This window comes from Leisingera sp. M527 (assembly GCF_025141525.1).
Classification (GTDB): Bacteria; Pseudomonadota; Alphaproteobacteria; order Rhodobacterales; family Rhodobacteraceae; genus Leisingera.
In genome coordinates, this window is record NZ_CP081037.1 from 520,662 (window position 1) to 631,466 (window position 110,805).

Annotated in this window: 104 protein-coding genes, 1 other RNA gene, 8 pseudogenes and 1 riboswitch (1 of these 114 cut by a window edge); of the genes and pseudogenes, 59 read left to right on the plus strand and 54 right to left on the minus strand. The window is 62.8% G+C overall.

Features of this window, described 5'->3' with window-relative positions; genetic code table 11:
* Positions 1–35: 35 nt before the first annotated feature.
* Positions 36–485, plus strand: coding sequence for an enoyl-CoA hydratase-related protein (locus K3555_RS02640; protein WP_260007290.1), 450 nt, complete (start codon positions 36–38; stop codon positions 483–485).
* 178 nt (positions 486–663) lie between these two features.
* On the opposite strand, the pseudogene K3555_RS02645 reads toward K3555_RS02640, so the two are convergent.
* The 5 genes and pseudogenes from K3555_RS02645 to K3555_RS02670 all read right to left on the minus strand — a co-directional run.
* Positions 664–777: pseudogene (locus K3555_RS02645) on the minus strand (transposase); the annotation flags it as partial.
* 106 nt (positions 778–883) lie between these two features.
* The gene (locus K3555_RS02650; protein ID WP_311200039.1) at positions 884–1,408 is read right to left on the minus strand and encodes a transposase; all 525 of its coding nucleotides are present in this window, start codon (positions 1,406–1,408) and stop codon (positions 884–886) included.
* The gene (locus tag K3555_RS02655; protein ID WP_260008479.1) at positions 1,290–1,562 is read right to left on the minus strand and encodes a transposase zinc-binding domain-containing protein; all 273 of its coding nucleotides are present in this window, start codon (positions 1,560–1,562) and stop codon (positions 1,290–1,292) included. The genes K3555_RS02650 and K3555_RS02655 overlap by 119 nt, the downstream gene beginning before the upstream one ends.
* Positions 1,563–1,585: 23 nt before the next feature.
* Positions 1,586–2,201, minus strand: a pseudogene (locus tag K3555_RS24935) (tyrosine-type recombinase/integrase); the annotation flags it as partial.
* 150 nt (positions 2,202–2,351) lie between these two features.
* A complete protein-coding gene (locus K3555_RS02670) occupies positions 2,352–2,954 on the minus strand; it encodes a pyridoxamine 5'-phosphate oxidase family protein (RefSeq protein ID WP_260007292.1) in 603 nt (200 codons plus the stop codon).
* Between the two features lie 118 nt (positions 2,955–3,072).
* Between K3555_RS02670 and K3555_RS02675 the strand changes: the two genes are divergently transcribed.
* Positions 3,073–3,789 carry a helix-turn-helix domain-containing protein gene (locus tag K3555_RS02675; protein WP_260007294.1) on the plus strand — a complete coding sequence of 239 codons (717 nt, stop codon included), beginning with the start codon at positions 3,073–3,075 and terminating at the stop codon, positions 3,787–3,789.
* Between the two features lie 91 nt (positions 3,790–3,880).
* Complete coding sequence (locus tag K3555_RS02680) at positions 3,881–5,047, plus strand: sterol desaturase family protein (RefSeq protein WP_259989828.1); 1,167 nt, start codon at positions 3,881–3,883, stop codon at positions 5,045–5,047.
* A 3-nt stretch (positions 5,048–5,050) separates the two neighbouring features.
* On the opposite strand, the gene K3555_RS02685 is transcribed toward K3555_RS02680, so the two are convergent.
* Positions 5,051–5,404 (minus strand): GFA family protein, encoded by a 354-nt coding sequence (locus K3555_RS02685; protein ID WP_260007295.1) that lies wholly within the window; start codon positions 5,402–5,404, stop codon positions 5,051–5,053.
* 93 nt (positions 5,405–5,497) lie between these two features.
* Positions 5,498–6,133: a DUF1326 domain-containing protein gene (locus tag K3555_RS02690; RefSeq protein ID WP_259989832.1), complete on the minus strand. Its 636-nt coding sequence runs from the start codon at positions 6,131–6,133 to the stop codon at positions 5,498–5,500.
* Positions 6,134–6,467: 334 nt separating this feature from the next.
* On the opposite strand from K3555_RS02690, the gene K3555_RS02695 reads away from it, so the two are divergent.
* The 5 genes from K3555_RS02695 to pheT all read left to right on the plus strand — a co-directional run bounded on the left by K3555_RS02695 (position 6,468) and on the right by pheT (position 12,249).
* A complete protein-coding gene (locus K3555_RS02695; RefSeq protein ID WP_260007296.1) occupies positions 6,468–6,638 on the plus strand; it encodes a hypothetical protein in 171 nt (56 codons plus the stop codon).
* 230 nt (positions 6,639–6,868) lie between these two features.
* Complete coding sequence (pheS, locus tag K3555_RS02700) at positions 6,869–7,942, plus strand: phenylalanine--tRNA ligase subunit alpha (RefSeq protein WP_260007297.1); 1,074 nt, start codon at positions 6,869–6,871, stop codon at positions 7,940–7,942.
* A gap of 206 nt (positions 7,943–8,148) precedes the next feature.
* On the plus strand, positions 8,149–8,652 hold the full coding sequence (locus tag K3555_RS02705; RefSeq protein WP_260007298.1) for a hypothetical protein: 504 nt from the start codon (positions 8,149–8,151) through the stop codon (positions 8,650–8,652).
* 296 nt (positions 8,653–8,948) lie between these two features.
* Positions 8,949–9,764, plus strand: a complete 816-nt coding sequence (locus K3555_RS02710) for a PHB depolymerase family esterase (protein ID WP_260007299.1) — start codon at positions 8,949–8,951, stop codon at positions 9,762–9,764.
* An 88-nt stretch (positions 9,765–9,852) separates the two neighbouring features.
* The gene (gene pheT / locus K3555_RS02715) at positions 9,853–12,249 is read left to right on the plus strand and encodes a phenylalanine--tRNA ligase subunit beta (protein WP_260007300.1); all 2,397 of its coding nucleotides are present in this window, start codon (positions 9,853–9,855) and stop codon (positions 12,247–12,249) included.
* Positions 12,250–12,343: 94 nt separating this feature from the next.
* Here the strand turns inward: pheT and K3555_RS02720 are convergent, their stop codons facing one another.
* Positions 12,344–13,222 carry a LysR family transcriptional regulator gene (locus K3555_RS02720; protein WP_260007301.1) on the minus strand — a complete coding sequence of 293 codons (879 nt, stop codon included), beginning with the start codon at positions 13,220–13,222 and terminating at the stop codon, positions 12,344–12,346.
* An 87-nt stretch (positions 13,223–13,309) separates the two neighbouring features.
* On the opposite strand from K3555_RS02720, the gene K3555_RS02725 reads away from it, so the two are divergent.
* From K3555_RS02725 to K3555_RS02745, 5 genes are all read left to right on the plus strand, one after another.
* Entirely contained in the window at positions 13,310–13,945 is a 636-nt protein-coding gene (locus tag K3555_RS02725; RefSeq protein WP_260007302.1) for a class I SAM-dependent methyltransferase, read from the plus strand.
* A gap of 48 nt (positions 13,946–13,993) precedes the next feature.
* The gene (locus K3555_RS02730; protein ID WP_260007304.1) at positions 13,994–14,656 is read left to right on the plus strand and encodes a phosphoribosyltransferase; all 663 of its coding nucleotides are present in this window, start codon (positions 13,994–13,996) and stop codon (positions 14,654–14,656) included.
* Positions 14,647–15,096, plus strand: a complete 450-nt coding sequence (locus K3555_RS02735; RefSeq protein ID WP_260007305.1) for a YtoQ family protein — start codon at positions 14,647–14,649, stop codon at positions 15,094–15,096. The genes K3555_RS02730 and K3555_RS02735 overlap by 10 nt, the downstream gene beginning before the upstream one ends.
* Entirely contained in the window at positions 15,093–15,635 is a 543-nt protein-coding gene (locus tag K3555_RS02740; protein ID WP_260007306.1) for a GNAT family N-acetyltransferase, read from the plus strand. The genes K3555_RS02735 and K3555_RS02740 overlap by 4 nt, the downstream gene beginning before the upstream one ends.
* A gap of 269 nt (positions 15,636–15,904) precedes the next feature.
* Positions 15,905–16,441 carry a hypothetical protein gene (locus tag K3555_RS02745; RefSeq protein WP_259989850.1) on the plus strand — a complete coding sequence of 179 codons (537 nt, stop codon included), beginning with the start codon at positions 15,905–15,907 and terminating at the stop codon, positions 16,439–16,441.
* Between the two features lie 103 nt (positions 16,442–16,544).
* On the opposite strand, the gene K3555_RS02750 is transcribed toward K3555_RS02745, so the two are convergent.
* The 3 genes from K3555_RS02750 to ald form a co-directional block, all read right to left on the minus strand.
* Positions 16,545–17,351: a mechanosensitive ion channel family protein gene (locus K3555_RS02750; RefSeq protein ID WP_259994807.1), complete on the minus strand. Its 807-nt coding sequence runs from the start codon at positions 17,349–17,351 to the stop codon at positions 16,545–16,547.
* Positions 17,352–17,566: 215 nt separating this feature from the next.
* Positions 17,567–18,526: a calcium-binding protein gene (locus K3555_RS02755; RefSeq protein WP_260007307.1), complete on the minus strand. Its 960-nt coding sequence runs from the start codon at positions 18,524–18,526 to the stop codon at positions 17,567–17,569.
* 226 nt (positions 18,527–18,752) lie between these two features.
* Positions 18,753–19,871, minus strand: a complete 1,119-nt coding sequence (gene ald / locus K3555_RS02760; protein WP_260007308.1) for an alanine dehydrogenase — start codon at positions 19,869–19,871, stop codon at positions 18,753–18,755.
* 139 nt (positions 19,872–20,010) lie between these two features.
* Here ald and K3555_RS02765 point away from each other — a divergent pair, with 139 nt between their 5' ends.
* Entirely contained in the window at positions 20,011–20,469 is a 459-nt protein-coding gene (locus K3555_RS02765) for an Lrp/AsnC family transcriptional regulator (protein ID WP_259989858.1), read from the plus strand.
* A gap of 219 nt (positions 20,470–20,688) precedes the next feature.
* Complete coding sequence (ppk2, locus tag K3555_RS02770) at positions 20,689–21,606, plus strand: polyphosphate kinase 2 (protein ID WP_259989860.1); 918 nt, start codon at positions 20,689–20,691, stop codon at positions 21,604–21,606.
* A gap of 84 nt (positions 21,607–21,690) precedes the next feature.
* On the opposite strand, the gene K3555_RS02775 is transcribed toward ppk2, so the two are convergent.
* Complete coding sequence (locus K3555_RS02775; RefSeq protein ID WP_259989862.1) at positions 21,691–22,743, minus strand: CAP domain-containing protein; 1,053 nt, start codon at positions 22,741–22,743, stop codon at positions 21,691–21,693.
* A gap of 720 nt (positions 22,744–23,463) precedes the next feature.
* Positions 23,464–23,670: a 30S ribosomal protein S21 gene (gene rpsU / locus K3555_RS02780; protein WP_024088814.1), complete on the minus strand. Its 207-nt coding sequence runs from the start codon at positions 23,668–23,670 to the stop codon at positions 23,464–23,466.
* Positions 23,671–23,788: 118 nt separating this feature from the next.
* Here rpsU and K3555_RS02785 point away from each other — a divergent pair, with 118 nt between their 5' ends.
* The 3 genes from K3555_RS02785 to K3555_RS02800 all read left to right on the plus strand — a co-directional run bounded on the left by K3555_RS02785 (position 23,789) and on the right by K3555_RS02800 (position 26,919).
* Positions 23,789–24,490 carry a COQ9 family protein gene (locus K3555_RS02785; RefSeq protein WP_260007309.1) on the plus strand — a complete coding sequence of 234 codons (702 nt, stop codon included), beginning with the start codon at positions 23,789–23,791 and terminating at the stop codon, positions 24,488–24,490.
* A gap of 328 nt (positions 24,491–24,818) precedes the next feature.
* On the plus strand, positions 24,819–25,244 hold the full coding sequence (locus tag K3555_RS02790) for a hypothetical protein (protein WP_259989870.1): 426 nt from the start codon (positions 24,819–24,821) through the stop codon (positions 25,242–25,244).
* Between the two features lie 691 nt (positions 25,245–25,935).
* Positions 25,936–26,919 carry an NAD(P)H-quinone oxidoreductase gene (locus tag K3555_RS02800; protein WP_260007310.1) on the plus strand — a complete coding sequence of 328 codons (984 nt, stop codon included), beginning with the start codon at positions 25,936–25,938 and terminating at the stop codon, positions 26,917–26,919.
* 66 nt (positions 26,920–26,985) lie between these two features.
* On the opposite strand, the gene K3555_RS02805 is transcribed toward K3555_RS02800, so the two are convergent.
* The gene (locus tag K3555_RS02805) at positions 26,986–27,843 is read right to left on the minus strand and encodes a DUF2189 domain-containing protein (protein WP_259989875.1); all 858 of its coding nucleotides are present in this window, start codon (positions 27,841–27,843) and stop codon (positions 26,986–26,988) included.
* A gap of 287 nt (positions 27,844–28,130) precedes the next feature.
* Entirely contained in the window at positions 28,131–28,775 is a 645-nt protein-coding gene (locus K3555_RS02810; protein WP_260007311.1) for a ribonuclease T2, read from the minus strand.
* A 130-nt stretch (positions 28,776–28,905) separates the two neighbouring features.
* On the opposite strand from K3555_RS02810, the gene K3555_RS02815 reads away from it, so the two are divergent.
* Together K3555_RS02815 and K3555_RS02820 are read left to right on the plus strand one after the other, a co-directional pair.
* Positions 28,906–29,673 (plus strand): DUF1013 domain-containing protein, encoded by a 768-nt coding sequence (locus K3555_RS02815; RefSeq protein WP_129369732.1) that lies wholly within the window; start codon positions 28,906–28,908, stop codon positions 29,671–29,673.
* Positions 29,674–29,982: 309 nt separating this feature from the next.
* Positions 29,983–32,130 (plus strand): ATP-binding protein, encoded by a 2,148-nt coding sequence (locus K3555_RS02820; protein WP_260007312.1) that lies wholly within the window; start codon positions 29,983–29,985, stop codon positions 32,128–32,130.
* 158 nt (positions 32,131–32,288) lie between these two features.
* Here K3555_RS02820 and K3555_RS02825 read toward each other — a convergent pair whose 3' ends face one another.
* Positions 32,289–33,185 (minus strand): LysR substrate-binding domain-containing protein, encoded by an 897-nt coding sequence (locus tag K3555_RS02825; protein ID WP_260007313.1) that lies wholly within the window; start codon positions 33,183–33,185, stop codon positions 32,289–32,291.
* Positions 33,186–33,324: 139 nt separating this feature from the next.
* Here K3555_RS02825 and K3555_RS02830 point away from each other — a divergent pair, with 139 nt between their 5' ends.
* Both K3555_RS02830 and ltaE read left to right on the plus strand, forming a co-directional pair.
* Positions 33,325–34,002 (plus strand): hypothetical protein, encoded by a 678-nt coding sequence (locus K3555_RS02830; protein WP_260007314.1) that lies wholly within the window; start codon positions 33,325–33,327, stop codon positions 34,000–34,002.
* Positions 33,999–35,048, plus strand: coding sequence for a low-specificity L-threonine aldolase (gene ltaE, locus K3555_RS02835; protein WP_260007315.1), 1,050 nt, complete (start codon positions 33,999–34,001; stop codon positions 35,046–35,048). The genes K3555_RS02830 and ltaE overlap by 4 nt, the downstream gene beginning before the upstream one ends.
* An 81-nt stretch (positions 35,049–35,129) precedes the next feature.
* Here the strand turns inward: ltaE and recR are convergent, their stop codons facing one another.
* A complete protein-coding gene (recR, locus tag K3555_RS02840) occupies positions 35,130–35,729 on the minus strand; it encodes a recombination mediator RecR (protein ID WP_129369737.1) in 600 nt (199 codons plus the stop codon).
* Between the two features lie 183 nt (positions 35,730–35,912).
* Between recR and K3555_RS02845 the strand changes: the two genes are divergently transcribed.
* Positions 35,913–36,404 (plus strand): GNAT family N-acetyltransferase, encoded by a 492-nt coding sequence (locus K3555_RS02845; RefSeq protein WP_260007316.1) that lies wholly within the window; start codon positions 35,913–35,915, stop codon positions 36,402–36,404.
* A gap of 62 nt (positions 36,405–36,466) precedes the next feature.
* Here the strand turns inward: K3555_RS02845 and K3555_RS02850 are convergent, their stop codons facing one another.
* Both K3555_RS02850 and K3555_RS02855 read right to left on the minus strand, forming a co-directional pair.
* Positions 36,467–36,811 carry a YbaB/EbfC family nucleoid-associated protein gene (locus tag K3555_RS02850; protein ID WP_024088825.1) on the minus strand — a complete coding sequence of 115 codons (345 nt, stop codon included), beginning with the start codon at positions 36,809–36,811 and terminating at the stop codon, positions 36,467–36,469.
* Positions 36,812–37,003: 192 nt separating this feature from the next.
* Positions 37,004–38,815: a DNA polymerase III subunit gamma/tau gene (locus tag K3555_RS02855; RefSeq protein ID WP_260007317.1), complete on the minus strand. Its 1,812-nt coding sequence runs from the start codon at positions 38,813–38,815 to the stop codon at positions 37,004–37,006.
* A gap of 194 nt (positions 38,816–39,009) precedes the next feature.
* Here K3555_RS02855 and K3555_RS02860 point away from each other — a divergent pair, with 194 nt between their 5' ends.
* A complete protein-coding gene (locus K3555_RS02860) occupies positions 39,010–39,555 on the plus strand; it encodes a protein-tyrosine phosphatase family protein (protein ID WP_260007318.1) in 546 nt (181 codons plus the stop codon).
* An 18-nt stretch (positions 39,556–39,573) separates the two neighbouring features.
* Here K3555_RS02860 and K3555_RS02865 read toward each other — a convergent pair whose 3' ends face one another.
* The 3 genes from K3555_RS02865 to K3555_RS02875 all read right to left on the minus strand — a co-directional run bounded on the left by K3555_RS02865 (position 39,574) and on the right by K3555_RS02875 (position 41,454).
* Complete coding sequence (locus K3555_RS02865) at positions 39,574–39,963, minus strand: hypothetical protein (protein ID WP_260007319.1); 390 nt, start codon at positions 39,961–39,963, stop codon at positions 39,574–39,576.
* Between the two features lie 145 nt (positions 39,964–40,108).
* Positions 40,109–40,513, minus strand: a complete 405-nt coding sequence (locus tag K3555_RS02870) for a hypothetical protein (RefSeq protein WP_259994789.1) — start codon at positions 40,511–40,513, stop codon at positions 40,109–40,111.
* Between the two features lie 109 nt (positions 40,514–40,622).
* Positions 40,623–40,845: riboswitch (cobalamin riboswitch) on the minus strand.
* An 18-nt stretch (positions 40,846–40,863) separates the two neighbouring features.
* Positions 40,864–41,454 carry a TetR/AcrR family transcriptional regulator gene (locus K3555_RS02875; protein WP_260007320.1) on the minus strand — a complete coding sequence of 197 codons (591 nt, stop codon included), beginning with the start codon at positions 41,452–41,454 and terminating at the stop codon, positions 40,864–40,866.
* 84 nt (positions 41,455–41,538) lie between these two features.
* Between K3555_RS02875 and K3555_RS02880 the strand changes: the two genes are divergently transcribed.
* Positions 41,539–42,417, plus strand: coding sequence for a serine aminopeptidase domain-containing protein (locus tag K3555_RS02880; protein ID WP_260007322.1), 879 nt, complete (start codon positions 41,539–41,541; stop codon positions 42,415–42,417).
* Positions 42,418–42,442: 25 nt separating this feature from the next.
* Here the strand turns inward: K3555_RS02880 and K3555_RS02885 are convergent, their stop codons facing one another.
* Positions 42,443–42,910 (minus strand): SRPBCC family protein, encoded by a 468-nt coding sequence (locus K3555_RS02885; RefSeq protein ID WP_260007323.1) that lies wholly within the window; start codon positions 42,908–42,910, stop codon positions 42,443–42,445.
* 57 nt (positions 42,911–42,967) lie between these two features.
* Positions 42,968–43,954: an NAD(+) diphosphatase gene (gene nudC, locus K3555_RS02890; RefSeq protein ID WP_260007324.1), complete on the minus strand. Its 987-nt coding sequence runs from the start codon at positions 43,952–43,954 to the stop codon at positions 42,968–42,970.
* Between the two features lie 336 nt (positions 43,955–44,290).
* On the opposite strand from nudC, the gene K3555_RS02895 reads away from it, so the two are divergent.
* Positions 44,291–46,150, plus strand: a complete 1,860-nt coding sequence (locus K3555_RS02895) for a 5'-nucleotidase C-terminal domain-containing protein (RefSeq protein ID WP_260007325.1) — start codon at positions 44,291–44,293, stop codon at positions 46,148–46,150.
* 63 nt (positions 46,151–46,213) lie between these two features.
* Positions 46,214–46,312: signal recognition particle sRNA small type (gene ffs, locus K3555_RS02900), an RNA gene on the plus strand.
* 193 nt (positions 46,313–46,505) lie between these two features.
* On the opposite strand, the gene K3555_RS02905 is transcribed toward ffs, so the two are convergent.
* A complete protein-coding gene (locus tag K3555_RS02905) occupies positions 46,506–47,339 on the minus strand; it encodes a prephenate dehydratase (RefSeq protein ID WP_129369747.1) in 834 nt (277 codons plus the stop codon).
* Between the two features lie 119 nt (positions 47,340–47,458).
* On the opposite strand from K3555_RS02905, the gene K3555_RS02910 reads away from it, so the two are divergent.
* The gene (locus tag K3555_RS02910) at positions 47,459–47,965 is read left to right on the plus strand and encodes a cytochrome c family protein (protein ID WP_259994783.1); all 507 of its coding nucleotides are present in this window, start codon (positions 47,459–47,461) and stop codon (positions 47,963–47,965) included.
* 86 nt (positions 47,966–48,051) lie between these two features.
* Here the strand turns inward: K3555_RS02910 and K3555_RS02915 are convergent, their stop codons facing one another.
* A complete protein-coding gene (locus K3555_RS02915) occupies positions 48,052–48,288 on the minus strand; it encodes a DUF333 domain-containing protein (protein ID WP_260007326.1) in 237 nt (78 codons plus the stop codon).
* A 217-nt stretch (positions 48,289–48,505) separates the two neighbouring features.
* On the opposite strand from K3555_RS02915, the gene K3555_RS02920 reads away from it, so the two are divergent.
* The 4 genes from K3555_RS02920 (at position 48,506) to K3555_RS02935 (ending at position 54,357) form a co-directional block, all read left to right on the plus strand.
* On the plus strand, positions 48,506–50,431 hold the full coding sequence (locus tag K3555_RS02920) for an extracellular solute-binding protein (RefSeq protein ID WP_260007327.1): 1,926 nt from the start codon (positions 48,506–48,508) through the stop codon (positions 50,429–50,431).
* A 9-nt stretch (positions 50,432–50,440) separates the two neighbouring features.
* A complete protein-coding gene (locus K3555_RS02925; protein ID WP_129369751.1) occupies positions 50,441–51,526 on the plus strand; it encodes a microcin C ABC transporter permease YejB in 1,086 nt (361 codons plus the stop codon).
* Between the two features lie 3 nt (positions 51,527–51,529).
* Positions 51,530–52,636, plus strand: coding sequence for an ABC transporter permease (locus tag K3555_RS02930; RefSeq protein WP_260007328.1), 1,107 nt, complete (start codon positions 51,530–51,532; stop codon positions 52,634–52,636).
* Between the two features lie 125 nt (positions 52,637–52,761).
* Positions 52,762–54,357 (plus strand): ABC transporter ATP-binding protein, encoded by a 1,596-nt coding sequence (locus tag K3555_RS02935; RefSeq protein WP_260007329.1) that lies wholly within the window; start codon positions 52,762–52,764, stop codon positions 54,355–54,357.
* 325 nt (positions 54,358–54,682) lie between these two features.
* On the opposite strand, the gene hemN is transcribed toward K3555_RS02935, so the two are convergent.
* On the minus strand, positions 54,683–56,038 hold the full coding sequence (hemN, locus tag K3555_RS02940; protein ID WP_260007330.1) for an oxygen-independent coproporphyrinogen III oxidase: 1,356 nt from the start codon (positions 56,036–56,038) through the stop codon (positions 54,683–54,685).
* 61 nt (positions 56,039–56,099) lie between these two features.
* Between hemN and fnrL the strand changes: the two genes are divergently transcribed.
* Positions 56,100–56,840 carry a transcriptional regulator FnrL gene (gene fnrL / locus K3555_RS02945; RefSeq protein WP_259989929.1) on the plus strand — a complete coding sequence of 247 codons (741 nt, stop codon included), beginning with the start codon at positions 56,100–56,102 and terminating at the stop codon, positions 56,838–56,840.
* A 128-nt stretch (positions 56,841–56,968) separates the two neighbouring features.
* Here fnrL and K3555_RS02950 read toward each other — a convergent pair whose 3' ends face one another.
* Entirely contained in the window at positions 56,969–57,373 is a 405-nt protein-coding gene (locus tag K3555_RS02950; RefSeq protein WP_260007331.1) for a hypothetical protein, read from the minus strand.
* Positions 57,374–57,743: 370 nt separating this feature from the next.
* Between K3555_RS02950 and K3555_RS02955 the strand changes: the two genes are divergently transcribed.
* A complete protein-coding gene (locus K3555_RS02955; protein ID WP_259989933.1) occupies positions 57,744–58,001 on the plus strand; it encodes a GlsB/YeaQ/YmgE family stress response membrane protein in 258 nt (85 codons plus the stop codon).
* Between the two features lie 81 nt (positions 58,002–58,082).
* Here the strand turns inward: K3555_RS02955 and K3555_RS02960 are convergent, their stop codons facing one another.
* Positions 58,083–58,922 (minus strand): universal stress protein, encoded by an 840-nt coding sequence (locus K3555_RS02960; protein ID WP_260007333.1) that lies wholly within the window; start codon positions 58,920–58,922, stop codon positions 58,083–58,085.
* Positions 58,923–59,126: 204 nt separating this feature from the next.
* Here K3555_RS02960 and ccoN point away from each other — a divergent pair, with 204 nt between their 5' ends.
* From ccoN to K3555_RS03000, 8 genes and pseudogenes are all read left to right on the plus strand, one after another.
* A complete protein-coding gene (gene ccoN / locus K3555_RS02965) occupies positions 59,127–60,737 on the plus strand; it encodes a cytochrome-c oxidase, cbb3-type subunit I (protein WP_259989937.1) in 1,611 nt (536 codons plus the stop codon).
* A 14-nt stretch (positions 60,738–60,751) separates the two neighbouring features.
* Complete coding sequence (ccoO, locus tag K3555_RS02970; protein ID WP_129369760.1) at positions 60,752–61,480, plus strand: cytochrome-c oxidase, cbb3-type subunit II; 729 nt, start codon at positions 60,752–60,754, stop codon at positions 61,478–61,480.
* Positions 61,481–61,490: 10 nt separating this feature from the next.
* The gene (locus K3555_RS02975) at positions 61,491–61,703 is read left to right on the plus strand and encodes a cbb3-type cytochrome c oxidase subunit 3 (RefSeq protein WP_259989940.1); all 213 of its coding nucleotides are present in this window, start codon (positions 61,491–61,493) and stop codon (positions 61,701–61,703) included.
* Positions 61,700–62,569 carry a cytochrome-c oxidase, cbb3-type subunit III gene (ccoP, locus tag K3555_RS02980; RefSeq protein ID WP_260007335.1) on the plus strand — a complete coding sequence of 290 codons (870 nt, stop codon included), beginning with the start codon at positions 61,700–61,702 and terminating at the stop codon, positions 62,567–62,569. Before K3555_RS02975 ends, ccoP begins: the two co-directional genes overlap by 4 nt.
* Before the next feature lie 214 nt (positions 62,570–62,783).
* Positions 62,784–64,212 (plus strand): annotated as a pseudogene (locus K3555_RS02985) (IS1182 family transposase).
* A gap of 121 nt (positions 64,213–64,333) precedes the next feature.
* Positions 64,334–64,516 (plus strand): hypothetical protein, encoded by a 183-nt coding sequence (locus K3555_RS02990; protein WP_260007336.1) that lies wholly within the window; start codon positions 64,334–64,336, stop codon positions 64,514–64,516.
* A 45-nt stretch (positions 64,517–64,561) separates the two neighbouring features.
* Positions 64,562–65,449, plus strand: coding sequence for a site-specific integrase (locus K3555_RS02995; protein ID WP_260007337.1), 888 nt, complete (start codon positions 64,562–64,564; stop codon positions 65,447–65,449).
* Between the two features lie 12 nt (positions 65,450–65,461).
* Positions 65,462–66,706, plus strand: a pseudogene (locus tag K3555_RS03000) (IS91 family transposase).
* A gap of 391 nt (positions 66,707–67,097) precedes the next feature.
* Here K3555_RS03000 and K3555_RS03005 read toward each other — a convergent pair.
* Together K3555_RS03005 and K3555_RS03010 are read right to left on the minus strand one after the other, a co-directional pair.
* On the minus strand, positions 67,098–68,729 hold the full coding sequence (locus K3555_RS03005; RefSeq protein ID WP_260007338.1) for an arylsulfatase: 1,632 nt from the start codon (positions 68,727–68,729) through the stop codon (positions 67,098–67,100).
* Positions 68,730–68,749: 20 nt separating this feature from the next.
* Positions 68,750–69,586: a TauD/TfdA family dioxygenase gene (locus K3555_RS03010; RefSeq protein WP_102870935.1), complete on the minus strand. Its 837-nt coding sequence runs from the start codon at positions 69,584–69,586 to the stop codon at positions 68,750–68,752.
* A gap of 90 nt (positions 69,587–69,676) precedes the next feature.
* On the opposite strand from K3555_RS03010, the gene K3555_RS03015 reads away from it, so the two are divergent.
* Positions 69,677–70,615, plus strand: coding sequence for a LysR family transcriptional regulator (locus K3555_RS03015; protein ID WP_260007339.1), 939 nt, complete (start codon positions 69,677–69,679; stop codon positions 70,613–70,615).
* A 171-nt stretch (positions 70,616–70,786) separates the two neighbouring features.
* On the opposite strand, the gene K3555_RS24940 is transcribed toward K3555_RS03015, so the two are convergent.
* The 7 genes and pseudogenes from K3555_RS24940 to K3555_RS03040 form a co-directional block, all read right to left on the minus strand.
* Positions 70,787–71,143, minus strand: a complete 357-nt coding sequence (locus K3555_RS24940; RefSeq protein WP_409201671.1) for a transposase domain-containing protein — start codon at positions 71,141–71,143, stop codon at positions 70,787–70,789.
* A pseudogene (gene tnpC / locus K3555_RS03020) lies at positions 71,043–72,269 on the minus strand (IS66 family transposase); the annotation flags it as partial. The pseudogene tnpC and the gene K3555_RS24940, both read right to left, overlap by 101 nt.
* Before the next feature lie 15 nt (positions 72,270–72,284).
* Positions 72,285–72,335, minus strand: a pseudogene (locus K3555_RS24945) (hypothetical protein); the annotation flags it as partial.
* Between the two features lie 305 nt (positions 72,336–72,640).
* Positions 72,641–72,820, minus strand: coding sequence for a transposase (locus tag K3555_RS03025; protein WP_260007340.1), 180 nt, complete (start codon positions 72,818–72,820; stop codon positions 72,641–72,643).
* A 367-nt stretch (positions 72,821–73,187) separates the two neighbouring features.
* A pseudogene (locus K3555_RS03030) lies at positions 73,188–74,369 on the minus strand (transposase); the annotation flags it as partial.
* Between the two features lie 383 nt (positions 74,370–74,752).
* Positions 74,753–75,445: a DUF2270 domain-containing protein gene (locus tag K3555_RS03035; RefSeq protein ID WP_259989953.1), complete on the minus strand. Its 693-nt coding sequence runs from the start codon at positions 75,443–75,445 to the stop codon at positions 74,753–74,755.
* Between the two features lie 262 nt (positions 75,446–75,707).
* Positions 75,708–75,887, minus strand: a complete 180-nt coding sequence (locus K3555_RS03040; protein WP_260007341.1) for a hypothetical protein — start codon at positions 75,885–75,887, stop codon at positions 75,708–75,710.
* 98 nt (positions 75,888–75,985) lie between these two features.
* Here K3555_RS03040 and K3555_RS03045 point away from each other — a divergent pair, with 98 nt between their 5' ends.
* From K3555_RS03045 to K3555_RS03070, 6 genes and pseudogenes are all read left to right on the plus strand, one after another.
* Positions 75,986–76,861, plus strand: coding sequence for a LysR family transcriptional regulator (locus K3555_RS03045; protein WP_260007342.1), 876 nt, complete (start codon positions 75,986–75,988; stop codon positions 76,859–76,861).
* 232 nt (positions 76,862–77,093) lie between these two features.
* Positions 77,094–78,527, plus strand: a complete 1,434-nt coding sequence (gene ccoG / locus K3555_RS03050; protein ID WP_259994769.1) for a cytochrome c oxidase accessory protein CcoG — start codon at positions 77,094–77,096, stop codon at positions 78,525–78,527.
* A 3-nt stretch (positions 78,528–78,530) separates the two neighbouring features.
* Positions 78,531–78,995 carry a FixH family protein gene (locus K3555_RS03055; protein ID WP_260007343.1) on the plus strand — a complete coding sequence of 155 codons (465 nt, stop codon included), beginning with the start codon at positions 78,531–78,533 and terminating at the stop codon, positions 78,993–78,995.
* Positions 78,996–79,000: 5 nt separating this feature from the next.
* Complete coding sequence (locus K3555_RS03060; protein ID WP_260007344.1) at positions 79,001–81,178, plus strand: heavy metal translocating P-type ATPase; 2,178 nt, start codon at positions 79,001–79,003, stop codon at positions 81,176–81,178.
* 30 nt (positions 81,179–81,208) lie between these two features.
* Positions 81,209–81,367, plus strand: a complete 159-nt coding sequence (ccoS, locus tag K3555_RS03065) for a cbb3-type cytochrome oxidase assembly protein CcoS (RefSeq protein WP_027257996.1) — start codon at positions 81,209–81,211, stop codon at positions 81,365–81,367.
* 97 nt (positions 81,368–81,464) lie between these two features.
* Positions 81,465–82,634: pseudogene (locus K3555_RS03070) on the plus strand (IS3 family transposase).
* Between the two features lie 265 nt (positions 82,635–82,899).
* Here K3555_RS03070 and K3555_RS03075 read toward each other — a convergent pair.
* The 3 genes from K3555_RS03075 to K3555_RS03085 form a co-directional block, all read right to left on the minus strand.
* Positions 82,900–84,516 carry a D-alanyl-D-alanine carboxypeptidase family protein gene (locus K3555_RS03075; RefSeq protein ID WP_260007345.1) on the minus strand — a complete coding sequence of 539 codons (1,617 nt, stop codon included), beginning with the start codon at positions 84,514–84,516 and terminating at the stop codon, positions 82,900–82,902.
* Between the two features lie 262 nt (positions 84,517–84,778).
* The gene (locus K3555_RS03080; RefSeq protein WP_259989969.1) at positions 84,779–85,105 is read right to left on the minus strand and encodes a hypothetical protein; all 327 of its coding nucleotides are present in this window, start codon (positions 85,103–85,105) and stop codon (positions 84,779–84,781) included.
* 80 nt (positions 85,106–85,185) lie between these two features.
* Positions 85,186–85,899 carry an HAD family hydrolase gene (locus K3555_RS03085; protein ID WP_259989971.1) on the minus strand — a complete coding sequence of 238 codons (714 nt, stop codon included), beginning with the start codon at positions 85,897–85,899 and terminating at the stop codon, positions 85,186–85,188.
* 106 nt (positions 85,900–86,005) lie between these two features.
* Between K3555_RS03085 and clpS the strand changes: the two genes are divergently transcribed.
* From clpS to K3555_RS03120, 7 genes are all read left to right on the plus strand, one after another.
* Positions 86,006–86,329, plus strand: coding sequence for an ATP-dependent Clp protease adapter ClpS (gene clpS, locus K3555_RS03090; protein ID WP_129372831.1), 324 nt, complete (start codon positions 86,006–86,008; stop codon positions 86,327–86,329).
* A gap of 12 nt (positions 86,330–86,341) precedes the next feature.
* Positions 86,342–87,331: a class I SAM-dependent methyltransferase gene (locus K3555_RS03095; RefSeq protein WP_260007346.1), complete on the plus strand. Its 990-nt coding sequence runs from the start codon at positions 86,342–86,344 to the stop codon at positions 87,329–87,331.
* A gap of 115 nt (positions 87,332–87,446) precedes the next feature.
* A complete protein-coding gene (locus tag K3555_RS03100) occupies positions 87,447–88,253 on the plus strand; it encodes an SDR family NAD(P)-dependent oxidoreductase (RefSeq protein WP_259989975.1) in 807 nt (268 codons plus the stop codon).
* A 15-nt stretch (positions 88,254–88,268) separates the two neighbouring features.
* Positions 88,269–89,162: an oxygen-dependent coproporphyrinogen oxidase gene (gene hemF / locus K3555_RS03105; protein ID WP_260007347.1), complete on the plus strand. Its 894-nt coding sequence runs from the start codon at positions 88,269–88,271 to the stop codon at positions 89,160–89,162.
* A 180-nt stretch (positions 89,163–89,342) separates the two neighbouring features.
* A complete protein-coding gene (locus K3555_RS03110; RefSeq protein ID WP_260007348.1) occupies positions 89,343–90,158 on the plus strand; it encodes a glycoside hydrolase family 25 protein in 816 nt (271 codons plus the stop codon).
* A 238-nt stretch (positions 90,159–90,396) separates the two neighbouring features.
* Positions 90,397–90,729 carry a hypothetical protein gene (locus tag K3555_RS03115; RefSeq protein ID WP_260007349.1) on the plus strand — a complete coding sequence of 111 codons (333 nt, stop codon included), beginning with the start codon at positions 90,397–90,399 and terminating at the stop codon, positions 90,727–90,729.
* A gap of 57 nt (positions 90,730–90,786) precedes the next feature.
* Positions 90,787–91,089 carry a hypothetical protein gene (locus K3555_RS03120; RefSeq protein ID WP_260007350.1) on the plus strand — a complete coding sequence of 101 codons (303 nt, stop codon included), beginning with the start codon at positions 90,787–90,789 and terminating at the stop codon, positions 91,087–91,089.
* 305 nt (positions 91,090–91,394) lie between these two features.
* Here the strand turns inward: K3555_RS03120 and cobA are convergent, their stop codons facing one another.
* The 11 genes from cobA to hemC form a co-directional block, all read right to left on the minus strand.
* Positions 91,395–92,141: a uroporphyrinogen-III C-methyltransferase gene (gene cobA, locus K3555_RS03125; protein ID WP_260007351.1), complete on the minus strand. Its 747-nt coding sequence runs from the start codon at positions 92,139–92,141 to the stop codon at positions 91,395–91,397.
* The gene (locus K3555_RS03130) at positions 92,138–94,783 is read right to left on the minus strand and encodes a nitrate reductase (RefSeq protein ID WP_260007352.1); all 2,646 of its coding nucleotides are present in this window, start codon (positions 94,781–94,783) and stop codon (positions 92,138–92,140) included. The genes cobA and K3555_RS03130 overlap by 4 nt, the downstream gene beginning before the upstream one ends.
* Complete coding sequence (nirD, locus tag K3555_RS03135) at positions 94,783–95,115, minus strand: nitrite reductase small subunit NirD (RefSeq protein ID WP_260007353.1); 333 nt, start codon at positions 95,113–95,115, stop codon at positions 94,783–94,785. The genes K3555_RS03130 and nirD overlap by 1 nt, the downstream gene beginning before the upstream one ends.
* On the minus strand, positions 95,112–97,553 hold the full coding sequence (gene nirB, locus K3555_RS03140; RefSeq protein WP_260007354.1) for a nitrite reductase large subunit NirB: 2,442 nt from the start codon (positions 97,551–97,553) through the stop codon (positions 95,112–95,114). Before nirB ends, nirD begins: the two co-directional genes overlap by 4 nt.
* Before the next feature lie 4 nt (positions 97,554–97,557).
* A complete protein-coding gene (locus tag K3555_RS03145; RefSeq protein ID WP_260007355.1) occupies positions 97,558–99,240 on the minus strand; it encodes an ABC transporter ATP-binding protein in 1,683 nt (560 codons plus the stop codon).
* 6 nt (positions 99,241–99,246) lie between these two features.
* The gene (locus tag K3555_RS03150) at positions 99,247–100,320 is read right to left on the minus strand and encodes an ABC transporter permease (RefSeq protein WP_260007356.1); all 1,074 of its coding nucleotides are present in this window, start codon (positions 100,318–100,320) and stop codon (positions 99,247–99,249) included.
* 76 nt (positions 100,321–100,396) lie between these two features.
* Positions 100,397–101,764: a CmpA/NrtA family ABC transporter substrate-binding protein gene (locus K3555_RS03155; protein WP_260007357.1), complete on the minus strand. Its 1,368-nt coding sequence runs from the start codon at positions 101,762–101,764 to the stop codon at positions 100,397–100,399.
* A 263-nt stretch (positions 101,765–102,027) separates the two neighbouring features.
* On the minus strand, positions 102,028–102,525 hold the full coding sequence (locus tag K3555_RS03160) for an ABC transporter substrate-binding protein (RefSeq protein WP_409201689.1): 498 nt from the start codon (positions 102,523–102,525) through the stop codon (positions 102,028–102,030).
* A gap of 13 nt (positions 102,526–102,538) precedes the next feature.
* A complete protein-coding gene (locus K3555_RS03165; protein WP_260007359.1) occupies positions 102,539–103,123 on the minus strand; it encodes an ANTAR domain-containing response regulator in 585 nt (194 codons plus the stop codon).
* A 434-nt stretch (positions 103,124–103,557) separates the two neighbouring features.
* A complete protein-coding gene (locus K3555_RS03170; protein WP_260007360.1) occupies positions 103,558–104,484 on the minus strand; it encodes a tyrosine-type recombinase/integrase in 927 nt (308 codons plus the stop codon).
* A gap of 691 nt (positions 104,485–105,175) precedes the next feature.
* Positions 105,176–106,135, minus strand: a complete 960-nt coding sequence (hemC, locus tag K3555_RS03175; RefSeq protein WP_260007361.1) for a hydroxymethylbilane synthase — start codon at positions 106,133–106,135, stop codon at positions 105,176–105,178.
* A gap of 197 nt (positions 106,136–106,332) precedes the next feature.
* On the opposite strand from hemC, the gene hemE reads away from it, so the two are divergent.
* Together hemE and K3555_RS03185 are read left to right on the plus strand one after the other, a co-directional pair.
* On the plus strand, positions 106,333–107,367 hold the full coding sequence (gene hemE / locus K3555_RS03180; RefSeq protein WP_260007362.1) for a uroporphyrinogen decarboxylase: 1,035 nt from the start codon (positions 106,333–106,335) through the stop codon (positions 107,365–107,367).
* A gap of 115 nt (positions 107,368–107,482) precedes the next feature.
* Positions 107,483–107,620, plus strand: coding sequence for a hypothetical protein (locus tag K3555_RS03185; RefSeq protein WP_164982652.1), 138 nt, complete (start codon positions 107,483–107,485; stop codon positions 107,618–107,620).
* A gap of 2 nt (positions 107,621–107,622) precedes the next feature.
* On the opposite strand, the gene K3555_RS03190 is transcribed toward K3555_RS03185, so the two are convergent.
* Both K3555_RS03190 and K3555_RS03195 read right to left on the minus strand, forming a co-directional pair.
* Positions 107,623–108,708, minus strand: a complete 1,086-nt coding sequence (locus K3555_RS03190) for a CaiB/BaiF CoA-transferase family protein (protein WP_260007363.1) — start codon at positions 108,706–108,708, stop codon at positions 107,623–107,625.
* A 44-nt stretch (positions 108,709–108,752) separates the two neighbouring features.
* Positions 108,753–109,613: a helix-turn-helix domain-containing protein gene (locus tag K3555_RS03195; RefSeq protein ID WP_260007364.1), complete on the minus strand. Its 861-nt coding sequence runs from the start codon at positions 109,611–109,613 to the stop codon at positions 108,753–108,755.
* Positions 109,614–109,716: 103 nt separating this feature from the next.
* On the opposite strand from K3555_RS03195, the gene pobA reads away from it, so the two are divergent.
* On the plus strand, positions 109,717–110,805 hold the 5' portion of the coding sequence (gene pobA / locus K3555_RS03200) for a 4-hydroxybenzoate 3-monooxygenase (protein ID WP_260007365.1). 93 nt of this gene lie beyond the right edge of the window; only the first 1,089 of its 1,182 coding nucleotides appear in the window; its start codon is at positions 109,717–109,719; its stop codon lies off the right edge, out of view.

Below are 110,805 nucleotides of genomic sequence, written 5' to 3' on the forward strand. Positions count from 1 at the left end.
CTCTTGTCACGTTTCCCAAACCGATTGTCGCGCAGGTGGAGGGTCTGGCGATCGGCATCGGAACAACCATGCTCCTGCACTGCGATCTGATTTGCGCGTCCAATGACACGCAGTTCCAATTTCCGTTTGTAAATCTCGGCCTGGTACCTGAAGTCGGCGCATCCTATCTGCTTCCACGGTTAACCGGGCAGGCAACGGCGGCCGAGTTGATATTGCTGGGCGGTATGTTCGGTGCCGAAGAGGCGGTCACTCTCGGCCTGGTCAACAACGCTCTGCCTGCAGATGAGGTCGCACAGGCAGCGAAACCAGCTGTCATGGCTCTCGTCAAACAGCCACCCAACGCTGTCATCAATTCAAAAGCCCTTCTGAAGGCACCTCTGACCGGAAATCTGAGAGATCGAGTTCGCGACCAGATCGTGCAATTCGGTGCGGGCATCAAATCCGAAGAATTTACAGAGGCACTCACCGCATTCATGGAAAGATGAGAGCCCACATATTGAGTTGTGCTGAAATAAGAAGCTGATGTCATTGCTGCCGGCAAAGTCAAGGAACGAACGTTGATGATTAAAAGCAAGAAGCAGAAGCCAATTTAGTTCGAAAGCATTGAAAGAACACGAAAGTCACTCTTGCGATGGGCGTTGTTGGGCAACTCGAGCCTGAGAGGACGCGCAGGTTCAGCGGCCCGTCGGCACGGCGATACGGGATCTGAATGGCAAGGGTCTTATACCGGCGGCACAGCGTTGAATAATCGGGAACGGGCCAGTCCAGCCTCGCCAGAGGTCTGCAACAACACCGTGCAGGCCGTGGTGTTAGGGCGGGGCCCGGCGCGACCTCGGCCTGCGTTGGAAAACCCTCCCAAGGTGGACGCCGCACGGGCCTGGGATCAGCCTATGGGGAAAGCGCGCCTATGGCTGGAGGCGGGGCTTGCACAGGCGCAATGGTCTGGTGGATGCGGGCTGCTCCCTCGGTGGTGCGCGCGGCATCGGTCTTTGACCGCGCCGGAAGATATCGATGATGCGCATCGGGCCGCCGCAGCACGGACAGGGCGCGCGAAGGGCGGTTTGGCGTGAGCGGCCCATTTGGTCTTTCGGAGCCGCGCGAGCCAAGCGGTGAACACCTTTGCGTCTGCCCGCCCGCTGAGGCCGCCGAAGAAGGCCAGTTGGCCAGTGCGGTGCAACTCCATCAACCCTTCGAGGAAAAGGCGTCTGAAGAGTCTGGGCAGGACACGCAGATGCAGAAGGAAACCCGGTTCGCAGGCCAGCCGCCGGGTGCTGTCCGGTGACAGGCCTCTATCGAGGGTGATCATGCGGATGCTGGGATGATGCGCCAGCGCTGATCCCCAAGTGTGGAGCACGCTGGTCATTCCGGCGCGGGCGCCGGGGCGCTTGGGGCCTGCGGCGAGGGTCATGACCGTTCCGGCCGAGACGCGGAACTGCAGGCCGCAGACCATATGGAAGTACCGCCAAGGGCAGCAGGTCTTCGGCCCGCGCTGCCAACCAGCCGCGCGCCGCCGGCCCCTGGCACTTCGGGTAGTACCGGTTCTTGTAAGAGCTATAGGCGATGTGATGGTGGCCGCACTTGGCGCATCGGTGTTCACCTCCAGCAGTCGGGTGGCGGAACTGTGCCGCAAACTATGCAGCGTGGCGGGTTTGGAAATACCTGCCGAGTGTTTGGCCGAGGTAAAGGCGCGGTTCAGTTGCCGCGATGAGATCGGGTTGACCTTCGGCTTACCGGGAAACAGCCAACCCTCCGGTCGCGCCTCCCGCCAATAGTCGCGCAGCAGATCCAGCATTCCCGGTGACTGCATGACCTTGCGATCTTTGCCATCCTTGCCTTGGCCGGCATGGTTCAGCAACCGGTCGGTTTCGGGCTCGTTCGATGAATCCGCTGCGCTGCGAATGAACGGCGGCTCTGATGAAATCGCCTGGGCAAAAAGCGTTTCGATGGATGAGGTCTACACGCTTTTTGCCCAGGCTTGCATGGTGTGATGTGTTGACTGAAACAACACGGTAGGTATCTGTCATGTGCAACTGGTAGGCACGCAAATCCTCGGGCGTGGCAGTGCCCGGTGATCGCTGCAGAAACTTCGCAAAATCCTTGGTCGCCCGGATATGTGAATTCTGCGCCTTGTCGCCCATCCCCCGGATGTGCATGTCTTCGATCATCCACGCACGCAGCGGGGTCATCTTCTCCTCTGCCATGGAAACCTCCTGTCAATTGACTGAGAAAGTCCCAATCGTCAGACCGGTTAGGAAGATCGCAAAATGCGTAGCATCCCGGGATGGTTCATTACACCAGCCACAAACGCCATTGCTGCAAAGCGGCTTTGTCCTTGATTTCGGAGCGGCCCCTTACCACAGTCGGCCTTTCGCATATTCCGCATAGCCTTCGTCATAGGCTTCGGCTTCGAACCCGGCTTCCTGCTCCTTTAGAAACTGGCCCGCGGTAGGAAGTTCCGGGCGTTCACGGTCCTGATCCCACAGGCGCGAACGCATAATCGCCTTGGCGCATTGAAAATACAGCTCGTTTATGGTGATCACGGCCACCGTGGCCGGGCGCCGTCCCTTGCGTTCAAAGGTGGTGCAGGCGGTTTCGTCGGCGGTCAGGTATGCGGTTCCGTTCACCCGCACCACATTGTTTTCGCCCGGAACCATGAACATCAGGCTGACACGGCTGTCGCGCACGATGTTGCGCAGCGAGTCGAGCCGGTTATTGCCGCGCCAGTCCGGCAGCCACAGGGTGCAGGCGTCCGCGATATGCACCACCGGGCCATCATCGCCGCGCGGGCTTGCGTCGGTGCCCTCAGGGCCGATGGTAGACAGCACCAGGAACCAGGAGGCCTCGATCCAGCGCTGGTACAGCGGTGTCAGACGGGTGGCGACTTTGCTCAGCGACCGCGGCACCGGGGTGCCGTAGATGTGCTCAAGTGTTTCGATGCCGGTGATTTTCTGCATGCTCTGGCCTCCTTTTGGCTGCAGGATATCTTGCCCTTTTGCGCTAATGGGGTCAGTTTCGGATCAAATGGGCCAAAATGCGGATATCCGCCGGCGAGGGTGGTCTTCGTCTGATGCTGTGCAGTTGCTGCCGCATGGAGTGGCGTCTTATGCGCGCGGCTACAAAGACGGCTATGTCTCCACCTGGCATGATCATCCGCGCCACCAGCTGGTTTATGCAGTGGCCGGGCTGATGATGGCTGAGGCCGATGGCACCAGCTGGGCGGTGCCTGCGGGCTCTGGTTTGATCGTGCCTGCGGCCATGCTGCATGAGATCCGGATGGTGGGAGAGGTGCAGTTGCAATCCTTGTATATTGATCCGGCGGAAACCGGCGCCGGGGCGATGGCCGCCTGCCGTGCGGTGACTATCCCGCCGCTGCTGGCGGGCCTGATCGAGGCGCTTTGCGCGATGGGCAATCCTTGGCCGTTGCCGCCCCGGGCGCATCATCTGAGCCAGCTGATCCTGATCGAATTGGAAGCTGCGCCAGACACGCCGCTGGCCTTGCCGTACCCGCCTGACGGGCGGTTGCGCCGGGTTTGCGATGCGCTGATGGCGGATCCGGGCAGTGGCCGGACAATTGACCATTGGGCGGTGCTGGCAGGGATGAGCCGCCGCTCGTTCACCCGGGCATTTCAACGGCAGACCGGCCGCAGCTTCGGGCAGTGGCGGGAGCGGCTGCGTTGCCAGATCGCATTGCGGGCGCAGGCGCGGGGTGAGGAGATGGAACGGGTCGCCCGCGATCTTGGCTATGCCAGCCGCTACGCGCTGCAGGCGATGATGCGCCGGCTGGTGTAAACAGGCAGCGGTTTTCCCTATTGAATTCCCTAATCGCACTGCGGGCGGCATTGTGGCAGGTTGCGCCGGAATTGAGGTGAGTGAGGCAGCCATGAAGTTCATCCGCGATGTGATTGCGCAGTTGGAAACCCCGCGCGAGGCGCGGCCTTTGGGCAGCGGCTGGCTGTCGGGAACAATGGCGCTGCTGGCGGCGCTCACCGGGCTGCTGCTGGTGCTGCTGCGCTGGTATCCCGAGACGTTCTCGTATCCGCAGCTCGGCTTTATCCATTCCAGCGGCTATGTCACCGCCTTTCTGCGCTTTGTGCTGCTGGCGGGCTATGCGCTGTCGCTGCTGAGCCTGATCCTGAGCCGCCAGAAGGCGCTGGGCTGGGCTGCCCTGGGCTTGTCTGTTGTGGCTTCTTTGATGGCGACGGCGCAGCCGCAGCACGCAGGCGGCACTCCGCAGAGCCTGTATTTCGGGCTGGACTACTTCATTGTCAACGTTCTGCTGGTCGGCTTTTTGTTTGTGCCGCTGGAACGGTTCTTTGCAGCGCGGCGCGAGCAGACGGTTTTCCGCACCGAATGGCGCGAGGACATGTTCTATTATCTGGTCAGCTCAATGCTGGTGCAGGTGCTGACTTTCCTGACGCTGGCGCCGGCGAACTATGTCAATGCAAACGCCGATCTGGAGGGCATCCGCGCCCATATCACCAATCTGCCGTTTGCGGTGCAGGTGCTGATCGTGATGGCGGCAACGGATTTCGTGCAGTACTGGGTGCACCGCGCCTTTCATACGTTTCCGGCGCTGTGGCATTTCCACGCCATCCACCATTCGGCCAAGAAAATGGATTGGCTGGCGGGCGCGCGGATGCATTTCATCGAAATCGCGGTGCTGCGCGGGCTGACGGCGGTGCCGATGTTCACGCTGGGTTTCAAACCGGAAGCGATCCAAGCCTATCTGCTGATCATCTATTTCTATTCCAGCTTCATTCACGCCAATATCGGCTGGAAGCTGGGGTTTCTGGAGCGGTTCCTGGTTACGCCGCGCTATCACCACTGGCATCATGGCAGTGAGCGGGCGGCGATCGACATCAACTATGCCTCGCATTTTCCACTCTATGACTGGCTGTTCGGCACCCATTACTTACCCGAGGAAGCCTGGCCATCAAAATACGGCGTGGCGGGGGACACGGTGCCGAACGGTTACTGGCGGCAGTTCCTGTACCCGTTCAACCGGAAGCGCTGGAAGAAACGGCAGGACGGCGACGGGCAGGGCTGAGTTTCAGAGGCTCTTGCCATCGAAAATCTCCGACGGCAGGTGCAGCGTGTTCAATCCGTCGATACATCCTAAGTTGACGCGGAAGGTGCCGGGCGACAGTCGCGGCTCGACAAAGGTGTGGATGCCGCAGGTGCCGCAGAAATGGTGCTGTGCGGCCATTGTGCCGAACCTATAGGTCTTTAACGCATCGCCAGCCGCGGTGATTTCCATGTCACCTTGCGCCACCTTGACGGGGGTCAGATAGGCGGTCTTGCGGATGCAGATGGAGCAGTCGCATTGCATGGCGCAGGTGATTTCCGGCGCCCGGAAGGAGAAACGGACAGCGCCGCAATGGCAGCTGCCGGAGTAGATTTTCATGGCTTGCCTGTGCTTGTTGAGAGAACAGAGTAAGCTTGGCAGGGCAGCCGCGTCCTGTGCAAGCGGTTTTGTGCGCTTTTGACGTGATCTGCCTCAGGCTGCAACCCCGTGCGGGCCGTGGCGGATGATGGCCCATTGGCCGTATGTATCCTCCAGATCCAGCGGGATGGCGGCAGTGGATTTGCTGGAGCCGCTGCCCACTTCGGCCAGGGTGAACTCAATCCCGCCGGGGATGTCGATGCGGACCCGGTGCTCACCACCGCCGTGCGGGGCCTGGATCGGGCGGCCGGTGGCGTGCAGCAGGCCCTTGACGTCCACTTTTGCGGTGCGGTTTTCGATGTCGGCCTCGTAGTCGATCCGCTGAACCAGCGTGTCATGCACGGTGTCGCACATGGCGCGGAACACCCACCAATGGGTGGCTTCCTCATCCGTTTCGCCGCCAAGCATCACGGTGGAAAGCGCCTCGCGCTGGGCGTCGCTGGCACGGTCGTCGACAATCAGCTGCAATGCGCCCTTGCCCTCGAAGATCGGGCCTGGCCAAGCGTAAAGAACGGCGGCGCGGGTGCCGGCGAGGTCTATTTCGCCGAAGTGGCCTTGGTCGATATGGATCACCTCAAACCCGGTGCAATTGCCATGGGTGGGAAGATCCTCGAACTGGCAGGGACAGCCATAGTTGCAGTTGCAGTTCCCGAAGCTGCGGCCCTCGATGTACCAATCCACATGCGCCATGATTGTCTCCTCCGGTTCTGCTGCTGAAAAGATGCAGGGAAACTATACCATAAAGCAGCCGCAAATTCAGGAGGGCGCAGCCCGGGGCCGCCGCGGGGCCCGGGCCGGCAGCTTCAGCCTGCAGTAATGGCGCTGGTGCTGAGCACCGTGGCATAGGCAAAACCAAGCGCAGACATATAGGCCTTGTGAACATCTTCGGCCACGGTGACTGCATAACCATAGTCCGCAGCGGCGCGGGCGGCGGCGTTCCCGTGCGGTCTACCGAGACGATGGCTGAGAAGATCGTTGCCAGCCGCGCGGGCTTCCTGATCCAGAACGCCACGGGGGCGGCGTGATGGACAAGCTGACCACTTATTCCGTCCTGTCCCGCATTCGCCGCTCTGGCGACGTCTATGAGCCGCACGGTGAGCGTACTGAAGTTGAGTTGTCTGAGAAGGAAGCGGCACCGCTGAAGCTGCTGGGCAAAATCGGTGAACCGCGCGGCCAGTTCCCGGGCCTTTGCTGATGCGGTCACGGACCTCATCACACCGTCTGGTTTTATGGATTTGGGTTGGCTTGAACTGGATGATCTGGCGTAAAACGCCGCACAATCCGTTAGAAACTCAAATTTCGTGTCTCAAAGGTGCCGCCGTGCCACAGCAGCGCGGCGACACACCCGCCGGGCTTACGCCCTGGCCCTCTTGCTTTCGCCGGCCCTTGTGGTAGCAGGGCACAAGCAGAATTCGAGAGGCCGTGATGGACGATCTTAAAGCCAAATATCTGGGTCAGATTGCCGATGCCGCGGATGAATCCGCGCTGGAAGCGATCCGCCTTGCCGCCGTGGGCAAAAAGGGCGAAGTGGCGCTGAAGATGCGCGAGCTGGGCAAGATGACCCCGGAAGAGCGCCAGGTCGCAGGCCCGGCGCTGAACGCGCTGAAGGATGAGATCAACTCGGCCCTGGCGGCCAAGAAGGCGGGCCTGGAAGATGCCGCCCTGGATGAGCGTCTGCGCACCGAATGGCTGGACGTGACCCTGCCGACCCGCGCCCGCCGCGTGGGCAGCCTGCATCCGATCAGCCAAGTGCAGGAAGAGATCACCGCGATCTTTGCCGAACTCGGATTTTCCGTTGCCGAAGGGCCGCGGATCGACACCGACTGGTACAACTTCGATGCGCTGAACATCCCCGGCCACCATCCGGCGCGAGCAGAGATGGACACGTTCTATATGCACCGTGCGGAAGGCGACGACCGCCCGCCGCATGTGCTGCGCACCCACACGTCGCCGGTGCAGATCCGCTCGATGGAGAAGATGGGCGCGCCGCTGCGCATCATCTGCCCGGGCGGTGTTTACCGCGCCGATTACGACCAGACCCACACGCCGATGTTCCACCAGGTCGAAGGCCTGGCGCTGGACAAGGACATCTCGATGGCGAACTTGAAGTGGGTGCTGGAGGAGTTTGTCAAATCCTTCTTTGAGGTGGACGACGTCGAGCTGCGCTTCCGCGCCTCGCACTTCCCCTTCACCGAACCGTCCGCCGAAGTCGATATCCGCTGCTCTTGGGATAACGGCCAGCTGAAGATCGGCGAGGGTGAAGACTGGATGGAGATCCTCGGCTCCGGCATGGTGCACCCCAAGGTGATCGCGGCCGGCGGTATCGATCCGGAGATCTACCAGGGCTTCGCCTTTGGCATTGGCATCGACCGTCTGGCGATGCTGAAATACGGCATCCCCGACCTGCGCGCCTTCTTCGACAGCGACCTGCGCTGGCTGCGCCACTATGGCTTCCAGAGCCTGGATATGCCGGCGCTGCATGGCGGTTTGTCGCGGTAACCCATCAAAGTTTCAGACCTACCGCCCGGCCGACAGGCCGGGCAGCGCCCGTCCCGCCCCCCACGGGGCGGGCGCTTCGCTTCCCACCCCGCCGGGCCGGGCGCTGCCCTAGGTGATACACGATAAGGGTGCAATTGCGCTTGGCGCAGCGAGCGCTATGCTCCATTCGATACTGCAAAACAGTTTGATTTGAGGGTGTTGAGCGAATGGCTTCTGTTGAAGTGATGACTGTTAGTGAAAACGTATGTCAGGATTTGACAATTTTTCTCGAAATCCTTCGAAACTTTGCAAGTAATCCGGTTTGGGCATTGATATTAGGCGGTGGCATATCCCTTTGGATTTGGCGCAGACAGACAAAATTGTCCTTTGAGTTGGAGCTTAAGCGCGAAAAAAGAGAGCTATACCGCCGCTTTATTTCTCAGATTGGTAAAGCTGCAGCTGTGAAGCATGATATCGGTTCTGGTGCGTGGGAGTTGCACCCGGAGGTGAGAAGGCTTTGGGCTCTGCAGAAGGAAGTTGAGTTGGTTGGTTCTGCCAGTTCTTGTGAAACCAGTTCTGGGGTTCTTGATGCTATAGAAAAACTTCTTTCAATGAAGGTTAATCAAATAGAATCTTCCGATGGAGTTATGCGAAGCTTGGATGAAAACGTTTTCTTTGCTAGCGACCAAATGGTTGTTGCTATGAAAAGGGAACTGGGAAAGAATTCATAAGGAAGTTCTGCCAGCGCGGAATCAAGGCCGAGAGGCCGCCGCGCCATCGCTTGCCTCTCGGCGATTGCGTGCAATCGCCTGTCGGCAGCGCATTGCGGTGCAATGCACGAGAGGCCGCCCGCACGGGCAGGCGATTTGGGGAGCCAAGCGCACCAGCTGGAGGTTCTACGGACGTTGCCGGCATAAACTGCCAAAGATCCCCGTTGGATCGCCTCCCCGCGGTCAGACGATGACGCGGCTTGCGGCCCACAAACATGTGACGTGACACTTTCACTGCCTTGGCTAGTCTCGGGCAGATGATCCGAGCAGCGCTTTCCCTTTCCGCCGTCCTCCTATGGGCCTCCGCCGCTGCCGCCATGGGGCCGTCAAAACCCTCTGACTGCCATGGCGAGACGGCTTGCCAGCTCGGGGACCGTTCCTATCATGTGATGGAACCGGAGGGCTGGGACGGGGTCACGCCGCTGCCGGTGCTGCTGCATTTCCACGGCTGGGCGCGGACCGGGGTCAATGCGCAGCGCAGCGGCCGGATCGGCGCCTCAACCAAACGGCGCGGTGTGCTGCTGGTGACGCCGAACGGGCGGCGCAAGACCTGGGACTTCTGGTCGCCGGAGACCGGGGATGTCGGTTTCACCAACGAAGTGCTGCGGGACGTGGCCAAGCGCTATCCTGTTGATGCGGGTCGTATCTATGTCTCGGGTTATTCCTATGGTTCGGCAATGGCCTGGCGGTATGTATGCGAGAGCGGCAATCATGTGGCCGCTTTGCTGGGGATTGCCGGGGCGTTTCCGCCGGGGGAGACCTGCCCCGAGGCCCCGCGCGAGGTGCGCCATGTGCACGGGGTGAGCGATACTGTGATGCCCTTTCCCGACGACGGTCCCGGCGGGCAGGCGGTGCCCATGGGGCTGTGGCGCGCCAGGCTGGATTGCGGCGCCGGGCAGCCGGCGGGCGACTGGCAGGTGGTGGATTTCCTGAAACTCAGCCGCACCGAATGGCGGAACTGTGCGAGCGGGCAGGTGGTGCTGGATACCCATCCGGGCGGCCATTTCATCCCGCATGGCTGGATCGGGCGGCAATTGGACGAGCTTTTGGGGCGCACTCCCAGCTATCCGTGACTGCAAGGACGCTCGCGCCCTTGAACCTTGGCGCATTCTTTGTCATTGCCTCTGGCAAACTGCATGTCTGCCAAGGGGTCCCCGACCGATGAAATTCACGCTTTCCTGGCTGAAAGACCACCTCGACACCGATGCCTCGGTGGACGAGATCACCGAGACTCTGACCGATCTGGGTCTTGAGGTTGAAGGGGTCGTTAATCCAGCCGACGCGCTGAAGGACTTTAAACTTGGCTATGTGACACATGCCGAAAAGCACCCCGACGCCGACAAGCTGCGGGTCTGCAAGGTCGACACCGACGAGGGCGAGCTGCAGATCATCTGCGGCGCGCCGAATGCCCGGACCGGCATCACCGTGGTGGTCTGCAAGCCGGGCATGTATATTCCGGGGCTGGATATCACCATCGGCGTCGGCAAGATCCGCGGTGTGGAAAGCTATGGCATGATGGCGTCCGAGCGCGAACTGGAGCTGTCGGAAGAGCATGACGGCATCATCGAACTGCCCTCGGGCAAAGTCGGCGACAAGTTCGTGGACTGGCTGGCAGAGAACGATCCGGCCAAGGTCGATCCGGTGATCGAGATTGCGATTACCCCGAACCGCCCCGATGCGCTGGGTGTCTACGGCATTGCCCGCGACCTGGCGGCACGCGGCCTTGGCACCCTTAAAACCCGCGCGTTTGAGGCGGTGCCGGGCGATTTTGCAAGCCCGATCAAAGTCACCATCGACGAAGACGCGCTGGACGGCTGCCCGTTGTTTGCCGGCCGCCTGATCAAGGGTGTGAAAAACGGCCCCTCCCCGCAATGGCTGCAAGACCGTCTGACGGCGATTGGCCTGCGCCCGATTTCGGCGCTGGTGGATGTGACCAACTTCTTTACCTTCGACCAGAACCGCCCGCTGCATGTGTTTGATGCAGCCAAAGTGTCTGGTGACTTGCGCGTCCACCACGCGGCAGGCGGTGAGACGCTGAAGGCGCTGGATGAAAAGGAATACACCTTCGGCGCGGGCCAGATGGTGATCTCGGACGCCAATGGCCCCGAAAGCATCGGCGGCATCATGGGCGGCGAAGAAACCGGCTGCACTGAGGACACCGTGGATGTGTTCCTGGAAAGCGCGTTCTGGGACCATGTGCAGATCGCGATGGCGGGCCGGGCGCTCAAGATCAATTCCGACGCGCGCTACCGCTTTGAGCGCGGCGTGGACCCGGAGTACACGATCGAGGGCCTGCACCGCGCGACGCAGATGATCCTGGATATCTGCGGCGGTGAGCCGTCCGAGGTGGTGATCGCTGGCGACGTGCCGGATCACGCGCGCGCCTATAAACTGGATTCCGGCCGGGTGCAGTCGCTGGTAGGGATGGAAATCCCGGAAAGCGATCAGCGCCAGACCCTGACCCGCCTGGGCTTCCGCCTGGAGGGCAACATGGCGCATGTGCCCAGCTGGCGCCCGGATGTGCAGGGCGAAGCCGATCTGGTGGAAGAGGTGGCGCGGATTGCCTCGCTGACCAAGCTGCAGGGCAAACCGCTGCCGCGGCTGACCGACGGTATCCCAAAGCCGGTAATGACACCGCAGCAGCGCCGCCAGCAAATGGCGCGCCGCACCTGCGCCAGCCTCGGCTATAACGAGGTGGTCAGCTACACCTTCATCGACAAACCCTCGGCGGCACTGTTCGGCGGCGGCGGCGATGCCACCATGCTGGCGAACCCGATCTCAACCGAGATGTCGCATATGCGCCCGGCGCTGCTGCCGGGCCTGCTGCAGGCGGCGGCACGTAATCAGGCGCGCGGCTATATGGATTTGGCCTTGTTTGAGGCGGGTCCCGCCTTCCACGGCGGTGAGCCGGGCGAGCAGCACAACCTGATTTCCGGCCTGCTGGTCGGCCGCACCGGTCCGAAGGACGTGCATGGCGCCTCGCGCGCTGTCGATCTTTACGATGCCAAGGCGGACATCGAGGCGGTTCTGGCCGCCATCGGCGCGCCGGCCAAGGTGCAGATCCTGCGCGGGGCGCAGTCCTGGTGGCATCCGGGCCGTCACGGCCGTATCTGCCTGGGTCCGAAGAAGACGCTTGGCGTGTTTGGCGAACTGCATCCCAAGGTGCTGAAAGAGATGGGGATCAAAGGCGCGGCTGTTGCCTTTACCATCTGGCCAGATGAGATTCCGATGCCGCGTAAATCCGGTGCCAGCCGCCCGGCGCTGGATATCAGCGACCTGCAAGCGGTGGAGCGGGACTTTGCCTTTGTTGTTGATGCAGAGGTCGAGGCGCTGACCCTGGTCAATGCGGCAGCCGGGGCTGACAAGGCGCTGATCGCAGATGTGCGCGTTTTTGACGAATTCATCGGCGGTTCCTTGGGGGAGGGCAAGAAGTCGCTGGCGATCACCGTGCGGCTGCAGCCCAGCGACAAGACGCTGCAGGAAAAGGACATTGAAGCGGTGAGCGGCAAAATCATCGCCAAAGTGACTAAGGCCACCGGCGGCACCCTGCGGGGCTAAGGCGGGACCAAGACTTTTGAAGAAAAGTCTTGGTAAAAGTTTTCTGTAATACTTTTGGGCAGCGCACCCGTTGGGGCGCTGCCCTTTGCTATCGTCACCTCGCGGAGAAGAACTCCGCCAGCAGGTCGAACACCAGCCGGATCCGGCGGCTGGTGTGCAGCTCGCGGTGGGTGGTGAGCCAGACCGGGAAAACAATCGGTTCCATGCCAGGCAGCAGGCGCTCCACCTCCGGCGCGGCGGCTGCGACGCTGTCCATCATCGGACAGATGCCAAACCCTTGTTTCACCAGTTCCCACGTGGCCAGCCCGCTGGTGGACTTTATACGGAAATTGTCAGGTGTCAGGGGAATACCCAGCGGCGCCATGAACGCAATCGAGCGCTCCACATCGGCAAAGCCCACGAAATCATGATCCGCCAGCGCTGCCGCTGATGCAGGGCGGCCGCGCCGTTCCAGATAGCTGGCGGCGGCATAGAAGTGGGCGGTGGCTTCTTGCACCAGACGGGCGATCAGCTCGGGCTGTTCGGGGCGGACGTGGCGGATGGCGATATCAGCCTCGCGCCGCATCAGGTCGCGGATATCATTGGCGGCCACCACATCGATGGTGAGCCGGGGCGCGCGCTGGCGCAGCTGGTGCAGCACCGGCGGCAGCACATGGGCGGACATCACATCCGAGGCGGTGATCCGCACCGTGCCGTCGATGGATTGCGCCTGGCCGGTGGCCGCAAGACACAAGCCATCGGCTGCCGCTCCCATCTTGCGGCTGTGGGAGTGCAGCTCGTGCCCCGCCTCGGTCAGGGCCAGGGTGCGGCCCAGGCGTTCGAACAGCAGCACGCCCAGCTCGCCTTCAAGGGCTGCAACCTGGCGCGACAACGTAGGCTGGGTGAGGCCGAGCCGACGTGCTGCCGCCGACAGCGAGCCGGTTTCAGCGGTGGCGAGAAAGGCGCGAATGTGGTTCCAGTCAGGGCTGTACATGCAAATATGTATAACGAACTTGCGAATTTCGGCAATTTATCTGTGGTTCCTGCATGGGTAGGGTTCCGGCAACCAAGGAGATCCGCGATGACAGCCGACGCCCGATTTTGGAACAAGGTCGCCCCGAAATACGCCAAATCAGCGATCCGCGACGAAGATGCTTACCGCTATGCGCTGGAACGGACCCGGTCTTATTTGAAACCGGAGGACAGCGTGCTTGAACTGGGCTGCGGCACCGGTTCCACCGCGATTGAGCTGGCACGCAACGTCTCCAAAATCACTGCAACCGATCTGTCGGAAGCAATGCTGGAGGTGGGCCGCGAGCGGGCGTGGGACGCTGGCGCCAGCAATGTGGAGTTTCAATGCAGCAGCGCTGGCGAGGCGCCGGAGGGGCCGTTTGATGCGGTGCTGGCGCATAACCTGCTGCATTTGCTGCCGGATCTGGAGGCGGTTCTGGACGGTGTGGCAGCGCGGTTGGCACCCGGCGGGCTGTTCATTTCCAAAACCCCCTGCCTGGGAGAGATGCGCGGCAGCTGGAAGTACCGGATGTTCCAGGTTGCCATCCCACTGATGCGGCTGGCGCGCTATGCGCCCAGTTATGTGGATTTCATCGACATCCGCACCCTGGAGGCGGCGGTGCAGCGGGCCGGGTTCGACATCATTGAGACCGGCAACTACCCGGCGGACACGCCAGGCCGCTATTTGGTGGCGCGGCGGCGTTGATCCTTTGCCTTTCGCCTGCCAGCCCTAGGTTACAAGGCGGAGGCCTATATGTTCGAGGACCGGATATCCGCCGGGCTTCAGCTGGCCGGCCATTTGGCTGAACTGCCGGTGAAGGACCCTGTGGTGCTGGCGCTGCCGCGGGGCGGGGCGCCTGTTGCACTGCCCATTGCGCAGGCCTTGCAGGCGCCGATGGACCTGCTTTTGGTGCGCAAAATCGGCATGCCGTCCAATCCGGAGCTGGCGGCCGGCGCGATGGCGGAGGGCAGCAATCCCATTTTTAATAACGCATTGCTGCAGATTGCGGGCCTGAGGCCCGAGGATTTTGCAGCCCAGGTTGCGCAGGCGCGGGAGGAGAATGCCGCCCGCCGCGCCCGGTATTTGCGCGGGCGGGCGCCGGTGGAGCTGGCCGGGCGCACGGCGATCGTGGTGGATGACGGCATTGCCACCGGCGCAACTTTCATGGCGGCGCATATCTGGCTTATGGAACGCGGACCGGCCAGCGTTATCCTTGCCGTCCCTGTGGCGCCGCCGGAAGCGGTGGACGAATTGCGTCCGCTGGTGGATACTGTGATCTGCTTGCTGAGTCCGGAGGAATTCCGGGCTGTCGGCGTGCACTACAGGGATTTTACGCAAACCAGCGACGCGGAGGTCATGGCTGCATTGGCCGCGGCCCCGCAGGCTGGCGCAGGAAAGGACAGAACGTGGCATTGAAGGTTTATCTCTCAGGCGAGATTCACACCGATTGGCGGGAGCAGATCATCGCAGGCGCAAAAGGGCTGGAGGTCAGTTTCAGCGCGCCGGTGACCGATCACGGTGCCAGCGATGATTGCGGTGTGGCGGTGCTGGGTGCCGAGGACAATAAATACTGGCATGACCACAAGGGTGCGATGGTCAACGCGATCCGCACCCGCAAGGGGATTGCCGATGCCGATGTGGTGATTGTGCGCTTTGGCGAAAAATACAAACAGTGGAACGCGGCCTTTGATGCGGGCTATGCCGCTGCGCTTGGCAAGTCGGTCATTGTCCTTAGCCCGCCGGAGCATCAGCACGCATTGAAAGAGGTCCACGCAGCAGCGCTGGCGGTGGCTGAAGAACCGCGCCAGGTCGTTGAAATCCTCGCTTATGTGCTGACGGGCAAACTGCCTGCATGACGCCTCCGGTTCTGGAGACGGACCGGCTGATCCTGCGCCCGCACCGGGTGCAGGATTTTGCCGATGTGGCCGCCCTGTGGGCAAACCCTGAGACTGTGCGCTTTATTCAGCCAACCGTTGAGACGCCGGAAGGCGCCTGGGCCAAACTGATGTTCCATCACGGCCACTGGCAGGCGATGGGGTTTGGGGTCTGGGTGATCACAGAGCGCGGCAGCGGCCAGTATCTGGGCGAGACGGGGTTTTTCGTCACACCGCGCCAGTGCGACCCGCTGTTGGGGGATGCGGTTGAGGCAAGCTGGGTGCTGGCGCCGGAAGCTCAGGGGCAGGGGATCGCGGCAGAGGCGGTGCTGCGGACCCATGCCTGGGCGGACACCGCAGGTCTTTGGCCGGAAACGGTTTGCCTGCTGGACCCGGAGAACACGGCGTCACAAAAACTGGCCGCGAAGACCGGGTATGAGTTTCGCCAGAAGGTCCAGTACCGCGGCGGCACGTCGCTGGTGATGGCGCGCAAGACCGGGCAACCTGGCACGGCAGCGTAAGGCTCCCGCCCCTGAAAGCGCTTCCAGAGGAAGCGCATTGCAGCGTTGGGCACGGCACCGCGCGATGCGCGGTGCAGGCCGTGTGCCGCCGGTGTCAGTTCCCATTGCAGAATCCGGTGTAACCTTGCCGGGATTTTTTACGCCGATTTTGCGATTTACAGCGCCCCTCAACGGTTCATTAACGCCGAGTGGCCTAATTGGTCTCTTAACGCACGACGACTTTACGTAAAGTACCGCGCTCCAACGGGCGCGGGGCTTGGGAAGACTACATGACGAACCGCCGCAAACCTATTTTGCAAATTACTCCGCTGATTGAGGATGCGGGCCTGTTCAAGCGCGAGGTGCGCGATGTCCCGTTGGAGCTGGTGCCGGTGTTCAGCCGGAACAACCGCGGGGATCTGGTGGTGAAGGGGATTGTTCAGCCGGATGCGGAGATCGAGGTGATCTTTGCCGGGCGCCGGATGCGTGAAGCGGCAGGGCTGGTGACGCAAATGAAGAAGCTGCGGGTGCAGGGGGTGCGTACGGCGATGCATGGCCACGAAGCGATGAACAGCATCCGGCGGCTGCGGCTGCCGGTCCAGGTGCGCGGCACCTGGCGGCTGCGTTTTGATCGCGATGCCTCCGGCTGGGAGGTCAAGAGCTATCAGCTGCTGGCCGCGCAATGGGCCTTTGCCGATGCGGATGGGTATACTGTTCTGTGCGGCTGGCCGCCCGCCGAGCCGGAAGACAGATTGCAAGACCGCGCCCGCGCCGCGCGGGCCCAGCTGGCCGCGGCACGGGCCGCGCAGGCGGCGCGGACAGGCTAGGCCCCCGGCCACCCACCCGGGCTGCAGCGCACAAACGCCCCGCCATAGGCGGGGTGCCAGGCCCAACGGGATGAGGCCCGCCGGGGCCGAAGACGGGCGGGCCTCATCCCTCCTTCTTGATTTCCACAGAATGCGGATAAGGAATAGAAATGCCCTTGGCGTCGAAAGCCTCTTTCACACCCTGTGTCAGAGCAAATTTTACTTCCCAGTAATCCGCCGCTTCACACCAGACACGGGCCGTCAGATCGACGGAACTGTCCCCCAGATTGGTCACCCGCACCCAAGGTTCAGGATCTTGCATCACCCGCGCGTCGGCGGCGGCCTGTTCGAGGATGATCGCCCTGGCAGCATCAGCGCTGTCGCCGTAGTCGATGCCGAACACCATGTCGACGCGGCGGGTGTCGTGATGCGAGAAATTGGTGATGACCGCGCCCCAGGCCTGGCCGTTCGGGACGATGATTTGCACATTGTCCGGTGTTGCCAGTTCTGTGATGAACAGATTCAGATCCTTCACCGTGCCGGCGGTGCCGCCGATATCGACATACTGGCCGATCTTGTAGGGGCGGAACAGGATCAGCATGAAACCGGCTGCGAGATCGCTGAGCGTGCCCTGCAGTGCCAGTCCTATTGCCAGCGTGGCGGCGCCAAGCATCGCGACCAGGCTGGTGGCCTCGATGCCGAAGATGCCTAGGACGGCGACCAGCACCACAAGCAGCAGCACCCAGCGCACGACGCTGGCGGCGAAATTTCCCAATGTCGGGTCGATCTGCGGGGTCTTGTTGATGCGGCGGCGCACCGCGCCGCTGATCCAGCCGGCAGCGATCCAGCCGAGGATCAGCACCACGAGCGCTTTGGCGCCATTTACCATCAGGGGCCAATAGGCCCCCGCCTGTTCAATCATCTGTTCCATGTACGCTGTCCCAACCGGTTTCCCTAACTGTGCCCGAATGTCGTGGATGAGGCGTGCTGAGGCAATAGGGTGCAGCGGGGAAAGATCGGGCGGCAAAGGCTCAACCTTTGGGGGAGGCAGGCCGCGTGCCGCAGGATGGTGCGGACGCGCGCCCGAGAACAGTCAGCCGGCACAGAGGAGGAGCTGGGGTTCAGCGCCCCCGCCTTGCCCTGGTTTCAGAAAACAAACAAATCAGCAGTCACATCGTCCGCGTCAAAGTTGCGAAGGGTGATAGAAACATCTGCAAACCTGATATCGACGTCTTTGCCGGTGTCGCTGATCTCCAGATCGGAGAATTTGGACGCACCGCGGTAAATCCTGATCAGGTCTTCGTTTACGTCAAAGTTGCGGATCGTATCGTGGCCGTCGCCCCTCTTGAAGATAAACAGGTCGGCGCCGCCGCCGCCATCGAGCGTGTCTTTGCCCTTGTTGCCGCGCAAGACATCCTTGCCGTTGCCGCCCAGCAGCTTATCATTTCCACCGCCGCCCAGTAGTTTGTCGCTTCCACCGCCGCCCAGCAGTTTGTCGCTTCCGTTACCGCCCAGAAGGTTGTCATTGCCGCCGCCGCCATCAAGGGTATCTCTGCCATTCTGTCCCTTTAGAACATCCTTACCGCTTCCGCCGGAAATGGAATCGGCACCGGTTCCACCTGCGACAGTATCTGCGCCGTGCCCGGCTCTGATGGTCTCGCTTCGAGACATCGTGAAAAAGGCGCCGGGCCTGATGTCATCGTCTTCGCGCGAGCCTTTGATGGTCCAGTCTTCTCCGTTCACGAAGGATTGGAACGTTTCAAGGTCGAACTTCCCCGTTGCGGTAGTGGCCGTGCGGCTGGTCAGGTCAAATAGGCCTTCAGCGCTGACATCGACGTCGTCCAGCACCAGCTTTTCGATGGTGTGGAATGACGGGGTCAAGGAAATCTCAGCATAGTGGAATTTGGTGATGTCGCCGGTGATAAAATAGCTGCCTGAGCCAGGAGCCCGCAGATCATAGCCGTTTAGGCTCACGGTTTCGGGGTAGTTGGAAATCAGCAAGAATGTTCCGGTGTCGTATTTATTGGTCAGCCGTGCCCCGTTGAAGGTTTGAATAAGCCCGGTCATCTGGGTCGTCAGGGAACCTGTCACGGTCATAGTCGGCATGGATTTAACCTTTGAAAAGTTTCGCCAGTTTTTGGCTGAAGACGGATTTGAGAAAGGCTTACGCCACTGGTTGCGGAGGGTTCAAGCCGCGACCGTTCCGCATGTCCGGGGTTTACGCACAGTCATTACCTGAGCGCCGCAAGATACGGGATGCCGCCCTGGTAATGGGAAAGCCCCGCCAATCCGGCGGGGCTTTCCTCAAATCAGTGATCTGGAAACGCTTTGCTTACTGCTTCAGCGCCAGCTTCGGCGACAGAACGTCGAGGCCGAGGGCTTCGCCAACTGCGTAATAGGTCAGCTGGCCTGCGTGCACGTTCAGGCCGTTAAGCAGGTGCGGGTCGTCCTCGCAGGCCTTGCGCCAGCCCTTGTTGGCCAGGTTCAGCATGAAGGGCAGAGTCGCGTTGCCCAGTGCCTGGGTCGAGGTGCGCGCCACGGCGCCCGGCATGTTGGCCACGCAGTAGTGCATGATGCCGTCGACCTCATAGATCGGGTCGGCGTGGGTGGTCGCCTTGGAGGTCTCAAAGCAGCCGCCCTGGTCGATGGCGACGTCCACCAGCACCGCACCCGGCTTCATTTCGCCAAGCTGGGCACGGGACACCAGTTTCGGCGCCGCAGCACCGGGGATCAGCACCGCACCGATCACCATGTCGGCGTCGCGCACCAGTTCGGCGGTGGCGCCGGCGGTGGAGTACTGGTTCTTGAAAGTGCGGCCGAATACGTCGTCCAGGTACTTCAGGCGGGTCAGCGAACGGTCCAGGATGGTGACATCCGCGCCCATGCCGGCTGCGATCTTGGCCGCGTGGGTTCCGACGACGCCGCCGCCGATCACCAAAACCTTGGCCGGGGCCACGCCAGGCACGCCGCCCATCAGCACACCGCGGCCGCCGTTGGCCTTTTGCAGGGTGTAGGCGCCCACTTGCGGGGCCAGACGGCCGGCCACTTCGGACATCGGCGCCAGCAGCGGCAGGCCGCCGCGGTCGTCGGTCACGGTTTCATAGGCAATCGCGGTGCAACCGGATTCCAGCAAGTCGCGGGTCTGCTCCGGATCGGGGGCCAGGTGCAGGTAGGTGAACAGCAGCTGGCCTTCGCGCAGCATCTTGCGCTCAACCGCCTGGGGTTCCTTCACCTTGACGATCATGTCGGCGGTGGCAAAGATTTCCTCGGCGGTGTCGAGGATCACCGCACCGGCGGACACATAGTCCTCGTCGGTGAAGCCGGCGCCCAGGCCGGCGCCTTTCTGGATCACAACGCCGTGGCCGTGGAACACCGCTTCGCGGGCAGCATCCGGGGTCATGCCAACACGGAATTCCTGGGGTTTAATCTCGGTGGGGCAGCCGATTTTCATGTGAGTATCTCCTCAAAACTCTCTACGGGCATTTTGCCGCAGCGTCTGCAAAATGTGCTTCTTTTTTGGGCGGAAGAAAAACATCCCTTTCGAAGATTCTTCGCGTATAATGGTAGAACACAGCAAGGATCTTCGTGAAATGGCCCTGGACGAAACAGATCGTCGCATTCTCTCGGTGCTGCAAAAGCAGGGCCGCATCTCCAACGCCGACCTGTCAGAGCGGGTGAACTTGTCAGCCTCGGCCTGCCACCGGCGGGTGCAGCGGCTGGAGGCTGACGGGTATATCCGTGATTATGTCGCGCTGCTGGACGCGCGCAAGATGAACGTGCCGACCACGGTGTTTGTCGAGATCACCCTGTCCGGCCAAGCGGATGAGGTTCTTGACGCGTTTGAAAAAGCGGTGTCGCGGATACCGGATGTGCTGGAATGCCACCTGATGGCGGGCACGGCGGACTATATCCTTAAGGTTGTGGCGGAAAACACCGAGGACTTCGCCCGCATCCACCGCCAGCATCTGGCGCGGCTGCCGGGGGTGGCGCAGATGCAATCGAGTTTTGCGCTGCGCACGGTGTTCAAGACCACGGCGCTGCCGGTATGATGCAGCTTTGATGCTGATGGCCGGGTCCGGGGCTTTTGCGCTTGAACCCCGGTGGAAATTCCGGTTGCCTTGGGGGAAGGCGCAGCCGGGGCCGCATGATTGCCGCCGGTGCTGCGGTGACTGCTGTCTGCGGCCGCCCCGGCTGAGTGACATCAAACAGTCGCATGCCGCCCGTATAAGGCGGCGTTTGCACGACCTGACAAGGAAGGAACCCTGCCCGTGACCCGCGAATTTGAAACCGCATCCCTGGACTGGCTGGAAGCGGAGCTGCAGGACACGCTGGACGAGGATATCGAGATTGAATTCTCGGAACCGATGCTGAGCCAGGAGATCCGCAAGATTTACCGCGAACAGCACCCGGAAATGCTCGACCGGCAGATCTATTTTCGCAACCTTTTGCGATTGCAGGCAGAGCTGATCAAGGTGCAGGACTGGGTGCAGAATTCGGGTGCCAAGGTTTGCATCCTGTTTGAAGGCCGCGATGCGGCGGGCAAGGGCGGGGTGATAAAACGGATCACCCAGCGGCTGGACCCGCGGGTGGCGCGGGTAGTGGCGCTGCCGGCGCCGAACCGCCGCGAGCAAAGCCAATGGTATTTTCAGCGCTATGTGCCGCATCTGCCGGCGGGGGGCGAGATCGTTCTGTTCGACCGCTCCTGGTACAACCGGGCCGGCGTCGAGCGGGTGATGGGCTTTGCAAGTGACGACCAGGTTGATCAGTTCTTTCAGGACGTTCCCGAATTTGAACGGATGCTGGTGCGGTCGGGCATTATCCTGCTGAAATACTGGTTCTCGATCACTGACGAGGAACAGCAGCTGCGGTTCATGATGCGCATCCATGATCCGATGAAGCAGTGGAAACTGTCGCCGATGGATCTGGAAAGCCGGATCCGCTGGGAACAGTATACCAAGGCCAAGGAAGAGATGTTCAAGCGCACCAACATCCCTGAGGCACCCTGGTACATCGTTGAAGGCAATGACAAAAAACGTGAACGGCTGAATTGCATCGAGCACTTGCTGACCAAGATCCCCTATGAGGAGGTGCCGCACGAAAAGGTGGATCTGCCGGACCGCAAGTACAATCCCGACTACGAGCGCCAGGTGCTGCCGGATGAATTGTATGTGCCCAAGATCTATTGAGGCCTGCAGGGGGCCTGGCTCCCGGCGTTGAAATTGCAAAAGGGCGCGCCAAGGCGCGCCCTTTCCTCGGTTGCCCGGCGAGGATCAGAACAGGAAGTCGCTGGCCTGAAGCTCCTGCTCTGTGATGCCGCTGAGCAGCAGGCTGTCGCCATCGCTGTCGCTGATCAGCAGGCCGGCATTGGTCTGGCTGGTGTGATTGGTCATCAGGTCGCTGAAGCCGGTGATGCCTGTCGCCGCGCCCAGATCAATGCGCTCGCCGCTGGCATCCGGGTTGAAATCACTCACGGTGTCATCGCCGCCGCTGAAGATGAAGAGGTCGCCGCCGCCCTTGCCGGCCAGCTTGTCGTTGCCGCTGCCGCCGTCCAGGGTGTCTTTGCCGCGGCCGCCGAACAGTTTGTCCTTGCCGCTGCCGCCGTTCAGCTCATCCGCGCCGTTGTTGCCGCGCAGCGTGTCGTTGCCGGAGCCGCCGTTCAACTCGTCGCCGCCGGCCTTGCCGTTCAGCTTATCCCGGCCTTCGCTGCCGTCGAGGCGGTCCTGGCCGCTGCTGCCGGTCAGCGTGTCATTGCCGCCGAGACCATCCAGGCTGCCGGCGCTGCCGAGGGTCAGGGCATCGTTTCCGGAGGTGGCGCCAGTGCCGGTATTGCCGCCGGAGCCTCCGCCATTACCGCCGCCGGACCCGGAATCCAGCTGCAGGTCCGCGCTGGTGCGGGCGAAGTTCTGGGTGACCATCACAGCATCCCAGCCGTTGAAATTGCCTTGCTCTATGCCGATGCCGATCACCTCGACATTTGCGTTGAGGATGTTGGCGCGGTGGCCGGGGCTGTTCATCAGCGATTCGTGCAGGTTGACGACATCATCGGCCAGCCCGGCGGCGCCGCGTTCGCTTTGCCAGGCGATGTTCTCGGCCCATGTCCAGCTGCCGGAAAATTGAAAGCCGGCATCTTTCATCCGGTCGCCAGCACTGGAGCCGCCAGAGCCGGTGTGGGAGAAGACATCCTGCTGCAGCATCCATTCGCTGTGGTCTTCGGCCGAATCGTTCAGGCGCAGCTCCAGCTGGACCGGGTTGAGCCCGCGCGACGTGCGCTCGGCGTTGATCAGGTCGAGCATCTGGCGCTCGAGTTGGCTTGCCTGTGACATCTGTAACTGCTCCGTGAGTGTGCCGACTGTGCGGCGGTGCTCCCTTCGGTTAACGGAAATTTAAGGCGCCGAAAGGGCCGGAAGGTGCAGCAGCGGAATTGCGGCAAAGCTCTGCCCGTCGCATGGGGGCGGATACGCGGATTCCTGCGCGCGCGGCGGCCGCGGGCAGCGCTGTGCAACTGCTGGCAGGGCATCGGCGCAATCCTGCTGCGGGGCAACGGGCAGGGCAGCGCAGGATTCGGGGGGCAGCTGCCGTCAGGAGGCAGGTTTGTGCCGCAAAATCAGCCGAAGAAAGGGGGGGGCCGGGCACCGTCGGGGGGAAGCTGTCGGTGCCCGGCAATACTGAAAACCCGGAGAGGCAATGTCTTGTTTGCAGGGACCAAGACAGGCGCCGGTTCGTTTGGGGGGGGGAGACGCGGCCTGCCCCGGGTTTCAATGAACCGGGTGTTCCAATCCCGGACGGCGGGGCAGTGTTTAGGGAAACGCATCAGATTTGCCCTGCCGTATACCCTGTATAGCAGAGAAAATTAACGAAATACACCCTAAAGATGTAATTCGGGCAAAATTGCGGTATTTCTGTGTATCTACTTAAGAAACGGCATTTTCTTAGGCGGCAGAAATGACAAACCCCCGAGGCAGAGCCGCGGGGGTCGTCTGAACTTAAGTTCCGGCTGGTCGCAAGACCGGCCCAGTGCTGTCCAAAGCCGGACGGCCTGCTGCTTAGAGCAAACCTTCGCGCTGGAGCTTCTTACGTGCCAGTTTCCGGGCACGGCGGATCGCTTCAGCTTTCTCGCGCGCTTTTTTCTCGGACGGCTTCTCGAAATGTTGCTTGAGCTTCATTTCGCGGAATACGCCTTCACGCTGCAGCTTTTTCTTCAGGGCACGAAGCGCCTGATCGACATTGTTGTCGCGAACACTAACCTGCATGTGGTTTTCACCACCTTTCTAAGTTTGAGTTGCAAGGAAATTGCAGGAAGTGGCCGTATAGCAAAGGCCGGCTATTTTGTCTAGTAGGGTATCAGGACGCTGAAAGCGGGAGGGTGAAATGACCGAAGACCAGGATCGCGCGCAGGACGATATCAAGGAAAAGCTGCTGGATGCGGCGTTGAATCATGTGCCGTTTGACGGCTGGTCCGAGGTGACATTCCGCGCCGCCTGCGAGGACGTGCAGGTGGCTGAAGTGCTGGCCCATGCGGTTTGCCCGCGCGGCGGGGTGGACCTGGCGCTGGCCTATCACGCGCGCGGCGATTCGCTGATGCTGGCGCGGCTGGACGCCGAGGACCTGTCCGGCCTGCGGTTCCGCGACAAGGTGGCGGCGGCGGTACGGTTCCGGCTGGAAGCCGTGGATGACAAGGAAGCGGTGCGCCGCGGCACAACGCTGCTGACACTGCCGCAATATGCCGGCGACGGAATCAAGGCGATCTGGGGCACTTGCGATCTGATCTGGGAGACGCTGGGCGACGGCTCGGATGATCTGAACTGGTATACCAAGCGCGCATCGCTGGCCGGGATCTATTCCGCCACAGTGCTGTTTTGGCTGGGCGATGACAGCCTGGGCCATCAGGCGACGTGGGAGTTTCTTGACCGCCGGATCGGCAATGTGATGGATTTTGAGAAACTGAAGGCCGGGCTGCAGAAAAATCCGCTTTTGAAGCCGTTCCTGGTGGGGCCGAACTGGCTGGCCGAGCAGATCAAACCGCCCAAGGGCCGCGACGGCCTGCCGGGCTCTTTGAACCCGCGGCGGTGAGTGGCACAGTGAAAGCAAGGTTTTCGGCAGCCTGAAGCGCATTGCGCAAATGCGTGATGCTCCATGCTGCTCCCCCGGTGCAGAATTGATCATCTGCATTGGGAAATTGCATCTTTGCCGGGTGGCCGTGAACCGCCGGATCACCGTTCCATTAACCCCAATTAAATCGCTGCCGCACTATGCAGAAGTTTCTGCCGCAATGCGGGTGCGGGTGCTGCTCAGCATGTGTGAAGGCTGTGCTCCGGCGGATGCCGGCCAGTTTTCGAATCTTGCAGCCGGAACCAGCAGCATCACGTGAATTCAGAAACCTAATCTGAGGGACTTATCCATGGGAAAAGTGAGCGTTAAAATCGGCGGGTTCGGACACAGCGACAAATGGGACCCGCTTGAAACCTCGGGCCTGGGCGACTGCATCTGTCTGGTGGCCTATGACAAGAACAAGCAGGTCGGCACGATGTACCACTTCGTGACGACGCCCTGCCGCAGCGGCCCTGCCGAGAACATTCAGATCGACGACAAGCCGCTGAAGGCGGCGAAGGGAAAGCTGGACAAGGCCTTTAAGGCAGGCCACCCGAAGGGGACCAAAATCACAGGATACCATGTCAAGCTTGGCAAAGAGTGGACCGCTAACAAGTACTTCAAAGGTGACCCGAACAAGGCCTTGACGGCGGCGTGCAAAAGTATCTTCAAGGCCGCTCCCAAGCTCTCAGGCGCAAAGGCCGCATTTGACTGCAGCACCGGCAAACTGACATGAACCGGGCATCCGCACCGGCGATGCTCCTGTAAGCCTCATCGGCGTCCCGCTTGACGCGATCTCCTGCGGCGCCCCGTTTTTCTTGCGCAATCGGCAGCCTGTTGGGTTGCCAATTGCGCGTCTGTGCTTCTGCTTGCAATCTCCAAGCGGATTTCGGGACTGCGTCTGCAACAGGCTGCTTTGGCCTGCGCGGTTGCCCGGAACCTGCCAAGGCCCTGGCCAGCTCTGTCTAAGGATTGCGGCTGCAGTCAGCGCGAGCGGTAGCGGCGACAATCAGACAACGAGGAAACCGCGTGCAGGTTTCCGGTGCTATAGGGATTGCGGTTCAGGGCTGTATCGCTTGATCAGCAAACCGAACGGCTGCGTGACGCCAGGGAATGCAAATAAGCTGCGTTGTTCTGATAAGCAATCCCGGCGGTCCGGGCTGGCAGCGTGAAGACCACATAGAAGTATCCGGCCGGCAACAGATCTTCCATGCGCGCCTGCATCCAATCCTGCACCGCAGCGCCCTGGCGCTTCGGGCTTTACCGGTTGCGGCCCGGGAACGTCCAACCTCTTGGCTGTGCCTCACGGTAGTCGCCGCGGAACAGGCCGGGCATTCCGCAAAGCAGCCTTAGCAGGGCGCCTTTGCTGTTTGCGCTCACCCGGGCGGGTGCTAGGCAAGGGGCAAGGATCAGGAGGACGAATTGCCATGACAGAGATGATGCGCGCGGTGGAGATCACCAAACCCGGCGGGCCGGAAGTGCTGCAGCCTTGCCAGCGCCCGGTGCCGCAACCGGGCCACGGCGAGGTAGTGATCAAGGTGGCCTATGCTGGGGTGAACCGGCCTGATGCGCTGCAGCGCGCGGGCGCCTATGATCCGCCCAAGGGTGCCAGCGACCTGCCGGGGCTGGAAGCCTCGGGCGAGGTGACGGCTGTGGGCGCAGGCGTCAGCGGCCTCCGCGTGGGCGATCTGGTCTGCGCGCTGCTGCCCGGCGGCGGCTATGCGGAATATGTGGCTGCTCCAGCCGCCCATTGCCTTCCGGTGCCTGCCGGACTGGATCTGAAACAGGCGGCCTGCCTGCCGGAGACGTTTTTCACCGTCTGGTCCAATGTCTTCACCCGCGGCGGGCTGAAAGCGGGCGAGCGGTTCCTGGTGCATGGCGGCTCTTCCGGGATCGGCACCACGGCGATCCAGCTGGCCAAGGCCTTTGGTGCGCGGGTGTTTTCCACCGCCGGATCGGATGCGAAATGCCAGGCCTGCCTGGATCTCGGCGCCGAACGCGCAATCAACTACCGCGACGAGGATTTCGTCAAGGTTCTAAAGGGTGAAGGCGGCGCTGATCTGGTCCTCGACATGGTCGGCGGCGACTATATCCCGCGCAATGTGAAGGCAATGGCCGAAGACGGCCGCCTGGTGCAGATCGCCTTTCTGCAGGGGCCGAAGGTAGAGCTGAACTTTGCCCTGATGATGGTCAAGCGGCTGACCCTGACCGGCTCGACCCTGCGGCCGCAAAGCGACCTGGCCAAGGCGCAGATTGCCGGGGACCTGCGCGAAGCGGTCTGGCCCTTGATCGAAGCTGGCAAGGTGGCACCGGTGATGGACAGCGAATTTGCACTGGAGCAGGCCGCCGCTGCACACACGCGGATGGAAAGCTCCGGCCATATCGGCAAGATTGTTTTGAAAGTGGGCTGAAACTTCAGAGTGCCTGACACAGAGGGGCCGGCAGATCTGCCGGCCCATTTTGATATGCGGATGTCCTTACTGCACGGCGCGCCGGTACAAATGCCAGGTCGCGTGCCCCAGCACCGGCACCACAATGATCAGCCCGGCCAGGAAGGGGATTGCGCCAACCACCAGCGCGGTGCCAACGATGACACCCCAGGTCATGCAGATTACCGGGTTCTTGCGCAGCACCTTGATCGAGGTGGCCACGGCTACCGGCAGGCCCACATGGCGGTCCAGCAGCAGCGGGAAAGACACCAGGCTCATCGCCAGTGCGGCAAAGGCAAAGACCGCGCCCGTGATGCCGCCTGCAATGGCCATGATCCAGCCCTCGCGGGTCGTCACCACTTCCGCAGCAAAGCCCAGGATCGAGGCCGGCGGTTCCGGCCCCAGGGTGCGGCTGTAGATCATGTCCGCGGCCACCAGCCAAACAATGAACAGCACTGCCAGATACAGACCCAGCACCAGAATGCCGCCAAACGCAGGCGAGCGGATGACGCCGAAGGCATCCATCCAGCGCGGCTCGAACCCGGCTTCACGGCGCGAAGACATTTCATAAAGCCCAACCGCGGCCACCGGGCCAAGGATCGCAAAACCCATGATCATCGGCACGATCAGGGGCAGCAAATTCATCGACAGGCTCATTACGATCAGCGTGATGCCGATCAGCGGATAAAACAGCACCAGGAACATGGCATCGCTGCGGCAAGCGGCAAAATCCTCCAGTCCGGCTGCCAGCGAATGTATGATGTCGTCCATGGTGAGGGTGCAGGCCTTGGGCAGTTCCTTGACACCGTCGCTGCCCATCTCTTCGACCGTCTGGCCGATATGCTGCCCCGTGGACTCTGCCCCCTGCAGAAGCCAGCTGAGCGGGTTCCCGATTGTCTTTGCCATGCGCTTCTTCCTCCTCGCTGACCATAACGGAAGTGCCGTTCAGGCAGGGCCGGGCGCGGCACGTTTCATTATAGTAGCACAAAACCCCGGGAAGTGTGGATCACAGGCCATTTATTGCCGCGCGCGCAGCGGGGCAGGGGCACTCCCGGCAAAGGGGCCGGGGTGCGGCTGTGCGGATCACGCGGTCTGACAAAGGCGCGGGTTCTGCTTCTTTCTGGTCAAAAACACCCCAGGGTGAATTGGCCGCCAGGCCAAGAGGGGCAGCGCCCCTGTTCCCGCCCTCAATCTTAGCGCACCGGCGCGAGGCGGGCGTTTTTCAACGTGCAGTCGCGGATCGTATCCCGCCCGCAGGGCACCGGCTGCAGCGTTTTCGACAGGCAGATGCGGGCTTCCTGGATGGCGCCGCTGCGGCAGGTGATGGTCAGGCTGTCTGGCGCCAGGCTTGGGTTTTCCTTGAGAAAAGCTTCCTCAACCACGGCGGCGGGCAGGGTCACGGGCTTGTCCAGCTTGCGAAAGACGGCGGGGCGGGCCACGCGCCGGTAGGCGTCGCGCATCAGCCTGTAATACGCCCTTGCGCTGAGGCCGGAACAGGTGCCGTGTTTCTTCCACTGATGCCAGGCCAGGCCGGGGCTGCCCATGATATCCGCCATTTCCCGGCTCATGCGGCGGCTCGGCGGCGCCTCTGCGGAACGGCAGTAACTGGGCCAGCCGCGATGGAATTGCGGCCATAGCCCGTGCAGGGTCCAGCCATAGTCATAGCGCGCCTTGCATTGCTCTGCGCGGCGCGCATCGCCTTCCTGCTCGCACCAGTTCGGCGACCAGCTGAGCGCCAGCACGTAATAGTCGAACTCCCCGGCCGGCTCGCCCTCTGCTGCGGCAAGGGTGGCAAAACCGGCCAAAACAGCCGCCAGCCCCAGCAATAACTTGCGCATTGGCCTCTTTCCTTATGCAATGAAGCCGACTATACAGGCCTGAAGTTCCCCGACAACGGAAACCAGACCCCGAAAGCGGGGCAGCCTTGATCCAGGCGGCGGGGAAGATGTGTTTTAAGGAGATGAGCGCATGGCAAAACCGTTGATGGCCAAGGCAACCGCCGTGTGGCTGGTGGACAATACCACGATCAGCTTCAAGCAGATCGCCGATTTCGTCGGCATGCACGAGCTGGAAATCCAGGGCATCGCCGATGGCGAAGTGGCCGCAGGCGTCAAAGGGTTCGACCCGATGGCCAACAACCAGCTGACCCAGGATGAGATCGACAGGGCGCAAGCCAATCCGCTGCACAAGCTGAAGCTCAAGTTCAACCCGGCTGCCGCCGGCGAGGAAAAACGCCGCGGCCCGCGCTATACCCCGCTGTCCAAGCGCCAGGACCGTCCGAACTCGATCCTGTGGCTGGTAAAATTCCACCCGGAACTCAGCGATGGCCAGATCGCCAAGCTGGTCGGCACCACCAAGCCGACCATCCAGTCGATCCGCGAGCGCACCCATTGGAACATCTCCAGCATGCAGCCGATCGACCCGGTGGCGCTGGGCCTGTGCCGCCAGTCCGAGCTGGATGCCGTCGTGCAGAAGGCGGCGGCCAAGAAAGCCGCCGAAGGCGGCGTGATGAGCGACGATGAGCGACGCAAGCTGGTCTCTACCGAACAGTCGCTGGAGATGGACGCCGAGCCGAAGATCCCAAGCGCGATCGAGGGGCTGGAAACCTTTACCCTGGGCGGCGGTTTGAGTGATGATGACCGGAAGAAGGAAGAGGAAATCCCCGACGCGGACAGCTTCTTCAACCTGCCCGCTGGCGGGGACGACGAGGAAGACGACGAAGATCCCCGCTTCTGATCCCATCCGTCCCGGCGGTGCCGGCTAAAGAAATTTAATAAAAAGCCGCAGATCCTTCACTCAGAATTTGCGGCTTTTTCTGATAGAATTGACTCTCTACGTTACAATATGTTGACTATGTACCCCTGTTTTGCGCAGCATGATGTTGCGGGGCAGTTGTGTTCCAGATTGCCCGCAAAGACCAGGGTGCGGGAAAGGCCTTTTGTTCCGGGGCGGTTTTCCAAAGTGTAAGGAACGGAGTGTTACTGAGTATTGCCAGCGGTCCGGCCTTGCAGGCCTGTCCGCAAAGGGATGGCAGGAGTACAAGCAATGGACGCAGCAGGGGCCGCGGCGCTTGGGGAAAGCAGCCGCTTGGATCTGGAGACACTGGCCTGTTTGAGCGGCCTGGAGTTCTGCCAGGAATTTGTGGATCAGCTGGCGCAGGCCTATGGGGCCGATCTGGTCACCGTGGGTGAGCTGAAGGTCATGGAGACCGAGCGCATCAAGGTGCTGGCCAGCTGGTTTGACGGGCTGCAGCTGGGGGATTTCGAATACGAGGCTTGCGTGACGCCGTGCCATGACGTGGTGCTGAGCGGCGATCCGCATGTCTTTCCCTGCCGGGTGCAGGAGCTGTATCCGGATGACGAGATGTTCATCGAGGAAGGCATCCAAAGCTATGTCGGGGTCGCCCTGAAAAACGCCGATGGCGAGGCGATCGGACTGGTCCAGGCCTCGTGGCGCTATGAAATCGACGGCGGGCTGGCGCAGCATATCGCGGCTGTAATGCAGCAGTTCGCGCCCCGGCTAGGGGCCGAGACCGCCGGGCTGCAGACACTGGCCACGCTGTCAGTGCTGGCCGAAGGGCCAAGCGGCACGTCTCCGCGTGAGGCGTTCCGGCTGCTGGCCGCGCAGCTGCAGGGCGCGCTCAAGGTGCGCTCGGCCTTCATTGCGGAATGCCTGGGCGACAAGCCTGAGTGTTTCCGGGTGCTGGCGTGCTGCTTTGAAGGGCAGCAGATGGAAGGGGTGGAAGACACGGTTGTGCCTTTTGACGGCACCCCTTGTGCGTTTTTAAAGGGGCGGGAGAAATTCCTGGTGCCGGACGGGCTGCAGGAGGCGTTTCCAGAGCAGACGCAGTTCCGCAGCCAGAACCTGCATTCCTACCTGGGCATCCCGCTGGCCGATGCGGATGGCACGGTGATCGGCCATTTTGCGCTGCAGCACGACCGGGAAATCAAACAGCGCAAGCTGGAGACCGATCTGATCGCGCTGTTTGCCGCGCGGATCGGGCTGGAGCTGCGCCGCCGCAAGGCCGAAAGGCGCCGCGCCCAGGCGGAAGAGGCGCTGCTGATCAAGCGCAAGACCGAAAGCCTGGGGTTGCTGGCGGGCACCATCGCGCATGATTTCAACAACCTTCTGGCCTCGATGCAGGGCCGCGCCGAACTGGCGCTGGCACATCTGGAGGCCGCGCATCCGGCGCAAGGGCATTTGCAAGTGGTCGAGCAGGGGCTGCAGGCCTCTGCCTTGCTGGTCCGGCAGCTGTTGAATTACGCCAAGGGCGGCGGCAGCCGGGAGCAGGGGCCGTATGATCTGAACGGGATCGTGCAAGAGACCATGGCGCTGGTCCCGGTTGAGCGCAAGCTGGGCAAACAGGTGGTGCTTGACCTGGAAGAAGGGGCGCTGACAGCGCAGATGGATTCGTCTCAGGTGGGTCAGTTGTTGCTGAACCTGGTCTTCAATGCTGCCGAGGCGATCGGGCCGGCTGCGGGCACTGTCACGGTGAGCACCCGCAAGACCAGCCTGAGCGATGCAGAGCGGCGCAAGCTGCTGAAGGGGCGGAACATGCCGGCCGGCGCTTGCCTGCTGCTGGAGGTGCGCGATACCGGCAGCGGTATGGGCCGTGAGACCGTGACCCGGATTTTTGACCCGTTCTTTACCACCAAACCCGGCGGACGCGGCCTTGGCCTGGCCGCGGCGCTGGGGATCATCAGCCGCCATCAGGGCGGCCTGGCGGTTGAAAGCCGCGAAGGAGAGGGCAGTGCCTTCCGCTTTTACTTTCCTGCCTGCACCGCTGAGCCGGCGGCGGAAGCGTGCCCGGCAGGGCCGCCGGCGCAGCGGCGCGGTGCGGAGATCCGGCGGATCCTGGTGGTGGATGACGAGGAAACCGTGCGCCGGGCAGTGGCCGGTCTGTTGCAGCTGCGCGGCTGCGTCGTGCTGCAGGCGGATGGCTATGACGCGGCGCTGGCGCAGCTGCAGGCGGCAGGGCCGTTTGACGGCGCGGTGATCGACATGAGCATGCCGGGGCGCGGCGGCTGGGAGACTCTGGCGGGCCTGCGCAAGATCCAGCCCGGGCTGAAGGCGGTGATGATGAGCGGCTTTGCCATCAGCGCCGCGGCGGCGGGGTTTCCGGATCTGTCCCGGGTTCCGGTGCTGGACAAGCCGTTTACCAAGGAAAAGCTGTATAAGGCGGTTTTCACCTAACGGCGGCGGCTTTGGCGCTGGCGGAAGGCTCCCGCGCCCGCATGTGCCCCTGACGGGGCCCCTTGGCCGCCTTGGGCCTGGCGCCGCGCTGGTGCGCGGCGGGGAGCGACCGGCAGAAATGTTGCATTTTGTTGCAGGTTATTGCGGGCAATGGCTGGTCAGCCTGCGCTAGGGCTGCTGGCGTCACGCAGCAGCCAGTCGCGGACCCGTTCGATCCGGCTGGTGCCCGTCTTGGCCTGGGGTGTCAGCAGATAATAGGCGCTGGCGGGTGTGCAGCGGTGCGGATGGGCCTGGATCAGCGTGCCCTCGGACAGCTCCCGGTGCACCAGCAGCTCCGGAAGAATGGCAACGCCATGGCCGTATTTCACCGCGTCGATCAGCATCTCGAACTGGCTGAACAACGGCCCGGTGGGACAGGCGGTGAGGCTCCCGGTCTGATCCTCGAACCAAATCTGCCAGCTAAGCGGCCGGGTGCTGTGCTGCAGGGCTGGAAACTCCAGAAGCCCGGCGGCGGATTGCAGCGGGCCATCCAGCAGATCCGGTGCTGCAACGGCAATCAGGGTCTCAGGCATCAGCAGATCCGCGCGAAAGCCCGGCCAGGGAGGATCGCCCTGCACGATGGCCAGATCGACCAGGCTGGGGTCCACCTGGCTATTGTCCAGGTAGGTGATGGTATTGATTGTCAGCCGCGGCTGCGCCTGTGCCAGCGTTGCCAGGCGCGGCATCAGCCAGCGGCTGCCCAGTGTCGGGTAGGTGCCTATATTGAGCGCGCCATATGGGTTGTCGCGGGTGCGCAAGCGGTAAAAGGTGGCCTCCAGCGCTTCCAATTGCGGTGCCAGCTCCTCCTGCAGCATCCGTCCGGCACCGCTGAGCTGCACCCGCTGGCGTTCACGCTTGAACAGGGTTTGCCCGGTCAGCACCTCCAGGCTTTGGATCTGGCGGCTGAAGGCGCTTTGCGACAGGTTCATCTCCCGCGCTCCTCCGGCAAAGCTGCCGGCCCGGGCGGCAGCCTCGAAACACAGGAGGGCAGAGGTGGGCGGGATCTTGCGGCGCATGGCCCGCACCCTGCCATATGTTGCAATTTTTGCAATATGCATTGCAATAGGCCGGCTTTTTTCCGGCAACTTGGCCTGCCAGTATCGCATTCAAAGCATCACCCCCTTGCGATCAGCACAAAGAATGGGAGCGCGCGACATGAGTTTTGAACCGCAGATCAACGACGCCGATGTGCAGGCTGTCACCAGGGCCATGGGCGCCATGCCGGATTCTGCATCGGTGGCGGAGTTTGTGCCCGGACCGGGTATCCAGAGGCTGGAGCTGAAGTTTGACATCGAAAAGCTGCAGGAGGCGCTGGAGGAGTGCCTGAGGCGCGAGGCCTTTATGGGCGGCTTGCAGGACCAGGGCTTTGCCGCGCTGCCGCTGACCCAGCGGCCGGGCCAGACCGAATGGACCGCCAATGACCTGTCGGGCCGCTACTGGCTGCGCGCCGACACCCGCTATGTCGAAGAGCCGCGCGAGGATCTGGTGCCGGAAGTGGATTTTTCCGAATTCAATCCCAAATTCGCAGGCACCTATTTCGAGCATGTGCACGCAGAGCTGGCCAAGCGGTTTCCGATCGGGCGCACGCGGGTGCTGTCCAAGGGGCTGTACAATTGCAACTCCTGGCACCGCGACCCGGAGCCGCGGCTGCATATTCCGGTGGTCTCCAACCCCGGCTCATTGTTCATCGTGAATCATCACGTCACGCATCTGCCGGCCGATGGCTCGGTCTATTTCACCGATACCCGCGGCTATCACACTGCGCTGAACGGCGGCGAAACCCGGCGGGTGCATATCGTGGCGGCGCTGGCCTATGATCAGGTGACGGAATGAGCCAATACGCAGGATTGGCAGGTGCGGGCGCCAATGCGGCCCTTTGCGATCTGCGCAGCGATACGCTGACGCGGCCCGATGCGGGCATGATGCGGGCGATCCAGGCGGCGGAGCTGGGCGATGACGTTTATGGTGAAGATCCCCAGGTGAACCGGCTGGAGGCCGTGCTGGCCGAGCGTCTGGGCAAGGAAGCGGCACTGTTCCTGCCGACCGGCACCATGAGCAACCTGGCGGGCCTGCTGGCCCATTGCCAGCGCGGCGAGGAGATCATCCTGGGCGCGGGTTACCACGTCTATGCCTATGAGGCCGCGGGGGCCTCGGTGCTGGGCGGGATATCGCTGTGCCCGGTGCCGGTGCGGGACGATGGCGCGCTGGACCCGGAGGTGATTGCCGGGGCGGTCAAGGCGGATGACAGCCATCTGGCGGTGAGCCGTCTGCTGTCGCTGGAGAACACCCATAACGGGCTTGCAGTGCCCCTGGCGGAAATGGCGGCGGCGGCGGAGGCGGGCCGGACGGCGGGGCTGGCGGTGCATCTGGACGGTGCGCGGTTCTTTAATGCGACGGTGGCGCTGGGGTGTTCGGAAGCGGCGCTGGCCGGGATGATGGATACGGTGTCCATTTGCCTTTCCAAAGGGCTGGGCACGCCGGCCGGGTCGGTTTTGGCGGGGCCTGCAGACCTGATCGCCAAGGCGCGGCGCTGGCGCAAGATGCTGGGCGGCGGCATGCGGCAGGCAGGCGTGCTGGCGGCGGCGGCGCTTTACGCGCTGGAGCACAACGTGGCGCGGCTGGCGCAGGACCATGACCGCGCGGCGGAACTGGCGGACGTGCTGCGCGGTTTGGGGGCAGGGGAGGTTTCCCAGGCCACCAACATGGTGTTCTTCACGCCGAAGGAAGGGCGCAATGATGCGTTGCGGATGCATTTGGCATCTGAGGGTGTTGTAATCGGTGGCGGCAGTTCCGGCGCCATCCGCATGGTGCTGCACAAAGATGTGGATAACGGTGCATTGGACCGCGCGGTGCAAGGGTTAAAGAGTTTTTACTGCTGAAAAACAATGGCGGGCGTGGCTCCGGAAAATTCGAATTTTCCGGCCAAAATTCTTTGAAGAATTTTGCGCCCGGCCGCACCGTCAGATTTCCTTCCGCGCCCTGAGCGCTGCAGAGATCGTGCCGTCATCCAGATAGTCCAGCTCACCGCCGATCGGCACGCCCTGCGCCAGCGAGGTGAGCCTGACCTGCCCCTGCAGCTGGTCGGCGATGTAATGCGCCGTGGTCTGGCCGTCGATGGTGGCGTTCAGCGCCAGGATCACCTCGCTGATACCTTCGGTTGCAACCCGGTCCGCGAGCCGCGGGATACGCAGATCTTCCGGCCCCACCGCGTCCAGCGCCGACAGGGTGCCGCCCAGCACGTGGTAGCGGCCCTTGAAGTCGCCTGAGCGCTCCATCGCCCAAAGGTCGGCCACATCCTCGACCACGCACAGCTCGCCATTGGCGCGTTCCGGGTCGGTGCAAAGCGGGCAGATCTCGCTGGTGCCGATATTGCCGCAGTTGAGGCATTCGCGCGCGGTTGCGGCGACCTCGGTCATCACATCGGCCAGGGGCGTCAGCAGCAGCGCCCGCTTGCGGATCAGATGCAGCACCGCACGGCGGGCGGACCGCGGGCCGAGCCCTGGCAGCTTGGCCATCAGGGCAATCAGGTCTTCGATATCGCTGGTGGAATTTCTGATCATGCCCCGGGCCTTTGTGTGCTTTGCCATATAGGCTGATTGCAGCAGGAAAGCGCAAGGGCAGGGCTGCAAAATGTTCAGGGTTTGTTTTGTCTCGGCACCTGCCAGGGTAAGGGCAATTGAGTTGGCGGGCGGCAGGGCGTATCTATTTCAGCACATCTTGCGCAGGAAAGAAAAGGGGCGGCAATGGGACGGCAGGACAACACCCAACACCCGGTGCGTTTTGCCCGGCTGATCCAGATCGCGCCGCTGGAGATTGCCCGCCACATGTCAGATCCGCGGATGGCAGAGCATATGCCGCTGCTAACAGGCCCCTGGGACGAAGAAACTGCCAGAGCCTTTGTTACTGCCAAGGAGGACTGCTGGCAAAGGGATGGCCTGGGTCATTGGGCGTTTGTGCAGCAGGGCCGGTATCTTGGCTGGGGCGGGTTTCAGAAAGAGGGCGAGGAATGGGATTTCGGGCTGGTATTGCGGCCCGGCTGTTTTGGGCTGGGCCCGGCCATTGCCCGGCAAGCGCTGGCGTTTGCCCGCCGCGATCCACGCATCCCTTATGTGACTTTCCTGCTGCCGCCGACGCGGCGCCATCTGCGGCCGCTGGCACGGCTGGGCGCGGTGCAGACCGATGAAGTGCTGCATGAGGGGCAGCGTTTTCTGAAATTCCGGTTGGAAACAGCTTGAACGAGGCAAAGAAAAAGGCGGCTCCTGACGGGCCGCCTTTAGGTCGGTAAAGCTGGCAGCGCTTAGAACGGCAGCTTGATGTCCTTGGGCAGACCCATGCTTTCGGTCAGCTTGGCCATCTCTTCCTGCGCTTTTTCCGCAGCCTTGGCCTGGGCGTCCTTGATCGCGGCCAGGATCAGGTCCTCGACCACTTCCTTGTCATCGCCATTGAAGATCGACGGGTCAATATCCAGGCCTTTGAGGTCACCCTTGGCGGAGGCCGTGGCCTTGACCAGACCGGCGCCGGCCTCGCCCGTCACCATCACATTGTGCAGCTCCTCCTGCATCTGGGCCATTTTGCCCTGCAGTTCCTGTGCCGATTTCATCATCTTGGCCATATCGCCAAGGCCGCCGAGGCCTTTGAGCATCTGTCATCTCCTGAGATTCCGGTTCGGGGCACAGATACGGGCCGCGAGGGCGTGAAACAAGGGGAGGATTGCCTTGGTGCTGGAGTTTAGCACCCTTCCGCCCGGACGGCAGGCCGGGCAGCGCCTGACCTTCCCCCTGGGATGGCGCTATCGCGCCCACCCAAGGTCAGGCGATGGCCTGGGTTTCTTATGTCACCCGTCCTCGAACGGGTCCCATTCATCCTCCACCTCGGGCAGGGCCTCGGCGGCGACTTCTGCGGCCAGCTCCTGCGCCGTGCGGATGCGTTTGATCTTTGCCTTGGGGAAGCTTTCCAGCACCGCCTGCACCAGCGGATGGGCGGCGGCTTTCTCGCGCAGGGCGTTTTCAGCTGCGTCTCGGACCTCGGCAATGGTGGCTGCGTCGCCGTCGGGCGCGATCGACACCACCCAGCGCGCACCGGTCCAGTTTTGCAGCGCCGTGCCAAGCCGCGCCGCCAAATCGCGCGGCGCCTGCGAGGACGGGGTGAATTCGATCCGTCCCGGCTGGTAGGAGACCAGACGCACGCCGCCCTCAACCTCGACCAGCAGTTTCACATCGCGGTTGGTGCGGATCAGCTCGACCACATGTTCAAAGGACGGATAGCGCGCCAGTGCTGAGCTGACCTGCGGCGCCAGTGCCGCCATAGTGCCGCCGCCATGCGCCACCGGCGCGCCGCCTGCGGGACCAGTTTGGCCGCCATAACCGGCGGGCGCGTTGCCGCCTCCGCCGCCCAGAGCCGGGCCGCCCATGCCCTGCATAGGCACTCCGCCGCCAGGGCTATTCGGCGGCGGCGGCGGGGTGTCCTGCAGCTTACGGATCAGTTCTTCGGGGCTGGGCAGGTCGGCCACATGGGTCAGGCGGATCACCGCCATCTCGGCGGCCATCATCGCATTGGGGGCAGCGGCGACTTCCTCCAGCGCTTTCAGCAGCATCTGCCACATCCGGGTGAGGACGCGCATCGCCAGCGCATCCGCCATCGCCCTGCCGCGGGCGCGTTCATCCGGGCTTACGGTCGGGTCCTCGGCGGCATCCGGCGTGATCTTCACCACCGAGACCCAATGGGTGATTTCGGCCAGATCGCGCAGCACCGCCAGCGGGTCGGCGCCCTCGGCATACTGGCCGCTGAGTTCAGTGAGCGCGGCTGCCGCATCGCCGCGCAGGATCATGTCCATCAGGTCCAGCACCCGGCCGCGGTCAGCCAGACCCAGCATAGCGCGGACCTGGTCGGCAGAGGTTTCACCCGCGCCATGGGAAATCGCCTGATCCAGCAGTGAGGTCGCGTCGCGGGCGGAACCTTCGGCGGCGCGGGTGATCAGCGCCAGCGCATCCTCGGCGATCCGGGCGTTTTCAGCGCCGGCAATCTTTTGCAGCAGCGCGATCATCACTTCGGGTTCAATGCGGCGCAAATCAAACCGCTGGCAGCGCGAGAGCACCGTCACCGGCACCTTGCGGATCTCGGTGGTGGCGAAGATGAACTTCACATGCGCGGGCGGTTCCTCCAGCGTCTTCAGCAGCGCATTGAAGGCGCTGGTCGACAGCATGTGAACTTCGTCGATGATGTAGATCTTGTAGCGGGCCGAGGCGGCGCGGTACTGCACGCTGTCGATGATCTCGCGGATGTCGTTGACGCCGGTGCGCGAGGCCGCGTCCATCTCCATCACATCGACATGACGGCCTTCCATGATCGCGGTGCAATGCTCGCACTGGCCGCACGGATCGGTGGTGGGGCCGCCCTGTCCGTCCGCACCGATGCAGTTCATGCCCTTGGCGATAATCCGCGCGGTGGTGGTTTTGCCAGTGCCGCGGATGCCGGTCATAATAAAGGCCTGGGCAATCCGGTCAGCGGCAAAGGCGTTTTTCAGCGTCCGCACCATGGCGTCCTGCCCCACCAGATCGGCAAAGGTTTCGGGCCGGTATTTGCGGGCCAGAACCTGATATTGGGATTGGCCGGATGCGCCGGAGGTGCCGCTGGGGGTATCGTTCATGATGTCTCGTGCCGGATTCGGGATGCGGGGCGTCCGCGTTCCGCGCAGGGTATTGAAGCGCGGCCCGTTCGTCCACCGCCGATGGGGCTGGCACGGGGCCGCAAAAGAGCTTTGGGATTGCCTGCTTAACGCTTAGGCTGCGAAGGCAGGGGACTGCGGGGGAATGCAGGAACGCAAGCGGCTAAGGAGGCGGTATGCGATCTGAAGACACCTCGGCGCCTGCGGCGCAGGACGGCGCGGCGCCGGCAGGCTTGACCATCCACGCGCTGTCAGCAGGCGGCGGTATTCTGGCGCTATGCCCGCTGCCCGGGGCGGGAGGCGATTACCGCAATGACCTGATCCAGATCTATCAGTGGAGGCCGGGGCTGGTCATCTCAATGACCACCGAGGCCGAGCACGCAGCCGGGGTGCCGCGGCTGGGGATAGATATTCAAAGCATGGCCTGCCGCTGGCTGCATCTGCCAGTGCCGGATTTCCAGGTGCCGCCGCCCGCTGTGGCGGCAAAATGGGCCGCGGCCAGCACGTCCGCACGGCAGGCACTGGGTGGCGGCGGCCGGGTGCTGGTGCATTGCAGGGGCGGGTGCGGACGATCCGGCATGGCGGTGCTGCGGCTGATGATCGAATGCGGCGAAGCCCCGGCGCAGGCGCTGGCCCGGCTGCGGGCGGTACGGCCCTGCGCGGTCGAGACGGAGGGGCAGCTGGATTGGGCCTGTGCCGGTGCGCAGGCTGCCGAGCCGTGACCAGCGCCGCCACTGGGGCTAGTCGAAGCTCAGATCAAAACCTCTACCGATGATAAAAGGCGCCCGGAAGTTTTCGCCATGAAAATAGTAAAGCCCCTGCTCCGCATCTTTCACAATGGCATAGCAGCCCCATTCCGGTGTGTTCCATAATCCGGACCAGCTGGAGCAGTACTGGCCGTCTTCGATTTTATAACGTGCTTCCGAAGGGGCGGCGTCGCCTTGCTTGATCCAGAGCGTCAGTCCGGACTCCGAGAAATACTGGCGGGTATGGGTCTCGAAATGCAGCCCTTCAATCGTCTTCCCGGTCAGCAGGTCTATGATCTCCTCGGTGGACAGCGGCTGTTCGGCGGCGGCAAATGTTGCGCAGGCACTCATGACAGCACAGGCCGGCAGAAAGGTCTTAAACATTGGCAATCCCCTTGCATAAAGTCTGAATACCGGGAATTGCCTAGAGCCGATCAGGCAGACGGGCCAGCCTGATGCCGAACACATTTCTGTCAGCCGGATATCTTTCGAGCCGCAGGGAACCGCACCAGCCCGTTCGGGTTGCGGATCACAGTGCCATCATCCGCTCTGCTTCCCGCGCGTTCACCGTTTTCGGCAGCGCCTCCATCAGCGCGCAGGGGCGGGCGTCCAGTTTCGAGGCCGCAAAACCGGTGCCGTCGCGGCTGAGGATGGCATCGGCAAAGCGGTCCAGCCCCTCGCGCGGCGCCTCTTCACCGACACCGCAATACAGCCGGATCCGGTCGTGGCCGGCGGCAAACTGCGCCGGGCAGCTGCGCGGGCAGCCGTCCAGTGCGGTGGTGCCGGTGATCTCGAAATCGTCTTGCGTCAGCGGTTTTGCCTTGGTCATCGCCTCGGCCAGTTTGGTGATCATCCGCTGTGCCGCGGGGCAGGGGCGCCCCAAATACTTGCAATCTGTTGCCGCATAGAAATGCGTCTGGTCGGTCCACATCATATCTGCGCCCTCCGCGCGTGGCACGGGGGTCATGGGGACAAGAGACCGGATGAAAGACGGATCACAGCCGCCGCAGCCATCAGACCCTGTCCGGACACCCCGCCCGGGTTCGAGTTACACGTCTGATGGCAGGTCTCCTGACTTGCGGGTCGATGCTTTCCCGATCCTTCCCGGCCTCGTTTCGAGGGCCAGTGGCTCTATCGGGGTCGCTCGCCGCTTACAGTTGCGGGGGCAGTCTCGGACTGGGCCAGCTTGCGCAGGCCGCACCGTGTTCCCTTTTCATCCCGGACACAAGATTCTGTGGCACGGGAACCATCAGCACAAGCGGTAGCGGTTGGGTGCCCGAGTCGTCAATTGTTTTTCTGCATCTGCAAATACAGCCCCCGGATCACATCCGAGTCGCGCCGCACCCGGGCCAGCTGCCAGCCGCCCTGCAGCAGGATGTAGAAATTCTCCGCCGCCGCGCGGGCCTCAGGTTCGGGCAGGCCCAGGCGGCGGGCGTGGCGGGTGGTTTCAGTAATCCAGCCCTCGAACAGATGCGCGGCGTGCTGGTGGAACGCCTCGTTCTCCGGCCCTTCGAACAGGGTAGCCGAAACCGGGCAGCCGCTCCATTTTCCTTGTTTGTCAAACAGCTTGGCCAGTTTGTAACAGACCGTCTTGGCCCCCTCCCGAAAGGTGGGCGCCGGGGTGAAAGATGCCTCTATCAGCAGCAGCATCTGCCCTGACGCCCAATCCGCTGCGGCCAGGGCCAGGTCGGATTTGCCACTGGGGAAATGGTGGTAAAGCGAGCCCTTGGGTGCCCCCGCCTCAGCCAGCAGTTCCGCCAGCCCGGTGCCGCTGTAGCCCTTGTTGCGGAACAGGCCGGCAGCGGCGCGGATCAGCCGCTCGCGGGTTGGGGGCAGGCTGGTCCCGCCTGCCTTGGCTGTCGTTACGTCATTCATGGCGGCAACTTGACAGCATTGGACCGATTGGTCCAGAGATGAATTAGACCAATCGGTCTAGATCAATCGGCTCAGGAGGCTGCCATGCTGGACAAAAGCGCAGAACATACCGCGGTTATCCGCGAGGAGGCCCTGCGGTTTGCATCTGGCACCCACATGCTGGCCGGGCGGCTGTACCACCCTGCGGGGCCGGCGCGGGCAGCAGTGGTGCTGAATGGCGCAACCGGGGTGCCGCAGCGCTATTACCGGCATTTCGCGCGCTGGCTGGCAGCAGAGCAGCAAGTGGCCTGCCTGACCTATGACTACCGGGATTTCGGAGACTCGGCGCGGGGCCATCCGCGCCATTCCGACGTGACAATGGTTCAATGGGCGCTGGAGGATCAGCCAGCTGCCAGGGCCGAACTGCAACGGCACTATGCGGGCGTGCCGTTGTGGGTGATCGGCCATTCTCTGGGGGCAATGCTGATGCCCCTGCAGGATGGCCTGAAGGACGTCGCCCGCATGATCGTGGTTGCGGGCGGCTTGGTGCATCACCACGATCATCCCTGGCCCTACCGCGCGCTGGCGCTGGCTTTCTGGTTCGGCCATGTGCCGCCATTGGTCCGTGCCTTGGGCTATCTGCCCGGGCGCGCGGTGGGGTTCGGGGCCGATTTGCCTGCCGGAGTGTACTGGCAGTGGCGGCGCTGGTGCACCACGCCCGGCAGCTACCTGCCGGAAACCGGCTTGGCCTTGCCGCGGCCCAAATGGGCAGGCACCGGCGTGCCGGTGGATTTGTATGCGATGGCGGATGACGACGTTGTGCCGCCCGCGGCCGTTTGGCGGCTGGGGGACGTCTTTGGCGATGTGCCGCAGCGGCGGACTGTGCTGGTGCCGCAGGAGACGGGCGTGCAGAAGATTGGCCACCTGGGCGCCTTTGCCCGCGCCAATGCGGCCCTGTGGCCGCGGCTGCTGCCGCCGCAATAGCACGGCGCCCCGCCAAACCTTGGGATCAGGCGGTGCGGTTCAGCCGTTCCTCGGTGATCCGGGCATAGTCGGCCAGCCGCAGCTTGAACCGGCGGCTGAGGTTGCTGCGGGCCAGTTTCAGAGATTGCACCAGCAGCCGGCCGGTCAGGGTGGTCGGCGCCAGTTTCAATTGCACCGACATCCGGGTCCGCCGCGGCGACAGCGCCAGCAGCTCAATCTCCAGCTGGCCGTCCAGGCCGCTGCCGCTGCCCGTCAGCGCCAGCCCGGTGACCGGGGTATAAGACGCCAGCGTCAGCCGGATGTCGCGCTGCTTGCCGCGAAACCGAAAGCCGATATCCCAGGCCAGGCCGTTTTCCGGTTGGGCGGTGTCGCCGGTCCGCTGCACGTCGATGCCGCGCCGCAGGGCCGAGCGCTCCAGCAGTCCGAAATCGGAGACCGCGCCAAAGACGTCGGCAATCGGGGCTTCGATATCTTCTTTGCTTTGAAATTCCATGCGCGCCTGCTTTGGTTGCGCTGCCGTGCCGGCGCGCCGTTTTCGGCAATATGCTATTTAGTCCAGGGTGTCCGCAAGCCAGTTCTTGAGCAGAAAATGCGCAATTGCCCCCTGACGTGACGGCTTTAGAACCGGGTGTTCGCCGGCAAAGACCGTCATCATGTCCTGGCGGCTGACCCACAGCGCGTCTTCGATCTCAGCCGGGTCGATGGTGATCTCCGTGCTCAGCGCCTCGCCCGCGCAGCCGAACATCAGCGACATCGGAAAGGCCCAGGGCTGGCTCGACAGGTAGCTGACCGGCCCGACCTGCACGCCGGTTTCTTCAAATGTTTCGCGGCGCACGGCTGCTTCCAGCGTCTCACCCGGTTCGACAAAACCTGCCAGCAGCGAATACATCCCCTCGGGCCAGCCGGGGGACCGGCCCATCAGCACAGCATCGCCATGGGTGATCAGCATGATCACCACCGGGTCGGTGCGCGGGAAATGCGGTGCCTTGCAGCTGGGGCAGATCCGCTGCCAGCCTGCCTGCGCCAAATCGCTGGGCGCGCCGCAAGCTGCGCAAAACCGGTGGCTGCGGTGCCAGGCCAGAAGCGCCTTGGCAGTGGCGGCCAGTTCTGCCTCCAACGGTGTGAGGCGGGTCATCACCCGGCGCAGCTCGGCAAAGACTTGGGACGCGGGCAGATCAGGGTGCTGCTGCTCGCTGGCATCGGCAAAACTGCTGAGCGCCTCCTGATCCAGGGTTTCGGGCTGCCAGCCGCTGATATCACAGGCAAAACATGGCGCGCCGCCGGGTGCCAGGCCAAGAAACAATGCGGCATCCTTGCAGCCAGCGGCCAGCGGATGCGCCGGATCGGTCCAGCCCAGCCCGCAGGGCAGATCCGCATCTGTTTCGCGCCGGGTCAGCGGCTTGCCGCGCCACATCAGCAGCACCTGGGCCTCCGGGCTGTTCCAGGCCGCTTCCAGCGCTGCGGTATCCGTACGCAGATGGGCCGCCCGCTCCAGCCCGCCGCCGCCGCCGAATGTCACTTGTTCTGCGTGTTTCATTGCGGCTCTCCTTTGGCTGGCTGCGGTTTCTTTTGGGTGCCATGGATGAAATAGCGCCATCCATGGCAGTGTGCCGCAGGCGTTGCCAGCAATCGGCAGCGATCTGCGCTTGCCTGTCACTGCACCGCCACACCTGGCGGGCGGGAATTGCGGCTTTTCACTGCTGGGCAGGGCGCGCCGGCCCCTTTGAAGCCTCGGCAGCAGGAAAAAATCAAATGCAGCAAAAAGGGTTCTTTGCAAATCGTTAAAACGCTGATTCAAATAGCCGCAAAACAAGAACGGCACCAAATGGTGCGGGAAGGAGCAGCAGCAGGCAGTGTCAGCGGAATATCGGACATGACAAGCGGGGCGCGCGCCTCGCAATCCCGGACCACCACCGGGCTGCTGCACGTGCTGGCCACTACGGACCTGCACTGCAATCTGCTGAGCCATGATTATTATGCCGACCGCCCGGACGGGGCTATCGGCCTGTCCCGCGCTGCCACCTTGATCAACCGCGCGCGGGCTGAGGCTGACCGCCTGGGCGCGGCCTGCCTTCTGGTCGATAACGGCGACGGCTTCCAGGGGTCGCCGCTGGGGGACATCGTGCCGGGCGCCAAAGGCCCCCATCCTTTGGCACGCGCATTCCGGTTTTTGAAATATGATGCCGTTGGTCTTGGCAATCATGACTTTGATTTCGGCCTGGAGGCGCTGGCAGGCGTCCTGAAAGACGTGCCATGTCCGGTGCTGTGCTCAAGCCTGACGGCGCGGCAGCCTGATCTTCGGCTGCCGTTTGTACCCTGGGCGGTGCTGGAGCGGGCGGTGCCTGGCTGCCCCGGTTTGCCACCGGTCCGGATCGGGCTGTTTTCAGTGCTGCCGCCGCAGACCCTGATCTGGTGCGGCAAGGCGTTGCAGCAGCAACTCGCCGCGGGCGGCATCGTTGAAACCGCCGCGGCCCAGGCCCGGCAGCTAAAGGCCCAGGGCTGCGATCTGGTGCTGGCGCTGGCGCATACGGGAATTGACAGTAACGCCGGGGCGGGCCGCGGCGAAAATGAACTGGAGCAGCTTGCCGCACTGACGGAAATTGATGCCGTTGTGGGCGGCCACACGCATCTGACGCTGCCGGATGCCGCGTATCCCTTTGCCAAACCGGTCGTGATGCCCGGAGCGCATGGCTCGCATCTGGGTATTCTGAAGCTGAAACTGGAGCATCACAGCGGGGCCTGGCGGCCTGCCGGCGGCTCGGCCAGCCTGCAGCCGGCGGGCCGCCACCGGGATGCCGGGGCAGCCCAGCCGCTAGTGCCGGAGGACCCTGGTTTTACGGAGGCGCTGGCAGAAGACCACGCGCGCACTTTGCAACGTATGCGCCAGCCCGCGGGCTACAGCTCGGTTGCGATGCATTCCTATTTTACTTTCTTCGCGCCGGATCGCGGCCTGGCACTGGTGGGCAGCGCCCAGGCTGCTGCGGTGCGGCCGTTGCTTGAGAGTGCCGGCGGAAGAAGCCTGCCGCTGCTGTCGGCTGTTGCACCGTGCAAATTCGGCGGCCGCTCCGGGCCGCATTTTTATACCGACATTGCGGCCGGGGATCTCTGTGCCCGCAACATCGCTGATCTGCAGGTCTTCCCCAATGAGTTGCGGGTGGTCGAGGTCACCGGTGCTCAGCTGCTGGACTGGCTGGAAATGTCGGCAGGGCTGTTCAGCCGGATCACGCCGGGCAGCTCAGGGCAGCTGCTGGCCGACCCGCAGCGGGCAGGGCATAACTTCGATGTGATTTTCGGGCTGAGTTATCAGATAGACCCAGTCCAGCCGCCACGGTTCTCGGCAGCGGGCGTGCGGATCAATCCCAGCGCCCGGCGGATCCGGAACCTGTGCTGGAACGGTCGGCCGGTGGAGCCTGCCCAGCATTTTGCGGTTGCGGCCAACAGCTACCGGGTCAGCGGCGGCGGCAGCTTCAGCATGCTGCGCGAGGCCAAAGAACTGCCATTGCCGCCGATGCGGATCCGCCAGGCAATCCGCGACTACATCGCCGGGCGGCTGCCCGCCGATCCGCTGGCAGAGGCACCTTATCCCTGGCAACTGGCGCCGGTGCCCGGCACCCGCGCGGTTGCCGTTACCGGGCCGGGCGCCATCGGGTATCTGGAGGAACTGCCTGCCGGGCTGGCTGAACCGCGAGGGCACAGCAGCGGCGGCTTTCTGGAATTGCAGCTGCAGCTTTAAAACGCAGAAGGCAGGGCGGGCGGGGCACTTGCCATTCCCGGCGGCGGCGCTTATATCGGGATTCGAGAGGTTGGCGCGGGCAGGCGCCTCGCCAACCTGGTCAGATCCGGAAGGAAGCAGCCACAACGAGCCCCGCTTGGGTCGATGTCCAGCCTCTCACTTTATCCCGCACAGAAGAATTGCAAGGTGGTTCTCCCGCCCGCCCCGGCGCAATCAAAGATTGCCCCGCAGCCGTTGGGCCGGGCGCCGCGCTGACGCGCGGCGGGGTGCCGCTTCTTTCTGGTTTGAAATACCCCGGGGTGAATTGGCCGTAAGGCCAAGAGGGGCAGCGCCCCGCCCCGTCCCGTTTCGTGCCTCAGAATCTGCCGTTGTTCGCGGGATAGACGCCGAGGATTTCCACATTGGTGGTGAAATAGCTCAGCTCATCCATTGCCAGCTGCACATTGGGATCTTCCGGGTGGCCTTCGATGTCCGCATAAAACTGCGTCGCGGTGAAGGATCCATCGACCATATAGCTTTCCAGCTTGGTCATGTTGATGCCGTTGGTGGCAAATCCGCCCATCGCCTTATAAAGCGCCGCCGGAATGTTGCGGACCTGGAACACAAAGCTGGTGATCATGCTGTGGGCGCCGCGGCGGCGGAAATCCGGCTCCGGCGACATGATCAGGAAACGGGTGGTGTTGTCGCCGTTGTCCTCGATATGGCGGGCCAGCACCTCCAGCCCGTAGATCTCGCCCGCCAATTCGCTGGCCAGCGCCGCCACATGCTTGTCTCCGGCTTCCGCCACATCGCGGGCGGCACGGGCGTTGTCAGGGCTGATCCGGCCGGTGATGCCGTGCTCGCGCAGAAATGTCCCGCATTGCGGCAGCAGCACCAGATGCGATTTCGCCTCGCGGATGTCTTCCAGCCGGGCGCCCGGCACCCCCAGCACATTGATATGCACCCGCACAAAGGCCTCGTCGATAATGTGCAGCCCGCTGTGCGGCAGCAGCCGGTGAATATCGGCCACCCGGCCATAGGTGGAGTTCTCCACCGGCAGCATTGCCTGTTCGGCTTCGCCGCTTTTGACCGCTGCAATCACGTCTTCAAAGGTGCGGCAAGGCAGCACCTCCAGATCACGCCGGGCATTGCGGCAGGCCTCGTGGCTGTAGGAGCCGAGCTCCCCCTGAATGGCGATTTTGCGGCTCATGGGTGTGTTCCCCGTGCAAAACTTCAAGAATTGGGCGTTTCGTCGCGCTGTCTATACCTTGCCACTTTGAAGGGGAAGCCTTAGACAGCCACGCAGACAGCTAAATGGACCCGCGATTCATGTTTGACACAATGACCCTTACCAAAGCGACCGCAGGCGTCTGCGGCGCGTTCCTGGTTCTCCTGCTGGGCAAATGGGCCGCCAGCGGCCTGTATCACATGGACAGCCATGGTGAGGCCGCCTATGTGATCGAAGTCGCCTCGGCCGATGCCGCAGCCAGCGATGAGCCGGAAGTCAGCTTTGAAGAGCTGATGGCCTCTGCCGACGTTGCCAAAGGCGCCAAAGTTTTCAAGAAATGCTCTGCCTGCCACAAGCTGGAAGATGGCGCCAACTCGACCGGCCCGTATCTGTACGGCGTTGTCGGCCGCGACATCGCAGCGGCCCCGGGCTTTGGCTACTCGGGCGCCCTGACCGGCCTGGACGGCGACTGGACCGCCGAGGCGCTGGACGCCTTCCTGACCAAGCCGTCGGCCTATGCCGCGGGCACCACCATGTCGTTCTCCGGCCTGAAAAAGCAAAATGACCGGGTGAACCTCATCGCTTATCTGGACAGCCTCGACGGCTGATCCGGACTTCTGTCCAAGCTATCCAATTGAAAAAGCCGCTGCAGATTTGCAGCGGCTTTTTTGATGCGGGTATGAACCGGACCGCCTTAGGCCGGGTTGTTTTCCCGGTAATAGGCCAGCGCATCGCGCTCCTGGCCGTCTGGCAGGATGCAGACGCCGATAGTGCCCGCTTTGCCGCTGCGCAGCACATAACTGCCGCCGGTCTGCACGCAATACGCCTCTTCCGGGCTGCTGTAGACCACTTCCTCTTCCTGCTGGGCACAGGCGCTGAGCGCGGCAGCCCCGGCAACCGCAAGGGCGGCAAGTTTCATTGACTTCGGCATCGGCAAACTCCCTCGTTATATAACGCAATCGTGATGCGAGGCTGGCAGGCAATTTTATTGCGTGCAAGCGCCGCCTGGAAAAAGCGTGCCTTTCGGCTGCTTTGTGCCAAGAGAGCCGGGGATATCACTTAATCTCAACTTGAATGTTACCGCCCCCGGCCATTAGCTTGGCAGCAGAAATCCGGGCCGAAGTTCCGGGCAAAGGAGGTCATGGCAGATGAACACCGCTCGAGCCGCGGCGCGCGTGCGCGCAAAAGAAAGGGCGACTCCGCTGCAGGCTGCGGCGGCACTGGCTCCGCTACTGATACTGGGGCTTTTCCTGGCATTGGCTGCGGCGACGCTGGTCAGGGCGGAAGAGACTGTCATCAAGGCGCATGGTTTTGCCGAATTCGGCGAGTTGAAATACCCGCAAGGCTTTGCCCGTTTCGACTACGTGAACCCTGAGGCCCCCAAGGGCGGTGAATTGTCGATCTCTGCCGTCGGCACCTTTGACAGCATGAACCCCTATACCCGCAATGGCCGTGCCGGGGCATTGTCCTCGAACCAGTTCGAAAGCCTGCTGGTGGAATCCTATGATGAACCGGGTTCCTACTACGGGCTGATCGCCGAAAGCCTGGAATATCCTGAAAGCCAGGACTGGGTGATCTTCAACCTGCGCCCCGAAGCGAAGTTTTCCGACGGTTCCCCGGTCACTGCCGATGACGTGGTGTTTTCCCACAATATCCTGCTGGACCAAGGGTTGAAATCTTATGCCGAGGCGGTGCGCAAACGCATCCCCAAGGCGGAAGCACTGGACCAGCACCGGATTAAATTCCATTTCTCCCCGGATTTTCCCCGCCGGGCGATGATCACCCAGGTCGGCGGCACGCCGGTGTTCTCCAAAGCCTGGTTTGAGGCCGATCCTGAAAACCGCCGCCTGGATGAGCCGCGGCTGGATCCGGGTATCGGCTCCGGCCCGTATGTGCTGGAAAGCGCCGAGGTGAACCAGCGCATCACCTACCGCCGCAACCCGGATTATTGGGGCGCAGGTCTGAACGTGAACGTCGGCCGAGACAACTATGACCGCATCCGGATCGAGTATTTCGGCGACGCGATCGCTGCGATGGAGGGCTTCAAGGCCGGCGTCTATACCCTGCGCCCCGAGAACAACTCGAAAAGCTGGGCAACATCTTATGACTTTGCCGCGGTGGACAAGGGCCAGGTGATCAAGGGCGAAATCCCCGACGGCAACGTGCCATCCGCCAATGGCTTTGTGATGAACCTGCTGCGGCCCAAGTTCCAGGACATACGCGTCCGCGAGGCGCTGCAACTGGCGTTCAACTTTGAATGGACCAATGAAAGCCTGCAATACGGGCTGTTCCGCCACCGCTCTTCCTTCTGGCAGGATTCGCCGCTGCAGGCGGAAGGTCTGCCTGAGGGCCGTGAGAAAGAAGTTCTGGAGGCGCTTGGCGACCAGATCGACCCTGCGCTGCTGACGTCGGAACCGGTGATGGCGCACACATCCAAGGCGTCGCGTCCCGGCGACCGCAAGAACCTGCGCCGCGCCATGAAGCTGCTGGATGAGGCCGGCTGGGCCGTCGGCGATGACGGGTTGCGCCGCAATGCAGACGGCGACGTGCTCAAGCTGGAGTTTCTGGCCGACAGCCCGACCATTGAACGCATCGTGCAGCCCTATGCCACCAACCTGCGCACCATGGGGGTCGATGCGGTGGTGAACCGGGTCGATTACGCGCAATACACCAGCCGCCGCCGGGAAAAGGAGTTCGACATGATCTCCTCAGCCTACCGGATGTCGCTGGAGCCTTCGACCGGCCTTTACCAGCAATTCGGATCCGAGGCGCATGAATATTCGGTGTTCAACCCGGCAGGGCTGGCGGACCCGGCGGTGGATGCGCTGATCGGCAATATCGTCAACGCCAAGACGCAAGATGACCTGCGCGCCAATGCCCGCGCGCTGGACCGGGTGCTGCGGGCCAAGCGGTTCATGGTGCCGGCCTGGTATTTGGATGTCAGCTGGATCGCCTATTGGGACATGTACCGCCAGCCGGACAACTTGCCGCCCTATGACACCGGCATGCTGGACCTGTGGTGGATTGATGCGTCCCGCGAGGCCGAACTCAAAGCCGCCGGCGCGCTGCGGTAAGACAGAGACATGGCAGCCTATATCTTCAGACGCCTGCTTTTGGTGATCCCGACGCTGTTCGGCATCCTGCTGGTGAACTTTGCCCTGGTGCAGTTTGTACCCGGCGGCCCGGTCGAGCAGATCATTGCCCAGCTGGAAGGCGGCGGCGACGTGTTCGAAGGCTTTGCCGGCGGTGGTGGCGACACCGGCACCGAGGCGATCAGCGCCAATGAAAACTACGCCGGCCGCCAGGGCCTGCCGCCCGAGCTGATCGAGGAACTGCAGCAGCAGTTCGGCCTTGATAAGCCGCCGCTGGAGCGCTTCCTGACGATGCTTGGCAACTACGCCCGGTTCGATTTCGGTGAAAGCTACTTCCGCAAGATCGACGTGACCGACCTGGTGCTGGAGAAAATGCCGGTCTCGATCTCGCTTGGTCTGTGGTCCACGCTGATCGCCTATATGATCTCAATCCCGATGGGCATCCGCAAGGCGCTGCGCGACGGCTCGCGCTTTGACACCTGGACCAGCGGTTTCATCATCGCGGCCTATGCGATCCCCTCGTTCCTGTTTGCCATCATGCTGCTGGTACTGTTCGCCGGCGGCTCCTACTGGCAGATCTTCCCGCTCCGGGGCCTCACCTCGGACAACTGGGATCAGCTGAGCCTGATCGGTAAGATCGGCGATTATGCCTGGCACATCGCACTGCCGGTGCTGGCCTCAACCATCGGCGCCTTTGCCACGCTGACGCTTCTGACCAAGAATTCCTTCCTTGACGAGATCAAGAAGCAATACGTGATGACCGCCCGCGCCAAAGGCCTCAGCGAGAATCGGGTGCTTTATGGCCATGTGTTCCGCAACGCGATGCTGATCGTGATTGCCGGCTTTCCGTCGGTTTTCATCGGGGTGTTCTTCTCCGGCTCGCTGATCATCGAGACGATCTTCTCGCTCGACGGCCTTGGCCGGCTGGGGTTTGAGGCGGCGGTGGCGCGCGACTATCCGGTGATCTTCGGCACCCTGTTCATCTTCGGCCTGATGAGCCTGGTTGTCGGCATCGTTTCGGACCTGATGTATGTGCTGGTCGACCCGCGCATCGACTTTGACAAGCGGGAGGGCTGACCGATGGCGCTTTCCCCCCTGAACCAGCGCCGCTGGAGCAATTTCCGCAAGAACAAGCGCGCCTTCTGGTCGCTGATCCTGTTCACCGTGCTGTTCACATGTTCGCTTTTTGCCGAGTTCATCGCCAACGACAAACCCATTCTGGCGAGCTACCGGGGCGAGCTTTATACGCCGGTGTTCAAGTTCTATCCGGAGACCAAATTCGGCGGTGATTTCCAGACCGAGGCGATCTATAGCGACCCCGAGGTGGAATGCCTGATCCGCTCCGGCGGGGTTGAGGATTGCTTTGACGAACCCGAACAGATCCTGGAAGACATCGCCGCAGGCACCTATGCAGCGGAAGGATTTCACCAAGGCTGGACCCTCTGGCCACCGATCCCCTACAGCTTCAACACCACTGTTGACCGTCCCGGCGCGGCGCCGCTGCCGCCCAACGGGCAGAATCTTTTGGGCACTGATGACACCAAACGCGACGTGCTGGCACGGGTGATCCACGGCTTCCGCTTGTCGATCCTGTTCACCCTGATCGTGACCGGCGCTGCCACCGTGCTGGGCATCCTGGCCGGTGCAGTGCAGGGCTTTTTCGGCGGCTGGCTGGACCTTGTGTTCCAGCGCATCATTGAAATTTGGAGCTCCACCCCGACGCTCTATGTGATCATCATCATGTTTGCGATCCTGGGGCGCGGTTTCTGGCTCTTGGTGTTCCTGATGATCCTGTTCGGCTGGACTGCGCTGGTTGGCGTGGTACGGGCCGAATTCCTGCGCGCCCGCAATCTTGAGTACGTCCGTGCCGCCAAGGCGCTGGGGGTTGGCAATATGACCATCATGTTCCGCCACATGCTGCCCAATGCAATGGTGGCAACGCTGACCATGCTGCCCTTTATCGTGACCGGCACCATCTCGGCGCTGGCGGGGCTGGATTTCCTCGGCTTCGGCCTGCCGTCTTCGGCACCAAGCTTGGGGGAGCTGACCTTGCAGGCCAAGCAAAACCTGGAGGCCCCCTGGCTGGCCTTCACCGCCTTTTTCACCTTTGCGATCATGCTGTCGCTCCTGGTCTTCATCTTTGAAGGCGTGCGCGATGCCTTCGACCCCAGAAAGACGTTTTCATGAGTGTGCGGAACATTAGGGGCGTGGCTGCCTGGGCGGGCGCAAATGCGCCTGCCGGGGGGCAGGCAGGCGCGGTCCGGGCCGCAAGCGACCCGGGCGGGAATTGTGTTGACGGAGACGCAGAATAAATGGGCAATTCAGATTCTTCCCCCCTCCTGAACGTCCAGAACCTCCGCGTCTCCTTCCGACAGGACGGCAAGGTGACCGAAGCCGTGCGCGGCGTCTCTTTCTCGGTGGGCCGCGGCGAGACCGTGGCGCTGGTGGGCGAGAGCGGCTCCGGTAAATCGGTCTCGGCTCTCTCCACGGTCTCGCTGCTGGGCGACAGCGCCATGGTGAGCGGTTCGGTTACCTACAACGGCGCTGAAATGGTCGGCGCCAGCGAAAAACACCTGATGGACGTGCGTGGCAATGACATCAGCTTCATCTTTCAGGAGCCGATGACCTCGCTCAACCCGCTGCACACCATCGAACGCCAGCTGGAGGAATCCATCGCCCTGCACCAGGGGCTGACGGGCCGTGCGGCGCGGGACCGCATTCTGGAGCTGATGAACAAGGTCGGCATCCGCGACGCGGAAAACCGACTCAGCGCTTATCCGCATCAGCTGTCCGGCGGCCAGCGGCAGCGGGTAATGATTGCCATGGCGCTGGCCAACAAGCCCGACATTCTGATCGCAGACGAACCCACAACGGCGCTGGACGTGACAATCCAGGCGCAGATCCTGGACCTTCTGGCGGATCTGAAGAAAAGCGAAGGCATGGGGCTGTTGTTCATCACCCATGACCTGGGCATCGTGCGCCGCATCGCCGACCGGGTCTGCGTGATGAAGGACGGTGAAATAGTCGAGGAAGGCCCGGCGACAGAGATCTTTGCCAATCCGCAGCACCCCTACACCCGGAAACTGCTGGCGGCGGAACCCTCCGGCACCCCGCCGCCGGTGCCGGAGGGCGCCCAAGAACTGGTGGCTGCACAGGACCTCAAGGTTTGGTTCCCGATTCAGCGCGGCCTCTTGAAACGCACTGTCGGCCATGTGAAGGCGGTGAACCCGATGTCTGTCTCCATCCGGGCCGGGGAAACCCTGGGCATTGTCGGCGAGAGCGGATCGGGCAAAACCACCCTGGCACTTGCCATTATGCGGCTGATCGCGTCTGAGGGCGCGGTCACCTTCCAGGGCCAGGACCTGCGCAAATGGTCCACACGGGATCTGCGGCGCTTGCGCAAAGACATGCAGATCGTGTTCCAGGATCCCTTCGGCTCGCTCAGCCCGCGAATGACCTGCGCTCAGATCATCTCCGAGGGGCTGGCGATCCACAAGGTCGACCAGCACCGCAAACCCCGCGATCTGGTGGCCGAAGTGATGCAAGAGGTCGGCCTGGACCCGGCGGCGATGGACCGCTACCCGCATGAATTTTCCGGCGGCCAGCGCCAGCGGATTGCCATCGCCCGCGCCATGGTGCTGCGCCCCAAACTGGTGGTGCTGGATGAGCCGACCTCGGCCTTGGATATGACAGTGCAGGTGCAGATTGTGGAACTGCTGCGCGACCTGCAGGCGCGCTACGGGCTGGCCTATCTGTTCATCAGCCATGATTTGAACGTGGTGCGGGCGATGTCCCATAACGTGGTGGTGATGAACCAGGGCGACGTGGTGGAGACCGGTGCGGCCGAGGAGCTGTTCACTAACCCGCAGGCAGACTACACCCGCAGGCTGCTGGCGGCGGCGGGTTAACCCGCCCCTGGTTGACATTGTGGCAGGCTTTGCAGCATTTATGCGCGCGCTGCCGACGCAACGCCCACAAGTTGCGGCAGCCCTTTTGACCAAATGTTTCGCGCGCGAAACATTGTGGCAGCGGTGCTGACCTACCTGCGCGCGCCCCCCCCCAGAACAGGCGGAAACCTCCCGCGCCCGCAGGCCCGCCCGGCTGATGCCGGGCAGGCCTTGGCGGCCTTGGGCCAGGCTCAGCGCCGCTGGCGCTGAGCCTGGCCCAACGGAAGCGCTGTGCCAATAGGCGCAGCGGCGACGGGCGGGAGAGGCTGATAATCCGGGAGAGATTTCAAACCGCTGTACTGTGGGCAGCCGTGCTGAGATCATAGGCGTCAAAACTGCGGGCGATCATCCGGGTCAGCGGACGGGCCTCCTCGCGGATGGCAAGGCCTTGGGCGGACACCGACAGCATGCCGGGGAAGGCGGCGCCGGCCTCGGCGAACATCTTTTCCAATCTTGCGGCAGGCACGGCAAATCGCGACAGGATCTCTTCCCGGCTGATCCTGAAGTCGCACATCAGCGCCTCGATCAGCCGCGCCCGCAAGAGGTCCTCGCCGCTGAACCCATGGCCGCGGGCAGTGGCGAATTGCCCGTCGCGGATGGCACGGATATAGGCCGATGTGCCCGGCGCATTCTGCGCATAGCCCTGTGGAAACCGTGAGATCGCCGAGGCGCCGATCCCGATCAGCACCTCCGCCGGGTCATTTGTATAGCCTTGGAAACTACGCCGCAGCCGCCCGGTCCGCTGCGCCACCGCCAGCCCGTCACCGGGCCGTGCAAAGTGATCGATACCGACCTCCCGGTAGCCGTCCCACAGGAACAGCCGTCGGGCGGTCTCAAACAGCTGCAGCCGGGCTTCGGGCGTTGGCAGAGTATCCGAGCGGATCATGCTTTGCCGTCCGGCCATCCAGGGCACATGGGCATAGCCGTAAACCGCCACCCGGCCGGGGGTCAGCGAAACGAGCTTTTGCACGCTTTCGGTCATTCCTGCCGGTGTCTGATGCGGCAGCCCGTACAGGATATCGGCGTTCAGGCCGGCAATCCCATGGCTGTGCAGCTGTTCGATGGCCGTCCGGGTCGACTCGAAGCTTTGGATGCGGCCAATCGCTTGCTGAATGGTGCTGTCGAAATCCTGAACTCCGACCGTGGCATGGGTCATGCCAGCCCCGGCCAGCGCCTCCAGCCGCCGGCCCCCGATCTCATTCGGGTCGATTTCAACCGAGAACTCTGCCCGGGGCGCCAGGGGAATGGCCTCTGCGATGGTGCTGGCCAGATCGCGGATCAGCTCAACGTTCAGGATCGTCGGAGTGCCGCCGCCCCAATGCAGGCGCGACAGCGTCACGCCCTCCGGCAGCTGCTGCCGCAGCAGTGCAATCTCGGCCTTTAATACTTGAACATAGGCCTCCACCGGCGCGTCCGATCGGGTGCCCTGGGTGCGGCAGGCACAGAACCAGCACAGCCTGCGGCAGAACGGCACATGCACGTACATGGAAATACTGCTGCCGGGGGAAATCTTTGAAACCCAATTGGAAAACCGGGCGGGATCCACTGCATTTCCGAAATGCGGCGCCGTCGGGTAACTTGTATAGCGCGGCACTTTGGCGTCGAATAATCCGAGTTCGGCCAATTGAGGTTTCTGATCCATTCCTTTAGTTTTAGGCACGCCCGACAGGCAAACCTTGACCCAGATCAACCGGGATCCCCTGATGCACGCTCCAGTATTGTCACAATCCAGATGCGGCGACTGCCCGATCCGCCACCGCGCCGTCTGCGCGCGCTGCAACGCGGATGAGCTGGAGGAGCTGGATGCGGTCAAATACTACCGCACCTATGAGGCCGGCCAGCCGATCATCTGGTCCGGCGATGTGATGACCTTTGTCGGCTCGGTTGTGTCGGGTATTGCCTCGCTGACCCAGACGATGGAGGACGGGCGCACCCAGATGGTGGGGCTGCTGCTGCCCAGCGATTTTGTCGGCCGGCCCGGACGTGAAGGGGCGGCCTATGATGTGGTGGCGACCACCGACGTCGTGATGTGCTGCTTCCGCAAGAAACCGTTTGAAGAGCTGATGGAGCGCACCCCGCATATCGCCCACCGGCTGCTGGAGATGACACTGGATGAGCTGGACGCCGCCCGCGAATGGATGCTGGTGCTGGGCCGCAAAACCGCGCGCGAAAAGATCGCCAGCCTCTTGTCGATCATTGCCCGCCGCGATGCCTCGCTGACACCGCGCGGCGCCACCAGCCGCATGGTGTTCGACCTGCCGCTGACCCGCGAGGCAATGGCGGATTACCTGGGCCTGACACTGGAAACCGTGAGCCGGCAGATTTCGGCTTTGAAGAGGGACGGCGTTATTGAGCTGGAAGGCAAGCGTCACGTCACAGTGCCCGACATGCGCCGCCTGATGGAAGAGGCCGGCGACGACAGCGACGGCGGCTTCCTGGGCTAAGGCCGCATTTCCCTGCAATCCTCTGGATGTTCTCAACCAGCCAGCCCGCCACCCGCGCCGCAGTGCTGCGCGGACCTGAGACGCGCAGGCTCCACGGCCGCAGGTCCCGTGGCAGGCTGACCCGGATGTCAAAGGGCGCCCGCTGGCCAGCAGCGGTGCCAGCAAAGCCTGATGGCCGATGAATATCCCGGCGCCATTGATGGCCGCCTCAACTGCTGGCGCCTACAGCGTATATTGCGACCCTTGCAGGTGCAGGACCTGATCCGGGCAGGCGGATCGCAGACCGGAAAGATCACGTCCTGTTCGACCACAGCGCCCTGTTCACCGCCGTGGAACAGGCACAGGTCATTGGGCGTGCGCTCAATGTTCGGCGGTTCTTTGGTTGCGGTGATCGAAACCTCGGTGTCCGGCATCGCGGCGCGCAGGCGCGGGGACTGCCGGAATTGCGCAATCGCGGGCAGGGCGGCGATGTGCACGGTGCCAAGGTGTTTGTCGATGCCGCCCGCCAATGCGGCATGAACGCGGGCGGGCATTGGGACCCTTGAATTGGTGCGCCGCAGGGTGGAGCCAAAGCACGACCGCGCTTAGCGGAGCTGATGGCCGGTGGCTTGCGGGCAGAGGGCCCGGCGGCGCTGGCGGGGAAAACTGCAGAGTTCCGCGGGGCTTTTCAAGGGATGCACTACGTCCGCCAGGGCTAAGACCGGAAGAACAGGGGGGCTCCCGCGCCTGCGCGTGCCCGGCTGTGCCACGCCCAACGGGAGGAGGCCCTTCAGCAAGAAGGGCGGACGACGGGCGGGAGCTGCGCCGCTTTGCAGCACTTGCCGTCAGGTCCCTTGCTGCCTGCAGGTGACCCGGTGCCGCGGCTGTGGTCTATTGGGGCAATCACAACAAACGGAGGCGGAAATGCAGTTTGGAAGCTTGATCGGGATGCTGATCATCGGGGCGCTGGCCGGCTGGCTGTCAGGCAAGATCATGCAAGGGCGCGGCTTTGGCATCCTTGGCAATATCATCGTCGGCGTGGTTGGCGCCTTTCTGGCCGGAACGATCTTTCCGGCACTGGGGTTTGCCGCGGGCGGCGGTTTCATCTGGTCGCTGATCCATGCCACCATCGGGGCGGTGATCCTGCTGTTCCTGATCGGCCTCATACGCAAGGCCGGGTAGGGCGCAGGCGACAATTGACGAAAAAGGCGCCCCCGCAGGGCGCCCTTTATTATACGGCAAGATTGCTGACTGACAGGGCCGTCAATGCGCCATCAGCACCGGTACTTTGGCCTGTTCCAGCATGTTGCGGGTGGCACCGCCAAGGATCGCTTCGCGGAAGCGCGAATGGCCGTAGGCGCCCATCACAATCAGATCAGCGGCAGTGTCCGCCGCATGGCGGTTCAGCACATCGGATACCCGGGTCAGGGTCTTGCTGAGCACATCGATCTCGCAGGCGACCCCGTGCCGCGACAGCATCTGCGCCAGCAATCCGCCGGGGTCGGAGCGTTCCGGCCCGTGCTGCGGCGGGTCGATCACTGCGATACGCACCAGATCGGCGCCAATCAGGAATGGCATTGCCCGGCGGATCGCGGTCATCGCCTCGATGCTTTCGTTCCAGGCCACCAGAACGGTTTTGGGCTGGCGCATCGGTGCGGCATCGTCGGGCACCACCAGCACCGGGGCGCGGCCTTCGAACAGGGCGGCTTCGACGATCGGTTCGGCTTCGGCACGCTTGCCCGGGCCATAGGGTTTGCTTAGCACAACCAGGTCGGAAAAACGCGCCTGACGCGCCACATGGCGGCCAAGGTCCGCGATTTGGGCGACACCGCTGTCGGTTGCAAACGGCACGCCGGCCTGCTGCAGCGCGGTTTCGGCCTGGGCTTCGACCTGCTCGGCCTCTTCCTGGGCACGGGACAGGGTTTCCTGCAGCACCATCGCATTGGCGCCTGCGTAATAATAGCCGGTCTGGGTACGGTCGACCCCAAGGCAGAGCGCATTGGCATGTGCACCAAAGTCTTCGGCCAGGGCCGTAATCTGCGCCAAAGGCGCTGCTGCTGTTTCCGCAGCTGTGAGAATGGTTAGCAAGGACTTGTAGGACATTGGCACCTCTCGGCGGATGAAGCGGCGCAGCCCGGATGGCCGCGGTGCGGAGAATTTCGTTACACGGGCAGATGTGTCACATGTTGCACGGATTTGTCTTGATGCAGATCAAGGCATCAAAGATGCGCCTTTTGCATGAAGGGCGCGGTCTAATAACGTTCCCGTATCCGCAGGATTCGCGGGGGCATGGCAAAGGGACGCAAGATGTCTAACTATATCAAGCTGATAGCGCTTGGTCTGGTCACGCTGTTTGCGATGATCGGTTCCAATTACGCGCGGGATCTGGCTTACCAGGTGCATGCGATCATCGTGATGATCGTGGCTGGCGGCCTGTTCCTTTATACTTTGCGCCACACCAACGAGCCGAAACCGGCAGTTGTTGGTCTGGAGAATGAGTATTTCGACAGCGTCGTGCGCGCTGGCACAATCGCAACCGCCTTTTGGGGCGTGGTCGGATTTCTGGCCGGGACTTTCATTGCGTTCCAGCTGGCCTTTCCGGCGTTGAATTTCGAGTGGGCGCAAGGCCTGGCCAATTTTGGCCGCCTGCGTCCGCTGCATACTTCGGCAGTGATTTTCGCCTTTGGCGGCAACGCGCTGATCGCCACCTCGTTTTATGTGGTGCAGCGGACCTCTGCGGCGCGGCTGTGGGGCGGCAACCTGGCGTGGTTCGTGTTCTGGGGCTACCAGCTGTTCATCGTGCTGGCGGCGACCGGCTATTTGTTCGGCTCAACCCAGTCCAAGGAATATGCAGAACCCGAATGGCACGTCGACCTGTGGCTGACCGTGGTCTGGGTGGCCTATCTGGCGGTGTTCCTGGGCACCGTGATCAAACGCAAGGAGCCGCATATCTATGTGGCCAACTGGTTCTACCTGGCCTTCATCGTCACCGTCGCGATGCTGCATCTGGTCAACAACATGACCCTTCCGGTTTCGATCTGGGGTTCCAAATCGGTCATCGTCTGGCCGGGCGTGCAGGATGCGATGATCCAGTGGTGGTATGGCCACAACGCTGTGGGCTTCTTCCTGACTGCGGGCTTCCTGGGGATGATGTATTACTTCATCCCGAAACAGGCCGAGCGTCCGGTGTTCAGCTATAAACTGTCGATCATCCACTTCTGGGCGCTGATCTTCCTTTATATCTGGGCCGGTCCGCACCACCTGCATTACACCGCGCTGCCGGACTGGGCCTCGACCCTGGGCATGGTGATGTCGATCATCCTGTGGATGCCCTCGTGGGGCGGCATGATCAACGGTCTGATGACCTTGTCGGGCGCCTGGGACAAGCTGCGCACCGACCCGGTGATCCGGATGATGGTGATCTCGGTCGGCTTTTACGGCATGTCCACCTTTGAAGGTCCAATGATGTCGATCCGCGCCGTGAACTCGCTGTCGCATTACACTGACTGGACCATCGGTCACGTGCATTCCGGTGCTTTGGGCTGGAACGGCATGATCACCTTTGGTGCGCTGTACTATCTGGTGCCGGTGCTGTGGAAGCGGGAGCGTCTGTACTCGCTCAGCCTCGTCAGCTGGCATTTCTGGCTCGCCACCATCGGTATCGTGCTCTACGCCGCGTCGATGTGGGTGACCGGGATCATGGAAGGCCTGATGTGGCGCGAAGTGGACGCCAACGGCTTCCTGGTGAACTCCTTTGCCGACACCGTGGCAGCGAAGTTCCCGATGTATGTGGTGCGCGGTCTGGGCGGGGTCATGTTCCTCGCTGGTGCGCTTATCATGTGCTACAACCTGTGGATGACTGTCCGTAAGGCCCCGGCAAAAGAAGCCAGCCTGACGGTTCCGGTCCCGGCTGAATAAGGAGCCAGGCAGCTATGTCCATTCTCGACAAACATAAGATCCTCGAGACCAACGCGACCTTGTTGCTGATCTGCAGCTTCCTGGTTGTGACCATTGGCGGCCTGGTGCAGATCGCACCGCTGTTCTATCTGGAAAACACCATTGAGAAGGTGGAGGGCATGCGCCCTTACACCCCTCTCGAACTGGCGGGCCGGGACATCTACATCCGTGAGGGCTGCTATGTCTGCCACAGTCAGATGATCCGCCCGATGCGCGATGAGGTCGAACGCTACGGCCACTATTCGCTGGCGGCAGAGTCGATGTACGACCGCCCGTTCCAGTGGGGCTCCAAGCGGACCGGGCCGGATCTGGCCCGTGTCGGCGGCCGCTACTCGGATGAGTGGCATGTGGACCACCTGCGCAATCCGCAGGCCGTGGTGCCGGAATCGGTGATGCCGAAATACGGCTTTCTTGAGCGTAAGCGGGTCGACGGCAAATACATTGGCGACGTGATGGCGACCAATGCAATGCTGGGCACGCCTTACACCGACGGGATGATCGAGGCCGCCCAGGCCGATTTCCGCGCCCAGGCCGATCCCGACAGCGACTATGACGGGCTGCTGGAGCGTTACGGCGAGAAGGTCAATGTGCGCAACTTCGACGGCCAGCCGGGGGTGTCCGAGGCCGATGCGCTGATCGCCTATCTGCAGATGATGGGCACGCTGGTCGACTTCTCGACCTTCACCCCGGACGCGAGCCGTTAAGGAGGGACAGATGGAATTCTATACACTCCTCAGGCAATTTGCGGACAGCTGGATGCTGCTGTTCCTGTTCACCTTCTTCATCGGTGTGGTGGTCTGGGCGTTCCGCCCGGGCAGCACCAAGGTTTACCAGGACACCGCCGACATCCCGTTCCGGCATGATGATGCACCGGCGCCTGCTGCTGGTGCTGACGAACCCGCCGAGACCAAGGAGGCGAGGGCATGAGCAAGAAATCGCAAAAGTTCGAAGGCGATCCGAACACCACCGGCCATGAGTGGGACGGGATCGAGGAATTCGACAACCCGATGCCGCGCTGGTGGCTGTGGACCCTGTATGCCACCATCATCTGGGGCGTTCTTTACACCATCGCCTATCCGGCCTGGCCGCTGATCAACGGCGCCACCGCCGGGGTGCTGGGCTGGTCGACCCGCGCCGACGTGGCGGCTGAAATCACCGCGGTAGAAGAAGCCAACGCGCCGGTCAACGCCAAGCTGGAAGCAACCGATCTGACAGCCATTGCGGAAGATGCTGAGCTGAACGCTTACGCGGTGTCGGCAGGCTCTGCCGTGTTCAAGACCTGGTGCGCCCAGTGCCACGGGTCCGGAGCGGCAGGGGCCAAGGGTTACCCGAACCTGCTGGATGACGACTGGCTTTGGGGCGGTTCGGTGGAGGATGTCCACGCCACCATCACCCACGGCATCCGCAACGAGGACAGCGACGATGCGCGCTATTCCGAGATGCCTGCATTCGGCCGTGACGAGCTGCTTGAGAAAGAAGAGATTTCCCAGGTGGTCAACTATGTGATGTCGCTGTCGGGCGAGGCGCAGGATGCCTCCAAGGTTGAAGCCGGATCGGTTGTCTTTGCCGACAATTGTTCCTCCTGCCATGCCGAGGACGGCACCGGCGACCGCAGCCAGGGCGCGCCGAATCTGGCCGATGCGATCTGGCTTTACGGCGGCGATTACGCGACTCTGAGCGAGACTGTGACCAATTCGCGCTATGGCGTGATGCCGGCCTGGAACACCCGCCTGACCGAGGCGCAGATCCGGGCGGTCTCGTCTTATGTCCACCAGCTGGGCGGCGGCGAATAAGCCGGATCCGGTTGATCAGAATGATGAGAGGGCTGCCTGCGGGCGGCCCTTTTTTAAACTTGTTGTGATGGGAGGCTCGGCAGTCAGCCCGAACCGGCCGCCGAGAGTCATTGCAGCGAAAGCCTGGAACGAGCTTATTCCGTTGAAAAACTAAGGTTGCCTTGCGGTCTGAGCGCTGATTCAATCTTCACATTGGTATCTGGGATTGATGGCGATGATGGGACCGAGGCAGGAAGCGCAAGGTGCGCTGTTCTATGAGTTCTCCATTGAGGGACATGTGCCGAGTGACCACATGCTGTGGGCGATTGACCAGTTTGTGGACCTGTCTGGTATCCGCCCGCACCTTGCTCCCTATTACAGTTCGACCGGCAGGCCGTCTGTGGATCCGGAACTGATCATCCGGATGCTTTTTGTGGGATACGCTATGGGCATCCGGTCCGGGCGGCGGCTTTGCGAAGAAGTTCACCTGAACCTTGCGTACCGCTGGTTCTGCCGCCTCGATCTCACTGACCCGGTGCCGGATCACTCGACCTTCTCGAAAAACCGGCCCTCTAGGCGATGCTTGCATCGCCTGCCGGGTGATACACGGCCGTTTCCGCGACAGCGTTCTCCTGCGGCATGTCTTCGGGACCGTGGTTGCGCGCTGCATTGAGGAAGGGCTGGCCAGCGGCCAGCGTTTTGCAGCTGATGCCAGCCTGATCCAGGCGGATGCCAATCGGCAGAACTCCTCGCCGCAGGACGATTGGGAACCGGCGACGCTTGACCCGACGGATGCGCCGCGCGCAGTCAGGGAGTATCTGGACACACTGGATGACGCCGCCTTTGGCGCGGCCAGCCCGGTGAAGCCGAAGTTCACATCGCATTCCGATCCGGCCTCGCAATGGACCGGCGCGCGGGGCGGGCTTGCCTATTTTGCCTATTCCGCGAACTACCTGACCGACACCGGCAATGCTGTGATCCTGGATGTCGAGGCCACCCGTTCGATCAGGCAGGCCGAGGTTGGCGCCGTACGGACGATGGTGGACCGGGTCACTGATACTCTTGGTCTTAAGCCCGAGCGGCTGATAGCCGATACGGCCTATGGAACCGGGCCCATGCTGAACTGGCTGGCTGAAGAGCGAGGGATTGCACCGCATATCCCGGTGGTAGATAAATCAGGCCGTAAGGACGGCACCTTCGAGCGAGCCGGCTTCACCTATGACCCCGCGAACGTCGCTTACATCTGCCTAGGCGGCAAGGAGCTCAGGCAATTTCGCCGGGCGTTCTCAAAACCGAGGGAAGCCAAGCCGGATCAGGATGGCATGCTGCGCTACCGGGCCCGTAAGTCCGATTGTGATGCCTGTGCCTTGAAACCAGGCTGCTGCCCGAAAGCTCCCCAGCGCAAAGTGACCCGGTCGATCTATGAACCCTCCCGCGATGTGGCTCGTGCAATCGCCCAGGCAACGCAATACGCGATCTCCTGCAAACTCCGGAAGAAGGTGGAAATGCTGTTTGCACACCTGAAGCGGATCCTTGGGATTGACCGGCTCCGATTACGCGGCCCATGCCGCGCGCGGGACGAGTTCCACCTCGCAGCTGCCGTCCAGAACCTCAGAAAGCTCGCAAAGCTGCTGCCCGTACCGCAAACGCCCCGTTCGGCATGAAGAGCGGAGAACGCGCCTTGCTGAAGAAGACTTCAGGGCGGTGGCAATGCGGAGTTTTTCAACGGAATAAGCCCGGAGCGGTCGTTATGATTATTCTCTGCACGAGCCCGCAACGGAAGAAATGCTGCATGCGCTCAAAATCTGGCGCTGTGACGCGGCGATGAAACTGGCCATTGGTGCAGCGCGCAGCGAGACTGGAACGGTCAATTCACAAGGAGCGGACGAAGCCGCTGGCGTGGCAATGGCGTTTGTGGCTGATGTAGGGGATGAACCGGAAGCGGTGAGCATTTTGCGATCTTGCTGACCTGTCTGACGATTGGGGCTTTCTCAGTCGACAGAGGAGGTTCCAATGACAGAGGAGAGAACGACACCGCTTCGCGAGCGGATGATTAAAGACATGCGCATTCACGGGATGGGCGACAAAGCCCAGAAGGCACGCATTCGGGCGGTGAAGGGTTTTGCGGGGTTCCTGAAGCGCTCGCCGGATACCGCGGCACCAGATGATCTTCGCGCTTACCAGCTGCACATGACCGATACCGGCGTGACGCCAACGACGTACAATGCGCGGATCATGGCGCTGAGATTTCTGTTCGGGAAGACCTGCAGGCGCGAGGACATGAAGAAGTACATGCAGTTTCGCACGCAGCCCCGGAAGCTGCCGACGGTGCTGAGTGTCGAAGATGTTTCGGAACTTCTCGCCGCAGCGCCCGGCCCGGGTCTGAAGTATCGCGCCGCGCTCAGCATTTCCCATGGTGGGGGTCTGCGGGCTTCAGAGGTCTGCAATCTCAAGGTCTCCGACATCGATAGCGACCGGATTCTGATCCATGTCGATGAAGGCAAAGGCCGGAAAGACCGCAAGTTGATGTTGTCGCCCGCTCTGCTGGACCTGCTGCGGGAGTACTGGGTTGAGGCGCGACCCGAGGGCTGGCTTTTCCCGGGCAAGCCCAAGATCAATCCGGTCACATCAAGGCAACTGGGCCGGGCTTTCAACTCGGCCAAACATCTGGTTGGTATTTCAAAGTCAGCCACGCTGCATACTCTGCGGCACAGCTTTGCCACGCACCTCTTGGAGGCCGGAACCGATGTCCGGGTGATCCAGGTGCTTCTGGGCCATGCCAAGCTGACGACCACAGCCCAGTACACCAAAGTTGCCACGAAGACGATCCGCAACACGGTGAGCCCGTTTGAAGCGCTCAAAACACTGCATCGCCATTCGCTCCGACAAGGATCCCGGTAACGTCCGGGGCGGTTGTCCCGCCCCAAGCTGGAAGTTGCTGATATCTTCCGCGCTCATGGCCCTGCGTATCTGCGGGCCAATGCGGGCCAATGCGGGGCATCTGAGCCTCTCGCAACTCAAGGTGATGTCGGCGATCGAAGCCTGTCGAACCGAGGCGCTCGGCGGGCATGTCGCCGCCTGTGCCAAATGCGGCCACCAGCATGTCGCGTACAACAGTTGCAAGAACCGGCACTGCCTCAAATGCCAGGGTCCAGCCGCGCGCGATTGGATGGCGGCGCGGGCCGAAGACCTGTTGCCGGTCGAGTATTTCCACGTAGTCTTCACCCTGCCAGCCGAGATCGCGCGGATCGCATACTGGAACAAGAAGGCGGTCAATGGTCTGCTGTTCCGCGCTTCGGCGCAGACGGTCATGGCCATCGCCGCCGATCCCAAGCGCTTGGGTGCACGTGTCGGCATGACGTCCGTGTTGCACACTTGGGGATCGGCGATGACGCATCATCCCCACATTCACATGATCGTACCCGGTGGCGGTCTTTCACCGGACGGCTCCAGATGGGGCGCCTGCAAGCCGGGGTTCTTTTTACACGTCCGTGTCCTATCGCGGCTGTTTCGCCGTCTGTTCATCGAAGGGTTGATGGCACTGCACCGCACTGGGCAGCTTGCTTTCTTCGGCGACCTGAAGGGACTGGCGGATGCAGAGGCCTTTGTCAGATACCTCGCAACGCAGCGCAAAACCGAATGGGTGGTCTATGCCAAACCGCCCTTCGGCGGATCCGGGCAGGTGCTGGCCTATCTCAGCCGCTACACCCACCGTGGCGCCATCTCCAGCAGCCGCCTCATCAGCGCGGATGCCCAGACGGTGGCCTTACGCTGGAAAGACTACCGCGTCAAATCAGGCGACCGCCAAAAGGTCATGCGCCTGAGCACAGACGAGTTCATCCGCCGGTTCCTGATCCACGTCCTGCCCCCTTTCGGCAGATTTGGCTCTGCCAAATCGCCTGCCGGGCAATGGATGGCTTCCACCGCATCCGTCACTACGGCCTGCAGGCCAGTTTCGCCCGCAAAGCCAATATCGCAAAAATACGGCAGCTACTTGAAGTGGAACAGACGCCGGAACCCAAGGAAAGCACCGAGATCATCCCGCTCACACTGCGCGAGCCGTGCCCTGACTGCGGTGGCCCCATGCGCATCATCGAGATCTTCCGGCGCGGCCAGAAACCAACCACCCGCGCACCGCCAAGGAACCAGGCCGCATGATGGAACGCAAATCAAATTGCTCAATAGCAGCCTGAGCCGGTGAGGCGGTTTTGGACAGTGCCGCCCTGCACCGGATCATGCCGCAGCTCAAACATCCAGCAACGCGCACCGGGGAAATGGCGATGCCCGGATGCCTGACAGCGCTGAACAAGGCTCTTGGCACAAAGGAAAGAACCGCTTCCAATCGGTCAGCACTTCCCGGAAAATAACATCGGCGAAACGCTTTCCCCATAGACACCGACCAGCTTCCGCGGCCTCCTCCTTGTCAGGGTTTCCCAACGCGGGCCACAGTCAGTACACGTCGATACCTCGCGCCATGGCACGCATCGAAAAACGTTAAAAAAACCGGTCTTTTTCCAAGCGGGGCCCAGTAGCCGCTTAGCTATCAGTTTCAGCCATTAGGGGTTTCCATCTTCCACGCCGCCAGCAGTTTCGGCAGCGCTTCGTTCCAGTCCAGGACACCGGCGGTTTGCGCCCAAGCCTGATACTGGCGGAACATATCTTTCTCCAAGGCGGGGTTGCAGCCCGCAAGATCGGTTAGTTCGGTGCGGTCGGCTTCGATGTCGTAAAGCTCCCAAGGGCAATCATGCAGCCGCACAAGCTTGAACTGCCCCAACCGGATCGCGGCGTTGCCCTCGTGCTCAAAGAAGATCGGTTGCGCGCGCTGCCAGTCCTTGCCCTGAAAAAGGCTCATCAGCGATTCCCCCTGCAGCGGCTGGATTTCATGGCCGCCCATCTCGGTCTGATAGGCGGCGCCGGCGGCTTCCAGGATGGTCGGCAGGATATCGACCACATGACAGGCCGCATGGGCATTGCCGCGCGGTTTGAACCCCAATGGCCAATGGGCCACCAGAGGGGTCGAGATGCCGCCCTCATGCACATAATGCTTGTACAGGCGGAAGGGCGCATTGGAGACATTGGCCCAGGGCTTGTCATAGCTCTGAAAGGTCTGGGCATCGCCCGGGCGCAGGCCGGTCACATTGCCCATGGTGATCTGCCTGCCGTCGTGCGTTTTGTCCGGGTAGAATTTCGACCAGCCGTCCTCGGCCATGAACTCAGCGCAGCCGCCGTTGTCGCTGAGGAATAGGATCAGCGTGTTGTCGAACTGCCCGAGCCGTTTCAGGGCCGCGATCAGCGTACCAATCGACTGATCCATGCGGTCCACCATCGCCGCATAAGTGGCCATCTTGCTGGCTTCCCAATCCCGGTTCTTTTCCTGTTCCCAGCCATGCACGGTGCGGTCACGCGGGGAGATGTCCCAGCTGCGCTGGAAAACGCCTTGGCCGTTCATCGTTTCGTGGCGCGCGGTGCGGAAATGGTCCCAGCCTTTGGCATAGACGCCGTCGTATTTTGCGATGTCCTCAGGGTGGGCATGCAGCGGCCAATGCGGCGCGGTATGGGCGAGGTAGAGGAAGAATGGCTTTTCGTCCGCCACCGCGCCTTCGATCATGCCGATGGCCTTATGGGTGATGGCGTCGGTGAAGTAGAAATCATCCGGGAAGGTTTCGACCCGGCTGTCGTCCTCCAGCATGTAATGCGGCGAAAAGAAATGCGTCGCCCCGTCCATGATTCCGTAAAAGCGGTCAAATCCGCGCTGGCGCGGTGTCGGATGCTCAACATCGCCGATCCGCCAGTGGTCTACGCTGCGGGGTTCGAAGTCGCCAGCCACATGCCATTTGCCGGACATCAGTGTGGCATAACCGCTGGCGCGCAAATGCTCGGCTATGGTGGCGCTGTCGTTGCGCAGGAACCCCTGATAGGCAGGCGTGCCCAGATTGGCGCCCATATGTCCGACGCCGGCGTTATGCGGGTAGAGCCCGGTCAGAAGCGACGCCCGCGTCGGGCAGCAGCGGGCACAGTTGTACATCGCAGACAGCATCACGCCGCCCCGCGCAAGGGCGTCGATGTTGGGGGTCTGGATTTCCGACCCGGTGCAGCCGAGATCGGCAAAGCCCATGTCATCAGCGAGGATCAGGATAACATTGGGGCGACTGATTTCTGCCTGAGGGTTGTTGTTAGTCATACCGGTACATTCACTAAGACTCAGGCTGCGGGAGTGGTCGCAAGCGGGCCGCCCTCAACGGTGACCCGATGCATCAGGCGGCGGAAGCCGTGATAGTCATTGATCGCCTTGTGCCAGGTGGCGCGATTATCCCACATGGTAATGTCACCGGCCCGCCAGCGCACGCGGCATTGAAACTCTGGCTGCTGGCAGTGGGCATAAAGCATGGCCAGAAGCGCCGAGGATTCTTCGGGGTTCAGCCCTTCAATGCGGGTGGTGAAGACCGGGTTCACAAAGAGGCCGCGCCGTCCGCTCAGCGGATGGGTGATGACCACCGGATGACGGACATCCTGGGTGGCGGCCTCTGCATTGCCCAGACGGCCCGATTTCACGGCTTCGCTGTCCATCGCGGCGGCGCCGAACACATGGCGCGAGGAGTGTACGGCCGTCAGACCATCAAGAAACCGGCGCATCGGTTCTGAAAGCGCCTCATAGGCGGCGCCCATGGAGACAAATAGCGTGTCGCCGCCATAGGGCGGCATCTCGATGGCGTGAAGAATAGAGCCCATCGCCGGTTCCTGATCATAGGAATGATCGGTATGCCACCCCTCACCAACGGCCTCTGTCTGGTCCTTCTCTTTCAGGACCGTGGCGATTTCCGGGTGGCCCTCAACCGGCTTGAAGAACCGGTTGACATTCACAGGTCCAAAACGGCGGGCAAAGGCCAGGTGATCCCCCGGTCCGGCGGTCTGCCCCCTCAGCACGATCACCGAATACTCCGCAAATGCGTCCCGGATGGCGCTGAAATCCTCGCTGCGGCGGATATCCGCCCCCAGGATTTCCGCACCTAGCCCGCCGGTCATTGGCAAAATGTCCATGATATCCTCCGCTGTTACCTGCAGGCAGCATAGGGCCTGCCCAAAAGCTGGAAAAACTGATTTAATCTGTTTCAAAGAGAGATTTTACCAATGGTTCGCTACACCCTTCGCCAACTCACCTACCTGACGGAAACCGCACGGCAGGGCGGTATTGCCCAGGCGGCGCGGCAGCTGAATGTCTCTGCCGCAGCCATCGCCTCGGCACTGGACAAGCTGGAGGCCGCCACCGGCCTGACCCTGTTTGACCGGTTTCCGGCACAAGGCATGCGGCTGACCCGCGCTGGCGGGACGTTCGCCACCCAGGCCGAGGCGCTGCTGGTACAGGCCGCTGCACTGGACCGGCGGGCCGCGGATCTTGCGTCAGGCCGCGCTGGCAGGATCCACATCGGCACCCATTACGCACTGGCGCAGCAGATCGTGCTGCCTGCGGTGCTTGCTTTCCGCGAAAACCATCCGGGCGTTCGTATCGAGGTGAAGGAAGCAGACTATCCGGCATTGGTGGCCGCGCTGGACGCTGGCGAGGTGGATGCGCTGGTGGTCTTTGACCAGGGGTTCGATCCCGGCCGGCATGAGGTTGAAGTACTTTTGGAGCTGCCGCCCTTGGTTCTGTTGTCAGGCTCACACCCTCTTGCTGCGAAATCCTGGATCAGCCTGTCCGACCTGACCGGTCTGCCCTATATCTCCGTCTCACCTGCTGGCCCCGGGCCAAGCTACCTGCAACTGCTGCAGGCCGCGGGCGTTCACCCCGAGGTTCCGTTCCAGTCCCAATCGCGCGAGCTGGTGCAGGCTTACGTGGGCAAGGGGTTCGGTTTCACGCTTGCAGGCTTCCCGCCCAAACAGGACTGCACAACTGAAGGCGACCCCATCGTTGCGCGGCCGCTCAAGGAAAGCATTGGTCATTACAGGGTGGTGATAGCCCGCTCACGCCAAGCAGTGCAAACAGCGCTGATTGACCGGTTTCTAGAGGTCTGCAGGTCGCCGATCTCTGTCTCAGGCCTTGCAGGTATCCAAAGCTCTGCAAACCTTTGATGCTGCCGTTCGTCTTTTCTGCAGCATCAGTCAGAATGAGCTCAGTGCCGTCGAATGCCAACGCAGCAGGCGCCGCGGTAGGGACAGGCCGGAACCGGCCATCAGCGAAATGGGCTAAACCCTTGAACTTCAGCGGGCTCTTTGTAAGCGTTGCCCCCGCCCCACGCGGGATCAGCTTGACGGCTGGAAATTCCAGGGGAGGAGCTCGTCGAGCCGGCTGGCAGGGTGACCTGCGGCGATGGCTTCGAGGGTATCCTTGAGGTAGGCGAAGGGCTCGACGCCATTGATCTTTGCTGTGGCGATGAGCGAAGCGATACGGCCCCAGGCGCGGCCGCCTTCATCATGGCCGGCAAAAAGTGCGTTCTTTCTTGTCAGGGCGATCGGGCGGATCAGGTTCTCGCACCGCTGCCCGGCAGGCGATTGCGAATCAATCTGCCGAGAGGGGCATTGGAGCCGGTCTCGACGCGGCCGTCGTGAAGGAAGGTCTGCAGCCCGCCCCACTGGCGGTGGATATAGCCAGCTTCTCACCGAGACGCGACTTTGAGGAGATCCGGCGGCGCTGGCTCTGCAGCCATTCTCCGAACCCGGCGGCCAGCGGCGCTGTGCGGGCCTGCCGGGCCGACAGCCGCTGGCCGGGGCCCATGCCGCGGATCTCACCCTCGATGCGGTAAAGCTCCGCAATCCGGCGCAGCCCCTCGGCGGCGATCGTCATGCCGGAGGCGTGCTTCCAGCACGGTGCCGCCGCGGTCGAAGACCTCCTTCAGCTTCCTGCGGGCATGCGCCCAGCAATACGCGACGGTGACCGGCGCGCCGCCTTTCCGCGAGGGGCGCGTCAGCCGGTTGCAGCCGGTATAGCCGTCTGTCACCCGGCAGGCGCATCCGCAGGATGCTGCCGGGAGGGCAGCTGCAGGATGCCATCAAAGCCCTGCAAGATCTGTTCCGCGTTCTGCCCGGCGCGGCCGGGAGCATAGGTGAACACCACGCCGGGTGGATCATTCCCGCCCCATCCCCTGTCGTCCCGGGCCAGCGCCCAAAGGTATCCGGTCTTTGTCCGGCCCCGGCCCGGGTCCAGGACCGGCGCCGTGGTCTCGTCTATTACCCGGCAGGCGCATGCGACGCATGCTGCCGAGAGGGCATGAACAACTTGCCTGAACCCTTCAGGTGCTCGGCCAGCCGGTCGACTACGGGACTGAGGTGGAAGGCGGCTGTCCCCACCCAATCGGCGAGCGTGCTGCGGTGCAGGTCGATCCCGGAGCGGACCAGGATCTGGCTCTGGCGGTATAACGGCAGGTGATCCGAGAACTTGCTGACCAGCACATGCGCGATGGCGCCCTCGGTCGGCAGACCGCCCTCGATCAGATGCGCGGGGGCCGGTGCCTGGGTGACACCCTCGGCGCAGGCGCGGCAGGCATACTTGGGCCGGGCAGTGACCCCTCTCGTGCATGTAAACATGCACTGCCGGGCAGTGAATGACGCGGAGCTGCGCGGGAATAATATCCAGCCGCTCGGTGCGGTCGTCACGCCAAAGGCGTGCCTGCGGCACGACGCCGATCCGGTGCATCTCACCGCACCCGCATGGGCAGTCCAGTCTGTCCGGCTCGGTCACCCTCTCGATCCGCGGCAGATCCTTGGGCAGATTGCCCCGGTTGCGGCGGGCTGGCTTGCGCGGCGCCGGACCGGTGGATGTCTGCGTGTTTTGCTGGATCTCAACCTCGGCCACTGCGGTCTCGAGATCCTCGAAGGCCAGCTGCCGGCCGCCATTGTCGCTCGAACCAATGGCGCATCAATGGCTTGCTCCTCGCTCAGCCTCTCCGGCCGTTTGCCATGCACAGCCTGGTTCAGCTCGGCAACGAGGTGCTCCAGGCGTTTGTTGGCCTCCCTGAGTGCATCCCGCTCGCGCAGCACCGCCAGGACAGCGTCACGCTGGTCTTCGGGAATGGCAGAAAGGTCGATGGGCGGGGCGCTGGACATGGCCGGACCATACCCTGATCCACCCCTCCGGGAGCAGGCTTTCGGCTGCCCGAGTCACTCTGCCACAGCCGGGCAGCGCGCCTCCAGCGACCGCGCCGCCACGCCATTCACCGTCGCGCCCGGTTTAAGCGTATCCGCCACTGCCTGGGCCTTGGCTTCATCCGGCCACCGCCGGTGACCCGACGCGTAGATCTCCACGCCCAACGATTTGAGAAACGAATTTGCAGCGCACATTGTGAAACGAACTCCCCACTGTGAGATGTGCAAGATCTCGCAGCACGGGATAGGCGCTAAAACGTGGGGCCGGGACAGCGCTTACGGGTCATTGAATTCCCTAAGTTTACTTCTCCCGAGTTAAGTTAAAAACGAAATGTTAGATGGACAAAAAAACCCTGAAAAAACCACCCGGCAAAAACACGGTCGTTTTTGTCACTAACCACCCCTACACCAGAGTCATGGAAAAATATCGTGCCACAAACCTTTGGCAAAACTCAGCTTGATTTTGTCACGTTTTTGGCCGTCTGTTGAAGGCCGGACCTTCGTTCACTGATCCTCCGTTTTCCTAAACCTAACGGCGGGCCACTTCAGTGGGGGAGGATCACCGCGGCTTCAGGGCACAGGCCTCACAGTCTGGTTTGCGGGCCCGGTAGCGCAGGGTGCCGTCCTTATTGGCGCCCGATCTGGGTGTCGTGAACGCGCGCCGGTATTGCTTGAGCTCCTTACCGCCAGGGCAGATGCAGGCGTCGTTCCCGGCATCCTAGGTGAAGCCGGCCCGTTCAAAGGTGCCGTCCTTGCGCCCGGACTTGTCCCCTCTCGGGACATTGCTGCGCAATGCCCTGCCGGGCAGTGGATCACCGGGATATGCGGGGCGATCCCGCGCTGCCGGTCCAGCCAATCGAGCATTTCGCCGGTGCCGTAAGCGGTATCGGCGATCAGGCGTTCAGGTTTCAGGTCGAAGGTATCGCTCACCCGATCCACCATTGTCCGCACGGCACCGGCCCCGGCTTGCCGGATCGAGCGGGTCGCCTCGACATCGAGGATCACGCCATTGCCGGTGTCGATCAGGTCGTTCGTGGAATAGGCAAAATAGGCGGCTCCACCCCGTGCGCCGGCCCATTGCGAGGCCGGATCGGAATGCGAGGTGAACTTCGGCTTTACCGGGCTGGCCGCGCCGAAGGCCGCATCGCCGAGCGCCGCCAGATCCTCCCTGACAGCGCGCGGCGCGTTCTCGGGGTTGATCTTCTCGGGGGCCCAGTCCGCTTGCGGCGACGAGTTCTGCCGGTTGGCATCGGCCTGGATCAGGCTGGCATCCGCCGCAAAGCGCTGACCACTCGCCAATCCTTCCTCGATGCAGCGCGCGGCCACCGTCTCGAACAGATGCCGCAAGAGATCGCTATCGCGGAACCGGCCGTGTATCACCCGGCAGGCGATGCAAGCATCGCCTAGAGGGCCGGTTCTTTGAGAAGGTCGAATGGCCGGGCACTGGGCCGGTCAGATCGAGGCGGCAGAACCAGCGATAGGCGAGGTTGAGATGCACCTCCTCGCAGAGCCGCCGCTCCGAGCGGATGCCCATCGTGTAACCGGCCAGGAGCATCCGGATCATCAGTTCCGGATCAACCGGCGGCCTGCCGGCCGGACTGTAGAAAGGAGCCAGGTGCCGCCGGATGCCAGACAGGTCGACGAACCGATCTATCGCCCGAAGCATGTGATCCTGCGGGACATGATCCTCGATCGGGAACTCATAGAACAGCGCGCCCTGCGCTTCCTGCCGTGGCCCCATCATTGCCACGCACCTCCGCTTGCCTCGCGGAAAGTGAATCAGCACTCAACACCCAAAACAACCCGGGTTTTTCAACAGAACAGGCTGGCTGCGGTCATCCAGACCAAGAGAGCGGATGGCAACAATGTCCGCTCCTCGTTGGCAGATCCTGGCTGCAGCGAAAGGACGGTTTGAATTCCGCGCCTCAGAGTGACTTTGAATGGCCGGTCTCGCGACAACGGCTGCAACGCAGCGATTAGTTTGCCGCACCTGCAAGCGAATGCTGCGTCAGCAAACGCCTGGAAGGGCAATGGCAGCAAAGTCCCGTGAGCCACCAGCCGCAGCAAGGCTTTGCTTAGGTAGCTTCCAGTGCAAAGCGGCTGTAGAGATTCAGTGCGGGATGCCCCTTAGCCCATCGACGTCATTGAGCTGCGTTTGCGGGCGCGGGCGGCGTCGGCTCTGGTGCTCCACCAGGCGATGCTGCCCCACAGCAGCACATAGAAAACACCGGTGCCAAGCACCAGCTCGCCCGGAAACGGGCCGATGTCAGCGCGGTCCACCGCTTGCTGCAGGGACAGGACAGCGGTTGGATGCACCACCAGTTTGCCCGCATAGGCCAGTGACTGGATCAGCAGGATCCAAAAGTAGTTGCGCCGGATCCGCCGTCCGATCGCAGTCATGACACTTACATGGTATTGGGGCCGCAGATAATCCGCGGCCAGAACATCCTGCCAATGATCTTCCAGATGCAGGTCGCCCTCCTTCAGCATCGAGGTATAAAAATGCGTCTCCATCCAGCGGGCGCGGGCGCGGAAGACGTTGAAATAGCGGTAGCGGCGGGCCTCCAGCATCAGAAAGAAGATGATCAGCACCCCCACCAGGATCAGCGGCAGGGGCGAGGCTTCGGGCGAGGAAAAGGAAATCGACAGTGCCACGCCCAGCGTGACGACCGCCCAGTTTGTGGTGGTGTCCAGCCGGGTGCGCCAGACGGTGCTGCGGTAAATCTCGCCCCGGTACAAATGCGCCAGGGCGCCGACTTCGGCCGCCGTCAGCGGTGCACGGTCACTGGTGACCGCCTGTTCGCGCGTTTCGATGTTCATAAGACCGAGCGTAGATTTTTTCCCGGAGCCGGGCAATTAATTTGCGCCTTTTTGATCCGTGTCAAACTTTGCCGGCGGCAAACCGGGTAAAACCACAGGTGAAAGAGATTGCTGCTTGGCTTAACAGCCCTCCTGGGCAGCATGATATCCCGCAAGGCCGACGTGCAGGCTGAACGGGGTCATGCGCCGGTTTTCCGATCTGTTCGCGCGTTTCCTGGAAAACCGGCGCTTTTTCTTTCTTCCCCAAGGTCAGGGTCTCAGGTCAGATGTTCTGCGGATGAATGCAGCGGGTTTTTGGCGGCTTTGCTGCCAGCCAGCGCATCAGCCGGGTGAACCTGCCTGAAGGGTGGGACAGGGGTTCAGGCGCAGGCAGGTCCCGCAGCCTTACACAGTCCTGCCGCGTGGCGGCCATCATCGAGCGGGCATAGATATCAATCAGCATTTCAGTGCCTCCTATCCTGGCGTCTGTTTCTGATACTTGCGTGAATGCGCGATTCCTGCGAGTTAATTGGAATAGCATTATGTAAGGCTGGATTACATATGGATTGGCTGAACATGCCGCCATTGGCGGCGCTCAGGGCTTTTACTGCCTTTGCTGAGACCGGGAATGTGGTGCGGGCAGGGGCAGCTTTGAATGTCAGCCACGCTGCCATCAGCCAGCAGCTGCGCGCACTGGAGGCGCATTTGGGCGCGGCATTGCTGGACCGCAGCGGCAGGGCGCTGGCACTGACGCCGGACGGGGAGCATCTGGCCCGCGCGCTGCATCTGGGGTTTGGCGCGATCGAGGCGGCGGTGCAGGAGATTTCTGCCGCTGGGGCTGCCCGGCCGCTGCATGTGACCTGCACGCCGATGTTTGCCGCGCATTGGCTGATGCCGCGGCTGGCCGGGTTTCAGGCAGAGCATCCGGAGATTGATCTGGTGCTGGACCCGCGGGGCGAGATTGTCGAGCTGAAGCCGGGCGGTGTGGATATTGCCATCCGCTATGGCGACGGCAGCTGGCCGGGTCTGGAGGCCGGGATGCTGCTGCAATCGCCGATGGTGGTCATTGCGGCCGGCAGTCTTCTGGGCGGGCGGCAGGTGGCATCCCCGGAGGATTTGCTGGATCTGCCCTGGCTCGAAGAGCTGGGCACCTCGGAGGCCTCGCGCTGGCTGGAATCACGCGGTGTCACCGAGGCATTGCGCGGGCCGCGCACCCGGCTGCCCGGCAATCTGCTGATGCAGGCGGTGCGGGCGGGCCAGGGGGTGGCAGTCAGTGTGCGGGAGTTTGTTGCCGAGGATCTGGACAGCGGGAGGTTGCTGGAACTGTTCACCGAAGGCGCAGACCGGGGCTATCACATCGTGACCCGCCCCGGCGTGCTGCGCCGGGAGGCGCGCAAGCTGACCAGCTGGCTGCGGCGGCAGCAGAAGGAGGAATGAAGCCGCTGGTATTGCGGTGGAAGTCATCTGTGCAACGCCGCAATCGCTGCGCTGCGGCAACTTGCCCCTGGCGGCGCCGGGCGGGCAGGCATAGGTGGCGTTTTGCCTTCACAGTACGCGGAGAAGGTGCCTGAAAACATGATTGTGCGATGCGCTTTTTGATCCACGTCAATGTTCTGGCATTATGCATCTGTGACAACGGCGCGAGACAGCCACAAGACGGAGAGTGTCCGTGAGCGATTCCAAACCAGCCCCGAGCCTGTACGCCGCCCAGGAGCCGATCTATCCGCGGCGCGTGTCCGGCCCGTTCCGGAACCTGAAATGGTACATCATGGCGGTGACGCTGGGGATCTACTATCTGACGCCGTGGATCCGCTGGGACCGCGGCCCAAGTCTGCCGGATCAGGCCGTGCTTTTGGATCTGGCGGGCCGCCGGTTCTATTTCTTCTGGATCGAGATCTGGCCGCATGAGTTTTACTTCGTCGCCGGATTGCTGATCATGGCGGGGCTGGGGCTGTTCCTGTTCACCTCGGCGCTGGGCCGGGTCTGGTGCGGTTACACCTGCCCGCAGACGGTGTGGACCGACCTGTTCATTCTGGTGGAGCGCTGGATCGAGGGCGACCGCAACGCCCGTCTGCGCCTGCACCGGCAGAAGAAAATGGATTTCCGCAAGGCGCGGCTGCGGCTGACCAAATGGGTATCCTGGTTGCTGATCGGTCTCGCCACCGGCGGTGCCTGGGTGTTCTATTTCGCCGATGCGCCGACGCTGGCCTATGATCTGGTGACGCTGAACGCGCACCCCGTTGCCTATTCCACCATGCTGGTGCTGACCGGCACCACCTTTCTGTTCGGCGGTTTCGCACGCGAGCAGATCTGCATCTACGCCTGCCCCTGGCCGCGCATCCAGGCCGCGATGATGGATGAGGACACGCTGACCGTCGGCTACCGCGAGTGGCGGGGCGAGCCGCGCGGCAAGCCGCGCAAGACCGACGAGGCGGGCACCGTGCATGGCGATTGCATTGACTGCATGGCCTGCGTCAATGTCTGTCCGATGGGGATCGACATCCGCGACGGCCAGCAGATGGAATGCATCACCTGCGCCCTGTGCATCGACGCCTGCGACGACGTTATGGCAAAGATCGGCAAGCCGCGCGGGCTGATCGACTATATGGCGCTGTCGGATGAGGCAGAGGAGCGCGCAGGCAAACCGCCCAAGAACATCTGGAAGCACATCCTGCGGCCGCGCACCATCATGTACACCAGCCTTTGGTCGCTGGTCGGTGCGGGGCTGCTGTTTGCCCTGTTCATCCGCTCCGACATTGAATTGACCGTCGCACCTGAACGCAACCCGACCTTTGTGACGCTGTCCGATGGTGCGATCCGCAACACCTATGACGTGCGCCTGCGCAACAAACACGGCGAGGACCGGGTGTTCAAACTGTCGATCAAGGGCGATCCGGCTATGCGGCTGCAGTTGGAGGGCACCGTGTATCACTCGGTCAATGTGCCGGCCGACAGCGCGCTGCTGCAACGGGTTTACATTGTCTCTGCCAAAGGCTCGGCGCCGTCGCAAACCGGCAGCACCCCTGTTCGCATCTGGGCCGAGGATCTGATAAACGGGGAACGCGCCCACAAGGACACCAGCTTTAACGGCACGGGGGACTGAGCCATGGCCAAACGCGAACGCGAATTTACCGGCAAACACGCCCTGATGCTGTTCTGCGGTGCCTTTGCGGTGATCATCGGGGTGAACATTGCCCTGGCGGTCAATGCAGTGAAGACCTTTCCAGGGCTGGAGGTGAAGAATTCCTATGTTGCCAGCCAGGAATTCGATCTGCGCCGTTCAGCGCAGGAGGCGCTGGGCTGGTCGGTCTATGCGTCTTCGCAGGGGGATCAGGTCAAGCTGGAGATCACCGATGCCGGCGGCGCCCCGGTGGAGGTCACCAAGCTGAGCGCAACGCTGGGCCGGGCGACCCATGTGCAGGACGACCAGCGACCGGCGTTCACCTTTGACGGCCAGGCCTATGTGGCGCCGGCCAAGCTGGGGCCGGGCAACTGGAATATCCGCATGGTGGCGCGGGCCAAGGACGGCACCGAGTTCACCCAGCGCGTGATCCTGCATGTGAAAGGCTGATTGCCATGACTGCCCAGATCCGCCCCTCGCTTGCGGCCTGTCCGGCCTGTGTCGCGGCCCCGCAGGACGTTGCTGAACAAGCTCCAACCGAGGCGCGGCTGGCGCTGTCCTTGCCGGGCATTCACTGCCAGGCCTGTATTTCAGCGGTGGAGCGGGAGCTGAGCGCACACCCCGGCATTCATTCCGCACGGGTCAATCTGACGCTGAAACGCGCATTGATCGAGGCCGAGCCGGACCTGCGCGCCGTGGATCTGATCCCGGTATTGGAAAGCATCGGCTACGAGGCGCACGAACTGGACCTGGCAGCGCTGGCTGCCACCCAGAACGACAAGGCGGGCCGCGATCTATTGATGCGGCTGGCGGTGGCTTTCTTTGCCTCGATGAATGTGATGCTGCTGTCGGTTTCCGTTTGGTCCGGGGCATCGGATGCGACGCGGGACATGTTCCATTGGATCTCTGCCGCGATCACTTTTCCCGCGATCATCTTCGCAGCACAGCCGTTTTTTGCCAACGCCTGGACGGCGCTGCGGGTCGGGCGCCTGAATATGGATGTGCCGATTGTGCTGGCGCTGGTGCTGGCGCTGGTCACCTCGCTGTGGGAGACGTCACTGTCGGGCGAACATGCCTATTTCGATGCGGCGCTGACGCTGACCTTTTTCCTGCTGGCGGGTCGCTATCTGGATTACCGCACCCGTGCGGTTGCGCGTTCTGCCGCCGAGGAGCTGGCAGCGTTGGAAGTGCCCCGCGCGATCCGGCTGCTGGACGGCGATGAGTACGAGGTGCCGGTGGCGGATCTGGCGATTGGCGATCTGATCCTGGTGCGCCCCGGCGGGCGGATGCCGGTGGACGGTGTGATTGTCGAGGGGCGGTCGGAACTGGACCGCTCGCTGCTGACCGGCGAGACGCTGCCGGTCTTTGCAGAACCCGGTCTGGCGGTGTCAGCCGGCGAGGTGAACCTGACTGGCCCGCTGACCATCCGGGCAACTGCGGTGGGCGAGGATACCTCGCTGCACCGGATGACCGATCTGGTCGCCATCGCTGAATCGGGTCGCTCGCGCTATACTTCTCTCGCCGACAGTGCGGCTAAGCTTTATGCGCCCGGCGTGCACATCCTGTCGGCGCTTGCTTTTGCGGGCTGGTATCTGTGGACCTTCGACATCCGCATGGCGCTGAACATTGCCGCGGCGGTGCTGATCATCACCTGCCCCTGCGCGCTGGGCCTTGCGGTACCTGCGGTAACCACCGCTGCCTCGGGCCGGCTGTTCAAGAAGGGCATGCTGATCAAACACGCCACCGCGCTGGAGCGGCTGGCGGAGGTCGATACCGTGGTCTTTGACAAGACCGGCACGCTGACTGCCGGCACGCCGCAAGTGACCAATCTGGGTGATCATGCCCGCGCCGATCTGGAGATTGCGCTGGCGCTGGCCGAAGGGTCCTCGCATCCGCTGTCGGTGGCACTGGTGCGTGCTGCGCGGGACGCCGGGGTCGCTGCTGCCGAGGTGCAGGACATCACCGAGGTGCCGGGCTATGGCACAGAAGGCCTGTTCCGCGGGACCCGCGTGCGGCTGGGGCGTGCGGCCTGGGCCGGCGCCGAGCAGGGCAGCCAAACGGCGGCCTGGCTGGACAGCGGGACGGGGGAGGCGAAGGCGTTTTTGTTCACCGATGCCCTGCGTCCCGGTGCTGCGGAAGCGGTGCGGGCGCTGAGCAACGCAGGCAAGGATGTGCTGCTGATCTCCGGCGACACCACTGGCGCAGTGGAGGATCTGGCCGGGCGGCTGGGGATTGCAAAATGGGTGGCCGAGGCGCTGCCGGCTGACAAATCCGCCCGTGTGCAGATGCTGACAGAGCAAGGCAAAAAGGTTCTGATGGTGGGCGACGGCCTGAATGACACCGCGGCGCTGGCGGCGGCGCATGTGTCGATCTCGCCTGCATCGGCGCTGGATGCGGCGCGGGTGGCTTCGGATATTGTTCTGCTGGGGCAGGATCTTTCCCCGATTGCCGAGGCCTGCAGCGTGGCGCAAAAGGCAACCCGCCGGATCCGCGAGAACTTCCGTATTGCCACGCTGTACAACGTGATTGCAGTGCCGCTGGCGATTGCCGGGCTGGCAACACCCTTGATTGCGGCGCTGGCGATGTCTACCTCTTCCATCACAGTCTCTCTCAATGCGCTGCGGCTGCGATAAGCCGGCGCCAGCCACAACGGACCTGAAGCCATGAGTGTCCTTGCCTATCTGATCCCGATTTCACTGATCCTCGGCTCGGTCGGGCTGGCGGCGTTCTTTTATACACTGCGCAGCAACCAGTATGACGACCCGGAAGGCGACTCCCGCCGGATCCTGAGCGATGAGTGGGACGACAAGCCCAAGCCATGATGCGGGCGGCCTGCGCCTGTGTGAATAACAAAACTGGACTCGCCGCGATTCAGTTCCGGTCTCTTTCAAGCGATGCCCGCATTGAAGGAGGCAATGCATGGCACCGGGATACAGCGGCGAATTCCTGCGTGATGCGGTTCGAATTGCAACGGCAAGCGGCTTGACGCGCCCGCAAACCGCTTCATATCCGGGCGTTGGGGTTTCGACCCTGAACAAGGGGGGCAGCAACACCAGAATGACGGCCTGATGTCTGGCCCGCATGAAGATGCAGAGAAAGAAAATGCCCGCCTGCGCAAAGAAGCCCGCCTGCTGCGTGAGGAGAGGGAGGTGCTAAAATAGGCGGTAATAGTCTTTGCAGGCCTAAGCCGGTGAGGGTCGCTTTCACTGATGCCTGGAAGGACGTTTGGCGAGTCGAATTTCTGTGCAGGGTCATGCAGGTAGTATCACGCACCATATCATGCGTGGCGGGTTCGCCCAATGAGCCGCCGGCAGCGCGATGATATTGTGATTTTGGCGCATATCCGGGAACAGCACCGCCTTAGCCTGCAAAGCTGCGGGCGGCCACAAATGATCGGGGAAATGCAGGCGGCGGGCCTGAATGCAGGGCATCGAAGAGCAGGCCGGCTGATGCGGGAGAATGAGGTCAAAGCCATCCGAACCCGCCTGCGCAAAGCCACAACAGACAGCAATCACGCTTTCAATATCGCGCCAGACTTGCTCAACTAGGATTTCTCAGCCAACGGACCCAATCAGAAATGGGCTGGGGACATCTCCTTTATCCAGGCCAGCGAGGGTGGCTGTAGCTGGCCGTGATCATCGGCCTTTACTGCCGCCGTGTCATTGGGTGGGCGGCGGCACTCGGAAGACAGGGGACCTGGCGATCCCTGCGCTTTATATGGCCGTGGCATTGCGCCGGCCGCTAAAGGACTGCATCCACCAACTGGTCGCGGATCTCAGTATTGTTCTGGTAATTGTCAAAATCGCCTGACGCAGCATGGCTTTCTCGTCTCGATGAGCGGCAAAGGCAACTGCTGCGACAATTCCCTTCCCGGCAGATTTGCAACGTAAACCGCCTGCCAGGCAGTGCATGGTCGAAACGGTCTTCAAATCCCCAAAGCTGAACGGATCCGGCGCAATCGTTGGGAAACACGGCGGCAAGCCGAGGGGGGCGGTAATCCAATACACCAATGGGGTCTGCAATCCGCGCAGGCGGCGGCCGTCCCTTGGCGGGAAAAGTCCATTGGCTTTCGAGAGAAGGGCTGCCTGACATGAGCTGAGAGACCGGAACTTATGCGCGGCAAGTCCAAACCCTCCCGCCCCAGCAGGTGTCCTGGCTTGCGCCAGAGCACCTTGGCAGCGTTGGGCGTGGCACCGCGCAAAGCGCGGTGCCACGCCCAACCGGGGGAAGTCTTTTTGCAGAAAAGGCTGACGACGGGCGGGAGCGTTTGATCGAATCTTGGCCGGGTCCTGGGGGCGGCTATGAAAAAGGCGCCGCTGGGGCGCCTTCTATTCTGCATTCTGTGCCGTTCGCGTCAGGATGGGCCGATCGGTTTGCAGGTCACGTTGCGGGCGTTCAGGCGGCGGCAGGCGAGTTCCGCCTGATCCTGGCTCATGCCGAGGAAATTGGCTTCGAACCCGCGCCGGGTCTTGGCCACCTTGCGCAAGGAGCCGTCCAGTGTTTCCAGCTCCGACAGGGCCGTGCGCAGCAGAACCTTCTCGGCCTGGTAACGGCTGGTGTAGAGACCGACATTTACACCCCAGTAACGCCCGCCGGAAGTGGAAAGCCGGGTCACAACCACCGGTTCCGGTTCGGGCGAGGCGTTTGCAAGGGCCAGGCTGGCCGGGCGGGCCACGGGCCTCAGTCCGGTGAAGGGCACCTGTTGCACCGCTGCGATGACCGTGGCTGTTGCGGCTTGGGCCGGCGGCGCGGGTTCTGCCTCCGCTTCGGCGAGGGCAACGGCAATGCTGTTGCGGATGGCATCGCCCTGCACGGCACCTTCGGCACTGACGGTCTGGACATTTTCGATCTGCTCCGCTTGCGGTGCGGTTCGTGCAGTGTCCTCAGCAGCTTCGGCCGGCGGCGTCTGCAGGGCTTCCTCAAGTGCCGCTACCAGCACCGGCGACTCGGCGCGGCCCGGGCGCGTTTTGGGCCGCAGGCTGGTGTTGACCTGGCCGCTGACCCGGATGGTCTTGCCCGCAGCACCTTCGCTGCTGCCGCTGTCCCCGGCGTCTGCTACCACTACGCCTGCACCTTGGTACGCGGGGCGGCGCGGCTTGCGCAGAGCGGCACGCGACGGCGCCCGGCGGAAGCCGAGATCCAGCAGTTCCGCCACTTTGGCATTGCGTGCGGTAGAGGATTTGCCGCCGAACACGGTCGCGATGATCCGCTCGTTGCCGCGCTTGGCCGAGGCCACCAGATTGGAGCCGGCGGCCCGGGTATAGCCGGTCTTGATCCCGTCGGCACCGCGATAGCTGGCCAGCAGGCGGCGGTTGGTGTTGGGCACTTCGCGCACGCCTGCATGGGTCGTGCGGCGGGAGAACAGGTTGTAGTATTCGGGGTAGTCATAAAGCAGATGCCGCCCCAGCGTGGTCATGTCGCGCGCCGTCGACAGATGCCCGCTGGCCGTCAGGCCATGGGCGTTCTTGAAAGTGGTGCGGCTCATCCCCAGCGCCTTGGCGGTGCGGTTCATGCGGCGGGCAAAGGCCGCCTCGGAGCCGGACAGCGTCTCGCCGATGGCGGTGGCGGCGTCATTGGCGGATTTCACTGCTGCGGCGCGGATCAGATAGCGAAAGGCAATCCGCTGGCCGGAGCGCAACCCCAGTTTCGAGGGCGGCTCGGCTGCTGCGTTGCGGCTGATCTTGACTTTGGTCTCAAGCGTGATTTCGCCGTTCCGCACAGCCTCGAACGCGATGTAGAGCGTCATCATCTTGGTCAATGATGCGGGATGCAGGCGGGTGTCGGCATTGCGCGAATGCAGCACTTCACCGGTGCGGGAATCAATCACCATCGCCGCATAGGGCGCCGCAGCGGCCTGGTGCGGCTGGAGCGCCAGCACAAATGCTGCGATAAGAAATACCGCGGCTGCCCTCAGGAACCGGGTACACGTACCCCCGCCTGACGCCGGAATTACCTGCGTGATCACTGCCATGTTTGCCTCATGCCGCCGGTTTTCCGGCTGACGTTTTTGCCTGTGACCCAAAGCCTAACACAGGGTTACTGAGGAATAAACAGCGGCGACACGGGCCGTTCAGCGCTATGCGCGCCATCCTGCCGGCATCTTGTGGGGGTGTCCAACGGCTCCTCTAGATGCAGTAAGTGCTAACAGGAGGTTACCAAAAAAAGTTGTGTTTTCCAGATCGCGCGGTGGCCGAATGCCAGCCCTGCAGGCCGTATAGGCCGGGTCTGAGCCGTTAACCTGCGTGAAAATTGGTCACGTAGAAGGGGGTGGAATAGCTCAGGCCAAGGGAAAATTCGCAAGGCTGGGACAACTGCGCCTTGATACGGGATTCGAGGTCCGCCAGCAGAGCGCGGGAAAATGCTTCGTCCCGGTGCGGCTTGGTCAGCAGCGCCACAGTGATGGCAATGTGGCTGTGATGGAACTGCGCTGCCGGATAGGCCCGGCCTTTGCAGGCCCCGGCGCCGCTGTCGTGTTGCAGGATCACGGTCTCGATCTCGGCCAGGATGGATTTGGCGTCGATTTCCAGATCGCTGGAGAATTTCAGTTCGGCATGCGGCATCTGTCCGGCGTCTCCGCTTTGGGTCGGCAAAGGGATAGCTGGCCGGAACAGGTCCGTCCAGCATCCAATCCCCGGGACTGTCAGCAAAGGCTGTTCACCAAATCCGCCAGCCCGCTCAGATCGGCAATTTCGGTATAGCGGGGGCTCTGTTCGGGGGCTTCGGCGTGTTCGACCTCCCAGACCAGCCCGTGCGGCACATAGGTGCCCCAGGCGCCGGCGCCGATGGCTGCAACCACGTCAGAGCGCATGGAATTGCCCACCATCATCGCGTGCGCCGCCCCGTCGCCGTGGCGGGCGAAGATGTCGTGATAAACCTCTGGTGTTTTCTCCGAGACCACCTCGACCCCGTCGAACAGTTCGCCCAGGCCCGATTGCGCCAGCTTGCGTTCCTGGTCCAGAAGGTCGCCCTTGGTGATCAGCACGACCTTGTAGCGGCCGGCCACCGCCTCAACCGCTTCGCGCGCATGGGGCAGCAGTTCGATGGGATAGGAGAGCATCATCTGCCCTGCAGTGATCAGTTCCTTGATCACAGAGGCAGGCACCTGTTCCTGCGTCACCTCGATCGCGGTTTCGATCATAGACAGCGTGAACCCCTTCACCCCGTAGCCATAGCGCCCCAGATTGCGCTTTTCGGCGTCCAGAAGCAGCCGTTCCAGCCGCTCCGGGCCGATGTCGGCGGGGGTGTGATCCATCAGCAATTCGGCGAATCTTTCCTGGGTGACGCGGAAGAACCGTTCGTTGTGCCAAAGGGTATCGTCGGCATCAAAGCCGATTGTTGTCAAATTACGTATCAATCTGCGGGTCTCAGTCTCTTTTCCTAAACTGTATAGAGGCTATATAAGCCTCACAGGAAATTCCACGTATCAACGGATCAAATTGCTTATGCCGCTGCAGCACATCATGATGACCGACCATTCAGATGACGATATCGAATCTGGCGTCCTGACCAAGACGCGGCCGAAAACCAAGCGCCCGCCGCGCTATAAGGTGCTGCTGCTGAATGACGACTACACGCCGATGGAATTTGTCGTCCTGGTGCTGGAGCGGTTCTTTGGCATGACCCACGCGCAAGCGTTCGAGATCATGCTGACAGTGCATAAGAAAGGCGTTGCCGTGGTTGGTGTGTTCAGCCATGAGGTGGCTGAGACCAAGGTGGGACAGGTGATGGATTTCGCCCGCCGCCAGCAGCACCCGCTGCAATGCACCATGGAAAAAGAAGAATAAAGAGGCTCTTAGATGTCCGTTCGCCTGTCATTGGCCGCCCAATCGGGCGGCTTTGCTGTTCCGTCAGAGGGCCGCATCGCCGTGTTTCATCCGCGCAGCGATCACGACCTGTCAGCCCTGCCCAAGGAGCAGCTGCTGATCGTCCAGCCTCTGCGCCCCGACCACGATCACTTTGCCGCGCTGGGCTATGCCTGCACCCCGGCACTGGAGGCGGATGAGGCGCTGGCCGCAGCCGTTGTCTTTATTCCGCGTGCCAAAGCGCTGGCGCGGATGCTGATCGCCCAGGCGGCGGCAGCGACACAGGGGCAGGTGCTGATTGATGGCGTCAAAACCGAGGGCATCGATTCGGTTCTGAAGGATCTGCGCAAGCGTTGTGAACCCTCGGTTCCGGTTTCCAAGGCGCATGGCAAGGTGTTCTGGATCGACGGCGGCACCGATCTGTCCGAGTGGCTGCCAACAGAACCGCAGCAGGTTGAAGGCTTCACCACCGCGCCGGGCGTGTTCTCGGCGGACGGGATTGACCCCGCGTCCCGTATGCTGGCGGCGGCGCTGCCGCAGAAGCTGGGCCGGTGCGTCGCCGATCTGGGGGCAGGCTGGGGATATCTGTCGGCTGAGGTGCTGAAACGCGAGAGTGTCGAGCAGGTGCATCTGGCCGAGGCGGATTACCACGCGCTGGCCTGCGCGCGGCAGAATGTGGCAGACAGCCGGGCGCAGTTTTACTGGGCGGATGCCCGCACCTGGAAGGCGCCGGGCACTGTGAACACCGTGGTGATGAACCCGCCGTTCCACATTGGCCGCACTGCGGAACCGTCGCTGGGCCAGGCCTTCATTGGGGCAGCAGCAGCGATGCTGGCGCCCTCGGGCAGCCTGTGGATGGTGGCCAACCGGCATCTGCCTTATGAGGTGGCACTGGGTGAACGCTTTGCCCAGGTGCGCGAGGAGGGCGGCGACAACCGTTTCAAGATCCTGCATGCGGCGCGGCCGAAACGGCGGCGCAAGTAACCGCGTGCGGGGCGCAATGCCGGTTTCCAAACCGGCAGGCCCGGTCTAACGTGCGGCCAAGAGTGCCACAGGCCAGATTTTTACAGGCCAGATTGTTACAGGGGAGTGCCCTAACATGTCCTTTTCGATCTCCGGTAAAACCGCCATCGTGACTGGCGCCTCCAGCGGCATCGGCTTGGCGATCGGCAAGCAGTTTGCCGATGCCGGCGCCAATGTGATGTTTGCCGACACCCATGAGGCGCAGCTGGTGGCCGAGCTGGGCGAGCAGGCCGAGGAAAGCAATATCCGCTATTTCGCAGGCGACCTGCGCGAGCGGCTGACCATTGCCAATCTGCTGTCGGCCACCATCGACGCCTTTGACGGGGTGGATATCCTGGTCAACGGCGCGCGCCAGATGGTGGCAACCGATCCGCTGGACCCTGCGGATGACACCCTGGATCAGCTGCTGATGCAAAGCCTGCTGCCCGCCGTGCGCCTGTCGCAGCAAGTGGCCAAGCGGATGATCCGGCAGGGCGAGGAAGACGAGGATAGCAACGGCCCGCTGGGCAGCATCATCAACCTGTCGTCGATCGCCGCGCGCCGCACCCACCCCGAGCTGATGGCCTATTCGGTGGCTTCTGCCGCGCTGGATCAGGCGACCCGGTCCCTGTCGGTGGCGCTGGCGCCGTACAAGATCCGGGTGAATTCGATTGCTTTTGGTTCAGTGATGAGCGCCTCGATGCGGACCACCCTTAAGGACAACCGCAGCTACCGCCAGGATATCGAGGCCCATACACCGCTGGGCCGTATCGCCTCGCCCACTGAACTGACCGAGACGGCGCAGTATCTGGCCTCCGACGCCTCTGGTTTCATGACCGGCCAGGTGCTGACGCTGGACGGCGGCCGCACGCTGCTGGATCCGGTGGCGGCACCGGTCCACTGATCAGAAAGACCCCGTATGACTGCTGAGATGAAGACCGAAAAGGCCCAGGCTGCTGCCTGGTTCCGGGACCTGCGTAACCAGATCGTTGCGGCGTTCGAGGCGCTGGAGGACAGCCACAGCGAAGGCCCGTTTGCAGACATGGCGCCGGGCCGGTTCGAGGTGACAGAGACCACGCGGACGTCGGATGACGGATCAGATGCGGGGGGCGGGGTGATGAGCGTGATGCGCGGCGGCCGGGTGTTTGAGAAGGTCGGGGTCAATATCTCCGAGGTGTACGGCACCCTTGGCGAACGGGCGCAAAACGCGATGGCGGCGCGCAAGGGCATTCCGGGGATGAAGGACGATCCGCGGTTCTGGGCTTCGGGCATCTCATTGGTGGCGCATATGCGCAACCCGCATGTGCCGGCGGTGCATATGAACACCCGGATGTTCTGGACCCCGCACGCCTGGTGGTTCGGCGGCGGCTCGGATCTGAACCCCTGCATTGAATACGATGAGGATACCGCGCATTTTCACGGGCAGCAGAGGCAGCATCTGGATCCGCATGGGGAAGATCAGTATCCGCGGCTGAAAGAATGGGCGGATGAGTATTTCTACATCCCCCACCGCAAGCGCGCCCGCGGGGTGGGCGGCATCTTCATGGACGACCAATGCTCTGGCGATTGGGCGGCGGATTTTGCCCTGACCCGGGATATTGGCCGCGCCTTTCTGCCGGCCTTTGTGCCGCTGGTCGAAAAACGCCGGGTGCAGGCGTATTCCGAGGCAGACAAGGATGCCCAGCTGATCCACCGCGGCCTCTATGCTGAATACAATCTGGTCTATGACCGCGGCACCAAATTCGGGCTGGAAACCGGCCATGACGCCAACGCGGTGCTGATGAGCCTGCCGCCCCTGGCGAAATGGGTCTGAGCCAGCCGCAGCTGTGACAAACTGAACGCGCCGCCTGCAAAGCGGCGCGTTTCTTTCTGCGGCGGATTTATGCTGGTTTCCCGCCTTCAGGCGCGACTTTGCGCCACCCTGCGCTAAGGTGAAAAACAACAGGCAAAGAAAACAGCAGTTTTTCACGAGGCGAGGCAGGGAGCAGATCACATGCGCAGATTGGTTCTGGGGATTCTGGCAATGGCACTGGCGGCGGGGTGCGGCGGGCCGCCGGACAGGGCGGTGAAGGCGCCGGAAGTCACCCGCACCGAGCCTGCCAATGGGCGGCTGTCCGGGTTGCGGACATATCCCCGGTTCGGCGACCGTGATCCGCATGCGTGGGAGGGGCGCAAGCCCTGGTCCTATCCGGTGCACGGCATCGACGTGTCGCGCTATCAGGGAGAGATCGACTGGCGCAGGGTGCGCCGCTCCGGCGTTTCATTCGCCTATATCAAGGCCACCGAGGGCGGCGATCACACCGACGCGATGTTCCGCGACAACTGGCGCGGCGCGCGTGCTGCGGGGCTGAAACGCGGCGCTTATCATTATTATTACTTCTGCCGACCCGCGGCCGAGCAGGCGCGCTGGTTCATCCGCAATGTGCCAAAGGATGCAAACGCGCTGCCGCCGGTGCTGGATATGGAGTGGAACCACCGCTCCCGCACCTGCAGAACACGGCCCGACGGCGCCAAGGTCAGGGCCGAGGCGCGCAAGTTCCTGAACATTCTTGAACGTCACTACGGCAAGCGCCCGGTGGTTTACACCACCGTGGATTTCTACCGCGACACCGGCATCGGGCGCCTCAGCGGCACCGAGTTCTGGCTGCGTTCGGTCGCGGGCCATCCGCGCAAGGTCTACCCGGGCGAAAGCTGGAGCTTCTGGCAGTATTCCGGCACCGGCGAGGTGCCGGGGGTGGCGGGCGACGTGGACCTCAATACCTTCCGCGGCAGCCCGGAAAGCTGGCTCAGGTGGTCGGGCCAGATTTGATGCGTGATGCAAGGGGGCTTTGCCCCCTCGCGCTTTGGGCGCTTATCCTCAGGATCAAGTGTTTGTCATTGCCGTTGATGCGGCCTGTGCCAGATTGAGGGCGGCCGGTTTTCCGGGTGGCCATCCGGGGAACTGGCGGCGGGCGGGCGATCCCTGGAAAGACCTGAAACCGGTGGCATTGCGGTGGTAAAATATCCCGCCAGCCGCCGCGCCATATGTCCGGCCATCCGAACGGTAGATGGGCCTTCGCCGCCGCCGCGGCGATCTGGCCCCATTTGCAAAGGATCCCGGCCACTGTCAGGGCCGCCGTCATGCATCTGGCGGGCGCAAGGATGTACGCGCCAGTCTCTATACGGCGGCGCTTTCCGCCCTGGGCAACAATGCGGAGATCCGCAATTTTGCAGCCAAGTTGAAGGCGCGCGGCAAGCCAACAAAAACGACCCTCACCGCCATCATGCGCAAACTGATCGTCATCATGAATACCGTGCTCAAAGAGCGGCAGGCGTCAAATCACTGCTGTGCGGCAAAACCGCGGCTGCGGCCGTTCGCAGCGATGCACATGATCTGGTAAGGAGCGCAGACAAACCTGTCAGTGGCTATCAGATCTGGTCGTGTAAGCTGTTGGGAAATGAAGGCTGCATTGCCCGCCCCTTATCTTACCGGCATCTTGTTGGCCTATGGCGTATTCATGATTGCCATGGGCAAGATCACGAAGCAGGGTGATCGCTGCATTCGCAAGCTGTTGGCCGTAGGGATGGCAACGCGCGCTGTGATGGCGAAACGTTCGCCAGAAAAGGCCGGTCTGTGGACCGCGAAGATCATCGCAGACAAACCATTCCGACTGGCAACAACAGCAATGGCCAACAAGGCCGCTCGGGCCGTCTCGGCGATGCTCACGAAGAAACAGGAATACCGGCAGCCTGCGTTCTGACCGCGCCGGCTGCGTACGAGATGCAAGACGTCGAAGTGATGATGCGGAATTAAGACAACCAAGTGCAAGGTGCGGATACGCCCGGTAATCCCGATGCATTGGTTCTGGAGATGCATCGTTGTTGCCAGTTTTCTGTATCTGATCCGAAGGCGGGTCGAACAGTGCATTAACAAACTCAAGAACATCCGCAGGATCGCAACCCGCTGGAGTAGGAAAGCCGAGAGCTTTCTGAAGGTCGTCGGCGTCACTTCAATCCTGGTCTGGCTGCGGCCTTTGCCGACATGACCTTGCTGCCAGCGGGAGCCTTACCCGGACCTGTGCTTGGGACATGTTATGAAAATTATTGCGCAGCCAGAGATCCCATGCTGAGCTATGGTTTCCGAGAGCGTGCTGAGACCGCAAGACACTGTCCGTGCGCCCGGCTTGGTGACATCCACAGCTATCGTGACAGGCGTGGCGGGAGGCATGCCTTGGCGGAGCAACCCGTCGCGGACCCGGGGGGCCTGTCCGACCGACATATAAAAGACAATTGTGGTTCCGGGCTTTGCATACCGGGCGCAGTCGGGCAGAGGGTCTCCGGCCCTGCATCTGGCGGTGGTCAGCACAAGCGTGTCCGACACGCCACGTTCAGTCAGCGGCAGGCCCGTCTGCGCCGCGGCAGCGCAGGCGGCGGTCACGCCGGGTATGATTTCCGTTGCAATTCCGGCCGCGCGGGCGGCGGCCAGTTCTTCGGCAGCACGGCCAAAGATGCCGGGATCCCCCGATTTCAGGCGCACGACACGCCGGCCCTTCAGTGCCTCTGCCACAATGACCGCGTTGATCCTGTCCTGCGGCCAGGCGTGGGCGCCGACGTGTTTGCCAACAAAGACCCGTTTGACCGCAGACGGGACCAGTTCCAGGACCTCCTCATCAACCAGGCGGTCGTAGAAAACCGTGTCGGCCTGCTGCAGCCGTTGCATCGCGCGCAGCGTCAGCAGGTCGCGTGCGCCGGGGCCTGCGCCGACCAGGGCAAGCGTGCCCGGTGCGGTTTGATTTGCCGGAGAATCTGTCATTCGGAACCGTCCTGTTCTGCGGCTTGCCGGATCGGGCGCCGTGCCAGCAAGTCAGCAATGTCAGGGCGGCAGGAGCCGCAGTTTGTGCCCGCCTGCAAGGCGGCGCCGATGTCTGCAACGCTCATCAGCCCGCCGTATTCAATGGCGTGCAGAATGGTGTTGGCCCCGACACTGAAGCAGGCGCAAACCACCGGGCCGGGGTCGGGCTGGTCCGCTGCGGGACGGCCGGTCAGCACGCCTGCCGCGCCGGTTCCCGGCAGGCCGGCCAGGTAATCCCGGCTGACCGCCACCGGTTCCGGCGCGGTGAACAATGCGGCCATGACCTTGCCATCCTGAATCAGGGCCAGCCGGGCAATGCCCTTGCACCTGTCTGTCATCATTTGCACTTCGGCCTCTGGAAGGGCGAACAGGTCCCGCGCGGCGGCCTCCGGTTCCGCAAGGGAGGCCAGCCCGGCGAGTTCTGCACGGTACCCGGCTTTGGTGCGTGCCATGGCCCAGTAGTCCGCCAACGGCGTCATCGGCAGGCGCGAGACTGCAAACCCGTACCAAGCTGGCTGCCAGCGTTCCGCCGCAACAACCGTGGCCTTGCTTTCGGGCTGTCCCGAAACCGGATCGACGGCGGCGGCGACAAGTCTGTCAATACGCGCAGCGGGGGCGGTTTCGCCGGTCCAGTGGATCGGCACGAACAGATCGCCGGGCTGCACATCTGCCGTGATCCGGGCGCGCAGGATGGCCTGCCCATGCGGGCTGCTGAGGCGCAGCAGATCCGCAGGTTTCACCCCAAGCGCCCGGGCGTCCTGCGGATGGATGTCGGCAAAGGGCTCTGCCAGGTGGCCCGACAGGCGCGGCGCCAGCGCGGTGCGGGTCATCGTGTGCCACTGGTCCCGGATGCGGCCGCTGTTCAGGCGGAACGGGTAGCGGCGGCTCTGTGCGGCCGCCGGAGGGCAGCAGCGGACCGGCAGCATGCGGGCCTTGCCGTCCGGGTGAAAGAACTGCCCGTCTGCAAAGAAACGGCCGCCCTGGCGGCTGCGGTTGACCGGCCAGCGCTGCGGGAGCAGATCGTCGTAGTCCTCGCCGGAGATCGCGGCGAGACCGGAGATGTCGAAGTCCAGCCCGAAGCTGCCGGCCAGGCCGGACAGCGCTGCGTGCTCGCGGAAGATCTCTGCTGGTGTCTGATAGCCGAACGCCGCGCCCCAGCCAATGCGCCTGCCTGCGTCTGCCAGAATGTCCCAGTCGGCGCGGGCCTGGCCGGGCGGCGGCAGAACGGCACGCTGGCGGCTGATTGTGCGGTCCGAATTGGTGACAGTGCCGTCCTTTTCCGCCCAGGCAGCGGCGGGCAGCAGCACATCCGCCAGCCGGGCGGTGTCGGTTGCGGCGGTGATATCGCTGACCACGGTGAAATCGCAGGCTTTGATGGCGGCGGAGACGGCATCGGCCTCCGGCATGGTGACGGCGGGATTTGTGTGGATGATCCAGAGCGCCTTGAGCCGCCCGTCGCCTGCGGCGCGGAACAGGTCGACAGCCTTCAGGCCCGCCCGGTCCGGCATCGCGGGAGCGCCCCAGAACTCCTGCACAGCCGCGCGGTGGTTTTCATTTTCCAGATCCATGTGGCAGGCCAGCATATTGGCCAGCCCGCCCACTTCGCGCCCGCCCATGGCGTTGGGCTGGCCGGTCACCGAAAACGGCCCGCTGCCGGGCTTGCCGATCCGGCCGGCGGCCAGATGGCAGTTCAGGATCGCATTCACCTTGTCTGTCCCGGACGTGGACTGGTTCACCCCCTGGCTGAAGATGGTCACCACCTTTTCCGTGCGCATCCAAAGGTTGCAGAACCCGGCGATTTCAGCCTCCGACAGCCCGGTGACAGAAGCATCATCCGCAATGGCCGCGTCCAGTGCCTCGTCCAGCCCATTCACATTCCTTAGATAGCCCGCATCCAGCGCCCCGCCTTCGTGAAGCGCCACCAGCAGGCGGTTGAACAGCGCCACATCGCTGCCGGCCCGCAGATTCAGATGCATGTCGGCCTGGTCGCAGCTGGCAGTGCGGCGCGGGTCGATCACCACCAGCTTGGTGCCGCGTGCCTCGCGCGCGGCAAGGATGCGCTGGTGCAGCACCGGGTGGCACCAGGCGAGGTTGGAGCCGACCAGCACGATCAGATCCGCTTCCTCCAGATCGTCATAGGTGCCCGGTACCGTGTCGGAGCCGAAGGCGCGTTTGTGACCGGCCACGGTGGAGGCCATGCAGAGCCGCGAGTTGGTGTCGATATTGGCGGAACCAAGAAAGCCCTTCATCAGTTTGTTGGCGACATAATAGTCTTCGGTCAGCATCTGGCCGGAGAGGTAGAAACCGACGCTGTCCGGGCCGTGCTTTTCCACGGCCTGCCGGAACTTGGCGGCAACCAGATCAAGCGCGCTGTCCCAATCGGTGTCCTGCCCGTTCACCCGCGGCGCCAGCAGGCGGCCTTCCGGCACCACGGTTTCCCCCAGCGCCAGCCCCTTTGAGCAGAGCCGCCCGCGGTTGGCCGGGTGATCCGGGTCGCCGCGCACCGTCAGCCCGCCCATGCCGTCCGGGCGCAGCAGCACGCCGCATCCAGTGCCGCAATAGGGGCAGGTGGAGTGGGTTTCCTTGCAGCCGGCGCCCGCCATCACGCCGCGCTCCGCTTGCCGACGGCAGCACCGTCGATCAGCAGGCGGCCGGCCTCGACGCGCAGCGGATAGGTCTCGATCCGGCCCGCGTCGGCGCCCTGCGCTACGCCGGTGTTGAGGTCGAACACCCAGTTGTGCAGCGGGCAAGTCACGCTTTGCCCATGCACGATGCCTTCGGACAGCGGGCCGCCTTTGTGCGGGCAGCGGTCGTCGGCAGCAAGGACCTCCTCCTCGCCTGTGCGGAACAGGGCGACGCAGCCGACGGGTGTTTTCACCACCCGCGCGCCGTGGAGGGGGATGTCGCTGATGTGGCCGATGTCGATCCAGCTCATTCCGCAGCCTCCAGTGTGAGATTGGCAAGGGGGGCGTATTGCGCCCGAGTGGTGCTGTTCTGTGCGTGTTCGGCCCAGGGGTCCTTGCGGTAGATTGATTGCGACAGCGTAAACCGGTCTGCCAGCGCCCTGCGGTTCTCCGCGTCCTCGACGATCTGTTCCTTGACCCAGTCAAGGCCGACCTTGTCCAGCCATTTGTAGATCCGGTCCAGGTACTTGGCATTCTCGCGGTAGATCTGGGTCATCGCCGAGATCACTTCCATCGCCTCGTCCTCGCTGTTCACCTTGCACAGCAGTTCGGTGCCCTTGATCTCCATGCCCGCAGCGCCGCCCACGTGGATCTCATAGCCGCTGTCGACGCAGACCACGCCGATGTCCTTGCAGGTCGCCTCGGCGCAGTTGCGCGGGCAGCCGGAGACCGCGAGTTTCAGCTTGTGCGGCGTCCAGGAGCCCCACAGGTGTTTTTCCAGCTTGATGCCAAGGCCGGTGCTGTCCTGCGTGCCAAAGCGGCAATGGTCGGTGCCGACGCAGGTCTTCACCGTGCGCAGCCCCTTGGAATAGGCATGGCCCGAGACCAGCCCGGCACGGTTCAGATCAGACCAGATGCCGGGCAGATCCTCGCCCTTCACGCCCAGCAGGTCGATGCGCTGCCCGCCGGTCACCTTGACCGTCGGCACTGCGTATTTGTCGGCAGCATCGGCAATGGCGCGCAGCTCCTCCGGGGTGGTGATGCCGCCCCACATTCGCGGCACCACGGAGAAGGTGCCGTCCTTCTGGATGTTGGCGTGCTTGCGCTCGTTGACAAAGCGGCTCTGCGGGTCGTCGCGGTATTCCAGCGGCCAGTCGGCCAGCAGGTAGTAGTTCACTGCCGGGCGGCAGCTGTGGCAGCCGTTGGGGGTGGTCCAGCCCAGTTCCTGCCAGACTGCGGCCTGGCTTTTCAGCTCCTGCGACTTGATCAGACGACGGACGTCCTCGTGGGGGTGGGAGGTGCAGCCGCAAATGGGCTGGGCCAAGGGGGCGGCGTAACCGTCGCCCAGCGTCACCGACAACAGCTGTTCCACCAGCCCGGTGCAGGTGCCGCAGGAAGCGCTGGCCTTAGTCTGTGCGCGGATTGCGCCCAGATCGGTGGCGCCGCCTTCGATGGCGCTGGTGATCTGCCCCTTGCATACGCCGTTGCAGCCGCAAATCTCCGCCTCAGGCGGCAATGCTGCAACGGCTGACAGAGGGTCCGCGGAGGCGCCCCCTTGAAAGGCCGGGCCGAAGATCAGCGTCTCGCGCATCCCGGAGATGTTCGTACCGCCCTGGATCAGCCCGAAGAACCAGCTGCCGTCGGCGGTGTCGCCGTACATCACGGCACCAACCAGCCGGTCGTCCTCGATCACCAGCCGCTTGTAAATGCCGCGGGCCGGGTCGCGGAAGACGATATCCTCGCGCCCATCGCCCTCGGCGAAATCCCCGGCGCTGAACAGGTCGCAGCCGGTGACCTTGAGCTTGGTGGCCAGCTCCTTGACGACGAACGCATTCGGGTGGCCAAGCAGGCTGTCCACCAGCACTTTGGCCTGATCGTAAAGCGGTGCCACAAGGCCGAACAGGTGGCCGTCGAACTCCACGCATTCGCCCACTGCATAGATGTCCGGGTCGGAGGTCTGCATCTGCGCGTTCACCTCGATGCCGCGGGCCACATTCAGATGCGCGTCATTGGCCAGCCGGGTTTCCGGGCGGATGCCGACCGCCATCACCACCAGATCGGCCCCCAGTGCCTCGCCGCTTTCCAAAAGCACCGCCCGGGCGCGGCCTTCGCCCAGGATCGCCTTGGTCGAAGCCTGGGTTTTCACGGTGATGCCGCGGGCCTCCAGATCCTTGCGCAAGAGATAGCCCGCCGCCTCGTCAAGCTGACGCTCCATCAGATGGCCCATCAGGTGCAGCACGGTCACTTCCATGCCGCGCTCCTTGAGGCCCGCTGCCGCTTCCAGACCCAAAAGGCCGCCGCCGATCACCACCGCCTTGCCGCCTTTCTCTGCCGCGCCGATCATCGCGTTGGTGTCGTCCAGATCGCGGTAGGTGATCACCCCTGGCAGGTCATGGCCCGGCACCGGAATGATGAAGGGTGCAGAGCCGGTAGCAATAATCAGCTTGTCGTACGGAACATGCCCGTTCTCTCCTTCGACCACTTTCAACTCGCGGTCGATATTCACCACATGCTCGCCAAACCGGCAGGTCACGCCGTTCTGCGCGTACCAGTCATCCGAGTGGGTGACGATCTCCTCATAGGTCTTGTCGCCCGACAGCACCGGACTCAGCATGATCCGGTTGTAATTGCCGCGCGGCTCGGCGTTGAAAAGGGTGATATCGTAGGCGCTGGGGCCGGCATCGAGCAATTGTTCGATCACCCGGCCCGAGGCCATGCCGGCCCCGATGATGACGAGTTTCTGGGTCATGTCTTTACTCCGCTGCAATCTGGTTTGCGGCTGCCTTGGGCTTGGGTTTCGCCCCGTGCTCGTAGTCTTCTAGGAAATCGAGCACCTCCTGCCGGAAGGTGTAGTAATCCGGGTGCTCCAGCAGCGCCTTGCGGGTGCGGGGGCGGGGCAGGCCGACGTCGGTGATCTTGCCGATGGTGGCCTGGGGGCCGTTGGTCATCATCACCACCCGGTCAGCGAGCAGGATCGCCTCGTCCACGTCGTGGGTGACGCAGATCGCGGTGACCTTGGTGCGGGACCACACCTCCATCAGCACCTCTTGCAGCTCCCAGCGGGTCAGGCTGTCGAGCATGCCAAAGGGTTCATCGAGCAGCAGCAGCTTGGGCGACAGCGCAAAGGCGCGGGCGATGCCGACCCGCTGCTGCATGCCGTTCGACATGGCGTTTGCGGGTTTGTCCATCGCATCACCCAGGCCGACGCGCTCCAGATAGTATTCCACCACTTCCTGCCGCTCGGCCTGGCTGGCCTTGGGATAGACCTTGTCGACCCCGATGGCGCAGTTCTCCCGCGCGGTCAGCCAGGGGAACAGGTTTGGCGACTGGAACACCACGGCGCGCTCCGGGTTGGCCCCTTCGACGTGTTTGCGGTCGAGCTTGATCGCGCCCTTGGAAATCGGATTGAGTCCCGCCGCCATGGTCAGAACCGTGGACTTGCCGCAGCCCGAATGGCCGATCAGCGAGATGAATTCGCCCTTGTTGATCTTGATGTTGAAATCCTCGACCACGGTCAGCGGCCCCTTTGGCGTGGGGTAGATCTTGTGCAGCTGCGAGAATTCCAGAAAGCGTTCTTTGGTCAGCGACTTAGATGCCTCGGCCACTGCCGCAGGCAGCCCGTGGACCGGAATGACATCCGGCAGGGTTCTGGTGCTTTTGATTTTGGCCTCGATCCCTGCATCCATCAGGCAGGAGGTCACTTCCCTCCGCAGGCGCTTGAAGGTCTCGTCGCTGTTCATGGCGGACCGCTCGCGCGGGCGCGGAATGGAAACCTTGAAGGCCGCCTCAAGCGTGCCGTCGGGGTTCAGCGCGATGATGCGGTCGGCCAGCAGGATGGCTTCGTCCACGTCATTGGTGATCAGCACGCAGGTTTTTTTGTCCGCCTGCCAGATCATCTCGATCTCATCCGCCAGGTTTGCGCGGGTCAGCGCATCCAGGGCTGACAGCGGCTCATCCAGCAGCAGCACCTCAGGGTCCATTGCCAGCGCCCGCGCCACATTGACCCGCTGGCGCATCCCCCCCGACAGTTCCGCCGGGCGGCGGTTTGCAGCGTGGCCCAGGCCGACCATTTTCACGTAGTGGTCCACCTTGGCCTGTTTTTCCGCCCTTGCCATACCGGGAAAGACCGTGTCGACCGCAAGCGCGACATTGCCGGTCACCGTCAGCCAGGGCATCAGCGAATAGTTCTGGAAGATCACGCCGCGTTCGGGTCCGGGTCCGGAGATGCATTTGCCCCTGAAGGTGACAGTGCCCTGCGACGGCGTTTCCAGCCCCGCCATCAGGTTGATCAGCGTGGTCTTGCCAGTACCGGAGAAGCCCAGCAGGACAAGAAACTCGCCCTCCTCAACCTCCAGGCCGATATTGTTCAGGACATCGGTGCGGGCGGTGCCTTCACCAAAGCTTTTGGAGACATTTTTGAACTCAAGAACGCTCATGGCGAATCACCTGTTGTTCGAAAAGGTAAAGAGCGACTGCAGCGCGTACATCACCCGGTCCAGCAGGAAGCCGATGATGCCGATAGTCAGCACTGCGACGATGATCTTGGCCAGCGACTGGCTGGAGCCGTTCTGGAATTCGTCCCAGACGAATTTGCCAAGCCCGGGGTTCTGCGCCAGCATTTCGGCCGCGATCAGCACCATCCAGCCGACCCCCAGCGACAGCCGCAGGCCGGTGAAGATCAGCGGCAGGGCCGAGGGCAGCACCAGCTTGGTGATCTTGGTCCAGGTGTTCATTTTCAGAACCTTGGAGACATTCACCAAGTCTTTGTCGATGGAGGCCACTCCCAGCGCGGTATTGATCAGTGTTGGCCACAGCGAACACAGCGTCACGGTGATGGCGGAGACCAGGAACGACTTGGCAAACAGCCCGTCGTTGGTGGCGTACAGCGCCGAGACGATCATGGTGACGATCGGCAGCCAGGCCAAAGGCGATACCGGCTTGAAGACCTGCACCAAGGGGCTGATGGCCGAATTGGCCACCGGCGACAGACCAGCCAGGATTCCCAGTGGAATCGCCACAGCAGAGGCGATCAGGAAGCCGAAGAACACGGTCTGGATCGAGGTCCAGATCTGCTGATAGTAGGACGGCGCGCCGGTATAGGGGATGTCCTTGACCCGTTCCGGCTGGCCGCGGTCGGTAAAGCGTTGATTGCGGGCCTCCACCTTCTTGTAGTGGGCCAGTTTCTTGGCGGCTTTGGCCTGCGCATCCCTGTGCAGGTTCACGGCTTCAGTCCAGACAGCGGCAGGGCCGGGGACCGCCCCCAGCGAAGTTTGTACTTTGGGGGCGATCGCGGCCCAGAGCAGGAGAAAGGCCGCAATCGCGATGACGGGAACCGCCAACAGGCGCCAGATTTCCTTCATCTGCGCCTTGGGGTTGTCTCCTGCAGCGGCTTTCAGAACCGGGGTGATCCAGGCCAGGCCAAAAACCTGAAACCAGGCGTCCAGCTTGTTGATCCGGGTAAACAGCCGCGCGCGGCGGGCCTCGGAGCTGAGCGTGTCGGGGTCGATGGTGGTCATGGTGGGATCCTTTTCGAGGAATACTGCGGCAGGGCGGCGGCGGCCTTGGCTTGCCGCGCCGCGCACCCGTCCGGGCTCAGCCTTGAACGGCGCCGCCGGCGACGGTCTGGCCGGCCTTCAGGCCGATCGGCAGGCTGTCGATGTAGGCGTTGGGGGTTTTGCCATCAAAGGGGATGCCGTCGATGATGTCCTCTGCCGGGGTCGGGGCCTTGTATCCGTCACTGTCCCAGGGAAAGTCCGCAGCATCGGCAAGCCCGTCATCCACCAGCATTTTTGCCGCTTCCAGGTAGATCCCGGGCTTGTAGACCGAGCGCGCGACTTCATCATACCAGCTGTCGGGTTTGGGCTCGGCGATCTGGCCCCAGCGGCGCATCTGGGTCAGATACCAGACCGCGTCCGAATAGAACGGATAGGTGGCATTGTAGCGGAAAAACACGTTGAAATCCGGCACCGCGCGCGTGTCACCCGGTTCGTATTCAAAGGTGCCCGTCATCGAATTGGCGATCACCTCCGGGTCGGCACCGACGTAATCCGGGCGCGACAGGATCTCGACCGCTTCCGCACGGTTGGCGTTATCGTTTTCATCCAGCCACTGGGCCGCGCGGATCAGCGCCTTGACTACGGCGCGGGTGGTGTTGGGGTTTTCCTCGGCAAACTCTGCGGTGATCCCGAACACCTTTTCCGGGTTGTTTTTCCAGATCTCGTAATCGGTGATGACCGGTACGCCGATGCCCTTGAACACGGCCTGCTGGTTCCACGGCTCCCCCACGCAGTAGCCGGAGATGGTGCCCGCCTCCAATGTGGCAGGCATCTGCGGCGGCGGTGTCACCGACAGGAACGCCTCGGCGCCGATCTGGCCGGTTACGTTTTCGGGCGAGTAGTAGCCGGGGTTTATACCGCCAGCCGCCAGCCAGTAGCGCAGTTCATAGTTATGGGTGGAGACCGGGAACACCATGCCCATGTTGAACGGCTTGCCCTTGGCGTTGAAATCCTCGATCACCGGCTTCAGATAGGCGGCGGAAATCGGATGCGCGATCTGGCCGCCGGCGTCTGCCGGTAGGTTCGGCTTCATCATCTCCCAGACCTCGTTGGACAGGGTGATGCCGTTGCCGTTCAGATCCATCGAGAACGGGGCCACGATGCGGGCTTTGGTGCCATAACCGATGGTCGCGGCCAGCGGCTGGCCTGCCAGCATATGGGCGCCGTCCAGGGTGCCATCTATCACCCCGTCCAGCAGCACCTTCCAGTTCGCCTGCGCTTCGAGGGTCACAAACAGCCCCTCATCATCGAAGAACCCCTGCTCATAGGCTACCGCCAGCGGCGCCATGTCGGTGAGCTTGATGAAACCGAAGGTCAGAACGTCTTTTTCCAGGTCGGGCATGTCAGCCAGAGCCGGCCCGGTCAGCGCGGTTGTGGCCGTCAAGGCGAGGATCAGTTTCTTCATCGGGTCGGTTTCCTTTGTTTGCTGTGTCCGGCCCGAAGGCCGAATAAAAAAAGCCGCTGACACGCACCGCCGGGAGGAGTGGCGGTGGGTCGAGCGGCTTTGCTCAGTGAAACCCGGTCTTCGGGAAAATTCTCAGTCAGGCACCGTTGCCTGTCTGACCTCAGGCTGCCGGAGGAGGAGCAAGGCGGCAAAGATTTCTTTGCTCATGCAGCAAGAAATTCTGCGTTGCAGCATGATGATCCGGAAAGCTGCCTGCTTTTTCATCAGTCCGCGGCCTGGGGGTCAAAAACGCGGCCATCGAAGAACCGGTTCTGCAACAGGCTGACCGCTGCCGATTCTCCCGCTGCCAGCAGCAGGGCGCTGATTGCGCCTTCCAGTGTCAAAGGGGCGCCGGGCAAGCCGGCGCTGGTCCCGAGCAGGGCGTTGCGGTACAGATCGCTGCGAAGTACCTGCATGGCCTTTGCAAGTGCCGTCCCGCGGCCCAGGCTGCTGCTGACACCAATGACGGTGCCATTGACGGGCAGCACCGGCAGCGCGGACAAGGGCGCGCTGACGCTACCAAGGCCAAGCGCCGCAGCTATCGGCACCGGGGCGAGAATCTTGGCGGTGTCTACCTTGCCAAAGGCCAGCATATCCCGCAGCGACGGCCAGGAAGGCGCGCGGTGCAGCTCAAGCGTCAGCCATTGTTCGGCGGCAACGCCCAATTCCTGCGCGGCAATCAGCGGCGCCGGATCGGTCAGCGGGACATAGCCGGCAGGGATCCCCGTGTCGTGCTCATGCCATCAGCCCTGCTGCGGTGACCAGCGCCTGCGCCACGTCTGCGACGCGCTTGTTCTGGTTCATCGCGGTCTTGCGCAGCAGCGCATAGGCTTCATCTTCGCCGATGCCGCGGGCCTTCATGACGATGCCTTTGGCGCGGTCGATGACCTTGCGATCTTCCAGGGCGCGCTTGGCTTCGGCAAGCTCGGTGCGCATCCGCTGAAACAGCCGGAACCGGGCGATCGCGGCGTCCAGAACCGGCTTCAGCCGGGCGGGCTGCAGCCCGTCGACTACATAAGCCGAGACACCGGCCTCCACCGCGGCAGCAGACAGCCCGTCCTCGCTGCGATCGACAAACATGGCCACCGGACGTTCCTTGGGGCCGGATGCCAGCGTCAGTTCCTCCAGCACGCTGCGCGAGGGATTTGCAATATCGATGAGGACAACATCCGGGTCACGCACCTGTATCCGGCGTGCCAGGCCTGAAGGTTCCGAGATGACCTGAATGTCGAAATCCCCGGCTTCCCGCAGCCCGCCCACAATCATGAAGGCGCGTTCGCGGTCTGTTTCTACAACAACAATAGACAGGGCGTCGGGCATGCAGCAGAGCATGAAAAGGGCGGAAGATGTCTGTAAAGGTCACTGATGCGGCGCGATTTTCAGATAACGTGCTTACGCCGAAATTTTAAGCGAACAGCCTGAACCTTTGGCTTGGTAGAAAGAAACTGGCGGCAGCCAAACGTCGGACTAGGGGAGGCTGCTTGAAGTTCGCAGAGGGTGATATGTGCAGGTTCCTCGGACGCCACGTCGGCACGGCCCTGGGTCCGATGAAGGGGTCCTTGGCATACACGACCCAGTTAATCCGGCGCAGCGGTCGCAGAAACGCGTCGAAGGCCGCGCGATCCACAAGCCCGGCATGACCGCCGAAGACGTGTAGCTTCCCGGCGACGTGCGGCCGGGCCAGCCCTTCCAGTTGGGACAGTGCCTGTTCCGGCGAGAGTTGCAGGCATTGTATTCATCCCGCAGTCTTCACATCACGTGGCAGGGCCGCCGAGCGCCGCCGTGCGGCAGCGCTCGATGGCGCTCATCACCTTCAACTGGCCGAGGCTGATGCGGCCCCTGTTTGCTGCCCGGTACGCAGCACCACTGGCGCGGAAGATATCCGCGACCTCCAGCTTTGGCAGAGGCAACGCGGTCGATGATGCGCCTTTCTTGCGCTTCTTACTCTTCTTGCGCTTGGCCTGTGCCGAATCATCGAGCGGGCTCTCAACCTCCGAGATCTGCGCCCTCTCATCGATTGCTGGGCAATCGTCTGCCGGGCAGTAGATGACCCGGATGTCCACGCCGCGCTCCAGCAGATGTGTTGCGAAAGAATGGCGCAGCGTGCCAGAGGCGCGTCTTCGACACGACGTGCGCAGCGTCACAGGCTTGGTAATCCCCGCGGCCCGCGCCGCCTGCTTGAACAAACGCGAGTTCTGACGGGCAGACAGGTGCTTGCCGCCATAGCCGGGGAAAATGACCTGATCAGGCCCGGGCACGCCAGTGTCCTGACCGGTGGGACGTTCTTTCCACCAGTCCCGCAATAATCCCAGAATGCCGGCGGGCAGCATCACGTTGCGATCCTTGCGGCCCTTGGATTGCACGATGCGGATGATGTTTTGGGCGCCGTCGTGTCGAAGACGCGCCTCCGGCACGATATCGCCAACCTTCAGCCGGACGACCTCGCCCGCACGCAGGCGGCAGCCATAGGCCAGCGATTGCATCACACGCGCCTTCAAGCTTGGTGCCATGACCAGGATGCGCTTGACCTCGTTTCCGCTCAGCACCAGCTGCACCTTCACCGGCTCCTTGAGGCTGAAAACCTCCGCGTCCAGGTCATGCCGCCGCAGCGTCACCCGGAACAGAAACTTCACCCCGGTCATGGTCAGGTTGCGGGTGCAGATGCTGGTGCCGCTTTCCATCAGATGCCGCTGGAAGCCCCGCAAGTGGCTGGTTTGAGACGCTGGTCCCAGATTGCGCGCCGGTATACCGGCAATCATCCGGACGCGAAGGGGTGCCCTCGGTGTGGACTGCTGAACGGTCATGGGAAACCCTCTGTCAACCGAGGCAAAATCACCTCGGCCAACAGCACCCACCCGTCATCGAAATCCGCGAAGCAAATCCCGGTTTCCCGCAACGCCAGCCACAGGCGCCCATATCGCGGAGCGATTTAGTGCCTGGTGCCTAAAGCAGACTTGGGCGGGTTGCCTGTCTGCATGTACAGAGAACGTCAGGATTGTACCGGGTTGGGTAAATTCAGCGCTTCGGAATTGCTGCACCTTGCCTGAATGACTGCATTTCCTCTTGCTATGCAGCGGGTGATTTTCGGCAGTGCGGCGGGTAGGCACGCTGCGAGCGCGCGCAGCGAGAACTCAGCACGTCCGCAATGGGCTCTCTGACCGAATTCGCCGCGCAAGCGACGGACGGCTGCTCTGTTGAAATCACATGGGCCAAGAGCGTGCACACCTCAAATATCGGAACGCTCACTGCCCATGCTATCGTTGCGGCCAGATGGTGACCGAGGCATCACGGTGGATATTTTCAGCCAGATGAAGAGAGGATCCTTTATTCTTCTGGCCTCAAATATCCCGGAGCGCGAGGCAGAGCCTCGCTTCAGGCCTTCCAGTCAAAGAACCCCTTACCGGCTTTCTCCAGTAGCTTTGCCGCCATTTCCCGACCCAATTCCGCACCGTCTTCCACCGGGCAGGTCTGATCATCGTTGATCGCTTCGGAACCATCCGGGCGCAGCACTTCGCCGCGCAGGCGCAGGGTGGGGCCGTCGAGTTCGGCAAGGCCCGCAATCGGAGTCTCGCAGGAGCCGTCAAGCGCCGCCAGAAAGGCGCGTTCGGCTGCCAGGCGCTGGCCGGTTTCGCCGTCATGAATTGCTGAGAGCATCTCGGCGGCGCGGCTGTCATCCGCGCGCCGTTCAATGCCGATGGCGCCTTGTGCCACTGCGGGCAGCATGTCGCTTGTTTCGATCGCTGTGGCAGGCACATCCGCCATCTCCAGCCGGTTGAGGCCGGCCATTGCCAGGAAGGTGCATTCCGCGGCACCCTCGGACAGTTTGCGCAGCCGGGTCTGCACGTTGCCGCGGAACTCTACCACGTTCAGATCGGGACGGCGGTTCAAGAGCTGCGCGCGGCGGCGCAAGGATGACGTGCCGACCACCGCGCCCTCGGCCAGGTCATGAAGCGATTTGAGAGACGGGGAAATGAACGCATCGCGCACGTCCTCGCGCGGCAGATAGGTGTCCAGCGCCAGCCCCTCCGGCTGCAGCACCGGCATGTCCTTCATCGAATGCACCGCGATGTCGATGGCACCGGACAGAAGATCCTCTTCGATCTCCTTGGTGAACAGCCCTTTGCCGCCCAGCTCTTTCAGCGGCTTGTCCGCTGCGATCAGTGCCTGATTGTCGCCGGTGGTCTTGATCACCACGATCTCGAACGCCTCCTGCGGCAGGCCGAAAGCGGCGGCCAGGCGGCTGCGGGTCTCATGGGCCTGGGCCAGTGCCAGCGGCGATCCGCGGGTGCCGATTTTCAGGGGCGAAGCGGGGGTGGGCAGGGTCAGTGTCATAAGAAGAAGCCTTAAATCAGTTTGCGCCCCGGAGGAAACCGGTTTTTGCCTCTCTCACATGCCCGGGGAGGCGGCTTTGATATAGGACAAGGCGCTTGGGGGCAGGGCGCGGCACATCGCCCCTGCTCTTGACATTCCGAGGCGCAGGCGTGACCTCAGAGGGCGATGTATACGGGCGATTGATAGCGAGGATGACCATGGGTGGACAAAAGAAGCTGCTGCGCGCATTGGCGGGTGAGAAACAGGATGTGCCGCCGATCTGGATGATGCGTCAGGCGGGCCGCTATCTGCCGGAATACCGCGCGACGCGGGCCGAGGCCGGGGATTTCCTGTCGCTTTGCTACAATCCTGAATTGGCCGCCGAAGTGACCCTGCAGCCGATCCGCCGCTATGGCTTTGACGCGGCGATCCTGTTTGCCGATATCCTGCTGATCCCGCAGGCGCTGGGGGCGGATCTGTGGTTTGTCACCGGCGAGGGCCCGCGGCTGTCGACCCTCACCACGCAGAGTGACTTTGCCAAGCTGGGTCCGGCATCGGATATCCACGAGACGCTGAACCCGATTTACGAGACTGTCCGCATCCTGTCCCGCGAATTGCCGTCCGAGACGACGCTGATCGGTTTTGCCGGCGCGCCCTGGACCGTTGCAACCTATATGATCGCGGGCCGCGGCACCCCGGACCAGGGCCCGGCCCATGCCCTGCGCGAGGAAAACACCGCGCTGTTCGAGGCGCTGCTGGCGCGGATCACCGAAGCCACCATTGACTATCTGTCCAAGCAGATCGAAGCGGGTGCCGAAGTGGTCAAGATCTTTGACAGCTGGGCCGGGTCGCTGAAGGGCGAAGCGTTCCAGAAATATGCGCTGGAACCCTGCCGCCAGATCACCGCGGCGCTTAAAGAACGGCATCCGGGCATTCCGGTGATTGGCTTCCCGCGGGAAGCGGGCGGCAAATATGCGGGCTTTGCCAAGGCCACCGGAATTGATTGTGTGGCGCTGGACAATTCGGTGGATCCGGCCTGGGCTGCGGCCCATGTGCAGGCGGACGGCTGCGTGCAGGGCAATCTGGCGTCCCGCCACATGGTGACCGGCGGGCAGGACCTGGTGGATGAAACCCGCCGCATTGTTGATGCCTTCAAGAACGGCCCGCATATTTTCAATCTGGGTCATGGTATCACGCCGGATGCGGACCCGGACAATGTGCAGCTGATGATCGACACGGTCCGCGGCGGCTGAGCGGTTCAGCAGCGGCCCGGCCTTGTGCCGGGCGGCGGTTTCGGGCATCAGCGCAGCAGCACGCGCCGCGAATAAGGACATAACGGTGGATTACGGTAAATCTGGAGCACCCAAAATGGGCAAGAATAAACCTCGTCACGCCGAACATAATGCCAAGGGAACCAAGAAGAACCCCTTTGGCAAGCAGTCGGACAAGACCGAGCTGCTGAAGCGTATGAAAGCGGCAGCCGAGAAACCCAAGAAAGAAGACTGAGCCTATTTTAGGCTCAATTCCGCCAGGATTTCGTCCGTATGCTGTCCGCGCGCGGGGATTTCCGGCGGGGTCCATTCCGGCTGATCTGAAAACCGCGGGGCAGGAGCAGCCTGCAGCACGCCCTGCGCCTCGGCCCATGTGCCGCGGGTGTTCATCGGGTGCGCCAGGGCTTCCTCGGGGTTCAGCACCGGGGCGACGCAGGCGTCAGTTCCCTCAAAAAGCACCGCCCAGTGATCACGCGCCTGGCTGGCGAAAATCCCGGCGAGGCGGCCTGTGAGCGCGGGCCAGAGGGCTTTGTTGAACTGCTGACGGAACGCTGGATCCTCGGCCAACTGCAGCTTTTCCAGAAACAGCGCATAGAATTTCGGCTCCAGGCATTGCACCGAGACATAGCCGCCGCAGGCACAGGCATAAGTGCGGCTCCAATGCGGCCCGTCGAGCAGGTTTGCGCCGCGTTGCACGCCGAAGTTGCCGGCCTGGCGGATGCTCATCAAGAGGTTCATCATATGGGCCGAGCCGTCATAGATTGCGGCATCCACCACACAGCCGCCGCCGGTTGTTTTGGCCCCGAGGATACCTGCCAGCATCCCCGCCACCAGATACATCGCGCCACCGCCGATGTCGCCGACCAGCGTGGCGGGTGTTTGCGGCACATCGCCGGGGCATGACGCATACCAAAGCGCGCCGGACAGCGAGATATAGTTCAAATCATGCCCCGCCGCATGGGCCAGCGGGCTGTCCTGCCCCCAGCCGGTCATGCGGCCATAGACCAAGGCGGGATTGACCGCGTGGCAGGTTTCCGGACCAAGGCCCAGCCGTTCCATCACGCCGGGGCGGAAACCCTCGATCAACCCGTCAGCGGCGGCGGCCAGAGCCAGAAAGGTTTCGACATCAGCTGGCTCTTTCAGGTCCAGCTCAATCGATCGTTTGCCCCGGTCCAGCAGCGAGCGTTCCGGCATTCCGGGGGTGACGGCGCCGCCCTTGCGGTTGACGCAGATCACCTCGGCCCCGAGGTCGGCCAGTGTCATTGCGGCAAAGGGACCGGGGCCTAGGCCTTCGACCTCGAGAATACGGATCCCTTGCAGCATTTCGGTCCCTTTCGTGATGCCCGGCTGGATCAGTCTGCGGCGGCTCAGCTGCTTTGGGCAAGCTGCTGGCGGAACTTCCGTGGCGGCAGTCCGGTGCCCTTGGCAAAGATCCGGCTGAAATGAGCGGGATCGGTAAAGCCCAGTTCATAGGCGATCTGCGCCGCGGTCAGGTTGGTGTAGATCAGCAGCCGCCGCGCCTCGCGCAGGACACGGGCGCGGACCAAGGCCGAGGCCGGCTGGCCGGTGGCCTGATGGGCGATGCGGTTGAGGTGGGTTGCAGAGACAGCCAGCGCGCAAGCGTAGTCCGCCAGCGGGCGCCGCAGGCGGAAGTCGCGCTCTACCAGCGCCTCGAACCGGGCAAACAGCGGGCTGACCCGGGCCTGCGGATCCTCTCCCTGGGCGGCGGCGATGGCGCGGGCGGCCAGCGCGGTAACCGACAACGCTAGTCCGCGCAGTATCTGCGCGCGGCCAAAGCCCTTGTTTCCATATTCCCGGAACAGGCGCGCAGCCAGGCTTTGCAGCCCTTCGGGCAAGGGTAGGACGGCAGGCAGATCCAGCGGTGCGCGCATCCCTTCGCCCGGTGCCAGGCTCTGGTCCAGCAAGTCCGAAGCGAGTGTGATCACCCAACCGCCGGTGCCGTTGCCAAAGCGGAATCCATGCACCACGCCTCGGGGCACGTTTATCAGGCAGGGCGGGGACAGGGCGTGGCTGTTTCCGTCAATCTCCGCCTCTCCCGAACCGCCGGTCAGCACCAGTATCTGGTGCAGCCGGGCATGGCGGTGCGGCCTCAACTCCCAATCATACAGCTCGGACCGGCTGCGGATGGTCTCCACATGCAGGATATCGGCAAGTTCCGCGGTCTCGCCAAACAAGTTGTAGGTGTCGATGGAGGTTTGCGTCTGCATGTTTGAAATGTACAAGAACTGGCGCGTTGGGTCCATTCGCAAAGATGTGTGCGCAGCGCATAATTCACCCTGCAAGCACAAGTCGAAAAATCGGGGAACGCGCATGTCCACGCATCAGACGCAGGTTGTCATTATTGGCGGCGGGCCTTCGGGGCTGCTGCTGTCGCAGCTGTTGCATCGCCAAGGGGTCAGTTCAATTGTTCTGGAAAAGCACAGCCGGGCGCATGTGCTGGGCCGGATCCGGGCCGGGGTGCTGGAACATGGCTTTGTCAATCTGATGCGCGAGGCCGGCTGCAGCGGCCGGATGGACCGCAAAGGAGAGATCCACGAGGGGTTTCATATTGCTCATCAGGGGCGGCTGGACCGGATTGACCTGGCGAAACACACCGGCGGCGAGACGGTAATGGTCTACGGCCAGACCGAGGTGACCCGCGATCTGTATGAGGCGCGCGACGCGATGTGTGGTGAGGTCCTGCATGAGGTGCAGAATGTGCAGCCGCATGGGCTGACAGATGCGCGCCCTTATGTGACCTGGGAGCAGGATGGCGCATCGCAACGGGCAGACTGCGACTTTATCGTTGGCGCCGACGGCTTTCACGGGGTCAGCCGCAAATCTATTCCGGCGGAGGTGCTGAAAGAATACGAAAAGGTCTATCCCTTTGGCTGGCTTGGGGTTCTGTCGGAAACACCGCCGGTCGCGGAGGAACTGATTTATGCCCGCCATGAACGGGGGTTTGCGTTATGCTCGCTGCGCAGCCGGGTGCTGAGCCGTTACTACATCCAGGTGCCTTTAACGGACCGGGCCGAAGATTGGAGCGATGCAGCCTTCTGGGCCGAGCTGAAGCGCCGCCTGCCGGAACAGGTGGCAGGGCAATTGGAAACCGGCCCGTCGATCGAGAAGTCCATTGCGCCCTTGCGCAGTTTCGTGGCGGAGCCGATGCGGTACGGCAATCTGTTCCTGGCGGGCGACGCAGCCCATATTGTGCCGCCGACCGGGGCCAAGGGGCTGAACTCGGCGGCCTCGGACATCTACTACCTCTACCATGGTTTCCTGGACCACTATCTGCAGGGCGACAGCAGCGGGCTGGACGATTATTCCGAAAAGGCACTGGCGCGGGTCTGGAAAGCGGAGCGGTTCAGCTGGTGGATGACCAACCTGCTGCATCGTTTCCCGGAAGGCACAGAGACCGAT

Excerpts from the sequence above, each read along its gene's own strand:
- K3555_RS02855 (WP_260007317.1), bottom strand. The coding sequence starts at position 38,815 with ATGAACGATACCCCCAGCGGCACCTCCGGCGCATCCGGCCAATCCCAA.
- K3555_RS02915 (WP_260007326.1), bottom strand. The coding sequence starts at position 48,288 with ATGCCGAAGTCAATGAAACTTGCCGCCCTTGCGGTTGCCGGGGCTGCC.
- K3555_RS03185 (WP_164982652.1), top strand. The coding sequence starts at position 107,483 with ATGGGCAAGAATAAACCTCGTCACGCCGAACATAATGCCAAGGGAACC.
- K3555_RS03015 (WP_260007339.1), top strand. The coding sequence starts at position 69,677 with ATGGTTCGCTACACCCTTCGCCAACTCACCTACCTGACGGAAACCGCA.
- K3555_RS03190 (WP_260007363.1), bottom strand. The coding sequence starts at position 108,708 with ATGCTGCAAGGGATCCGTATTCTCGAGGTCGAAGGCCTAGGCCCCGGT.
- ccoP (WP_260007335.1), top strand. The coding sequence starts at position 61,700 with ATGAGCAAGAAATCGCAAAAGTTCGAAGGCGATCCGAACACCACCGGC.
- pheT (WP_260007300.1), top strand. The coding sequence starts at position 9,853 with ATGAAATTCACGCTTTCCTGGCTGAAAGACCACCTCGACACCGATGCC.
- K3555_RS03005 (WP_260007338.1), bottom strand. The coding sequence starts at position 68,729 with ATGACTAACAACAACCCTCAGGCAGAAATCAGTCGCCCCAATGTTATC.
- K3555_RS03120 (WP_260007350.1), top strand. The coding sequence starts at position 90,787 with ATGAAGGCTGCATTGCCCGCCCCTTATCTTACCGGCATCTTGTTGGCC.
- K3555_RS03075 (WP_260007345.1), bottom strand. The coding sequence starts at position 84,516 with ATGGCAGTGATCACGCAGGTAATTCCGGCGTCAGGCGGGGGTACGTGT.
- K3555_RS02690 (WP_259989832.1), bottom strand. The coding sequence starts at position 6,133 with ATGGCGCATGTGGATTGGTACATCGAGGGCCGCAGCTTCGGGAACTGC.
- K3555_RS02955 (WP_259989933.1), top strand. The coding sequence starts at position 57,744 with ATGCAGTTTGGAAGCTTGATCGGGATGCTGATCATCGGGGCGCTGGCC.
- ald (WP_260007308.1), bottom strand. The coding sequence starts at position 19,871 with ATGAAAATCGGCTGCCCCACCGAGATTAAACCCCAGGAATTCCGTGTT.
- fnrL (WP_259989929.1), top strand. The coding sequence starts at position 56,100 with ATGCACGCTCCAGTATTGTCACAATCCAGATGCGGCGACTGCCCGATC.
- K3555_RS03055 (WP_260007343.1), top strand. The coding sequence starts at position 78,531 with ATGGCCAAACGCGAACGCGAATTTACCGGCAAACACGCCCTGATGCTG.
- K3555_RS02895 (WP_260007325.1), top strand. The coding sequence starts at position 44,291 with ATGACAAGCGGGGCGCGCGCCTCGCAATCCCGGACCACCACCGGGCTG.
- K3555_RS02680 (WP_259989828.1), top strand. The coding sequence starts at position 3,881 with ATGAAGTTCATCCGCGATGTGATTGCGCAGTTGGAAACCCCGCGCGAG.
- K3555_RS02885 (WP_260007323.1), bottom strand. The coding sequence starts at position 42,910 with ATGGAATTTCAAAGCAAAGAAGATATCGAAGCCCCGATTGCCGACGTC.
- K3555_RS02685 (WP_260007295.1), bottom strand. The coding sequence starts at position 5,404 with ATGAAAATCTACTCCGGCAGCTGCCATTGCGGCGCTGTCCGTTTCTCC.
- K3555_RS03165 (WP_260007359.1), bottom strand. The coding sequence starts at position 103,123 with ATGCCCGACGCCCTGTCTATTGTTGTTGTAGAAACAGACCGCGAACGC.
- K3555_RS02730 (WP_260007304.1), top strand. The coding sequence starts at position 13,994 with ATGTTCGAGGACCGGATATCCGCCGGGCTTCAGCTGGCCGGCCATTTG.
- K3555_RS02765 (WP_259989858.1), top strand. The coding sequence starts at position 20,011 with ATGGCCCTGGACGAAACAGATCGTCGCATTCTCTCGGTGCTGCAAAAG.
- K3555_RS03130 (WP_260007352.1), bottom strand. The coding sequence starts at position 94,783 with ATGGCGGGCGCCGGCTGCAAGGAAACCCACTCCACCTGCCCCTATTGC.
- K3555_RS02740 (WP_260007306.1), top strand. The coding sequence starts at position 15,093 with ATGACGCCTCCGGTTCTGGAGACGGACCGGCTGATCCTGCGCCCGCAC.
- ccoO (WP_129369760.1), top strand. The coding sequence starts at position 60,752 with ATGTCCATTCTCGACAAACATAAGATCCTCGAGACCAACGCGACCTTG.
- K3555_RS03145 (WP_260007355.1), bottom strand. The coding sequence starts at position 99,240 with ATGAGCGTTCTTGAGTTCAAAAATGTCTCCAAAAGCTTTGGTGAAGGC.
- K3555_RS02830 (WP_260007314.1), top strand. The coding sequence starts at position 33,325 with ATGAGTTTTGAACCGCAGATCAACGACGCCGATGTGCAGGCTGTCACC.
- K3555_RS02745 (WP_259989850.1), top strand. The coding sequence starts at position 15,905 with ATGACGAACCGCCGCAAACCTATTTTGCAAATTACTCCGCTGATTGAG.
- K3555_RS03150 (WP_260007356.1), bottom strand. The coding sequence starts at position 100,320 with ATGACCACCATCGACCCCGACACGCTCAGCTCCGAGGCCCGCCGCGCG.
- nirB (WP_260007354.1), bottom strand. The coding sequence starts at position 97,553 with ATGACCCAGAAACTCGTCATCATCGGGGCCGGCATGGCCTCGGGCCGG.
- clpS (WP_129372831.1), top strand. The coding sequence starts at position 86,006 with ATGATGACCGACCATTCAGATGACGATATCGAATCTGGCGTCCTGACC.
- K3555_RS02790 (WP_259989870.1), top strand. The coding sequence starts at position 24,819 with ATGGGAAAAGTGAGCGTTAAAATCGGCGGGTTCGGACACAGCGACAAA.
- K3555_RS03110 (WP_260007348.1), top strand. The coding sequence starts at position 89,343 with ATGCGCAGATTGGTTCTGGGGATTCTGGCAATGGCACTGGCGGCGGGG.
- rpsU (WP_024088814.1), bottom strand. The coding sequence starts at position 23,670 with ATGCAGGTTAGTGTTCGCGACAACAATGTCGATCAGGCGCTTCGTGCC.
- K3555_RS02775 (WP_259989862.1), bottom strand. The coding sequence starts at position 22,743 with ATGTCACAGGCAAGCCAACTCGAGCGCCAGATGCTCGACCTGATCAAC.
- K3555_RS02820 (WP_260007312.1), top strand. The coding sequence starts at position 29,983 with ATGGACGCAGCAGGGGCCGCGGCGCTTGGGGAAAGCAGCCGCTTGGAT.
- K3555_RS03035 (WP_259989953.1), bottom strand. The coding sequence starts at position 75,445 with ATGAACATCGAAACGCGCGAACAGGCGGTCACCAGTGACCGTGCACCG.
- K3555_RS02935 (WP_260007329.1), top strand. The coding sequence starts at position 52,762 with ATGGGCAATTCAGATTCTTCCCCCCTCCTGAACGTCCAGAACCTCCGC.
- K3555_RS02925 (WP_129369751.1), top strand. The coding sequence starts at position 50,441 with ATGGCAGCCTATATCTTCAGACGCCTGCTTTTGGTGATCCCGACGCTG.
- K3555_RS02695 (WP_260007296.1), top strand. The coding sequence starts at position 6,468 with ATGGACAAGCTGACCACTTATTCCGTCCTGTCCCGCATTCGCCGCTCT.
- K3555_RS02950 (WP_260007331.1), bottom strand. The coding sequence starts at position 57,373 with ATGCCCGCCCGCGTTCATGCCGCATTGGCGGGCGGCATCGACAAACAC.
- K3555_RS02805 (WP_259989875.1), bottom strand. The coding sequence starts at position 27,843 with ATGGCAAAGACAATCGGGAACCCGCTCAGCTGGCTTCTGCAGGGGGCA.
- hemC (WP_260007361.1), bottom strand. The coding sequence starts at position 106,135 with ATGACACTGACCCTGCCCACCCCCGCTTCGCCCCTGAAAATCGGCACC.
- K3555_RS03155 (WP_260007357.1), bottom strand. The coding sequence starts at position 101,764 with ATGAAGAAACTGATCCTCGCCTTGACGGCCACAACCGCGCTGACCGGG.
- K3555_RS02995 (WP_260007337.1), top strand. The coding sequence starts at position 64,562 with ATGACAGAGGAGAGAACGACACCGCTTCGCGAGCGGATGATTAAAGAC.
- ltaE (WP_260007315.1), top strand. The coding sequence starts at position 33,999 with ATGAGCCAATACGCAGGATTGGCAGGTGCGGGCGCCAATGCGGCCCTT.
- K3555_RS03195 (WP_260007364.1), bottom strand. The coding sequence starts at position 109,613 with ATGCAGACGCAAACCTCCATCGACACCTACAACTTGTTTGGCGAGACC.
- K3555_RS02755 (WP_260007307.1), bottom strand. The coding sequence starts at position 18,526 with ATGCCGACTATGACCGTGACAGGTTCCCTGACGACCCAGATGACCGGG.
- K3555_RS02860 (WP_260007318.1), top strand. The coding sequence starts at position 39,010 with ATGCGATCTGAAGACACCTCGGCGCCTGCGGCGCAGGACGGCGCGGCG.
- K3555_RS03080 (WP_259989969.1), bottom strand. The coding sequence starts at position 85,105 with ATGCCGCATGCCGAACTGAAATTCTCCAGCGATCTGGAAATCGACGCC.
- K3555_RS03115 (WP_260007349.1), top strand. The coding sequence starts at position 90,397 with ATGGGCCTTCGCCGCCGCCGCGGCGATCTGGCCCCATTTGCAAAGGAT.
- ccoS (WP_027257996.1), top strand. The coding sequence starts at position 81,209 with ATGAGTGTCCTTGCCTATCTGATCCCGATTTCACTGATCCTCGGCTCG.
- K3555_RS02990 (WP_260007336.1), top strand. The coding sequence starts at position 64,334 with ATGCTGCATGCGCTCAAAATCTGGCGCTGTGACGCGGCGATGAAACTG.
- K3555_RS02875 (WP_260007320.1), bottom strand. The coding sequence starts at position 41,454 with ATGAATGACGTAACGACAGCCAAGGCAGGCGGGACCAGCCTGCCCCCA.
- K3555_RS02865 (WP_260007319.1), bottom strand. The coding sequence starts at position 39,963 with ATGTTTAAGACCTTTCTGCCGGCCTGTGCTGTCATGAGTGCCTGCGCA.
- recR (WP_129369737.1), bottom strand. The coding sequence starts at position 35,729 with ATGATCAGAAATTCCACCAGCGATATCGAAGACCTGATTGCCCTGATG.
- K3555_RS03060 (WP_260007344.1), top strand. The coding sequence starts at position 79,001 with ATGACTGCCCAGATCCGCCCCTCGCTTGCGGCCTGTCCGGCCTGTGTC.
- nudC (WP_260007324.1), bottom strand. The coding sequence starts at position 43,954 with ATGAAACACGCAGAACAAGTGACATTCGGCGGCGGCGGCGGGCTGGAG.
- nirD (WP_260007353.1), bottom strand. The coding sequence starts at position 95,115 with ATGAGCTGGATCGACATCGGCCACATCAGCGACATCCCCCTCCACGGC.
- K3555_RS02710 (WP_260007299.1), top strand. The coding sequence starts at position 8,949 with ATGATCCGAGCAGCGCTTTCCCTTTCCGCCGTCCTCCTATGGGCCTCC.
- K3555_RS03010 (WP_102870935.1), bottom strand. The coding sequence starts at position 69,586 with ATGGACATTTTGCCAATGACCGGCGGGCTAGGTGCGGAAATCCTGGGG.
- K3555_RS02650 (WP_311200039.1), bottom strand. The coding sequence starts at position 1,408 with ATGACCCTCGCCGCAGGCCCCAAGCGCCCCGGCGCCCGCGCCGGAATG.
- K3555_RS02960 (WP_260007333.1), bottom strand. The coding sequence starts at position 58,922 with ATGTCCTACAAGTCCTTGCTAACCATTCTCACAGCTGCGGAAACAGCA.
- K3555_RS02845 (WP_260007316.1), top strand. The coding sequence starts at position 35,913 with ATGGGACGGCAGGACAACACCCAACACCCGGTGCGTTTTGCCCGGCTG.
- K3555_RS02910 (WP_259994783.1), top strand. The coding sequence starts at position 47,459 with ATGTTTGACACAATGACCCTTACCAAAGCGACCGCAGGCGTCTGCGGC.
- K3555_RS02930 (WP_260007328.1), top strand. The coding sequence starts at position 51,530 with ATGGCGCTTTCCCCCCTGAACCAGCGCCGCTGGAGCAATTTCCGCAAG.
- K3555_RS02725 (WP_260007302.1), top strand. The coding sequence starts at position 13,310 with ATGACAGCCGACGCCCGATTTTGGAACAAGGTCGCCCCGAAATACGCC.
- cobA (WP_260007351.1), bottom strand. The coding sequence starts at position 92,141 with ATGACAGATTCTCCGGCAAATCAAACCGCACCGGGCACGCTTGCCCTG.
- K3555_RS02975 (WP_259989940.1), top strand. The coding sequence starts at position 61,491 with ATGGAATTCTATACACTCCTCAGGCAATTTGCGGACAGCTGGATGCTG.
- hemF (WP_260007347.1), top strand. The coding sequence starts at position 88,269 with ATGACTGCTGAGATGAAGACCGAAAAGGCCCAGGCTGCTGCCTGGTTC.
- K3555_RS02920 (WP_260007327.1), top strand. The coding sequence starts at position 48,506 with ATGAACACCGCTCGAGCCGCGGCGCGCGTGCGCGCAAAAGAAAGGGCG.
- K3555_RS02870 (WP_259994789.1), bottom strand. The coding sequence starts at position 40,513 with ATGATGTGGACCGACCAGACGCATTTCTATGCGGCAACAGATTGCAAG.
- K3555_RS03100 (WP_259989975.1), top strand. The coding sequence starts at position 87,447 with ATGTCCTTTTCGATCTCCGGTAAAACCGCCATCGTGACTGGCGCCTCC.
- hemN (WP_260007330.1), bottom strand. The coding sequence starts at position 56,038 with ATGGATCAGAAACCTCAATTGGCCGAACTCGGATTATTCGACGCCAAA.
- K3555_RS03040 (WP_260007341.1), bottom strand. The coding sequence starts at position 75,887 with ATGCTGATTGATATCTATGCCCGCTCGATGATGGCCGCCACGCGGCAG.
- K3555_RS02750 (WP_259994807.1), bottom strand. The coding sequence starts at position 17,351 with ATGGAACAGATGATTGAACAGGCGGGGGCCTATTGGCCCCTGATGGTA.
- K3555_RS03170 (WP_260007360.1), bottom strand. The coding sequence starts at position 104,484 with ATGGAAAGCGGCACCAGCATCTGCACCCGCAACCTGACCATGACCGGG.
- K3555_RS02800 (WP_260007310.1), top strand. The coding sequence starts at position 25,936 with ATGACAGAGATGATGCGCGCGGTGGAGATCACCAAACCCGGCGGGCCG.
- K3555_RS02810 (WP_260007311.1), bottom strand. The coding sequence starts at position 28,775 with ATGCGCAAGTTATTGCTGGGGCTGGCGGCTGTTTTGGCCGGTTTTGCC.
- K3555_RS02785 (WP_260007309.1), top strand. The coding sequence starts at position 23,789 with ATGACCGAAGACCAGGATCGCGCGCAGGACGATATCAAGGAAAAGCTG.
- K3555_RS02825 (WP_260007313.1), bottom strand. The coding sequence starts at position 33,185 with ATGCGCCGCAAGATCCCGCCCACCTCTGCCCTCCTGTGTTTCGAGGCT.
- K3555_RS02815 (WP_129369732.1), top strand. The coding sequence starts at position 28,906 with ATGGCAAAACCGTTGATGGCCAAGGCAACCGCCGTGTGGCTGGTGGAC.
- ccoN (WP_259989937.1), top strand. The coding sequence starts at position 59,127 with ATGTCTAACTATATCAAGCTGATAGCGCTTGGTCTGGTCACGCTGTTT.
- pheS (WP_260007297.1), top strand. The coding sequence starts at position 6,869 with ATGGACGATCTTAAAGCCAAATATCTGGGTCAGATTGCCGATGCCGCG.
- K3555_RS02905 (WP_129369747.1), bottom strand. The coding sequence starts at position 47,339 with ATGAGCCGCAAAATCGCCATTCAGGGGGAGCTCGGCTCCTACAGCCAC.
- K3555_RS02880 (WP_260007322.1), top strand. The coding sequence starts at position 41,539 with ATGCTGGACAAAAGCGCAGAACATACCGCGGTTATCCGCGAGGAGGCC.
- K3555_RS02705 (WP_260007298.1), top strand. The coding sequence starts at position 8,149 with ATGGCTTCTGTTGAAGTGATGACTGTTAGTGAAAACGTATGTCAGGAT.
- K3555_RS02850 (WP_024088825.1), bottom strand. The coding sequence starts at position 36,811 with ATGCTCAAAGGCCTCGGCGGCCTTGGCGATATGGCCAAGATGATGAAA.
- K3555_RS03045 (WP_260007342.1), top strand. The coding sequence starts at position 75,986 with ATGGATTGGCTGAACATGCCGCCATTGGCGGCGCTCAGGGCTTTTACT.
- K3555_RS02720 (WP_260007301.1), bottom strand. The coding sequence starts at position 13,222 with ATGTACAGCCCTGACTGGAACCACATTCGCGCCTTTCTCGCCACCGCT.
- hemE (WP_260007362.1), top strand. The coding sequence starts at position 106,333 with ATGGGTGGACAAAAGAAGCTGCTGCGCGCATTGGCGGGTGAGAAACAG.
- K3555_RS03025 (WP_260007340.1), bottom strand. The coding sequence starts at position 72,820 with ATGTGCGCTGCAAATTCGTTTCTCAAATCGTTGGGCGTGGAGATCTAC.
- K3555_RS02670 (WP_260007292.1), bottom strand. The coding sequence starts at position 2,954 with ATGCAGAAAATCACCGGCATCGAAACACTTGAGCACATCTACGGCACC.
- K3555_RS03095 (WP_260007346.1), top strand. The coding sequence starts at position 86,342 with ATGTCCGTTCGCCTGTCATTGGCCGCCCAATCGGGCGGCTTTGCTGTT.